Below are 115,343 nucleotides of genomic sequence, written 5' to 3' on the forward strand. Positions count from 1 at the left end.
GTGGTCATGGTCGGCGTGCCGAACAGTGCATCGGCGCCATTGCCGGTGATTTCCAGTTTGGAAGCGGAACCGTATTTATTTGACACGATGCTGATCACGCCGTTTTCCTGCGTGACCTTGACGCCGGCACCGGCGTCCGACAGGCCGGAGGCGCCATTGATCAGCGACTGCAAATGGCTGACCAGGCTATCGGCCGTGTAGTTGCCAGGCACCAGTGTCGCCTTGGTGCTGACACCGTTGATGGTCATCGACAGGTTGTCGTTGACGCCGGCGATGATATTCAGGCCAGCCGGATCGCTGCCCACCAGGCTACCCTGCGTGGCCAGCTTGGAAATCGAGATGCCTTTGGTGCCGACCGTCGAGTTGCTGGTCGAGCTGACAAAGCTGACCAGGCTGTCGGTGGTCGAGCCGGACGTCGCCAGCAGCTTGATGACGTCTTCCGAATTCTTGTCGATGGCCGTTTGCAGCTTGCCGGTATCGAGTTTCAGCGTGCCGTCCTTCTGGAAAGCCACGCCCAGCTGGCTTAAGCTCGTTACGCTGCTGTCCAGGCCCGGCACCGTGGCGGCAAACATCTTGCGCAAGCTGTTTTGCAGGCTGATGGTGGTCGAGTCGCCCACCAGCGGACCGCCCGTGCGTGCCGCGCCCTGTTTCAGGCCGGGCGTGACGGCCGTCAGGCTGGTAATGGTCGTGTTCAGCTCGTTATATGCCTTGACGAAGTTGCTCAGGGCCGTCTTGATGCCGGAGGTGTCCATGCTGACGCCGACACTGCTGGTGCCGATCTTGGCCGCCGTCATGGTCACGCCGGGGATGGCGTTGTCGACATTATTCGTCTGGCTGGTGATGGCCACGCCATTGACGGTCAGCTTGGCATTTTGACCAGCATTGCTCTGCGTCATGTTCTGCGTGCCGTTGGGCGCGTACGCCAGCAAGTCGCTCAGTTCCTGGTCGCCGGCCACGGAAATGCGCATGCTCGACGTTTCGCCGCTCTTGTCCGAGGTCAGCACCAGGCGGTTGGGCTTGTCGCTACCGTCGGAAATGATGCTGGCGGTCACGCCGATGCCGGCCTTGTTGATGGCGTCGCGGATGCCTTGCAGTGAATTGTTGCTGCCGTCGATGGTGACGGTGCGCGCTGCGCGCGCCGGATCGAGGTCGAAGGTGGCGCCCGTATACGTGCCGTCGGCCAGGGTGCCGCCCGTGACGCTGCCGAAATCAAAGGTCAGCACGGTGCTGGCGCCGGAACCGATCAGGGAACTGGTGCTTGCCTGCCCTGCGGCGGCAATGGTTTGCGCCTGCGCCAGCTGGGTGACGTTGACGCTGTAATTGCCCTTGACGGTATCCTTGCCGGCCGTGGCGGTCAGCACGGCGCTATCAGACGTGCTGGCATTGGCCACCTTGTATTTCGAGGCATCGGCCAGCGCGGCGACGGTGCTCTGGAACGAACCGACGGCGCCGCTCAGGGTGCCATAGGCGGATAATTGGGCGGTAATGGCCTTCTCTTTGTCCTGCATGGCGACAAAGGGGCGGCTCTCTACGGCCATCAGCTGACTGACCAGGCCATTTACGTCGAGAACGCCACCAGTACTGACGGATGAAACAGCCACAATAACCTCCTATGGGAAAGCATGAATATACCTAGTTAACGGCATATTCGATCCAGACTTTAGAGGGGTATTTTGCTGCCTGTTTGCCCTTTGTCCATGCGGCGCTGGCACAGGGCTGCATCAAGCCGTTTGCTTGATCAGCAAGCCTTGCACTTTTTCCAGGGCCTTGCCAATTTCCAGCGCCTCTTCGGTCGGCATCTGGCGGATGACCTCGCGGGTTTGCTGGTCGATGACCTTGACGACCGTGCGGTTGCTGTCCGTGTCGACGGAAAACTCCAGTTCGCGCGACATGAACTGCATGGCCTTGTTGATATCGCTGACGGCCTGCCTGACGTCTTTCAGTTCGGGTTCGCTGCCTGCCTTGCCGGCCGCTGGCGCGCTCTTGCTGGCAGTGATGGCCGGTGCGGCGCCATAGGCAGTTGTGGCTGTCGTCGCGCGTTGCAGGGCGGCTGCAGCGCTGCCCGTTGCGTGTAGCTTATCCATGATGCTGTCCTCTAACGAAAATTCCCCGGCGGATCAAGATTATCAATCTGGACCGGCCGGGGAGGGCTAAGCTACGGTACTACCGGGCGGTGATTAACCGCGCAGCAGCGACAGCACGCCGTTTGGCAGCGAGTTGGCCTGGGCCAGCATCGCGGTACCCGCCTGTTGCAGGATCTGGCCGCGCGTCAGCTTGGCCGTTTCCGCTGCGAAGTCGGTATCCTGGATGCGGCTACGCGAAGCCGACAGGTTTTCCGACGTCGATTCCAGGTTGCTCACGGCCGTTTCAAAGCGCGACTGCAAGGCACCGAAGGAAGCGCGCTGGCCGTTGACACTGGCCAGGGCAGAATCGAGAATCTTCAGCGCATCGTTCGAACCCGTAACGGTCGACACGTCGATGCTCGACACGGATTTCAGCGTGGCGGCAGCGGCGGTAACACCATTGCCGGCGGTGACATTACCCACCGAGAAACCCTTGTCGGAGTTCATCGAGATATAGCCCATCGTGGTGGCGGTGCCACCGCTGGCGGCGATCGTGGCAGTGGTGCCAACGGTGCCCGTGGAATCGATGGCAGCTGCCACGACGGTATGCGCCCCGTTGGTGCTGTTATTGGTCAGATTGATGTTGTTGCCGGAAACATTCGTCAGGACCAGGCCGTCATTGGTATCGTTCAGCTTGGCGGTCACGCCGGTGGTCGAGGACACATCGTTGAAGGCGCTCACTGCCGAGGCCAGGCCCGATGCGTTCAGCGCAGCACCCACCGTGAAGGTGACGTTGGAGGCGGTAGTAGCATTGTCGGACTTGACGGCCATCGAATACACGCCACCGGCAATAAACTTGGCCGATTCTTCGGTCTTGGCCGTTGCCGTCACGCCCGTCTTGTCGGTCGAGCCATTGATGGTCGCCGCCAGCGTTTGCGCGGTGTCGGTCGACTTGGCGGTGATGGTCGCCGATTGCAGGCCCTGGATGTCGAACGTACCGCCAGCGTACGCGGTGCCAGCCGAGGTCGCAACGGTGGTGGGCGCTGCGGAAGTTGCCTGGTTGTTGCCGTAGTTATTCGTGCGGAAGTTGGCGGTCGTGGCCTGGATGGTTTGGCCGGCGTTGGCGCCCACCTGGAACGATGCCGTGCCGAACGAGCCGTCGAGCAGTTTCATGCCGTTGAATTCCGACGTTTGCGAGATGCGGTCCGCTTCCGACAGCAGCTGGCCTACCTCGGCCTGGATGGCCTTGCGGTCGCCTGCCGAGTTGGTGGCATTCGACGATTGCACTGCCAATTCACGTACGCGTTGCAAAATGTCGCCCGTCGATGCCAGCGAACCCTCGGCCGTTTGCAGCAGCGACACGCCGTCGTTGGCATTGCGTTTGGCTTGATCGAGGCCGCGGATTTGCGACGTGAAGCGCTCGGAAATCGCCAGGCCTGCAGCATCGTCTTTTGCGCTATTGATGCGCAAACCCGACGACAGGCGTTGCAATGAGGTGGACAGGGCCGACTGCGAAGTGCTCAGGTTGCGTTGCGCATTCAGTGATGCGGTATTGGTATTGATTACTGAGGCCATTTTTGATGCTCCTTGCTATATGTTTTGGCTATGTGCCTTGTACCTTGGCCTGCCCCTCCATTCCGGGACACTCACACCGCAGTTATAGTCATTAACGGAGTGCTGTATGGAAAGTTTAGCGAAATAAGGCGAGTATATTTTTTCATTTTCGCCTCAAGTTGCAGCCGATGAAGGCGCTTAAACGGCATGCTTTCGCTAAACTTGAGGGTTGAATATAATTAAATAAAAGAAATATTCTTTATTATTTTTTTTATCAAAAAAATCCCCGGCGGGGAAAAACCCGGCCGGGGATGGCATATGGCGCGCGGGCGCCATGGCGGCGCTGCAGTAAGCGGCCTTAGCTTTGGAGCAATGACAGCACGCCCTTTGGCAGCGAGTTGGCCTGGGCCAGCATGGCCGTGCCGGCCTGTTGCAGGATCTGGCCGCGCGTCAGCTTGGCTGTTTCCGCCGCGAAGTCGGTATCCTGGATGCGCGAACGCGAAGCGGACAGGTTTTCAGACGTCGATTGCAGGTTCGACACAGCCGTTTCAAAGCGCGACTGCAAGGCACCGAAGGAAGCGCGTTGGCTATTGACGCTGGATAAAGCCGAATCGAGAATCTTCAGCGCGTCGTTCGAGCCCTTGACGGTCGATACGTCGATGCCTGCCACGGTGTTGAGCGTGGCGCCAGCGGCCACGACGGCGTTGGTGGTGGTCACGTTGCCGATCGAGAAACCCTTGTCAGAATTCATTGAAATATAGCCCATCGTGGTTGCCGTGCCGCCGCTGGCCGCGATCGTGGCCGGGGTGCCAACGGTGCCGGCGCCATTGATGGCCGCTGCCGTCACGGTGTGGGCCACGTTCGTGCTGTTATTTGCCAGCGTGATATTGTTTCCGGCGGCATTCGTCAGGATCAAGCCATCGTTGGAGCTGTTCAGCTTGGCGGTCACGCCGGTCGATGCCGACACATCATTAAAGGCGCTGACAGCCGAGGCCAGCCCTGAGGCATTCAAGGACGCGCCCACGGTGAAAGTCACGTTGGCGGCGGTGCCATTGTCGGAGGTGAGGGCCAGCGAATAGACGCCGTTGGCAATAAATTTTGCTGATTCCTCGGTTTTTGCCGAGGCCGCCACGCCGGTTTTTTCGGTCGCGCCATTGATGCTTGCTGCCAGCGTTTGCGCGGTGTCGCCCGTGCCGACGTTGAGGGTGGCCGATTGCAGGCCTTGAATGCTGAACGAGCCGGCGGTATAAGCGGCTCCGGTGGTCGTCGCTGGCGCAGTGGTGCCCACTTCGTTGTTGCCGTAGTTATTCGTGCGGAAGTTGGCCGTCGTGGCCTGGATGGTCTGGCCGGCGTTGGCGCCCACCTGGAACGATGCCGTGCCGAACGAGCCGTCCAGCAGTTTCATGCCGTTGAATTCCGACGTCTGCGAAATGCGGTCCGCTTCCGACAGCAATTGCCCTACCTCTGCCTGGATGGCCTTGCGGTCGCCTGCGGAGTTGGTGGCGTTCGATGATTGCACGGCCAATTCACGTACGCGCTGCAGAATGTCGCCCGTCGATGCCAGCGAGCCCTCGGCCGTTTGCAGCAGCGAGACGCCATCGTTGGCGTTGCGGCGGGCTTGATCGAGGCCACGGATTTGCGAGGTGAAACGCTCGGAAATGGCCAATCCTGCAGCGTCGTCTTTTGCGCTATTGATGCGCAGACCGGACGACAGGCGTTGCAATGAGGTGGACAGGGCGGATTGGGAAGAATTCAGATTGCGTTGCGCATTGAGCGACGCGATATTGGTACTGATGACTGCGGCCATGTGAAGCTCCCGATTATGCTGGGTTTTGGCTGTGTGCCTTTTTACCTTGGTCTGCCTCTCTGTTTTGAGGCAATCAAACCGTAGTTGTAATGATTAACGGAAGCTGCTCAAAAAAGTTTAGGGTCAAAAAGCAATTATTTTTGTCTTTTCCAGAGTGGCGCGACTTGTGCATCGGCCCTATACGGCAGCGTTTTGGGATACTTGATGGCGAAAATAAAAAATAAATGCTGCAGGAAGATGAGCGGGAAGGGAAGGAATGGGATGGGCGCGGCCGCATGCCCGCCAACTGGCGGGCATGCGGCCGGCCTCAGTCGGCCACCACGACGCGGTTCTTGCCTGTCTGCTTGGCCTGGTACATGGCGCGGTCGGCGCGTTTTACCAGTTCGCGCTGGTCTTCATTGGGGTGGCGCAGGGCCACGCCGGCGGAGAAGGTGATCAGGACTTTTTCGTTGTCATGCAGGAAGAAATGCCGGGTCAGCTCGCGTTGCAGGCGCGTCATGGTCGAAGCGGCCGCGTCCACCGTAGTTTCCGGCAGCAGGATGAGGAATTCCTCGCCGCCGAAGCGGGCGATGACGTCCATCGAACGCAGGGTTTCCTTGACGATCTTGACCAGGTGTTTCAGTGCCGCATCGCCGGCCAGGTGGCCGTAGGTGTCGTTCAGGCGCTTGAAGTCGTCCAGGTCCAGCATGGCGATGCACAGGGGCGTGCCGCGGCGGTCGGAGCGGGCCGTCTCGCGTTCGAACACATCGTCGAGGCCGCGGCGGTTCAGGCTGCCCGTCAGCTGGTCTTCACGCACCAGTTCGCTCATATGCTGCAGCTTGGCTTCGAGCGTATGAATGCGCTGTTCCGCATCCTGCACTTCCTGGCGCGCAAGCACCATTTTATCGCGTGCGCGCAACGCTTCGTTTTGCACCATGCGCGTTTCGCGCAGGACTTCATCGAGAACATTGTTCAGTTCGCTGATATTTTCCGCCTGGCTGATCTTTTCCGAATAGCCGCCGATCTTTTCGTGGAAGTCGCCCGTGCTGGCCGCCACCTGGCCCAGGCGGTCGATGAAGGTCATCATCATGTTCTTGACCGTCAGTTTGACGTCGGACAAGCTGTGCTTGAGCTGGCTTTGCTTGTAAATGACTTCTTTCAGGCTGCGCGTGGCGTCTTCCAGCGCGCGCTGGTCGAGCGGACCGGCGATCAGGTTTTGCACGGCGTCGACCTGGCCGCGCAGCCAGCTGTCGTCGTCGAGCAACTGGCTAACGTTGTCCAGCAGCAACTTGAACAGGCGCAGCAGCAGTTCTTGCTGCTCGGCCGTGTCGCCGCTTTTGAGTTCAATCTGGTAGCACAGCTGTTTCAGGCGCAGCGCCGCCTCGTTCAACGCTTCTTCCGTATGCGCCTGCTTGATGGCCACGCCCAGGGATTCGGCCTCTTCCACCAGCACGGGCGTGCCCGTCAGCAGGGTGGCGACGGCAAAGCCCAGGGTGCGGCTGAGCAACTCGCGCAGGGTGCGCGTCTGTTCGCCGTCCGGCAGGGGCGGCAGTTCGATACCGCCGCCTTTCTTGACTTGCTTTTCCGACAGTTGCGCCAGAGTACGCGCGTAGCTATCCCAGTCGCGCGCTTTCAGGGCGCGCTGGAAGCGCCGGCCAAAGTCGCCCAGTTCGCCTGCCGACTCGCTCATCTTGGCGGCAAACTGCGCCAGGACGTTTTCTGCACCGCCGTCAAGAGGTGCGCTCGCTGCCAGCACGGCGGCGGGGGCATCTGCTGGCTCGCTGATGCCGGCAATTTCATTGTAGATGTCGCGGTAGGCGCCCGGCGTGGGCGCGATGCGCCGCGTCGCCAGGCGGCGAAATGCTTCGCGGGCGATATCGGCCGGGTTCAGCGGCGTGCCGGCGACGGTATTCATGGCGCCAGCGGGAGCGCTTGCTGGCGAAGATGGCAATTTACTGGACATGTAGGCAAAGCCTTTTTAGATATTTTCTAATTATCCCCATGATAGGCGAGTTGGCAAAGAACTTATTGTGCGAGAAGCAAGGAGAAGTCCATTCAATTCGCCGTATGCCAGCGGGCATGCCGTGTTGGCGGCGTACAGCGACCGCCGGCGCGCTAGTCGACCAGCTGGTTACGGATGGCGTAATGCGTCAGTTCGGCGCTATTCTTGAGCTTCATCTTGACCAGCAGGCGGGCGCGGTATTCGCTGACGGTTTTCACGGACAATTTCAGTTCTTCGGCGATGGCGCCCACGGCCTTGCCCGAGGCGATCATCACCAGGGTCTGGTACTCGCGGTCCGAGAGCGTATCGTGCAGCGCCGTTTCGTGGTCTTCACCCACCGAATTGGCCAATTCCTGGGCCAGTGTCGCGCTGATGTACTTCAAGCCGGCGGCGACTTGCCGGATGGCAATGACCAGTTCGCGCGGCGCGCTCTGCTTCGTCAGGTAGCCGGCAGCGCCCGCCTTGAGCGAACGGATGGCGTATTGGTCTTCGCGGTGCATGGACAGCATCAGCACGGCCAGTTCCGGCTTTTCCTTCTTGATCTGCTTGAGGACGTCGATGCCGCTGCGGTCGGGCAGGGAGATGTCGAGCAGCAATACCTGGCATTTTGAGCCACGGAACAGCTTGATGGCATCGTGGCCGTTTTCAGCCTCGCCGGCAACGATGATGTCCTTCGTGTCGGCCAGGATTTGCTTCAAGCCTTCGCGCACGATCGCGTGATCGTCGGCGATGAATACCCGGATGGTGGCTTTTTCTTTCATGACTACTTTGTTTCCTATCTGATTCACTCGCGCCAGGCAGGGTCTTGCGGCGGCTCACTGAGCGCTGGCGCGCTGGCTGCAGCCGCTATTATCGCCTCTCGCGGCGTGGCCAGCCGGATTTTTATGCCCAGCATCGTGCCGCCGTCCGGGCCATCCATTAGGCTCAGGCTGCCGCCCAGGGCGCTGGCGCGCTCGGCCATGCCGCGGATGCCGAACGATTGCGGCTTGGCGCGGTCGGACAGGCGCATGCCCACGCCATTGTCGGCAATGGTCAGACGCAGTTGCTGGCGCTGCAGGGCCAGGCGCACCGTCACGCGGCTCGCTTGTGCATGCTTGGCAATATTCGTCAGCGCCTCCTGGGTGATGCGGAACAGGCTGGTGGCCTGGTCCAGATCGAGCTCGATATGCTGGCGGTTCGAGATGAACTGGCAGTCGATGCCGGCCTGGCGCGCAAATTCCTCCACCTGCCAGTCCAGTGCGGCGACCAGCCCCAGGTCCAGCATGGAGGGGCGCAAGTCCAGCGAGATGCGGTGCACGGCGTCGATGCTGCGGTCGACCAGGGTATCGACATACTCGGCCTTTTCCTGCAGCAGGGCATTACCCTGCGGCAAGCGCCGCACCAGCAGGGCCAGGGCCATCTTGATCGCCGTCAAATTGCCGCCCAAATCATCGTGCAATTCGCGCGCCAGGCGCGTGCGCTCGTGCTCCTTGACCTTGTCGATATGCGCCGTCAGCTCGGCCAGGCGGGCGCGCGACTGGCGCACCTCGATCTGTTCGAGCCGGCTTTCGGTGATGTTCGTCATGATGCCTTCCCATTGCACCGTACCGTCCGCCAATGCGCGCGGCGTGGAGCGCAGGTTGATCCATTTTACGTCCTTCCAGGCGTCCACCCAGATGCGGCCTTCCCAGTTCCAGCTCCACAAGGCAGTTTTCGACGCCTGCATGGACTCGAGATAGGCGGCGCGGTCATCGGCCAGGATCAGCTGGTAAAACAGCTCGGGGCGCGCATGCAGTTGCGCCGGACTCAAGCCCAGCAGGGCCAGGCAACCGTCGCTCAGGTAGGGAAAGGTGGCGCGGCCGTCGGCATGCAGACAGAACTGGTACACCAGACCCGGCGTATTCGAGACGATGGCGTTGAAGCGCGACTGCACCTGGGCCAGCGCGGCGGCCGTCGCCTGCGGCGTGCGCAAGTCCTCGGCCACGGCCAGGATCAGGGCGCGCCCCAGGCGGTTGGCGCGCGACAGTTGCAGCGAGAGCGAATACAGGCTGCCGTCGCGGCGCCGCTGCTGCACATGCAGCTGGGCTTGCGCGCCGACGGCGTCGTCCAGCGCCGCCAGCACGGCCGCCATGCCTTGCGCCTCCAACTGCGGCGCCAGGGTGAAGGGCGTCATCGCCAGCAATTGCTCACGCGCATATTGCAGGTTGCCGCAGGCGGCATCGTTGACGTCCAGCAACTGCAAGCTGGCCGCGTCATACAGGTAGATTTCGGTCGCCGCTGCGCGCATGGCGTGCGCCAGCCGTGGGGTATCGTGCATGGAGCTGCCTTTCTGCATCAGCGGCGCGCGCGCCAGAAGGCGGCGAAACGGCGCAGCACGCGCGCCGGGCGGGAGTCATGGCGGCCGGCCGTGCGCGTGCGCGTGCGCAAGCGTTGCCACCAGGCATGGCGTGCGCGTCCCAGCGCGGCCGACAGGCGGCTGACGCGGCGCCACGGGCGCGTGGCGCGCAGGCGGGCGATCCAGCGGTACTTGGTTTGCATGAACCAGCCGTGCCAGCGCGCAAACCAGGGCAAGCTGAGCAGGGTGGGACGCGTCAGGCTGTACAGGCGCGCCACGGTGGCCGCACCGCCCAGCTTGGCGACGAGGATCACGCCGATGCCGGAAAACGCATGGCCGCGCGCGATCGCCAGCAAGGCCAGCAGTTTGACGGGGAACAACAGCACGGCCGGCAGCACGAAGATGGCCAGCGCCCAGTATGGCGGCAGGCGCTTGATCCACGCTTCGAGCGCATGCAGCGGAGGGAACTGCGCCACCACCTGCATGATGCGCGCGCCGGTCGCCCACAGCCATTCCTCGAACAGCAGGAAAATGGCGGCCAGGTAGACCAGCGGCGCGAACAGCCAGCGCCTGAATTGGTAGAATTTTTTCATCCGTCTCCGTGCGCGGCCGATGTTTGCCGCGCTTGCCACGATGATACGTCAAAAAAGCCCGTTTGCTCCCGCTTGCGGTGCGCCTGCCGGCGTCTGGCGGGACTACAATAGGCACATGAATAAAGCCTTTGTAAAAGAGTCGGACAACGACGACGATGAGGAAGCGGCCGCGCTGGCGCTGGCCATCCCTGCCGGCGCGAAGAACTACATCACGCCCGCCGGCTACCAGCGCATCAAGCAAGAGCTGCTGCAGCTGATCGACGTGGCTCGTCCGGAAGTGGTCAAAATCGTCCATTGGGCGGCGTCGAATGGCGACCGCTCGGAAAATGGCGACTATATCTACGGCAAGCGGCGCCTGCGCGAAATCGACCGCCGCATCCGTTTTTTGACGAAACGCATGGACCTGGCCGCCATCGTCGACCCCAGCGTGCACCACGGCAGTGACCAGGTGTTCTTTGGCGCCACGGTAACTTACCGCACCGGGGACGGCGAAACGCACACCATCACCATCGTCGGCATCGACGAGTTCGACCCCCTGAACGGCAAGATCAGCTGGATTTCTCCGATGGCGCGCACCATCACCAAGGCGCGCGAAGGCGATTTGATCACGCTCAATACGCCGCTAGGGGCGCAAGAGCTGGAATTGCTGGAAGTGACGTACCCGGCGCCGGAAGAGGCTTGAGCTGAGCTGCTGCGCATGAAAAAACGGCTGGCCAGGTAATCTGGTCAGCCGTTTTTTAATTGCGTTCGCGCAATATTCTGTTGACTCCGGCCACACGGCGCACGTTGCGCAGCAGGGCGGCCAGGTGCACGCGGTCCTTGACTTGTACGGTGAAGCGCAGCTGGTCGAGGACGTTGTCCTTGTCTTCGTCCATGCCGACATAGATGATGTTGGCGTCTGATTCGCCGATTTCGGCGGCAACGCGGGCCAGGATGCCCCGTTCGCTGTTGATCAGCACCTTGATGCGGCAGTCGAAGCGGCGGTTCAGTTCGGTGCCCCAGCGTACGGCGATCCAGCGGTCCGGCTCCTTGGCGCGCTGGCGCTTGGCTTGCGAGCAGTCGCTGGTGTGCACCAGCAAGCCCTGGTCGCGGCGCAGCTGGCCGATGATCTGGTCGCCGGGAATCGGCAAACAGCATGGCGCCAGTTGCACGGAAACGCCTTCGCTGCCGCAGATGGTGACCGGGTCGAGCTCGCTGCCGCTATTGTGTTCCACCGGCATATTGGCCGCTTCGCCGCCGATCAGGCCAAAAATGTGGCGCGCCACCAGGGTGGCCATGCGCTTGCCGATGCCGATGTCCGCGTACAGCCCGTCCATGGAATTGGCGCTCGACTCGTTGAGCAGGCGTTCGACCAGCGGCGCGGGCAGGTCGGCGTCGATATTCAAGGCTTGCAGCGCCTGCGACAGCAATTGCTGGCCCAGGGCGATCGATTCAGGCAGGTTGATCGTGCGCAAATGGTGGCGGATGGCCGAACGGGCCTTGCCGGTGCGCACGAACGACAGCCAGGTCGGGCTGGGCCGCGAGGAGCAATCGGTGATGATCTCGACGATATCGCCATTGTGCAGCTCGGTGCGCAGCGGCGAGGTTTCATTGTTGATCTTGACGGCCACCGTCTGGTCGCCGATGCCCGTATGGATCGAATAGGCGAAGTCGATGGCCGTGGCGCCGCGCGGCAGGGCGATGATCTTCGACTTTGGCGTAAATACATACACGGAGTCGGGAAACAGGTCGACCTTCACGTGTTCGAGGAATTCGGCCGAGTCGCCCGTCTGCTGCTGGATGTCGAGCAAGGATTGCAGCCATGCATGCGTGCGCTGCTGCAGGTCGGACGGATTCGATTCGCCGCTCTTGTAGAGCCAGTGCGCCGCCACGCCGGACTCGGCCGTGCGGTGCATTTCCTGCGTGCGGATCTGGAATTCCACCGGCGTGCCGTAGGGGCCAATGACGGTCGTGTGCAGCGACTGGTAGCCGTTCAGCTTGCGAATCGCGATGTAATCCTTGAACTTTCCCGGCATCGGCTTGTACAGGCTGTGCAGGGTGCCCAGGGTGACGTAGCAGTCGGCGAAGCTGCCCACCACCACACGAAAGCCGTACACGTCCAGAACTTGCGAGAACGACAAGTGCTTGCTGCGCATTTTTTTATAGATGTCGTACAGGGTCTTTTCGCGACCCGTGACATCGGCCTCGATTTCCGCCAGGGAGAGCGTGCTTTTGACCGCTTCCATGATCTTGTTGACCACTTCGCGCCGGTTGCCGCGCGCCGCCTTGACGGCTTTCGCCAGGGTGCGGTAGCGCATCGGGTACAGGTGCGAGAACGACAGGTCTTGCAGTTCGTGATAAATATTGTTCAGGCCAAGGCGGTGCGCGATCGGCACGTACACTTCCATGGTCTCGCTGGCGATGCGGCGCTTCTTGGCGGCCGTCATGAAGTCCAGCGTGCGCATATTGTGCAGGCGGTCGGCCAGCTTGATCAGGATCACGCGCACGTCGGAGGCCATGGCCAGCAGCATCTTGCGGAAGTTTTCCGCCTGCGCTTCGATCTGGCTCTGGAATTCGATCTTTTCCAGCTTCGACAGGCCATCGACCAGGTGCGCCACGGGCGCGCCGAAGCGCTCGATCAATTCCTCTTTCTTGACGTCCTGGTCTTCCATCACGTCATGCAGCAGGGCGGCCATGATGGCTTGCGCGTCGAGTTTCCAGTCGGCGCAGATTTCGGCGACGGCGATCGGGTGCGAGATATACGGCTCGCCCGAGCGGCGCATCTGGCCCAGGTGCATTTCGTCGGAGAAGCGGTAGGCTTCCTTGACTTTTTTCAGGTCGGCGGGGGACAGGTATTCGGCCAGCTTGGCGGCCAGGTGGCTGACGGAGGCCACGCCCAAGGCCGGCGCTGGTGGTGCTGAAGAGGTGCCGTGTCCGGAGGTGCCGCTGCCAGACGTGCCAGTGCCGGGCGTGGATGCGCCCTGTGATTTTGCCGCCTGGCGCGAGGCCAGGGGCGGCAGTGCTGCTGAAGTCGTGTCGGCTGGGGTCAGACTCATAAAACGTCGCGTTGCTTTACAGTGTGAATAAAGGATACGGTAGAACCAGGGGTCAGCACTGTTCCGGCACGCGGATTCCGAATTACATCGGGACCTTTTTCAGCATTTCGATGCCGACTTTACCGGCAGCGATTTCGCGCAGTGCGACAACGGTAGGCTTGTCCTTGGCGTCGACCTTAGGTGTGTGGCCTTGCAACAACTGACGTGCGCGGTAGGTCGCAGCCAGGGTCAGCTGAAAGCGGTTAGGGATTTGTTTCAGGCAATCTTCGATGGTGATACGGGCCATAGTAACTCCTAATAGTGGTGCGTGGCGCTGTGTGAACTGGCGTGCAGGCGCTGTTATTCTGCGTGCAGGCCCAGCTGGGCGAATAGCGATGCGTTGCGGGCCGCTTGTTGCGCAAACCGGCAACGGGCCGCTCTCACGATCGCGCTCAGTTCGGACAAAGCGACCGTAAACTCTTCATTGATAATAACATACTCGAACTCGGGAGCGTGTGCGATTTCGCCGCCAGCGGCCAGCAGGCGGCGCGTGATCACGTGTGGCTCATCCTGGCCACGCTTGTTCAGGCGCTCTTCCAGCGCATCGATCGACGGCGGCAGGATGAAAATGCCGGCCGCGCGGGGGAATTGCTTGCGCACCTGGCGCGCGCCTTGCCAGTCGATTTCCAGCAGGATGTCAGTGCCGGCGGCCATTTGCTGCTCCACCATGATGCGCGAAGTACCATAGTAATTGCCATGCACTTCCGCCCATTCCAGGAACTCGCCCTGCTCGGCGCGCGCGACAAAGTCTTCCGCCGTCGTGAAATAGTACTCGCGGCCATGCTGCTCGCCCGGACGCGGTGCGCGCGTGGTGGTCGAGATCGACAGCTTGATGCCGGGCTCTTGCGCCAGCAATGCATTGACCAGTGTCGATTTGCCGGCGCCCGATGGCGCGGCAACCACGAACAGGCTGCCAGAGAAGGCGGTAAGGTGGCTCATGCGGATCTTTCAATAATCGTGTGATGTTGGCGCCCATGCTTGCGCAAGCGGCGCCCAATCCGTTATTTTACCAAGAGGCAAGGCGTCGGGCCACCCCCAAGATGCTGGCCCGGCCGGCGTCGGCCGGCGCCTGGCGTGGCTGACGGGGCTATTCCAGGTTCTGCACCTGTTCACGCATCTGCTCGATCAGCAGCTTCAAATCCATCGACGCGTCGGCCAGTTCCTTGACGGAGGCCTTGGCGCCCAGGGTATTGGCTTCGCGGTTGAGTTCCTGCATCATGAAGTCCAGGCGCTTGCCCACTTGCCCACCCTTGGTCAGGATGTGGCGCGTTTCGCCCAGATGGGCCGACAGGCGCGCCAATTCTTCCGAGACGTCGATGCGGATGCCATACAAAATGACTTCCTGGCGGATGCGTTCCATGGCGTCCTGGCGCGACAGCGCCGAATTCGAACCCTGGCTGGCCAATCCCAGCGCGTCCTGCATGCGCTCGATGGCTTTTTGCTGGAAGGCTGCCACGACTTGCGGAATCAAAGGCGTGATGCGCATGACGATGGCTTCCATCGCTTCGATGCGCGACACCAGCACCGCTTCGAGCGCCGCGCCTTCGCGCTTGCGGCTGTCGACGAAGGCGGCCACGGTGCGGCGGGTCAGCGCGCCCACGTCCGCCTGCAGGGATTCTTGTCCCACTTGCGCTTCCTCGATGACGCCAGGCCAGCGCAGCAGTTCGGCCACCGTCATCATGGGGGCGGAGACGAAATGCTGGCCCACTTCGTTTTGCAGGCGCGCCAGTTCGGCCAGCAGGGGCAGGTTCAGCGCCTGCGTGCCAGCGGTGGCGGCCTTGCGGCCAAAGCTCAGGCGTACTTCGACTTTGCCGCGCGTGATGGCGGACATGACGGCGGCGCGCAAGTCAGGCTCCAGCGCCCGCAGATCGTCATTGATGCGAAATTGCAGGTCGAGAAAGCGCGAATTGACGCTCTTGATTTCAATTGTCAGTGTGCCCGCAGCACCTTCGCTGGTGGCAACCGCGTAGCCTGTCATGCTTGAAATGCTCAAAGGATTCCCCGATTTGGTCTTGTTGTATACAGTCAGTCACTTATACACTTAATCAGCCGGCGCAGGCAAGACCGCCCGCGCCGTAAAACAGTGCCATATCATCCGATGGCCTGAAAATTGCTGAATAGTGTGCGTTTTACGGCATTGTAAAGAAAATTGTGTACGGCGGGGCAGGATTGTAGGGATCATGTGTGCAGTGCCCCCTGCGGCTGGCCATGGTGGCCCTGCGCTGTTGCATGACTGCAAATATGGCGGCGCGCGGTGTTAAAATCGCTGCCGCAATCCCAACCACACAGGACATCCCATGACATTTGAATCCCGCCCGAGCGGCCGCGCCGTCGACGCGCTGCGCGCCATCCGCATCACCCGCCAGTACACCAAGCATGCCGAAGGCTCGGTGCTGATCGAGTGCGGCGACACCAAGGTCATCTGCACCGCCAGCATCGAAGACAAGGTGCCGGGTTTCCTGAAGGGCAAGGGACAAGGCTGGCTGACGGCCGAATACGGCATGCTGCCCCGCTCGACGCACACGCGCATGGACCGCGAAGCGGCGCGCGGCAAGCAGTCCGGCCGCACGCAGGAAATCCAGCGCCTGATCGGCCGCTCGCTGCGCGCCGCCTTTGACCTGCAGGCATTTGGCGAACGCACCTTGCACCTCGATTGCGACGTCATCCAGGCCGACGGTGGCACGCGCACGGCCTCGATCACGGGCGCCATGGTGGCCGCCTACGATGCGTTTGCACAATTGCAGGCGCGTGGCGCGCTCACCGCCATTCCTGTAAAAAGCTTTGTCGCCGCCATTTCGGTGGGCGTCTACCAGGGCATGCCGGTGCTGGACCTGGACTACGTGGAAGACTCGGGCTGCGACACCGACATGAACGTGGTGATGACGGAAGCGGGCCACTTCATCGAAGTGCAGGGCACGGCCGAAGGCGCCGCCTTTGACCGCACCGGCATGAACCGCCTGCTGGACCTGGCGCAAGGTGGCATCGCCGACCTGATTACCCTGCAAAAACAGGCGCTGGGCCTGTAACGGTGCAAGGTGAGGGTGGCGCAAAAGGTTTACAATGTCGGCACTTCAACCGGACTACTGACATGACCCAACGCCTCATTCTCGCCTCCAATAACGCCGGCAAGCTCAAGGAATTCAATGAGCTGCTCTCGACCATCGGTTTTACCGTGCACGCCCAGGGCGAGTACGCTGTGCCTGAAAGCGACGAGCCATTTCATACCTTCGTTGAAAACGCGCTGCAAAAGGCCCGCCATGCGGCACGCCTGACGGGATTGCCCGCGCTGGCAGACGATTCCGGCGTGTGCGTCAATGCGCTCGGTGGCGCGCCGGGCGTGTATTCGGCCCGCTACGCGGGCGAACCGAAGTCGGACGCCGCCAACAGCGCCAAGCTGATCGCCGACCTGGCAGCGCATGCCGACAAGTCCGCGTATTACTACTGCGTGCTGGTGTATGTGCGCCATGCGGATGACCCGCAGCCGGTGATCGCCGACGGCCGCTGGAACGGCGAGATGATCGCCATTGCGCGCGGCAAGGGCGGCTTTGGCTATGATCCGCACTTCTATCTGCCTGCGCTGGATAAATGCGCGGCCGAACTGACGTCCGATGAAAAGAACGCGCTGTCGCACCGTGGCCAGGCCCTGCGCGCGCTGGTCGAGAAACTGCGGACCTTGCGATGATCCCGATCAAACTGGTGGGCAGCGCCGCCAAATCGGCAGCCAAACCAGGCGCGTCGCCAGCGCCGCAGGAAGGCATTTCCGGCGCGGCCGGGGCGGCCCTGAAATACCTGCAGCCGGGCGCCCTGAACCTGACGGCGCTGCCGCCGCTGTCGCTGTACATCCATTTCCCGTGGTGCGTGAAGAAATGCCCGTATTGCGACTTCAATTCGCACGAAGTGCGCGGCAGCTTCCCGGAAGAAGAATACCTGGCGGCCCTGCGCCTGGACCTGGAAATGGCGCTGCCGCTGATCTGGGGCCGCAAGATCCACACCATTTTCATTGGCGGCGGCACGCCCAGCCTGATGTCGGCGGCAGGGCTGGACCGGCTGATGTCGGACGTGCGCACCCTGCTGCCGCTCGATGGCGCTTGCGAAATCACCATGGAAGCCAACCCGGGCACCTTTGAAACGGAAAAATTCAAATCCTACCGGGCCAGCGGCATCAACCGCCTGTCGATAGGCATCCAGAGCTTCAATGGCCGCCATTTGCAGGCGCTGGGCCGCATCCACGACGACAACGAGGCGCGCCGCGCGGTGGAGATCGCGCACGCGCATTTCGATAATTTCAACCTCGACCTGATGTACGCGCTGCCCACGCAGACCCTGGCCGAGGCGCAGCAGGACCTGGAAACGGCGCTGTCGTTCGCGCCGCCGCACCTGTCGCTGTACCACCTGACGCTGGAGCCGAACACCCTGTTCGCCAAGTATCCGCCGGTGCTGCCGGACGACGACGAGAGCGCCGACATCGCCGACATGGTGGCCGCGCGCGCGGCGCAGGCGGGCTATGGCCGCTACGAGGTGTCGGCGTACGCGCAGCCGGGACGCCAGGCGCGCCACAACCGCAATTACTGGGAGTTTGGCGACTATCTGGGCATCGGCGCGGGCGCGCATAGCAAAATCTCGTTCCCGCACCGCGTCCTGCGCCAGGCCCGCTACAAGCAGCCGCGCGCCTATATGGATGCCGTCCTGGCTGGCAAACCGGTGCAGGAAGAGCGCGAACTGGCGCGCGAAGAGATGGGTTTCGAGTTCATGCTCAACACCTTGCGCCTGACGCAGGGTTTCTCGCCCAATCTGTTTGCCGAGCGCACGGGCCTGGCCATCAACGCCATCGACCAGCCGCTCAACGCGGCCGAAGCGAAAGGCTTGCTGTACCGCGACCACCAGGTCATCCGGCCGACGGAACTGGGGCTGCGCTTCCTGAACGACCTGCAGCAGATGTTCCTGGAAGACTAACGCGTGGCGGCGCGCAGATGCTGCAGCTTGGCCGCATATAAAGTGTGCTCGCTGCGCGTGGTGCTGCTGTCCATCGCCAGCTCCAGCTGCTTGTCCGCTTGCGTTAGTTGGCCCATGCGCGCATACGCTTGCGCTAGCCAGAAGTGGAATTCATGATAGTACGGGTCGCGCGCAAGTTCACGACTGAACAGCCGCGCAGCCTCCTGGTACTCGCCTTTCTGCATGGCTGCCTTGCCCAGGTTGAAGTAGTGGAAGGGCGGCTGCGGCTGCAACGCCAGCAGGTGGCGGCGCAGCGGCAGCGCTGCCTGCGGCATGCCCGAGGCCTCGAATGCCTGCGCCAGGTTTGACAGCAGCACGGTATTGTCCGGCGTGCGCGTCAGCGCATGGGCCAGGGTGCGCCGCGCCGCAGCCAGGTCGCCGTGGCGGAACTGGATCACGCCCAGGGTGTTGTAGGCGCCGGTAAATGAGGGGTCTTGCACGATGGCGTTTCTCGCCCACCAATAGGCCTGGTCCAGCTGGCCCTCGCTCATGGTTTCTGCGGCGCGGTTATTCATGTACATGGCGAGGATGGTCGCCTCGCCGATTTCGCGCGTGCGATAGCCTTCCACATCCTTCGATGGCAGGAAATCGATCACCAGCGTGCCCTTGGTATCGTAACTGTTGGGATGGTCGAACAGGCGCTGGCCCAGTACGAGGTTGACGTGACCGGCGACAAAGTACATGTCGCCGCTGCGGCTCCAGCTTTCTTCGCCCAGCACTTCCTGGTAGCGCACGTTCAAGCCCATTTCATGCGCCAGCGCCGCCGTCATGATGACCAGCGACAGGCAGTTGCCGCTGCGCGCCTCGAATGTCTCGCGCGCATTGCGGGTCATGGCCGCATCGTATTCCAGTTTCAGCCTGGACTTGTCGTACAGGGCGTCGTACAGCGCCGCACGGGGATTCTTGTTGCGCGACTCGTGCCCGACATTCGTGCGCAGGTATTGCCGCATGCTGTCGCTGAGGGCGAAGACCGGGCCCGCGTCGATGGCGCCAGCGGCTGCGAAATCGGCATCGTTGAAGATGGGTGGCAAGCTGGCAGGGAGGGCTGCAGCGCAGGCTGCCAGGGCGGCGCAGAGCAGGACGGCGCCAAGGCGCATGAACCGCCGGGCGGAAACAAGATAGGGGCGCATGGCTTCTCCCTGAACGGCGCCGGCTTTCTCAATGCGCGGTGGCGCGCCAGTCCCACCTGAAACCAGTATCGGCGCCCCTTGCGATGCTGTCAAACACTTAATCGGCACACTTAATCTGCCCGCGCCAGGCGCATGGACAGCGTTAAAACTCTTCCCAGTCCTGCTCGCCGGCGATGTGCGATGGCATTTTGTGCGCTGCAGCACCTGCCGTTTTGGCCGTGGCCTGGGGCTTGCGTTGCGGCGCCAGCCGTGGCGTGGCGGGAATGGCCGCTTTGGCCGGCCGCGTGGCCCGCACCGGCGTTGCCGCTGCGGCCATGTGTTCGAGCTGGAAGCCGGCGGCCACTTGCGCCAGGCGCGCCGCCTGGTCTTGCATGCTTTCGGCGGCAGCCGCCGCTTCTTCTACCAGGGCCGCGTTCTGCTGCGTCACCTGGTCCATTTGCGCGATGGCCTGGTTGACCTGGTCGATGCCCATGCTTTGCTCGGCGCTGGCGGCCGTGATCTCGGCCATGATGTCGGTCACGCGGCGCACGCTGTCGACCACTTCGCCCATGGTGCTGCCAGCTTGCTGCACCAGCCGGGTGCCGTTGTTGACCTGCTCCACCGAGTCGCCGATGAGGACCTTGATTTCGCGCGCCGCCGCGGCCGACCTCTGTGCCAGGTTGCGCACCTCGGTGGCGACGACGGCAAAGCCGCGTCCCTGTTCCCCGGCGCGCGCCGCCTCGACGGCCGCGTTCAGGGCGAGGATATTCGTCTGGAAGGCGATGCCGTCGATGACGCCGATGATATCGACGATTTTTGTCGACGCCGTATCGATGGCGCCCATGGTATCGACTACCTGGCTGACGATGCTGCCGCCCCGTTCCGCCACGCCGGAAGCGGCTACCGCCATCTGGTTGGCCTGGCGTGCGTTGTCAGCATTCTGTTTGACGGTCGATGTCAGTTCTTCCATCGACGACGCTGTTTCTTCGAGCGAACTGGCTTGCTGCTCCGTGCGCGCCGACAGATCCTGGTTGCCGGCGGCGATCTCGCCGGATGCCGTGGCAATCGCGTTGGTGCCCGTTTGTACTTCCGACACCACTTGGCGCAGCGCTTCGTTCATGCCTTGCAGTGCACGCATCAAGTCGCCGATTTCATCGCTGGCGGCCATGCCGAAATGCGTGCGCAGGTCGCCTGCGGCCACCGTTTCGGCCACCTTCACGGCGGCCTGCAATGGCTGCGTGATGGAGCGCGTGATCAGCCAGGCGCAGACGCTGCCCAATGCCACCACCAGCGCACACAAGGTCAACAGCAGGGTGAAGCTGCGCTCGTTGGCCGCCTCGATCGCTTGCGCCGTGGCGTCGATGGCCTTGCGCTGCTGCGCCAGCAAGGCCTTGACGTTGTTCTGGTAATTGGCGGCGGCCGGCGCGAAGCTGTCGCGGTAAGTGCTTTCCGCCTGCGCCGCATTGCCGGCCTTGCGCGCATTCATCACCTGTGTCTTGGCAGCCTGATATTTGTTGCGTTCACTGACGGAGGCCTTGAAAATGGCTTTTTCTTCATCGCTGTCGAGCAGGGTCTCGATTTTCTTCAGCAGTTCGCTGCCTTGCCTGGTGCTGTCGGCGATGGTCTCGGCAAATACGCTCGACAGGGTCTCATCGGTGCTTTTGGCGATCATCGAGGTGCGCGCGATGGCCGAGTAAATCAGCACATACCAGTCCGACACCAGGCGCTCCTTGGCCAGCGGCCTTTCCATCATTTGCCGGGTTGCCTCGGCATTGATGTGGGCGCTGTACAGCGCGTACGAAGTGGAGATGACGCAGAGCAGCAGCACCAGCGCGTAACCCGCTGCCAGGCGCGTGCCGATACGGAGGTGGGAGAGAGCGTGCATGATCGGATTCCTGTCGCAGAGGGGATGTAAGGTTGCCTGTGCGACATAGTATGCACCGATTTGTGACCAATAAGCGAGGGAAAAGCGCTGTTGTTTTTGCGCCTGTTGCAGTCTCGCCCGCGCTACAGCTTACCCGCCTGGAGCAAGTCCAGGCAGATGGTGGTCGGTGATGCATTGGATATGGAGGCGGCGCCGTGCACTGCACGAACGCCGCTTTTTTACGCAGTCCGGGCTTAACGCAGCGCTGCGATCATCTGTTTAAGCTTGCCGGAATCGACGCAGAAGGCGCGGATGCCTTCGGCCAGTTTTTCCGTCGCCATCGCGTCTTCATTCATCATGAAGCGGAAGGCTTCTTCGTTCAGCGACATTTGCACGATGTTGGCCGACGGCGCCGCTTCCGCGCTCAGCTTGCGTTCCACCGGCGCATTGCTGTCGGCCAGCTTTTGCAGCAGGTCGGGGCTGATGGTGAGCAGGTCGCAGCCGGCCAGTTCGAGGATTTGCGAGGTGTTGCGGAAGCTCGCGCCCATCACTTCGGTCTTGTAGCCGAACTTGCGGTAGTAATTGTAGATGCGCTTGACCGACTGCACGCCCGGGTCTTCCGCGCCCACATAGTCGATGCCCGTCGATTTCTTGTACCAGTCGTAGATACGGCCGACGAACGGCGAAATGAGCTGCGCGCCCGCTTCGGCGCAGGCGATGGCCTGGGGCAGCGAGAACAGCAGGGTCATGTTGCAGCGGATGCCTTCCTTTTCCAGGATCTGGGCGGCGCGGATGCCTTCCCAGGTGGCGGCGATCTTGATCAGCACGCGTTCGCGCGCAATGCCAGCGTTCGAGTACAGGGCGATCAGGTCGCGGCCCTTGGCAACGGTGGCTTCGGTGTCGAACGACAGGCGCGCATCGACTTCGGTGGACACGCGGCCAGGGATGGTTTGCAGGATTTCCACGCCAAACGCGATCAGCAGGCGATCGATGATCTCGCCGGTGGAAGCGTTCGGATGGTCGCGCACAGCCTTTTCCAGCAGCGGCTTGTATTCATCCTTCTGCACAGCTTTCAGGATCAGCGACGGATTCGTCGTCGCGTCGCGCGGCGTGTAGGCCTGGATCGATTGGAAGTCGCCGGTGTCGGCCACCACGGTAGTAAATTGCTTGAGTTGTTCGAGTTGGTTCATGGCTGCACGGGAAAGAGTGAAAGGGCTTGCCGGAGTATTGTACCGAATCGGGCCGGCCCCCTTGTTCTTTTTAATCCTGCAATAAGGCGTGCCTGCCAAAACGTTCAGGGCAAGGCGCGCTTCCGCAGACAGTACGAATGTACGGCAAGAAAGCGCAACGCCGCCATGGACGTTTTTCAGGCACGCTAACCGATGAAGGAATCGAACTGCATATCGAACTCTTGCAGCGCTTTTTGCGCATTCTGCATCTTCTTGCGGAATTCCGGCCCCCGCTGCAGGGCCAGGCCCACGGCCAGCACGTCGATTACCACCAGGTAGGCCAGGCGGGCCGAGATGGGGGTGTAGGGGTCGGTATTGAACACCAGGTCGATCGGTATCAAGACTGTCGCCAGGTCGGCCAGCGGCGTGCCCGATGGTGCCAGCACGATCACATCGGCGCCGCCGCGGCGCGCCAATTTGACCGAGCGTACCAGGGCGGGACTGTTGCCGCGCTGCGAGATGGCCACCAGGCAGTCGCCGCCGCGCAGCAGGGCCGCAGCGATGCTGTGGATGTTCGGATCGCTGTAGGCCACCGTCGGCACGCCCGAGCGGAAGAACTTGTGCTGCGCGTCTGCGGCCACGATGCCGGACGTGCCCTGGCCATAGAATTCGATCTTGCTGGCGCGCGAGAGGATATCGAGCGCGCGCTGGATCGCTTCCGGGTTCAGGTTGTTGCGCAAGTCGAGCAGGGTGTTGATCGAGCGGCTGCAGATTTTATTTACCAGGTCTGCCGCCAGGTCGTCCTGCGCCGGCTGTTCGTTCGCGCCCGGCATGGCCAGGGCCAGGCCCTGCGCCAGCTTCAGCTTGAATTCATGCCAGCCGTCATAGCCGAGGGTGCGGCAAAAGCGCACCACGGTTGGTTCGGACACTTGCGCGCTTTTCGCCAGCGCGGTGATGTTCTGGCTGACCGTCTGGCTAGGATGGTCAAGCACGGCCAGTGCGACCTTCTTCTCCGACTTGGAAAGCGAATCGAGCTGGGTGCGGATGGAGTCAAGTAGCATGCGTGCTGAGTCTTTGTCTTCTGGAAGAGGTGAAGCAGGGAATTCGCGCAGTATCACTCCGCGCCTGCGTAACGGCCGTGCCTTGCAAGGCACGGCTCCTTGCCCTGCTAGCTTAGTCTTCCGGCAGGGGTGAAGCAGGGAATTCGCGGAGCACGCTCCGCGCCTGCATAACGGCCGTGCCTTGCAAGGCACGGCTCCTTGCACTTCCAAACTAGTCTTCAGGAAGTGCTTCTTCACGCCATTGCAAGCCGTCGCGGCCGATCAGGGCGCTGGCCGCTGCCGGACCCCAGGTGCCTGCCGTGTACGGAATCGGCGCGGTGTCGTTCTGTTCCCAGTTGTCAAGGATAGGCTCGACCCATTCCCAGGCCGCTTCCAGTTCGTCGCCGCGCATGAACAGGGTCAGCTGGCCGCGCAGCACGTCGAGCAGCAAGCGCTCGTAGGCGTCCATGCGCGGGGTCTTGAACGATTCGCGGAAATCGAGTTCCAGTTCCGCCGGTTTCAAGCGCATGCCGTCGCCCGGGGTCTTTGCCATCAGATTCATGCGCAAGCCTTCATCTGGCTGCAAACGGATCACCAGGCAGTTTGGCTGGAAGCTCGACGTCGGCTGGTTGAAGATCGAGTGCGGGATCTGCTTGAAGCGCACGACGATTTCGGCCAGGCTGTCGGCCATGCGTTTGCCCGTGCGCAGGTAAAACGGCACGCCGGCCCAGCGCCAGGTGTCGATTTCCGCCTTCAGCGCCACGAAGGTTTCGGTGCGCGAATGTTCGGGCGCGTCCGGTTCGTCGCGGTAGCTCGGCACCGTGACGCCATCCACATGGCCAGCGCGGTACTGGCCGCGCACGATGTTTTGCGCCAAGGTGGTTGGGGTGAATTTTTTCAGCGAGCGCAGCACTTGCAGCTTTTCATCGCGCACGGCGTCCGGTGCGATCGAGGTTGGCGGTTCCATGGCGACGATGCACAGCAGTTGCAGCAAATGGTTTTGCAGCATGTCGCGCAGCGCCCCCGAGGTGTCGTAGTAACCCATGCGGTTGCCTACGCCCAACTTTTCGGCAATGGTGATCTGCACGTCGGAAATCCATTCGCGGCGCCACAGCGGTTCGAACAGTACATTGCCGAAACGCAAGGCCAGCAAGTTCTGCACGGTTTCCTTGCCCAGGTAATGGTCGATACGGTAGATCTGCGATTCCTGGAACACCTTGCCCACCTCAGCGTTGATCTGCTTGGCGCTGGCCAGGTCGCGGCCCAGCGGTTTTTCCAGTACCACGCGCGAATTCGGCGTGACCAGGCCATTTTCCTGCAGGTTGTCGCAGATCAAGGCGAATAGATGCGGCGGCGTGGCCAGGTAGTACACGCGGGTCAGGTCGGCATCGCCGCGCAGTGCCTCGACCAGCGGTGCATAGGTCTTGGCGTCGCTGGCATTGAGCGACACATACACGATGCGCGCGCAGAAGCGGCTCCAGGTGGCAGCATTCAGGGTACTGGCCTTGATGTGCGGGCGGGAGTTGTTTTCCACCATTGCCAGGAAGGCTTCCTGGCCGCTGTCCTGGCGGCCCACGCAGATAATGCGTGCCGTCGGCGGCAAGTCGTTCGCGACGTCGCGCGCATACATGGCAGGCAGCAACTTGCGCATTGCTAAATCGCCGCTGCCGCCAAACAGGACCAGGTCAAAATCGGTAAGAGCCATAAGTGAGTGTCGTCGCAAAAGTAAAAGAGCCGGAGCGGGAGGAGGCCGACCGGAAGTGCCAGTCTGTCGCTACTGTGTCGTGGTGTAAATTTACTACGTAGAAGTGGCAATTGCAAGAAATTTTACTACATTCCTCTCGCTTGCGTGAGGCTTTTGGCGTGCATCGTTGCGTGCCGGACCTGCATGGCCATTATATGCCGTTCGCCGTGCGGGAGGCGCGGGCATGATTTCAAAACGGCTTTGCAAAGCAACCATGGTTGTTTGGGAAATTTTCCTTCCTCTGCATCACGATTTGCGCTGTAGCAACAAGCAAGTCAAGAAATGCTGCCAGGATGGGCGTTGGCAGCTTAAAGTAGCTTTGTGGAAAGTAAAAAACCGTATAATTCAGACGCGAATCGATAGCAACTATTGCTTGTACGAGCTTGCACAATGACACCACTGCACCGTTAGCGCCGGCCATGCCCCGAACCCGCCTCCCGACGTCCATGCGGCATGCAGTCAGCACTGCCCGCCTCGCGGGCCGGCAGACTTAACTTTACAAGACGGCTCAAGGGGACACAATGAATTCAATGCAGCAAGATGTCGATGAACGCACCAGCCTGACGGGCAATAACAAATTTGAACTGTTCCTGTTCAAGCTGGGCACCAGCGATCACTCGACCAGCCGCGAACTATTCGGCATCAATGTGTTCAAAGTACGTGAAATCATGGAAATGCCGGTCATCACGGCGGTCGCCGGTGCGCATCCGCACATGCTGGGCGTGGTCAATATCCGCGGCCAGATCGTGCCCGTGATCGACTTGCCGATGGCGGTCGGCTGCAAGAGCAATGGCTTGAAGATCCTGATGGTGACGGAATTTGCCCGCTCGACGCAGGCGTTTGCCGTGGAAGAGGTCGATGAAATCGTGCGCCTGGAATGGAATCAGGTGCTGTCGGCCGAATCGAGCGTCGGCGGCGGCCTCGTCACCAGCATCGCGCGCCTCGATGGCGACACGCACAACACGCGCCTGGCGCAAGTGCTTGACGTAGAACAAATCCTGCGCAACGTGCTGCCTTCGGGCGAGCCCGATGTGGACCAGCACAGCATCGGCCCGCAGGTGCGCCTGCCTGCCGGCGCCGTGATTCTGGCCGCCGACGATTCCGCGCTGGCGCGCTCGTTGATCGAAAAGGGCCTGGACGCGATGGGCGTGCCGTTCATCATGACCAAGACGGGCAAGGAAGCGTGGGAGCGCCTGCAAGCCATTTCCAGCCAGGCCGCCGCCGAAGGAAAGACGGCGAAGGACAAGGTCGCGCTGGTGCTGACCGACCTGGAAATGCCGGAAATGGACGGCTTTACCCTGACGCGCAACATCAAGAACGACGGCCGCTTCGCCACCATCCCTGTGGTGATCCACTCGTCGCTGACGGGCTCGACCAACGAAGACCACGTCAAGGGCGTGGGCGCCGATGGCTATGTGGCCAAGTTTGTCGCCGCCGAACTGGCCGAGACGATCCGCAAGGTGCTGGCCCGGTAAATCTGCCGTCGCCTGTGAAAAAGCGCCGTGACCTGCGAGGGTCTGGCGCTTTTTTGTGCCTTTCAAATGCCGTGCGGCGATTTTACGCCTGGTAAGGCGTTTCCGGCTGTCCTGCCACATCCACGCGCACGGACAGCACGTGGCCGCTCAAAGGGTAGTCGGCGAGTTCTGCTGCCGAGCGGTTGTGGCTGGCGCTGGTGATGTACAGGGTGCGCAGGTCGGCGCCGCCAAAGGTCACCATGGTAGGACAGCGCACGGGCACGGCGATTTCGCCCAGCAGGTGGCCATCGGGGGCGAAACGCAAAATCTTGCCGCCTTCAAACATGGCCGACCAGTAATTGCCTTCGCTGTCGACAGCCGCGCCATCGGGGCGTCCGCCGTAATCAGCAGCTTTTTTGTCGGTGGAAAAGCGCTGGAATGGTTGCGGCTCGGAAATGGCACCCGTGGCCGCGTCGAAATCAAAGCGGTCGATGCGGTGCGTGGTGGTATCGGCGTGGTACATGGTGCGCCGGTCCGGGCTGAAGCCCAGGCCGTTCGACACCGTCATGCCGCCCGACCACACTTTGCGCACATTGCCCTTTTCCAGTACGAACATTTCCGCCGCTGCAGCACTGCGCGGCTCGAAAATGGTGCCGACCCAGAAACGGCCTGCGGGATCGACCTTGCCATCGTTGAAGCGTGTGGTGGCCATGTCGAACGGCGCCGGGGCGATTTCCGCCAGGCTGCCCGTTTTGGTGTCGAGATGGGCAAAACCGCTGCGCAGGGCCACGATCAGGCCGCCGCCGGCGTTGATGGCCAGCGCCGACGGTTCCGTCGGCATGTTCCACTGTTCGTGCTTGCCGCTGGCCGGGTGCAAACGGTGTACGGCGCGCCCATCGATATCGACCCAGTACAGGGCCGCTTCCTTGCCATGCCACAGCGGGCATTCGCCCACTTGCATGGGCTTGTCGCTGACGACTTTGATTTCGTATATGTTCATAGACCTCGATTAAAGATGTTTAGTACGCCGCCTTGGCCGCACGCGCCAGCGCGATCAGGCCATTGGTCGAGCTGTCGTGGTGGTCGGGACGGGCTTCGCCCGTCAGTTCGGCCTGGATTTTCTTTGCCAGCACCTTGCCCAGTTCCACACCCCACTGGTCGAAACTGTTGACATTCCACAAGACGCCCTGCACGAAGGTCTTGTGTTCGTACAGCGCGATCAGGGCGCCCAGGGTCGACGGCGTCAGTTGATCCATCAAGATAGTATTGCTGGGGCGGTTGCCGGGGAAAGTTTTGTGCGGTACCAGCGCCTCGATTTCGGCCTCCGGCAAGCCTTGCGCCTGCAGATCAAAGCGTACCTCGTCGCCCGTCTTGCCCGTCATGAAGGCTTCCGACTGGGCAAAGCAGTTGGCCAGCAGGGCGTCGTGGTGGCCCGGCAAATCGTGCGTGGCGCGCAGGGCGGCAATGAAATCGATCGGCGTGATATCGGTGCCCTGGTGCAGCAGCTGGAAATACGCGTGCTGTGCATTCGTGCCGCAATCGCCCCAGATAACGGGGCCGGTCGGCACGCCGACAGGCTGGCCATCCTTGGTGACGCGCTTGCCGTTGCTTTCCATGTCCAGCTGTTGCAAATAGGCGGCAAAGCGGCTCAGGTCCTGGTGGTAGGGCGCGATCGAAACAGAGCCGCATTCGAGGAACTGGCGGTTCCAGAAGCCCACCATGGCCAGCACCACGGGCATGTTCTGCTCCAGAGGCGCCTGGCGGAAGTGCTGATCCATCGCATGCGCGCCGGCCAGGAAATCGCTGAAGTATTCAAAACCGACGGACAGCGCCACGGCCAGGCCGATAGCCGACCAGACGGAATAACGGCCGCCGACCCAGTCCCAGAACGGGAACATGTTTTCCGGCGCGATGCCGAAATCGACGATGGCTTGCGTATTCGTCGACACCGCTACGAAATGGCGCGTCAGGTCTTTTTCCGCGCCTTCGAGCAGGAACCAGGCGCGCGCCGTGTTGGCGTTGAGCATGGTTTCCGTCGTCACGAAGGTTTTCGAGGCAACGATGAACAAGGTGGTTTCCGGATCGACTTTGGATAAGGTCGCTTCCATGTCGTGGCCGTCGACGTTGGAGACGAAATGCATCTCCAGGCCCGGGTTGGCGTAGGAGCGCAGCGCCAGGCACGCCATTTTCGGGCCCAGGTCCGAGCCGCCGATGCCGATGTTGACGATGTCGCAGATGGGCTTGCCCGTGTAGCCGAGCCAGTTGCCATTGCGCACCTTGTCGGTAAATGCCTTCACGCGCTGCAGCACGTCTTGCACGTCGGCATCGATATCCTGGCCGTCAACGACCAGCGTGGTGCCGCGCGGGGCACGCAATGCCGTATGCAGAACGGCCCGATGTTCGGTAAGATTGATTTTCTCGCCCGTAAACATCGCTTCGCGCTGCGCTTCCACGCCGCGTTCGCGGGCCAGGTCCATCAGCAGCGACATGGCGGTGGCGTCGACGCGGTTCTTCGAATAATCAAGCAGCAGGCCGGCCGCATCGACTGTCATGCTGGAAAAGCGCGCTGGGTCAGCCGCAAATAGCTGGCGCAGATGGACTTCGCGCAGGCTGGCGCTATGCGCTTGCAGGGACGGGAAACTGGCGGTGGCGGTGATGGCAGGAATGGATGCTGGCTGGCGCATGGCGGTCGGCTTGGGTGCTTGTCTCGGTTGAAAGGGGCGCGGTGCGTTCGGCGTGGCGAACAGCTGAACCGGCGTTGGTATGAGAATAATACATCACAAAAACGTAATTTCACTACAGTTTATGCAGGTGCACACCATTTTCCAGGTTTTTTTTAACACTTTATCCATGCTGCAATAGATAGATGAGGAGGGCGATTGACAATGAGATTTTGTTGTTTTGCCTTGAAAAGTCGTCAGAAAATGGATTATTTATGCCGCCGGCCCCTGCAAGGGTGCTTCTTCTCCACCATTTTGTAGTAAAATTTCACGAAATACTCATTTTTAAGGAAATCCATATGGCGCTGCATCCAGTAGTCGAATCCGTAACAGCGCGCATCATCGCGCGCAGCCGGCCATCGCGCGGCGCCTACCTGGCGCATCTGGATGCGGCACGCATCCAGGGCGTGCAGCGCGGCGCCCTGTCGTGTACCAATCTGGCGCACGGCTTCGCCGCCTTTCCCGCCAACGACAAACTCTCGCTGAGAGAATACAAGAAACCTTCCGTGGCCATCGTTTCGTCGTACAACGACATGCTGTCGGCCCATCAACCGTTCGAAGGTTTCCCGCAGATCATCAAGCAAGCCGTGCGCGAAGTGGGTGCCGTGGCGCAGTTCGCCGGTGGCGTGCCCGCCATGTGTGATGGCGTGACGCAAGGCCAGCCGGGCATGGAATTGTCGCTGTTTTCGCGCGACACCATCGCCATGTCGACCGCCGTGGCGCTGTCGCACAATATGTTCGACGCGGCCCTGTACCTGGGCGTGTGCGACAAGATCGTGCCGGGCCTGTTGATCGGTGCGCTGCACTTTGGCCATTTGCCAGCCATCTTCGTGCCGGCCGGGCCGATGACGTCGGGCCTGTCGAACCAGGAAAAAGCCAAGGTGCGCCAGCTGTATGCGCAAGGCAAGGCTACGCGTGAAGACTTGCTGGAAGGCGAATCGAAGGCCTACCACGGCGCGGGCACCTGTACCTTCTATGGTACGGCCAACAGCAACCAGATGCTGATGGAAGTGATGGGTTTGCACTTGCCGGGTGCCGCCTTCATTACGCCAAACACGCCGCTGCGCGATGCGCTCACAAAAGCCGCCGCCCAGCGCGCCGCCGGCATCACGGCGCAAAGCGCCAACTACTTGCCGGTAGGCCATATTGTTGACGAGAAATGTATCGTCAATGCCGTCGTGGGCTTGCTGGCCACGGGCGGTTCAACCAACCACACCTTGCACCTGGTGGCGATCGCCAAGGCGGCCGGCATCGTCATCGACTGGAACGATTTCAACGAACTGTCGGCCATCGTGCCAATGTTGACGCGCATCTACCCGAACGGCGACGCCGACGTGAACCATTTCCACGCCGCCGGCGGCACCGGTTACCTGATCCGCGAACTGCTGGACGCGGGCCTGCTGCACGACGACGTGACCACCATTTTGGGCAAGGGCTTGCGCGCGCACTGCATGGAGCCGTTCCTCGGCGAAGACGGCAAGGTCTTCTGGAAAGACGCGCCGCTGGCCAGCGCCGACGACAACGTGCTGCGCCCGGCCTCGAACCCGTTCGCGCCGGACGGCGGCATGGTATTGGTGGCGGGCAACCTGGGCCGCGCCGTGATGAAAGTCTCGGCCGTCAAGCCGCAGCACCGCACGGTAGAAGCGCCTGCGCTGGTGTTCAACTCGCAGGAAGAGTTCATGGCCGCCTACAAGGCCGGCACGCTGGACCGCGATTTCGTCGCCGTGCTGCGTTTCCAGGGCCCGCGCGCCAACGGCATGCCGGAATTGCATGCGCTGACGCCAGCACTGGCCAATTTGCAGGATGCCGGCCGCCAGGTGGCGCTGGTCACCGATGGCCGCATGTCGGGCGCATCGGGCAAGGTGCCGGCGGCGATTCACGTCTCGCCTGAAATTCTCGCCGGTGGCCCGCTGGGCCTGGTGCGCGACGGCGACATCATCCGCCTCGACGCCTTTACTGGCGTACTGGAGGCGCTGGTGCCGGCCGACGTCTGGCATGCCCGTTCGCTGGTGCAGGCCGATCTGTCGCCAAATCACGTCGGCATGGGCCGCGAGCTGTTTTCCATGTTCCGGTCCACCGTCAGCGCGGCGGAAGAGGGTGCCACCACCTTCGGCCTGCCGTCGCCGATTCCCACTACTGTCGCCTTGCACGATGCCGACAATGTCGGCGATACTATACCGGGTTCCGATGAAGACTTTTTGGCTAGGAAATAAGAGATGACCATGACACTACTGGAAATTATGCGCACCTCGAGCGTGATCCCCGTGATTGCGATCGACGATCCTGAACATGCCGTACCGCTGGCGCGCGCGCTGGTGGCGGGCGGCATCCGCGTGCTCGAAGTGACCCTGCGCACCAAGCACGGCCTGGAAGCGATCCGCGCCATGTCGGAAGTGCCGGGCGCCATCGTCGGCGTCGGCACACTGACCCGCCCCGAGGAATTTGCTGCGGCGCGCGATGCGGGCGCCGTGTTCGGCGTTTCGCCTGGCTTGACGGCGGCCCTGGTGGCGGCGGCGAAAAGCAGCGGCCTACCCCTGCTGCCGGGTGTGATGACGCCAGGCGAAGTGATGGCGGCGCGTGAAAACGGCTTCTTGCAGCTCAAACTGTTCCCGGCCGTGCCGGCTGGCGGCATCGGCATGCTCAACGCGATCTACGGCCCCTTGCCGGACATCACATTCTGCCCGACGGGCGGCATCTCGCAAGAGACGGCATCGCAGTTCCTGGCATGCAAGAACGTCGCCTGCGTGGGCGGCTCGTGGCTGACGCCAAAAGACGCGATCGCGGCCGGCAACTGGGACCGCATCACGGAAATCGCCAAGGCCGCCAGCGGCCTGCGCTCCGCCTAAGTAGCAGCGGCGCGGCAGCCTCCCGGGCTTGCCGCGCTGTTCTTCATTCACCTTCTTCATGCAAGTGCTGCGCCGCCCCCTGACCATCGGTGAAATCACCATGGTCCGCAGCATCTTTCAGGGCGCCATCGACTACGCGCGCGTGCGCGTCGTGCGCGGCTCCTTTCTGCCCTTCGGCCTGCAGGCCCAGAATACGGCGATGACGCCGCGCGGCAGCCTGCACTTCATGCCGGCCCAGTACCGCGACGATTTTTCCCGCGAAGGCAACGGCGGCAAGCTGTTTTTCATCCATGAAATGGTGCACGTGTGGCAGTACCAGCTTGGCTATGGCGTCTTACTGCATGGCGTCCTGCTGGCCTTGCGCGGCGGCTATGTCAAACAGCGCGCCTACCGCTACGATGCGCAGGCCGGCGGTGTGTTGTCCGATTTCAACATGGAGCAGCAGGGCGACCTCATCGCCCACTACTTTGGCGCGCGCCAGCTGGGCATCCCGGCTTACGTGGCGCAGCTGCCGCAGTTGCAAGAGATACTGCAAGACTTTCTGCTTGATCCCGCCGACCGCAGCTTGCTGCCGCGCTAATATGTATTGACCTGTCAAGTGTTTCGAAAAAAATCCTGGTTTGTATGTTCATGGCCAGCTCCGTTGATGCTTTAAGCGCCGTTTGCGGCAGAGATTGGCCGATGGCCCAGATGAATCCGGCTAGCTCGCGCGCCACCGCCGCCTGCGCTTTCGGGGTCGATGAACAGGGTCAGCAAGGTGGCGCTGGACAACAGCAGGCGCATGCCATTGACCATGCTGGTATCCATGCCGACGCCCGGCAAGCGCGATTTGATGGGCAGGTCGAGATTCACAAGCACCCCTGGCCGTATCCGCGCAGGAACGGCGCATGCACATGGATGGATGCCGCAGATAAATTTTTATTGTTTTTGCTGCAATCAAGAGCGAGTCTACGCACCCGCCGTAAAGATGTCCACTGGAATTGCGCGCCGGGTGTTGCTTTCCTACCGCGTCTGCACCATCACGCGATTGCGCCCGGCGCGCTTGGCCAGATACAGGGCGCGGTCGGCGGCGCCGATGAGGGCGGAAATTTCCAGTGCCTGGTGCGGCCGCTGCGTAGCGATGCCGATGCTGACCGTGATGTGCTTGACGTCGTTGCCCGTTTTTTCGTGCGCAATGCGCAAGTCGGCGGCGCGCTGGCGGATCGCTTCGGCCATGTGCAGCGCCTGCGCGGCATCGGTGTCGGGCAGGATGGCGGCAAATTCCTCGCCGCCATAGCGCGCCAGCAAGTCGCTCGGGCGCTTCAGCATGGCGGCCAGCTCGGCTGCCACGCCGATCAGGCAGCCGTCGCCCTGCTGGTGGCCGTAATGGTCGTTGTAATCCTTGAAATGGTCGATATCGATCATCAGCAGCGACAGCGGGCTGCCGGTGCGCATGGCGCGCCGCATTTCCTTGTCGATGGCCACGTCGAAGTGGCGCCGGTTGGCGATACCCGTCAAGCCGTCGGAAAAGGTTTGCGAGCGCAAAACCATGGTTTGTTCGCGCAGCAGCTTTTCGCGGCCGACGGCGATGGTGACATCATTGATCTGGATCAGGCAGTGGCGCGGCGCGCCGGGTAAATTGATCGGTGTGACGGCGATGGCTTGCTGCATGCGTTCCTGGCCGTCGGCGACGCCAGCGGCCACGCCATGCGTGTACAGCGCAAACGGCGCCTTGTGCAGCGTTTGCGACAGCAGCGACTGGAAATTGTCGCGCAGGGCCTGGGTGATGGCCGATGCGATGCGCTTGTGCCGCAGCTCCGGGAAGACGGCAAAGAAATCCTGGCCCAGCACCGCCTCGGGCGTCCAGGCGGAGTGGCGCGCCATCCAGCGGTTCCACAGCACGATGCGGTGCTGCTCGTCGAGCACGATGGCGCCCAGGTTGACGGCGCCGATGATGCTTTCGAGCAGGGCCAAACGGTGTGCAGCATCGGGCATGATGGTCACGCCGGTCCCAGGATCTTGGCCAGATAGCGGCTGACCTGTTGCTTCAGGTCGTGCAAGGCGGACAGGTCGAGCACAAACGCCACATAGCCGTGGATCTGGTGCTTGGCCAGCACGAAATCGATGTGCAGCATCAGCACGACTGCCTCGTCGTCCTGGCCGCCGAACGAGGCCAGGATTTCCGTGCTGGTGCCCACGTGGTACAGCGGCAGCGAGCCATGCAGCTCGCTGTCGAACAGGTTGGCCAACGTCCCCACGCAGGAATTGAGGATGATGTTGCCGATTTCGCTCATCGCCTCCTGCTCCATCTCCGTCAGCTCCTGCAGCGGCATGGCGTCGCCCACCATCAGGCGCACGATTTCCAGGCTCTTGTCTTCCGGGAACATCAATATGGCTTCGGTGGCAAAGGCGCCATCGTAATGCTGGCTGACGCCGCAGATGCGCTCGCCATCTTTCTTGCTGCCCAGCAAGGCGGCCGCATCGGCGCGGTTCAGGAAGGTGATCGAGGGCACCGACATGGTGACTTCTTCATTCACGATCTCGCTCATCGCGGCGGCAGCGTGGCCTACTCCGATGTTGAATATCTCTACCAGTGCATCGTTTTCGAGTTCGGAGAGATTGACCATGCTCACAGTCCTAGTGATTCGATCAATTGATGGATGCGCGCTTCCGTGATCGGTTTTTCCATGAAGCCGACACCGAGTTCGCTGGCGCGGTTGCGGATGGCATTTTGTACATTGGCCGTGACGAGAACGATAGGCGTCAGTGGGCACAGCACGCGCAATTGCGCCGCCGCTGCCTCGCCGCCCATGCCGGGCATATTGACATCCAGTAATATCAGGACCGGCGTGCATGTCTTGACTTTTTCCAGGGCTTCTTCACCCGTCGCCGCTTCAATGACCTGCCAGTCGGCATGTTTGCTGAGGATGAATTGATGCGACATCAAACGTGAAACCCGGCTGTCATCGACAACTAGTACCTGTTTACTGTGATTCATTTTCGATTCCTGAAGCGTGATATCTGTCAATAGTGGCATTTTCGCATATTTTAACGGGCATACGGAGGAATTGGCTGGGAAATTGCTCTATCGCAAATTTATCGGCTGGCCGGTGTGTCAAATGGGACAGCTAGCCCGCATGGACGGCTGGCCGGGCCGGCAATCCGTTAAAATAGCGGCATTCCCCACTTTAGCCTTATTTGCCATGACCCAAGACGAATTGAAGCAAGCCGTAGCCCGCGCCGCCATTAACTACGTGGTGGAGGGGGAAATCATCGGCGTCGGTACCGGTTCCACCGCCAACTTTTTCATCGATGAACTGGCCAAGATCAAGGACCGCATCAAAGGTACGGTAGCCTCGTCCGAAGCGACGGCCGCCCGCCTGGCCGCTCATGGCATCGCCGTCTTCGACTTGAACGACGTCGAATCGATCGCCGTCTACATCGACGGCGCCGATGAAATCACGGCCAGCGGCGCCATGATCAAGGGCGGCGGCGCGGCATTGACGCGTGAAAAGATCGTCGCTTCCGTGTCGAAACAGTTCGTCTGCATCGCCGACGGCTCCAAGCTGGTGGCAACCCTGGGCGCCTTCCCGCTGCCGGTGGAAGTGGTGCCGATGGCGCGCGCTGCCGTGTCGCGCCAGCTGGCCGCGCTGGGCGGCACGCCTCGCTTGCGCCTGAAGGCAGGCAGCGATGAGGCGTTCCTTACCGACAATGGCGGCGAGATCATCGACGTGCTGGGCTTGCAGATCGCCGACCCGGTCGCGCTGGAGCAGGAGATCAACCAGATCGTCGGCGTCATCGCCGTCGGCCTGTTCGCCGTGCGCGGCGCCAATGTCTGCCTGCTGGGCATGCCGGAAGGCGTGCGTACCTTGACTTACTAAGACGATCACCGGCGTTCGCCGGCAGTCGCATCTGTTCTAAACGGCGGCCCCTTGGGGGCCGCTTGTCATTTGCGCCTGGCGAACTACGGCCAGGGTGCGCAGCAAGCCACCTAAAAAAATGCCGCTGAAGCAACCATATGCGGCGCAGACGGGCAAGATGAAGCCGGGCGCATGGGCATAGGCGGGCGCGATGGACAGGGTCACGGCGACTGCATATTTCATGCAGAAGATGCTCATCATCAAGATTAACGGCAGCCAGCTGCCGGGGCGCTGCACGCTGGCGCGGGCGGGAATTGCCACGATAGTGCGCGTATCGGCCAGCAGCCAGGCCAGCGCCGCACCCGCCAAGGCCCCCACCACCCAAGCGACAGGGGCGGCGCCGGCGAAGCCGAAGCTGCCGTACACGCCGCTCAGGGACAGGGCCAGCATCACCAGCGGGATGATGCACAGCTTGCGCAAGGTGACTTCGCGCGCGCGGCTGGCCAGCACGCCGCGGTACACGAGGAAGGCCAGGATGGCCCAGACATACAGGGGAGTGTGGCTGAAGATCTGCTGCAACATGGTGTCCGCCTTGGTGTGAGCTTGTCGATGGACGTACTATGCCCACGGCCATGCCTGGCGGCGAGCGGTGTGCGACGAAACGGGAAAGGTCAGCCGTGAAATGGCTTCAGGCGGCGTGAAACAGGAGGGCAGGAGGAGAGAGATACCCGCGGCGCGGCGGCCACGGGCAGGCATGCTGAAAAACTTATTCCGTTGGCGGCACGTAACCCATGGCGGCATCGGCGCCATCGCCGAAGAAATGCTTTTCCATCTGCGTGGCCAGGTATTTGCGGGCGCGCGCGTCGGCCAGGTTCAAGCGGTTTTCATTGACCAGCATGGTCTGGTGCTTGAGCCAGGCAGCCCAGGCTTCTTTCGACACCGATTCATAAATCTTCTTGCCCAGTTCGCCCGGGTATGGCGGGAAATCCAGTCCTTCGGCTTCCTTGTTGAGTTTGATGCAGTGGATCGTGCGGGCCATCTGTGCTCCTAAATCGGTGTAGAGATAAAGCGTGATTATAAGGCACTTTGCGCATCGCCTCGCGAGGCCGTCGCGGGCCGGCCACGCGCCGTTTGCCGCGCCCTTGCGCTGGATCAAATTTGATCTGCGCCGCCCTAGCTAGTAAGATGGCTTATCGCGCAAGCTGCTCGATGCGCCTCTTCAAAGTAAACAGTAGTAATTAACCAATATGGAATCCCCTATGGCCTCAGTTAAAGTCAATGGCATCGATGTCAGCAATGAAGGCAGCTTTACGCTGTTTGGCGGCATCAACGTGCTCGAATCGCGCGACCTTGCCATGCGCAGCTGCGAAGAATATGTACGCGTCACGCAAAAACTGGGCATTCCGTATGTGTTCAAGGCCAGTTTCGACAAGGCCAACCGTTCGTCCATCCATTCCTACCGCGGTCCGGGCCTGGAAGAGGGCATGCGCATCTTCCAGGACGTGAAGGCGGCCTTCGGCGTGCCCGTCATTACCGACGTGCATGAACCTTGGCAGGCGCAGCAAGTCGCTGAAGTCGTGGATGTGCTGCAACTGCCCGCTTTCCTGGCGCGCCAGACGGACCTGGTCGTGGCCCTGGCCAAGACGGGCAAAGTGATCAATATCAAGAAGCCGCAATTCTTGAGCCCTGGCCAGATGGCCAATATTGTCGAAAAATTCAAGGAAGCGGGCAACGACCAGTTGATCCTGTGCGACCGTGGCACTTGCCTCGGCTATGACAACCTGGTGGTCGACATGCTGGGCTTTGGCGTCATGAAGAAGACCTGCGACGGCTTGCCCATCATCTTCGACGTCACGCATGCCTTGCAGCAGCGCGACCCCGGTGGCGCCGCCTCGGGTGGCCGCCGCCAGCAAGTAGCCGACCTGGCCCGCGCCGGCCTGGCCGTCGGCATCGCCGGCCTGTTCCTGGAAGCCCATCCGGACCCGGACAATGCCCGCTGCGACGGCCCCAGCGCCTTGCCGCTGGACCAGCTGGAGCCATTCCTGGCGCAACTGAAGGCGCTCGATGACCTGGTCAAGTCGTTTGCGCCGCTGAACATCAAATAATTGAATATCAAGTAATTGATACTGCGCAAAGAAAAATCCCGGCATGCCGGGATTTTTCTTTGCGCAGAGCATTTGACAAAATGGCCAGGGCTAGGCGCGTTGCCGAAGACAGTACGAATGTACGGCGCGGCAATGCAACAACGCCATGGACTTTTTGTTGAATGCGCTACAGGGTCTTGATCAACACCTGCGACTTGCGCTGCCAGTTATACATATGCTGGCGGTCCTTCGGCAGATCGTCCACGGTGGCCGGCAGGAAGCCGCGTTTCTTGAACCAGTGCGAAGTGCGCGTGGTCAGCACGAACAGCTTGCTCAGGCCGGCGGCGCGGGCGCGGTTTTCCATGTGTTTCAGGATACGTTCGCCATCGCCCTGGGTTTGCACTTCCGGGTTGACGATCAGGCAAGCCATTTCCGCCATTTTTTCTGCGGGGAACGGGTACAGGGCGGCGCAGCCAAAGATGACGCCGTCATGTTCGATGACGGAGAAGTAATCGATTTCGCGTTCGATCAGCTCGCGGCCCCGCTTGACGAGGGTGCCGTCCGCTTCCATCGGTTCGATCAGTTTGATGATGCCGCCCACGTCTTCGATGGTGGCCTGGCGCAGGCTTTCCAGGTTTTCATGGCTGATCATGGTGCCCACGCCATCATGGGTAAATAATTCCAGCAGGGCCGAGCCGTCCATCGAGAAGGGCACGATGTGCGAGCGCTCGACACCGTTGTGGCATGCCTTGACGCAATGCTTCAGGTAGAAGGCGGTGGCGTCCGGCAAGAAACCGGCCATCAGCACGGCTTCGGCCTGGTGCGACGACAGTTCGCGGATTTCCACGCCCGTGGCGTCTGCCATCATCGGCGTTTCCGTGATGAAGATCAATTTATCCGCGTGCAGGGCGATGGCGGCGCTGCAGGCCACGTCTTCCATGGTCAGGTTGAACGCTTCGCCGGTGGGCGAGAAGCCCAGCGGCGACAGCAGCACCAGGCCGTCCGAGCCGAGGATGGAATGGATGGTTTCGGCGTCGACCTTGCGCGTGATGCCCGTCAGTTCCAGGTCCACGCCATCGATCACGCCCAGCGGGCGCGCCGTGATGAAGTTGCCGGAAATGATACGGATGGCCGCATGCGACATGGGCGTGTTCGGCAAGCCCTGGCTGAAGGCGGCCTCGATATCGAGACGCAATTCGCCAGCGGCTTCTTTCGCGCATTCCAGTGCGGCAATGTCGGTGATGCGCACGCCGTTGTGGAAACGGCCTTCAACATTACGCAGGGCCAATTGTTCCGCCACTTGCGGCCGCGAGCCGTAGACCACGGTGACATTGATGTCCAGCGCATGCAGCAGGGACAAATCATGGGCCAGCACCTGCAGCGCCCCGGCGCTGACGAGTTCACCGGGGAAGGCGACCACGAAGGTCTTGCCGCGAAAGGCGTGGATGTAGGGCGCGACTGAGCGCAGCCATTGGACGAATTGGGTAGGGTTTTCCATTAAGCGCATTATAATTCGCTGCGCGATGTGCGCGCTTAAAATACCTGTAAAAAACAATGTCTTCAGCCAGCAATAAGTCTTCCCCTCCTTCCAACGTTGCGAATGTGCCAGTTTCTGCGCCTGTTCCCGAGTCCACGCCCGCGCCTGCGCAGGGCCGCCAGCGTCCGCCGGTGAGCCAGCAAAGGCAGCAAGCGCCACGCGCGGAACAGCCGAAAGAACAGCAGCGGCAGCAACAACAGCAACAGCGCGCACCACGTCCGCCGCGCGAGGGGCAGGCGCCGAACGAGGGCCGCGACAGCCGCGAAGGCCGTGAAAGTCGTGAAAACAGGGATGTGGCCCGCGCCGCGCGCGAGGCTGAAAAGGCCTTCCGCAATCCGCTGCCACCGATTACCTACCCGGAAGACCTGCCCGTTTCGGGCCGGCGCGCCGAAATCGCCAAGGCCTTGACGGAAAACCAGGTCATCATCGTGTGCGGCGAGACGGGTTCCGGCAAGACCACGCAGCTACCGAAGATTTGCCTGGAACTGGGACGTGGCCAGAAGGGCATGATCGGCCACACGCAGCCGCGGCGTATCGCGGCCTCGTCGACGGCCAAGCGCATCGCGCAGGAACTGGGCACGCCGCTGGGCGAAACCGTCGGTTTCAAGGTGCGCTTTACCGACACCTTGAGCCGTGGCGCGTCCGTCAAGTTGATGACGGACGGTATCTTGCTGGCCGAGACGCAGACCGACCCCTTGTTGAAGAATTACGACACCATCATCATCGATGAAGCGCACGAACGCAGCCTGAACATCGATTTCCTGCTCGGCTACCTGAAACAGCTGCTGCCGCGCCGGCCGGACCTGAAAATCATCATCACGTCGGCCACCATCGACGCCGAGCGTTTCTCGCGCCATTTCGGCACGCCGGAAAAGCCGGCGCCCGTGATCGAAGTGTCGGGCCGCCTGTACCAGGTGGAAGTGCGCTACCGTCCCGTGGAGCGTGAACAGGTGGCCATGCCAGGTGCCAATACTGATAAACCTGGCCAGCGCACGGCTGCGGCGCGCGAAAAACGCGACCTGATGGATGCCGTCGTCGATGGCGTGGAAGAACTGTGCCGCATCGGCTCGGGCGACGTGCTGGTGTTCCTGCCGGGCGAGCGCGAAATCCGCGACTGCGCCGAGGCGCTGCGCAAGCACCATCCGCCGCACGTGGAAATCCTGCCCCTGTTCGCCCGCTTGTCGGCCGAAGAGCAGGAGCGCGTCTTCAAGACCAGCAATGCGCGCCGCATCGTGCTGGCCACCAACGTGGCGGAAACCTCGCTGACCGTGCCCGGTATCCGTTACGTCGTCGACGCGGGCCTGGCGCGCGTCAAGCGCTACAGCTACCGCAACAAGGTCGAACAGCTGCAGGTCGAGCCGATCGCCCAGTCGGCCGCCAACCAGCGCGCCGGGCGTTGCGGCCGCGTCGCCGATGGCGTCTGCATCCGCCTGTATGAAGAGCAGGATTACTTGCTGCGGCCGAAATTCACGGAGCCGGAAATCCTGCGCTCCTCGCTGGCCGCCGTCATCCTGCGCATGAAGTCCTTGCACCTGGCGGACGTGGAAACCTTCCCCTTCATCGAGCCGCCGCTGGCGCGCGCGGTGGCCGACGGTTACCAGTTGCTGCAGGAACTGGGCGCCGTCGATGACGTCAACCAGCTCACGGCGCTGGGCAACAAGCTGGCCAAGCTGCCGCTGGACCCGCGCGTGGGACGCATGATCCTGGCCGCGCTGGACAACGCCTGCCTGACGGAAGTGCTGATCGTGGCCTCGGCCCTGTCCGTGCAAGACCCGCGCGACCGCCCGATGGAGCACCAGCAGGCGGCCGACGAGGCGCACAAGAAGTTTGCCGATGAGAAATCGGAATTTCTCAGCTACCTGAAAATCTGGCGCTGGTTCGAGTCCGCCATCGAGCACAAGAAAACCAACCGCCAGTTGCAAGACAATTGCCGTACGAATTTCCTGTCGCAAATGCGCCTGCGCGAATGGCGTGACGTGCATTCGCAGTTGCTGACCATCGTCAAGGAACAGGGCTGGCACCTGAATGAAGCGCCGGCCACCTACGACAACCTGCACATGGCCTTGCTGACTGGCTTGCTGGGCAATATCGGCTTCAAGGGCGAAGACGAGCCGGGTGCGGGCTACCTGGGCGCGCGCGGCATCAAGTTCCATATCTGGCCCGGTTCCTCGCTGCTGAAAAAGCCGGGCAAGTGGATCATGGCGGCCGAACTGGTCGATACCACGCGGCTGTATGCGCGCTGCGTGGCGCAGATCGAGCCCGAGTGGCTGGAAAAAGTGGGCGAGCACCTGCTGAAGAAATCGTGGGGCGAGCCGCGCTGGGAAAAGCGCTCGGCGCAGGTGACGGCGTCCGAACGGGCTACCTTGTATGGCCTGGTGGTGTACGGCCAGCGCCGCATCAACTACGGCAATTTCAACTTGCCGGAAGCGCGCGAGATTTTCATCCGCGATGCGCTGGTGGGTGGCGATTTCGACACGCGCGCGCCGTTCTTTGCGCACAACCATAAACTGATCAAGGACATCGAAAACCTGGAACACAAGTCGCGCCGCCTGGACGTGCTGGTCGACGATGAACTGATCGCCGCCTTCTACGACAAGCTGCTGCCGGCGGACGTGTGCAATGGCGCCGGTTTCGAGAAGTGGCACAAGGACGCCACGCGCGACAATCCCAAGCTGCTGTACCTGAACCGCGAAGAGCTGATGCGCCATGAGGCGGCCGGCGTGACGACCGACCTGTTCCCGAAAATCATGTCGGTGACGGGCCTGGAAATGGGCCTCACGTACCACTTCGAGCCGGGCAGCGTGCGCGATGGCGTGACCCTGGCCGTGCCCCTGTATGCGCTGAACCAGTTGCCGCGTGAGCGCTGCGAATGGCTGGTGCCGGGCATGCTGAAGGAAAAAGTGCATCTGCTGTTGAAATCGTTGCCGCAAAAGCTGCGCCGCCACTGCGTGCCGCTGCCCGATTACGCGGCCAAGTTCTGCGAGCGCGTGCACGAAGCGGGCGTGTTTGGCCGTGGCGATCTTGTCGATGCCATCATTCTTGACATCCGCACGCAGATCACCATCAATGTGCTGACGACGGATTTCAAGCCGGAAACCCTGCCCGCGCATCACTTCATGAATTTCAAAGTGATCGACGAGCATGGTCGCCAGCTGGACATGGGCCGCAACCTGGCCACCTTGCAGGCCGAATTCGGCGGCCAGGCGCGCCAGAGTTTCCAGAAGTTGGCCGAGGTGTCGGGCGTCTCCGGCGCGGGTACGCCCGGTGCAAAAGTGGCGGGCGCGCAAGTGGCGTCGCGGCTGCAGGCGCAAGCCCAGGGTTCCGCTGCGGCGGCAGGCAAGGGCGGCGCACCGGCCCAGGGCGCCGCTGCTACCGCGCCAGCATCGGCGAATGCTACCGTCTCGCAGCACATGGGCTTGACGGGCTGGACCTTTGGCGAATTGCCGGAATTGCTGGAAATCGTGCAGGGCAGGCTGACACTGATCGGTTTCCCCGCCCTGGTCGACAAGGGCACGCATTGCGACCTGGAAGTGTTTGACGACCCGACCGTGGCGGCCCGCACGCACAAGATCGGTTTGCGCCGATTGTTCGCGCTGCAGATGAAAGAGCAGATCAAGTACGTCGAGAAGAGCATTCCCGGCCTGCAGCAGATGGGCATGCAATTCATGGCCCTGGGTTCGCAGGAAGAATTGCGCGAGCAAATCATCAACAAGGCGCTCGATATTGCCTGCCTGCAAGATCCGCTGCCGCTGGACGCCGCTTCGTTCGCCAAGCGCCAGGCGGAGGGCAAGTCGCGCCTGGTATTGCTGGTCAATGAAATCGCCCGTTTGCTGTCGCAAGTACTGACGGAATTCCATGGCTTGCCCAAGCGCTTGCAAAACATCCCCGCAGCGGCAGCGGCCGACATCCAGGCGCAGTTGCAGGGCCTCGTGCATAAGCGTTTCCTGACGGAAAACGAGTACACGCAGCTGTCACATTTCCCCCGCTATTTGAAGGCGATCAATGTGCGCCTGGAAAAATTGCGCGCCGACCCCGCGCGCGACACCAAGCTCATGGCCGAATGGCAATCGGCCGCCGCGCCGTACTTGCGCCAGACCAAGGACCGCCAGGCCGGCAAAAACACCGACCCGAAACTGGTCGATTTCCGCTGGATGCTGGAAGAGCTGCGCGTGTCCCTGTTTGCACAGGAATTGCGCACGCCGATGCCCGTATCGGCCAAGCGCCTGCAAAAGGTATGGGAGTCCATGCAGAGGTGAGGGCACCTCTATAAACCTCGCTTCGCTCACTATCGCATCGGCGTTGCTCACCGGCTCGGCGCCCCCGTACTAAGTACGGTTGCGCTACTCAATGCGATATTGAGCTTGCTCGCTACGGTTTCCAGAGGCGCCGTGGCGGTAACGGTTGGGCAGCTAAAAATCGCTTGTTTGCTTATTCGTCAGGGCTTCAACTCCGCTGATCCATCGCATCGTCATCGCCGCGCAAGTTGCTGCCGGACTGCATGCGGCTACTCGCCATGGCGCCCGTGCCATAGAACGCTTCCATCTGCTGCTGCCATGCATCGCTGCCCATGTCGGGCCAGTTGTTCTTGTCGAAGCCAGGGGCGTTTTTCAGCTGCTCCTTGTCGACATCGAGCTGGAAGCGCTTGTTGACGGTATCGAGGGTCAGGTTTTCCCAGGGTACGGCGAACAATTTATCGCCCATGCCCAGCACGCCGCCGAAGGACAGCACGGCATAGGCGATCTGGCCCGTGCGCATGTCGAGCATGATTTCCTTGATGCCGCCCAGTTCCTCGTCGCTGTGATTGTAGACATCGTCGCCGATCAGGGTATCGGCCCCCATCAAGGCCGGCCCGGGGCCGTCGTGGTCGCGGTACATGCCCAAGATGTCACGGTCCAGATAGCTCATGGTGGTACCTCCTGTCGAAGTGGTGCGGATCGAGTCCCCAGATTAAGCAACTGCCGCAGATCGCGTTTGATCTGCATCAATAGTGTCTGCGGCACTTTTATAAGCGTGCAAACGTACGGTGCCGTAGCCCAATTGCGGTACTCTATGTGCTCTATGGAGGAGGCCGCACATGCTGATGACGCAACGAGACAGTTGGACGAAAGCGCGGTACGCTCCACAACAGCCAGCATCGTGCTGGCCATGGTAAAACCCGCCACCAAGTGGCTGCGCGGGCTATTGCGCGCGGGCAAGGCGCAGCAGCGCACGGCCAGCAAGCTGGCCAAGGTGCTGTTCGGCCCCGTGCCGGCCAAGCCCAAGCCCAAGCCCAAGCCCAAGCCCAAGCCCAAGCCCAAGCCCAAGCCCCGCAGCAAGGCCACGCTCAAGGTCAAGACCGGGGTCAAGACCGGGGTCAAGACCGGGGCCAAGGCCATGGTCAAGGTCGCAGCCGCGAAGCCGCGCGCCAGGCCCGCCCGTGACGCTTTGGCACCCTCTTTGACGCCATTCGCGACGCCCTTGTCGCCACCGCGCGTGCGCAAGCGAGTGGCGCCCGCGCCGGGCAAGTGGCTCGCCGCCCACTATGCGCCACCGCCGGAGCTGGGCCAATTACCGGGCCGGCGCCTGCCGTATTTCCTGTATCTGCCCGACAAGGCGCCGAACGTAGCCATGCGCAGCCGTGGGCGGCCGCTGCTGGTGATGCTGCATGGCTGTGAGCAGAGCGCCACGCAGTTTGCCGAGGGCACGCGCATGAACCGCCTGGCCGAGCGCAAGGGCTACGCGGTGCTGTATCCGCAGCAATCGCTGCGCTCGCATGCACGGCGCTGCTGGAAGTGGTATGACAAGCTGACGCAAGAGGGCGGGGGCGATGTGCGCCTGATCGTCGGCGCCATCGAGCAGGTGGCGTCCCGTCATGCGATCGACCGCGCGCGCGTCTATATCAGCGGCATTTCCGCTGGCGCCGGCATGGCGCATATCGTAGCCTTGAATCACCCGCAGCTGTTTGCCGCGCTGGGCTTGCATTCCGGCCCCATGTTTGGCGCCGGCCATAATTTGATCGGTGCGCTGCAGGTGATGCAGCATGGCGCTGCCGCCCGGATGGATGTGGCCATCGATGAAGTCTTGGCGCGCCAGCCGGCCTTTCCCCGCCTGCCCACCATGCTGATCCAGGGGCTGGCCGACAAGGTGGTGCGGCCCGTCAACCAGACGCAGCTGGTGCGCCAGAGCGTGCGTGTGAACCGCCTGCCGTTCGACACTGAGGTGACGGCGCAACGCTTGCCGGCGGGTGCGGCGGGCGGGCGCAACCCGGCGCATGCGTACGCGCTGCACGATTATCGGGTGGGCAAGGAGGTGCTGCTGCGCGTGGCGCAGGTCGAGCATCTTGAGCACGCCTGGAGCGGTGGCGACGCCAGCCTGCCATTCAACGACAAGGCCAAACCCGACGCCAGCAAGCTGTTGCTGGATTTTTTTGCGCGCCACCGGCGGCGTCAGGCGCCGCCCGTGGGCAGGGGATAGCTTACAGGGCCAGAAAGGCGAGGGCAGCCACGGCAGTCGGTAGCAGGGCGCCCGCCAGCAGGCCGACGGCGCCGATCGATTCATCCTTGAAGCCACGGCGCAGCAGGGCCACGCCGGCCGGGTTCGGCGCGTTGGCGATGACGGTCAGGCCACCACCGGCCACGGCACCGGCCACCAGCATGTACTTGGCTTCGTCCGTCATGCCGACGATCAGCGAACCGAGGTAGGTCAGGGCGGCATTGTCGGTAATGGCCGTCAAGCCCAGCGCGCCGAAGAACAAGGCCAGCGGTTTCAGGCTGGAGACGATCGGTTGCAGCCACCATTGCTGCATGCCGCCCAGCACCACCAGGCCGCCCAGGAAGAAGCCAACCAGCAAGCCTTCTTTCAGGATCAGCGGGCTTTGATAGCGCTCATACGCCTGCACGAAGCCCAGGAAGAACAGGAACAGGCCGACGAACAGCACCGGGTGATGCGCCAGGGCTACCACGCCGGCCAGCACGGCCAGGTGTACCAGGCTGACGGCCAGCGGCACTTTCAGAATCTCCAGCTCGCCGGCTTTCGGCTTGATGTCGGAGGTGTTGCTGTGCAGATATTTGCGCAGCAGTATGCTCACGCCCGTAGCGTTGACCAGCACGGCGATGGCCGCTTTCCAGCCGAAATGGCTGGCCATGAAGGCGCTGTCCCAGTTCCAGGTAGTGGCCACCATCAGCACGGGCGGCGCCGCGTACGAAGTCAGGGTGCCGCCGATGGAGACGTTGACGAACAGCACGCCCAGCGCGCCATATTTCAGCCATTCAGGGATGCCCGGGCGGAAGATTTGCGGCGCCAGCATCAGCGCGGCCAGTGTCATGGCTGCCGGTTCCGTGATCATCGAGCCCGCCAGGGGCACCAGCGCCAGGCCCAGCCAGACGAGGGCCAGTTCCGTGCGCAGCGGCATCACACGCGCCACCCCTTTGAGCAGGCCCTGCACGGCGTCGAGCACGGGGCGCGAAGCGGCCACCACCATGACGACAAAGACGAACAGCGGTTCCGTGTACTGGCGCGACTCGGCATACGCGATGGCAGCATCGCCGCCCGAGACAAAGGCCATGATAATGATCAAGATGAAGGCCCAGAAGCCGAACACGACTTCCACTTCGCCCAGCAAGTGCAGCAGGCCCGCATGGCGGGGATTGCGGTGCGCCAGTTCCTCAAAGGATTTGGCGGCGAAGGTGTGGATGAGCGCAAGGGCGAAGACGAGCGCGCTGATGATTTGGATGGTGGTCAAATGAGCTTTCCTTATGGACGAAAAGGGAGCGCCGGGTACATTGCCCGACGGTAAGGATAGTGCTTATGGTACAGCAATCGATGTTAAAAACGGGTTTTTTCGGACTGTGCGAAGCGGCCCCCTGGTGGGCGATACGCAGATAAACCTTGCCAAAAGCCGCAATGAATAGTACTGTATATGCATACAGTATTTATCTTCATCTCAGTGATGCAACAACTTATGCAACATTCCCAATTGATGGCGTCGCCGGAAGCCTTGCACCCGTCACTCTGGCGTGCATCGCAGCTGGGCCAGGGCGTCACGCGCTGCCTGGATACGGGCTTTGCCGCGTTGTCAAAGCAGCTGCCGGGCGGCGGCTGGCCCGGCGGCAGCCTCATCGATTTGCTGGTGCAGCAGCCGGGTAGCGGCGAATTGCGCCTGCTGGCGCCCGCGCTGGCGCAATTGACGGGGCAAGCCATCGTGCTGTTGCAGCCGCCCCATCCGCCGCAGGCGCTGGCCCTGGCCGCGCAGGGGCTGGCGCCGTCGCAACTGCTGTGGCTGCGTAGCGCCAGTAGCAAGGATGCCTTGTGGGCGGCGGAAAACATCTTGCGCAGCGGCAGTTGTGGCGCCTTGCTGTTCTGGCAATCGCATGTGCGCGGCGATAGCCTGCGCCGGCTGCACCTGGCGGCGCAGGCGGGCAATACCCTGTTCTGCATGCTGCGCCCCCTGCACGGCGCGCAGGATGCGTCGCCGGCGCCGCTGCGCCTATCCGTGCGTCCGGCCGCTGGCGGCATCGAGATCGGCTTCATCAAGCGCCGGGGACCGCAGCGCGATGCGCCGCTGTTCCTGCCCCTGCAACCTCCTTCTTTATTAGAGCCTATCCCAGTAGGGAGCGTCTTTTGCAGGCGGGACATCAGGAGCGCGGACAAGGCGCGAGGAGGACGCGTGGCGAGCCACGCGACGACGAACAACGCAGTCCCCGCTTCTGAGGGGCGCTTGCAGGAGATGTATTCATCTACTGAGATAGGCTCTTAGTGCGCCATGCAACTCTGGATCGGCCTTTGCCTGCCCCGGCTCCCGCTCGAAGTATTTTGCCCGAGCTGGTCGGCTGACCCGCTCGGCGTGGTGCTGGAGCAGGAGCAAGTGATGGCCTTGTCGCCGTTGGCGCGGGCGGCGGGCATCAAGCCGGGCATGCGCCGCGCGGGCGCACTGATGCTGGCACCGCAGGCGCGCCTGCACGAACGCTCTTTCGCACTGGAAGCGCAGGCGTTGCAAGCGGTGGCGCTGGCGCTGCTGCAATACTCGCCGCAGGTGGCGCAAGGCGAGGAGGCGACCCTGCTGGTCGACGCGGGCGCCAGCCTGCGCCTGTTTGGCGGCGTGCGCGCCCTGTGCCGGAGAATCGAAACGAGCCTGCGCGCGCTGGGCTACACGGCCGTGCTGTCGTGCGCCCCCACGGCGCGCGGCGCCTGGCTGCTGGCGCGCGCGAATACGCGCCGCAGCCGCGTGCTGGGCATGGCCAGCCTGGTGCGCCGCCTCGACCGGCTGCCGTGCGCCTTGCTGCCACCGGCGCGCCCCTACCTGGACTGGTTAGAGGGCATCGGTTGCCGCACCCTGGGGCAGTTGCGCCAGTTGCCCCGGCCCGGGCTGCAGCGCCGCTGCGGCGCTGCCTTGCTGGGCATGCTCGACGATGCGCATGGCCACGGCACGGAACTGTTCGTGTGGATCGAGGCACCGCCCACGTTTCGCGCCAGCCTGGAATTGTTCGACCGCGTGGAAAACGCGGACGCGCTGCTGTTCGGCGCGCGCCGTTTGCTGCAGCAAATGACGGGCTGGCTGTGCGCGCGGCAATTCGCCGTCGAGCGCATCGCCCTGTTGCTGGCGCACGAGCGGGGCCGGGTGGCGCGCCCGCCCACCGTCATCGAGCTGGCGCTGGGCGAGGCTGTCTGGCGCGACGAACACTTGCTGCGTTTGCTCAAGGAACGCCTGGCGCAGCTGGTGCTGGACGCGCCCGTGATCGGCCTCGTCCTGGAAGCGCTGCAGGTGCAGGCAATGGCGCCGCCCAGCGAAACCCTGTTTCCCGAGCCGGGCGGCACGCCGCAGGAGCGCCAGCGCCTGATGGAATTGCTGGTGGCGCGCCTGGGCGCCGAGAATGTCTTACAGGCATCACCGCGCGCCGATTACCGCCCCGAGGCAGCCAACCAGTGGCTGCCGCTGCCGGCGAAACCCCTTGCAAAAAACGCGCTGCCCGACTTGCCGCCCGGCTTGCCCGGCATGCCCCGCCCCGGCTGGCTGCTGGCCCAGCCGATCGCCCTGCTGATGCGCGAACACCGGCCTTTCTATGGCTCGCCCCTGAAAATGGTCTCCGTTGCCGAGCGCATCGAGGCGGGCTGGTGGGGCCAGTCGCAGGCGCGCGATTATTTCATTGCCGAAGGACGCGACCACGCCCATTACTGGGTCTACCGCGAACGCATCGCCGGCAGTGGCGAAGACGCCGCGCCGCGCTGGTTTTTGCATGGCTTGTTTGGCTGAGTGAGTGGCGGCGCGCAGGCGCGGCAAGCCGCCTCCTGCGCTGCCCTGTTAAAACGGCCATGCTTGGCTATACTTGCTGTCCGGCGCCGCATATTTGTTAAATAAAGGATTTCCATGTCACAGCTTTCTGACTTCCCCATCACCCAGAAATGGCCTGCCCAGCATCCTGAGCGCCTGCAGCTGTACTCGCTGCCGACGCCGAACGGCATCAAGGTCTCCATCCTGCTGGAAGAAACGGGGCTGCCTTACGAGCCGCACCTGGTCAGCTTCGAGCATAACGACCAGATGTCGCCCGCCTTCCTGTCGCTCAATCCGAACAACAAGATTCCTGCCATCATCGACCCGAACGGCCCCGATGGCAAACCGCTGGCGCTGTTCGAATCTGGCGCCATCCTGCTTTACCTGGCCGAGAAAACCGGCAAGTTCATCCCGCAGGATGCGGGCTTGCGTTACGAAACCATTCAATGGCTGATGTTACAGATGGGGAGCATCGGCCCCATGTTTGGCCAGGTGGGCTTCTTTCACAAATTTGCCGGCAAGGAATACGCGGACAAGCGTCCGCTGGAACGCTATATCGGTGAATCGAAGCGTTTATTGGGCGTGCTGGAACAGCGCTTGCAGGGCCGTGACTGGATCATGGGCGGGCAGTACACGATTGCCGACATCGCGATCTTCCCGTGGGTGCGCTGCCTGGTGGGTTTTTACGGCGCCAGCGAGCTGGTCGGCTTCGACAACTTCCCCAATGTGCAGCGCGTGCTGGCGGCGTTTCTTGTCCGGCCCGCCGTCGTCAAGGGCGTGGACGTGCCGCAGCGTGGTTAAAACAGCATAGGGCCGGGCGGCGCTACAATGCGCCATCGGCCGGCATGCCCGGCAGCTTTGATCTGACACAATGAAATCCACCCGGCAAGATTTTCCCGGCGCGCACGGCCATGTGCTGGCGGCGCGGCTCGATGCGCCCGATGGCGATATCCGCGCTTATGCGCTGTTCGCCCATTGCTTTACCTGCGGCAAGGACGTGCTGGCCGCGCGGCGTATCGCGCAAGGCTTGACGCAGCACGGCATCGCCGTCTTGCGCTTCGACTTTACGGGGCTGGGCGCTAGCGAGGGCGAGTTTTCCGCCACCAATTTTTCATCGAACGTGGCCGATTTGATCGCCGCCGCCGATTTTCTGCGGGCAAAACATGCTGCACCGCAATTGCTGATCGGCCATAGCCTGGGTGGTGCGGCCGTGCTGGCCGCCGCGTCGCAAGTGCCGGAAGCGACGGCCATCGCCACCCTGGCCGCACCGAGCGCACCGGCGTATGTGACGCGCATGTTCAGCGAACATCTGGAACAGATCGCCGTCGAGGGCGAAGCGCTGGTGCAGCTGGAAGGGCGGCCCTTCCGTATCCGCCAGCAATTCGTCGACGACGCAGGCAGCCACAGCCTGAAGGCGCACATCGCAGGCCTGCGCCGCGCCCTGCTGGTGATGCACGCGCCGAACGACACCACGGTAAGCCTGTCGAATGCGATGGAGATCTTTACGGCGGCCAAGCACCCGAAAAGTTTTGTCTCGCTCGATGACGCCGACCACCTATTGACGGGGCGCAATGATGCGGCCTATGTGGCCAACGTCATCGCCGCCTGGAGCGCGCGCTACCTCGCATAAGTGCCGCCCATGAAAAACGCCGTACTGGCAAGTAGCGGGTACGGCGTATGATCATGCTGATGTAGTTTGATACACTGAGTGCCTGAAAAATGCTCAGGGCAAGGCAACAACGCCATGGGCGTTTGGCAGGCGCTCAGTCTTCGTCGAATTCGGCGGAAAGGTCTTTCCAGCCCTTGCTGATGGCAAAGGCGGAAAATTCTTCCGGTGCTTCCAAAACGATGAGTTTCTTGTCTTGCAGGCCCAGGTCGCCATGGCCGAAGTCGGGGCCCACGTAGCCGAGGCTGCGCAGGCGGGCCAGGATGTGGCCGACCAGGGTCTTGTCCTTGCAGGCGCCCGCTTCGAGCGGGGCGGCGAAGTCGACGTAGACGTCGATGATGCCGTAGCCTTCGTCGAAGATGCGGATGGCCTTGATGTCGTGGGCACGGCCGGAGCCGTCGGTGGCCTTGAAGGGGCCGCTGAGCTGGATGTCGGTATCATTATTCATCTTGCCAGCATACACCAAAAGCCAGCCCCGCATAGGGGGCGCCACGCAAAATCCCCCTAGGTATTGCCTTCTCAGCGGGCCAGCAGGATGGCGCTCAGGCGGTCGCGCGTGCCGGCGATGCGTTCCAGTTGCGGGTACTTCAGGCCGCCGTGGTAATCGAGCGCCACCGTCTGGAATTGCTTGCCCTTTCTTACCAGCAAGTTAATCGGCTGCTTGCCGCCCCTGGCTGCCTGGATCGCCGCTTTCAAGAGCTTGGGCGTGTAGGCCGTGCCATTCACGGCCAGCAAGGTCGTGTTGCCCGACAGGCCAGCCTGGAAGGCGGGGCCGTCCCACAGCAGCTTGCCGAGCTTGCCATCCTTGTCGATCGTCAAGCCCAGCGAGTACGTCAGATCCGCGCCCTTGCTGCGTTCTTCAGTTGCTTTCATGAACGGCGTGGGCGTGTCGCGGTAGACCAGTTTCCAGCCCGCACGGGCCAGGCCGTCGAGCGGGGCGCCCGGACCGTGGCCATCGAGGCGGCTACGCAGGAAGGTGGCCCAGTCGTGCGGCTGCACGGCGTTCAGGGCCGCCACGACATCGTCAAAGGTGTAGGGCAGGGGCGTGGTGCTGCCGTTCTGTACGCCAAAGAAGGCGCGCGCGAAGTCGTCGAGCGAGCGGCGCTCGCCGGACAGTTCGCGGATGGTGGTATCGACATCAAGCCAGACCAGCGAACCTTCCATATAGTAGTCTTCATCGCGCTGCCAGCTGCTCCAGCCGATGGGGCGCCGGCCGTTGATGATCGGATCGTTCGTCGTATCCTGCATGGCGCGCCAGCTGCGCCCGGGTATCACGTCGTAGTGCGCCGCCGTCGAGGCGAACAGGTCGCGCATATTGGCAGGCGCCACCAGGCCGGAGCGGGCCGCCAGCACATTGCCCCAGTACTGCGTCTGCCCTTCATAGACCCACAACAGGCCATTTTGCAGCGGCGTGTTGAAATCCGGCGTGTCCTGTCCGGCGGGGCGGCGGAACTTGCCGTTCCACGAGTGAGTCAGCTCGTGCGGTAGCAGCACGCGGCCCGCCTCGTTCTTGTCCCAGTCGCTGAAATAGCCGGGTTTGACGCCGTTTTCGCTCGACTGCATGTGTTCGCGCCCGATGCCGCCGAATTCATCGCTCAGGGCCAACAGGAAATCATAGTGGCGGTAGTGGCGCGAACCGAACAGCTTGTAGGCTTGCTGCAGCATGGCGCGGTGCTGGTCGATTTGCTGCGGCGTCGCCTCCAGGCTGTCGGCACTGTCGGCCATCAGGTTCAGGTGCACGGGCACTTGCGCGCCCGGATCGAGGTCGATGCGCTTGAAGTGGCGCCCCGCGAAGACGGGCGAGTCGACCAGGGTATCGAGGTCGAGCGGCTGGAAATCCACCAGTTTTCCCGCCTTTGTCGCGCTTTCGGCGCGCACCTGCAGGGCGCTGCCGAACTGCCAGCCGGCCGGCAGGGTCAGCGATGGCTGCACGACGATGTCGCGCGCGGCGCGCCCGGCCGGGTACAGCGTCATCGCATGCCACTGCACGCCCAGCATGTCGCCAGTCATGGTGATGCGCCCCTGGCTGGTGTCGACGGGCGAGAGGAACTGGTACTGCGCTTCCACCGCCGTGGCGCCGGCCGGCACGTCGAGGTGGAAGGCGAACATGTTGACGGGATCGCGCTGCCATGCCAAAGCCTGGCCATTGGCGGACAGGCGCAGGCCGGCCAGCTGGTTCAGCGGGCCGCTGGGGCCGTGGTTGCCCGGCACCCATTGCGGATACAGCAAGGTCAGCTTGCCGGGCGCGGCGGGGATGCTCTCGCGGATGCTGAAAATTTGCTGCGCCACATTGCTGGCGTCGACATGCAGCACGATGGGGGCTGGAGTGGGCGAGGCGGCTTGGACGGTGGTGGAAACGAGAAGGGCGAGGGAACAGGACAGGAGAGAACGGGACATGTGGCGGCTGGCTCGATGGTCTGGTTGGCAAATGACGAGTCTAGCATTGTGTAAATTTCTTTTACAAATTGTTGGACGTCTTGGGCACTTTTCGCCAATTTCAAGGCCTTGAACGCCTGCGCATCGTCCTTAGATTGGTAGCAAGCGGATGCTCATGGTGAGGTCCGCGATACTTATCGCTTAACTGAAAAGGATATTTAATCATGCGTACTTTTGACCTTGCTCCCCTGTATCGTTCCGCCATCGGCTTTGATCGTCTGGCACACTTGCTCAACGAACAGCGCGCCGATGCGCAGCCCAGCTACCCACCCTACAACATCGAACTGGTGTCGGAAGATAAATACCGCATCGTGATGGCATTGGCCGGCTTCTCGCGCGAAGAGATCGACATCATCACCGAACGCGACTCGCTGCATGTCACGGGCCGCAAGCAGAAAGATGGTGTCGAGCGTACTTTCTTGCACCGCGGCATCGCTGCCCGCGATTTCGAACAGCGCTTCCAGCTGGCCAACCATGTGAAGGTCACGGGCGCCACGTTTGAAAACGGCATGCTGACCATCGACCTGGTGCGTGAAGTGCCCGAAGCGCTGAAACCGCGCAAGATCGAGATCGAGAGCGCCGCCAACAGCGGTACTGCGGTCAACGCGCTGGAACAGCGCCAGGCAGCCTAAGCTGAACTGTCCCGGCGCCCTTGCGGGCGCTGGCGCCAGCGGGAGGGTTCCCGCCCTCCCCATGCAGTAAAATACTGGCCGGTTTATCCGGCCAGTGTTGCGTCCGCACCCACGATAGTATTCCCTTTGCGCCATTTCCCCATGCCGTGCCAGCTGCCAGCTACGTGAGGCGCGCAGGATTAAGCCATGCTTAAAGGCGCAAATGCCTGTTTCTAAATGGAAAAATGTTAAGCACAGCCTAAGACTCCTGGCCCACTATTGCATACATCAAAATCTCATTGAATGAGGAGCAATTCATGGAACAGCAAGCGAATAAGGCATCTCTGAACATCAAGCGCACCGTAGCCGCGCTGGCCGCGATCGGTGTGCTGGGCGCCGGTGGCGCCATGGTGATACATCAAAACAATGCCGGCGCGAATGGCGCGCCTGCCGCCGCCCCCGTGGCTGCCGCTGTCGCGCCCGTCGCCGCGGCGCCGCAAGTGGCCTTGCCCGACTTTAGCCAGATCGCCGCGCGCAACAGCCCGGCCGTGGTTAACATCAGCGTCACGGGCAGCACCAAGGTGGCGTACGAGCCCTCGGCCCAGGCCGGCAACGACGACTTCGGCAACGACCCGTTCTTCGAATTCTTCCGCCGCTTCCAAGGTCCGCAAGGCGGGCAGCGCGGCGGCCGCGACGTGCCCACGCACGGCTTGGGTTCCGGCTTCATCGTTAGCCCGGACGGCATCATCATGACGAATGCCCACGTGGTGCGCGATGCGCGCGAAGTGACCGTCAAGCTGAACGACCGCCGCGAATTTCGCGCCAAGGTGCTCGGTACCGATCCGAAGACCGATATTGCCGTGCTGAAGATCGACGCCAGCAACCTGCCCATCGTGCCGCTCGGCCATTCGAGCGAGCTGAAAGTGGGCGAGTGGGTGCTGGCCATCGGCTCGCCGTACGGTTTCGACAGCACGGTGACGGCCGGGGTGGTCAGCGCCAAGGGCCGCTCCTTGCCAGACGACAGCAATGTGCCCTTCATCCAGACCGACGTGGCCGTCAATCCCGGCAACTCGGGCGGCCCGCTGTTCAACACGCGCGGCGAAGTGGTCGGCATCAACTCGCAGATCTACAGCCAGACGGGCGGCTTCCAGGGCTTGTCGTTCGCCATCCCGATCGACCTGGCCGGCCGCATCAAGGACCAGATCGTGGCCACCGGCAAGGCCAGCCACGCCAAGCTGGGCGTGACGGTGCAGGAAGTGAACCAGGGCTTTGCCGATTCGTTCAAGCTGGCTACGCCGGAAGGCGCCCTGGTGGCTAACGTGGAGCGGGGCAGCCCGGCCGACGCGGCAGGCTTGAAGTCGGGCGACGTGGTGCGCAAGGTCAATGGCCAGCGCATCATCGCCTCGGCCGACTTGCCCGCGCTGGTGGGCACGTCCTTGCCTGGCGACAAGATCAGCATGGATGTCTGGCGCGACGGCAAGATCGTCAGCCTGATGGCCACCCTGGGCAATGCCGCCGACAAGGTCGCCGAAGTGGCGAAGAGCGATGGCGCCGCCGGCAAGGTGCAACTGGGCCTGGCCCTGCGTCCGTTACAATCGGATGAAAAACGCGAGGCGGGCATCAGCGCCGGCCTGCTGGTGGAAGACGCGGGCGGCGCGGCGGCGAATGCCGGGGTGTTGCCAGGCGACGTGTTATTGTCGGTCAATGGCCGTCCCGTCAACACCGTCGAGCAAGTGCGCGACGTCGTCGACAAGTCCGCCAAGTCGGTGGCCTTGCTGATACAGCGGGGACCGGACAAGATCTTCATTCCGGTGCGCCTCGGTTGATCTGGCGCAGGATGCAATGTCGATAAAACAGTGAACATGAAGGAGTAGGGCATGCGGCTATTGCTGGTAGAAGACGATACGATGATCGGCGAGGTGGTGCTCGACTTGCTGCGCGCCGAGCATTACGCGGTGGACTGGGTCAAGGATGGCGACATGGCCGATACGGCCCTGCAAACGCAAACCTATGACCTGGTGCTGCTGGACCTGGGCTTGCCGCGCAAGGATGGCCTCGACGTGCTGCGCTCGATGCGCCTGCGCAAGCTCGACACGCCGGTGCTGGTGGCCACGGCGCGCGACGCCGTCGAGCAGCGCATCGCCGGCCTGGACGCGGGCGCCGACGATTATGTGCTGAAACCGTATGACCTCGATGAACTGCTGGCGCGCATCCGCGCCTTGCTGCGGCGCGCTTCGGGACGGCCGGAACCCATCTTCGAACACCAGGGTGTGTCCATCAATCCGCTGACGCGCGAAGTGATCGCCGATGGCCATCCCGTCAACCTGTCGGCGCGCGAATGGGCCGTGCTCGAAGCGCTGATCGCGCGCCCCGGCATCGTGCTGTCGCGCGCGCAGCTGGAAGAAAAGCTGTACAGCTGGAAGGATGAAGTCAACAGCAATGCGGTGGAAGTATATATCCATGGCTTGCGCAAGAAGCTGGGTAGCGAGCTGATCCAGAATGTGCGCGGCCTCGGCTACATGGTGCCCAAGGCATGAGGATGAAGGTCACGGTGACGCACTCGCTGCGTGGCCGCCTGCTGTGGTTTTTGCTGGCGGCCATCATCATGGCGGCCCTGGCGCAAGCCTCGATCGCCTACCGCAGCGCACTGTACGACGCCGACCAGATTTTTGATTACCACATGCAGCAGATGGCCCTGTCGCTGCGTTCCGGCGCGCCGCTGGCCAACCACGCGCAAGCCTTGCCGGCCGACCCCGTCAACAATGACATGGTGGTGCAGGTGTGGACCCCGGACGGGGTGCAGGTGTTCCGCTCGATCACGCGTGCAGAACTGCCGCAGCGCGCCGTGCTGGGCTTTTCGAATGTCAAGGCGAACGGCACCACCTACCGCATCTTCTCCGTGCAAACAAGTTCCCAGACCGTGCAGATTGCCCAGGACATGGCCGTGCGCAAACGCATGGCCGGCAGCCTGGCGCTGCGCACGGTGGGGCCCATCGCCCTGATGGCGCCCATATTGATGCTAGTGGTCTGGTGGGTCGTCAGCGGTTCGCTGGCGCCCGTCGCGCGCGTGCGCAAGCAGGTGGCGGCGCGCCAGGCGGATGATCTGTCGCCCGTCTCGGAAGCGGGCTTGCCCGACGAAGTGCGCCCCCTCGTGCATGAATTGAACTTGCTGTTCGGGCGCGTGAAGACGGCATTCGACGCGCAGCAGCATTTCGTTGCCGACGCCGCGCATGAATTGCGCACGCCGCTGGCGGCCCTGAAACTGCAGGTCGTGAGCCTGGAGCGGGCCGAATCCGAGGAAAAACGCAGCCTGGCCATTTCGCGCGTCAGCGCCGGCATCGAGCGGGCCACGCGCCTGGTCGAGCAGTTGCTGGTGCTGGCGCGCCAGGAAGCGAGCGCCGCCAGCGGCGACCAGCTGCAGGCGGTGGATTTGAACGATGTTGTCAAGCGCGCGCTGGGCGACATGGCCGGCATCGCGCAGGCGCGCAAGATCGACCTGGGCCTGCATCACATGGACCCGGCCAAGGTGGCCGGCCAGGCCGACGCGCTCAATATCATGCTGCGCAACCTGGTCGACAACGCCATCAAGTACACGCCGCAGGGCGGCACGGTGGATATCGACCTGCGCGCCAGCCCCGCCGGCGTGACCCTGTCGGTGGAAGACAACGGCCCCGGCATCCCACCCGAGGAGCGCGAGCGCGTCTTCAGCCGCTTCTACCGCGTGCCCGGCACGGACGCCAACGGCAGCGGCCTGGGGCTGGCCATCATCAAGGCCATTGCCGAACGCCATGGCGCGCGCCTGGTGCTGGATAAATCGGAGCGCCTGGGCGGCCTGTGCGTGCGCGTGGAGTTCCCTGTGCCGCTGAAAAAATGAGGCTCGCTGCCATCCTGAACTGACCGATCTTTACTCTGTTGCATTGACGTGCGCGTCGTGGGCCTATATTGTCTGCGGAACAAGCAAAATCAAGCAAAATCAATGAACGGAGCGCAGCATGCAGAAGATCGGCTTTTCAGGCACCCTCGACCCCATCACCAACGGCCACATGTGGGTGATCGGCGAAGCGCGTTCGCTCGCCGACGAGGTGATCGTCTTCCTGTCGCAAAACCCCGCCAAGAAGCCCCAGTTCCCCGCCGAAGACCGCAAGCGCATCATCGAGCAGAGTGCGCGCGAGTGCGGCTGGGATAATGTGGAGGTGGTCATCGTCAAGGGCGACTACACGGCGCGCGCGGCGAAAAAGCACGGCTGCGACTACCTGATACGGGGCATCCGCACGACGGCCGATTTCGACTATGAAAACCTGATCCAGCAAACCAATGTGGATGTGCTGCAGGGCGCCAAGACCATCTTTGTGATGCCGCCGCGCGACTTAGGCTCCGTCAGCTCCAGCTTCGTCAAGGCGCTGGAAGGTCCCGTGGGCTGGAACTGGACCATGAAGAAATTCGTCCCCGGCCCCGCCTACCAGGCCTGGATACTCGACTGCCTGCGCAAGGAGTGGCAAGCGCTGTGGAACTACACCACCGTTTCGGAGGCCGACATCGCCCTGTTTGATCACTGGTTCGCCCACCTGACAGGGCCGCAGGCGTATGGCGGCTTTGATCGCCACTATCACAACCTCGACCACCTGGTGCACGGCTTGTCGGAAATTCGCGTCTGGGCCGACAATACCTATGCCTCGCAACGCGACAGCGCGCTGGTGAAAAAAGCCTTCTGGTTCCACGACGCCGTCTACAGCCACGACGAAGACGCGCTGTATTCCAGCGAAGAGGCCAGCGCCCAGCTGTGGCTGGCCAGCGGCCTGGACGCGGGCGACAACGCTGATGTAGCGCAATTGATACGCGCCACCGACCATTTCCAGGGCCCCGGCATCAGCCACGCGCTGAAAGACACCATGCTGAGCGCCGACCTGGCCATCCTGGGCCAGGACGACGAGGTGTATCAAGCCTACACGCACGCCATCGGCCGCGAATACGCGCATGTAGACCCGGTGCGCTTCAAGCAGCAGCGCGGCCAGGCCTTGCAGCATTTATGTGGCAAGGCGCAGGCGGGGCAGCTGTTTGGCGATGCGTATTTTGCCAACCAGTATAACGAGCGGGCGATTGAGAACATGCAGAAAGAAATCGCGGTGCTGGCGGGCGGCTGCGTTTAAGGGCTGGCGTTCGCCGCATGCAGCAGCGCATCATCGAGCCGGTCATTGCCCCAGAATAGTTCTCCCGCGCAGATGAAGCTGGGCGCGCCGAACAGGCCCTGCGCTTGCGCCTGCTGCGTCTGGCGGCGCAGGCGCAGCTTGTTGTCCTGTGTCAAAGCCAGGGCCAGGATGGCGGGCGCTTCCAGCCCCAGCCCGATCAATACCGCGCTGACCGCGTCAACGTTGTCGATATCGCGGTCGGCGGCAAAATTCATCGTCATCATGCGCTGCGCAAACGGCGCGATCCAGCCCTGGTCTGCGCCGATCATGGCGACGCGCATGGGCAGCAGGGCCGTGCGGGGAAAGCTGCTGGGCTGGCGCCACGGCAAGCCGTATTTAGCGCACTGGCGTGCCATGTCGCGCCAGGTGTAGTCGCCCTTGCGCTGTTGCAGCACGAACGGTGATGTTTCCCAGCCCAGTTCCTTGAAGAGCACGCCCAGCAAAAAGGGCTTCCAGAGGATTTTGACCTCCCTTTCACGCGCAAGTTCCTCGATGCGCATGGCGCTCAGGTAGCTGTAGTTGCTGCCGAAATCGAACCAGAATTCCAGTGTGGCCGGGGGCATGGCATCGCTTTCATGATGGTGACGCAGATTGCATCTTACATGGATGGCAAACGCGTTACAGTGCCAGGGGCCGCTACCGGCCAATAGCAGACGGTCGCTAGTTTGACCACTATGCAATGGTGCCTTTCAGAAACCACTCTTCAGTCCGTTCAAGCAGTGACAGCCCGGTTTCGCATGACCATATCGTCGTGCGTCAACTTGCCATAACCCGCCATGAACTCCTTGATCAGCATTTCGCGATTCGTCGGAGCGCGCGCTTTGTCGGCAGTCGCCAGCGCAGATGCCAGCTCGTCGGAAGTCAGTTCCGTGCAATAAGCCGGGGTGCCGGGCTGCTGTCGCCAGGATTCGGCGAGCGTGCCAGCGTCCAGCGCGTCGAACCCGGTAATCCTCACAAGCTGCATGGCTATTTCTTTCGCTTTTGCGTCGTCACCCGCGACTGGAACGGCAATGCGTGCGGGCGAGCTTTCCGGCTTGCCATTCTCCGAAAAGGTGTGGGACAGCACTGCATTCCATGCCTTGATGACAGGCCGGCCAATTTGTTCGCTCACCCACACGCTTTCGGGTTTTCCGTGATCGACTTCGCCGATCGCGCCATCGCGGAAAGGGTAGTAGTTCGATGTATCGATGACAACGACTCCTGTTGGAACACGACTGAAAAGGTCAGCCAGGTCGGCATACTTCGCGAAGGGAATGGATAGCACAATCACGTCAACGTCATCCACCGCCTGTTCCTTGCTGACGGCGGCAACCCCGAGGTCACGGGCAAGGTCGCGGATCGTTTCCGGTCCTCTCGAATTGGCCAACTTCACATCGTGACCGCTAGCGGCAAGTTTTTTTGCAACGGTTGCACCAATATTGCCGGCGCCGATAATTCCGATCTTCATATGAATATTCTCCATGGGTTGTTGAGTGCGACGCTCAGTCGTTAGGGGGACGTGCGAGTACGTCAAGTGTGTTGCGCAGTTCGGCCAAGCCAGTATCGGTGAACTGGCAGGCGGTATTGATCTTGTCGGTGACGCCCCAGACCTCATTGCGCATGGCTTGCGCCGCATCAGTAAGGTTGATGAGAACACGCCGTTCGTCGGCTGGATCGCGTATCCGTGTGACCATACCGGATACTTCAAGGCGCTTGAGCAGGGGTGTGATCGTGCCGGTGTCCATATCGAGCTTTGTCCCCAACTCTCCCACGGACCTCGGCGCGCTGTTGAAAAGATCGAGCACCACAAGGTATTGCGGAAAGGTTAGCCCAAACGGTTCGAGGAGGGGCTTATGCAGCCGTGCCATGCGATTGGCGGCGCCGTAGAGTGCGAAGGAAATTTGCTGGCCTACCTCGCGGCGAGCGTCAGATCTGGTCTTGCTCATGAGTTTTCCTAGTGCACTAGTATCTAGTGCGCTAGACTATATCATTGATGCTTGTTTCACGCACAAGGCCGCTGTTTACAGGTAGGCCATTTAAGCGCTCAGCAAGGGCCGCTTTGGGACGCAAGCAGCCTCTCATCAAGCTCCCGCTATGACGACAGCTGAAAAGAACAGCGGCTGCCGATGTTGGCGCAGCCGCAGACACTGATACTGGACGTCAGCTTAAAACTTCACCCACAGCCGCCCGAAGTACGACGCGCCATTCAGGCCGAACTGCACGCTGTCGTACTTGAAACCGTTGTCCGTTTCGTCCGCGTTCTGCGTGGTGGGCTTGACGTTGAAGATGTTGTTGCCGCCGAAAGTGATCTTGGTGTTTTTGTTAATGCTGTAGGTGAAGCTCAGATCGGCCGAGGTCTTGGCTGCATAGCGGGCGTTGGGTACGCCTTCGGCCGTGCCGCTGAAGGTACCCAGGGTTTGCGGGCCAAAGTAGATGATGCGCAAGTCGGACTCCAGCTTGCCCGTGATGTAGTCGAAACCCAAGGTGGCTTTCGCGCGCGGGCCGCCCTGCTCGATGAACAGGCGTTCGCGTTCGGACAGCAGCACGTCTTCAAAGCCGGTCAGCGAAGCCGGCGTCTTGACTTTCGTCACTTCCGTCTTGCTCAGATTTAAAGCCAGGAAGGTGTTCAGGCGGTTGCCGGCCAGCTCGCCCTTGTGCGAAGCTGTCAGGTCCAGGCCGCGCGTGCGCGTGTCGATGGAGTTGACGAAAAATTGCGCTTCGCCCACGCCCAGCAGGGCCAGGCGCGCCGCCAGGTCCGGGTAATTGTCGGCATTGAAGCGGCCTGACAGCACGATGCGGTCCTTGATCTTGATGTTGTACAGGTCGGCCGTCACGGAAATGGCTTGCGTCGGCGTCCAGGTGGTGCCGAAGGTAAAGCTGGTGGATTTTTCTTCCTTCAGTTTCGGGATGCCGGCCGCATTGGCCACCGCGCCGCCGTTGGGCGCCAGCACCACGTCGGTGGGTACGCCGCCGATGAAGTCCGTGAAGGTGGACGAGAAATACACTTGCTGCAACGATGGCGCGCGGAAACCCGTGCTGGCCGAGCCGCGCAGCAGCACGTTAGTCGCCACCTTGTAGCTGGCGGCCAGCTTGCCCGTCACGGTGGAGCCGAAATCGCTGAACTTCTCGTAGCGCAGGGCCGCTTGCGTTTTCAATCGATTCGTCCACTCCAGTTCCACGTCGCCATAGGCGGCGATGCTGTGGCGTTTGGCCTTGATGGCGTCGCCGGGCTGGAAGCCGGGGAAGCCCTGGCTGCCCGCGTTGCCGCCCACGCCCACGCCGTCCGCGTCGCTGTAGGAGCCCGGTTCGCCGGCCATGATCTTGTATTGCTCGCTGCGGTATTCGGCGCCGAAGGCCACGTTCATGCCGCTCATCACTGTGTCGTAATAACGGCTGAAATCGGCGTTGCTGGTCAGTTGCTGGAACGAGAAGCCGCCCGCGTCAAAGCTGCTGGCGCTGACACCCTTGCCGCCATTCAATAAATCGAGGTTGGCGATGGAGGCGTTCAGGGTATGGCTGATGTCGTAGCGCATCTTGTTGTAGCCATAGGTTTGCGAGAAATCTGCATGCCATTCGCCGATCTGGCTGCGGTGGCCGAGGGTGGCGTACTGGTCGTCGATCTTGCCGTTGATGAAAGGCACGAAGCCGTCCGGGTACATGGCGGCCGAGTTGCGCGATGGAATGTCGTCGCTGCCGATGCCGCCCCGGCCGAACGCGGCGCTGGACGCGTCGCGCGTCTGCACACCGGCCGTGAAGTACAGCTTGCCGGTGGCGCTGGTGGCGTAGTCGCCATTCACATACAGCGTCTTGTTTTGCGACTTGGTATCGCCGATGATGCGCATGCTGTCCGCGTCGGCGCGGTTCGAGCGGCCCCGGTCCAAGTATTCGCCCGTGATGGCGATGACGCCTTTGTCGCCCAGCGCGATGCCGCAGTAGGCCGAGGTCAGGTAATTCTTGCCATCGCCTTCCGAATACTGGCTGTAGCCGGCCACCGCTTCGCAGCCCAGGCTTTTCTTCAGTTCAATGTCGATCACGCCGGCAATGGCGTCCGAGCCGTACTGGGCGGCGGCGCCGTCGCGCAGCACTTGCACGTTCTTGATCGCCAGCAAGGGAATCGCATTCATGTCCGTGCCCGTGTTGCCGCGGTTGCGCGCGCCGAACAGGTTGACCAGGGCCGTCGTGTGGCGCCGCTTGCCGTTGACCAGCACCAGCGTCTGGTCGGAACCGAGGCCGCGCAGGGCGGCAGAATCGATCAGGTCGGCGCCGTCGGCGCCCGTCTGGCGGGTGGAGTTGAACGAGGGCGAGATGTATTGCAGCGATTGCGCCAGGTCGAATTGTCCGCCTTGCTCGGCCACTTTGGAAATGGGAATGATATCGACCGGCACCATGGTGTCCGTGGCAGAACTGGCGACGCGGCGCGAGCCGACCACGCTGACCGTTTGCACGGGGCCCTCCGAGGCCGCCGGGTCATTGCTCTGCGCCATGGCGGTGGGGCTGAAGGCGGCCAGGGCGGCGCTGCCGTACAGGCTGATGAGGACTGCTTTACGCAAGGTAGTGAGGGTCGGCACGCAGTATCTCCAAGTGGTATGGTCATTATTTCTCACTCGATTCTAGTGCCATCATTTCATTATTCACCAGCGATACTTTGTTTTGTTATTACAAATTCCTGGTAACTGTTGTTTCCTGGTTGATTATCTTTTTCTCACCTGTTTACTTGCCTTGCGCTGGTGCGCCATGCCCCATTCAGGTGCTGCTTTGCACCATGCCGCCCACCCAGATTTTCCCTTCGCCTGGCGACGTTTGCACCTGGATCAAACAAGGTTGCTGCGTCACGTGGCCCTGATGCAGGCTCAGCGATTGTTGCAAGTGCCATGCCAGCGCGCCCGCCGCCACGCCCGTGGCGCTGTCTTCCTGTGCGGGATCGGGGTGGTTGAAGTTACGCCCCTCGTACTCGTTCTCGCCGATGCGGCAATATGCATAGCAGCCGCTGACCTGATGCAAGGCGCTCCAGTCGGCGATCAATTCCAGGTTCGGCCGCAGCGCGCGCAGGGTGGTGCGGTCGGCCACTTCCAGCAGCAGCTTCGGGCTGCCGACGGAGGCGATGATGGGTGGCGACAGCAAGTGCATGTGCTGGCCCATCAGTTCCGACGCGATATACCGCTCGATGGTCAGTGCTGGTGCCGGCTGTGGTGACAGGCCAATAAATAATCCATTCGACAGGCCTGCTTCGCGCCGCACCAGTTGCAATGTTTGCCCGCGCATGGCGGTCGTGACCGTCAGCGTAGCCGGTGCGCCGGGCGCCGTCAGCAGCACATGCGTGGCCGCCAGGGTGGCGTGCAGGCACAGCGGACTGCGCGTGTGCGGATAAAAATAGTCGAGCACGATACTGCCATCCGCTTGCCGGTCGATGAAGACGCAGGCGCTGACCTGGCGCTCGCGGGCAAAGCGCTGGCGCTCAGTCTCGCTCGCGTGGTTATTTTCCACCACCAGGGCGGGATTGCCGCCGCCGGCTTCGGCGCCGAAACATTTTAAAAGGTGAACGGTCATGGTGAGCGGTGGGAAAAGGTAAAACCTCAGCATAAACGATAAGCGCGATGCCATATGCGTATAATATACTGTGTTTATATACAGTTATTGAGGTAGATCATGGGGGGCGCAGTCTTACCCGAGTATGCTGAGTTGTACTGCTTGAGCAACTTCAGCTTTTTGCATGGCGCCTCGCATGCGCAGGAACTGGTGGCGCGCGCCGTCCAGCTCGGTTACCACGCGCTGGCCATCACGGACGAGTGTTCGCTGGCCGGCGTGGTGCGCGCCCATGCGACGGCCAAGCGGGCCGGTTTCCCCTTGATTATCGGCGCGCATTTTCACCTGACGCAGGCCGATGGCAGGGCGCCCTTGTCCTTGCTGGCGCTGGTGCAGGACCGTGAAGGCTATGGCAATTTGTCGGAACTGATCACCATGGCGCGCACGCGGGCGGCCAAGGGGCGCTACCTGCTGACGCCGGACGATTTCGCCGCGCCGTCGCCCGAGTTTGCCCATTTGCAAGGTTTGCCGGGCTGTCTGATGATCTTGCTGCCCAGTTACCCGGCCCAGCCCGGCACCTTGCGCGCGCAAGGGGCGTGGATGGCCGCCACCTTTGGCAGCGGGCGCAGCTGGGTGGGCCTGAATTTGCTGCAGCGGGCGCAGGATCACGCGCACCGCCTTGCCGTGCAGGAAGCGGGCGAGGCGCAGGGCTTGCCCGTGGTGGCCGTCGGCCACGTGTGCATGCACGTGCGTTCGCGCAAGCCCCTGCTCGACACCCTGTGCGCCATTCGCGTGGGTAAACCCGTGGGCGAGTGCGGCTATGCGCTGGCGCAAAACGCGGAGCAGCATCTGCGCGCGCGCTTGCGCCTGGCCAATGTGTATCCGCCGCAGGCGCTGGCGGAAACCGTGCGCATCGCGGGGATGTGCACATTTTCACTCGATACCTTGCGCTATGACTATCCCGACGAACTGGTGCCGCAGAAGCATACGCCGGCAACTTATTTGCGCCAGGAAACGTATGCGGGCGCACGCATGCGCTTCCCCTTGGGCATCCCGGCCAATGTGCTGCAGCAGATCGAGCATGAGCTGGAACTGATCGCCGATCTGTCCTACGAAGCCTATTTTTTGACCGTGTATGACATCGTGCGCTTTGCCCGTTCGCAAAACATCCTGTGCCAGGGGCGGGGCTCGGCGGCCAATTCGGCCGTCTGCTATTGCCTGCACATCACGGAAGTGGACCCGGCGCGCGGCAATTGCCTGGTCGAGCGCTTCATGTCGCGCGAGCGCAACGAGCCGCCCGATATCGACGTTGATTTCGAGCACCAGCGGCGCGAGGAAGTGATTCAATATATCTACGCGAAATACGGGCGCGAGCGTGCTGCGCTGGCGGCCGTGGTGATCAGCTACCGGCCGAAAAGCGCCTTGCGCGATAGCGGCCGGGCGCTGGGCGTCGACTTGGCCATCGTGGAAAAAGTGACCAAGGCGCATCGCTGGTTCGACGGCAAGCACGACTTATTGAACCGCCTGGCCGAATGCGGGCTCGACCCGCAAGCACCGCTGTCGCAGCAGTGGGCCAGCCTGGCGCAGCAGCTGCTGGGCTTTCCGCGCCACCTGTCGCAGCATCCGGGCGGCTTTGTCATCGCGCAAGGCAAATTGTCGCGCCTGGTGCCGATTGAAAACGCCACCATGGCGGGGCGCAGCGTCATCGAGTGGGACAAGGATGACCTGGAAGAACTGGGCTTGATGAAGGTCGACGTGCTGGCGCTGGGCATGCTGTCGGCCCTGCGCCGCGCGCTGGAGCTGGTCAGTGTGCGGCGCGGCGAAGAATTCCGTTTGCAGGATATCCCTGCGGAAGACCCGGCCACCTACGACATGATGTGTCTGGCCGACACCATCGGCGTGTTCCAGATCGAGTCGCGCGCGCAGATGAGCATGTTGCCGCGTTTGCGCCCGCGCCAATTCTATGACCTCGTCATCGAAGTGGCGCTGGTGCGCCCCGGCCCCATCCAGGGCGGCATGGTGCATCCGTATCTGCAGCGGCGCCAGCAGAAGGAAGCCGTGGTGTATCCGAAGGGACTGGAAAAGGCGCTGGGGCGCACGCTGGGCATCCCGATCTTCCAGGAGCAAGTGATGCAGGTGGCCGTCATCGCCGCCGATTTCACGCCCGGCGAAGCGGACCAGCTGCGGCGCGCCATGGCAGCCTGGAAACGCAAGGGTGGCATGAACAATTATCAGGAACGTATCGTCGAGGCGATGGTCAAAAATGAGTATGACCGGAAGTTCGCGGAAGCCATCTTCAGCCAGATCGAAGGTTTTGGCGAATACGGCTTTCCCGAATCGCATGCGGCCAGCTTCGCGCTGCTGACGTATGCCAGTTCCTGGCTGAAATGCCACGAACCGGCCGTCTTTCTGTGCGCCTTGCTCAACAGCCAGCCCATGGGTTTTTACAGCCCCTCGCAACTGGTGCAGGATGCGCGCCGCCATGGCGTGCAAGTGCTGCCCGTCGATGTGGCCGTCAGCGGCTGGGAAGCGAAGTTGGAAGCGAAGTTGGAAGGGACACTGGAAGGGCCGTGCCCTGAGCCGGCCGTGCGCCTGGGCTTGAACAGCCTGTTCGGCATGCGTGCAGAGACGGCCCAGCGCATCGAGGATGCGCGCGCCATCGCCCCCTTCGTGGACGTGGCCGACCTGGCGCGCCGTGGCGGCCTGGATCGGCATGACTTGCAGGTTCTGGCCGCCGGCAACGCGCTGCACGCGCTGGCCGGCCACCGCCGCGAAGCGTTGTGGCAAGCGGCCGGCGCCGTGCCCGACAAGGATCTGTTGCGTTGCACCACGCCAGAGGAAGACTTGCCCGTGCTGGCGGCCCCCACGGAAGGCGAAAGCATCGTCAGCGACTACCGTGCGCAGGGCCTGACTCTGGGGCGCCATCCGCTGGCGCTGCTGCGCAAGCAGTTGCTGGAACAGCGCTTCCTGCCTGCGTCCGCCCTGGCCAGCTACACGGATGGCCAGCTGGCGCGCGCCTGCGGCATCGTCACCGTGCGCCAGCGCCCGGGCACGGCCAAGGGCGTCATCTTCATGACGCTGGAAGACGAGACGGGCACGGTGAACGTCATCGTCTGGCCGGACCTGGTGGAAAGCCAGCGCCGTGAAGTGCTGAGTGCGCCGCTGCTGGGCGTGTACGGCGTGTGGCAGCGGGAAGGCATCGTGCGCAACCTGGTGGCCAGGCGCCTGGTCGACATGTCGCACCTGCTGGGGCGCTTGAGGACGAGCAGCCGCGATTTTTGCTGAGGGTTGTATCTTTTAGCAAGGGCATAGCATGATTTACGCATGACAACCTTGCCCATCATCACCCTGCGTCCCGCCTTGGTTGCCGACGCGCCCGCCCTCGTCGCCCTGATCGATGATCTGATGCCTTTCCTGACCCTGTGCCCGGACGGCGCGGGGGCGGAAAAGTTCATCGAACATTGCCGCCAGCCCGCCATCGAAGGCTATCTGTCGCTGCCCAATTACGCCTATCAACTGGCGCATGTCGATGGCGCGTTGGCCGGCGTGGTGGCCATGCGCGACAACACGCATCTGTTCCACATGTTCGTGCCGCGCGCGCTGTACCGGCGCGCCATGGCGCGCCGTTTGTGGCAGGCAGCCCGCGATGCCGCGCTGGCCAGGGGCAATACAACGGGTTTTACGGTGAATTCCTCCGTGTACGCCTTGCCCCTGTATGCAAGCCTGGGTTTTACGCCCACCGGGCCGCGCGTGGAGGAGGGCGGCATCGCCTTCGTGCCGATGCGCAGAGAGTTGAATAATTAACCCCGGCAGTTGTTTTGGGGTGGCTTTAGATGATTACCAGCGCACGATCTTCCCCGGATTCATGATGTTCTTCGGGTCCAGCGCGTGTTTCAGCGCGCGCATGGTGTCGATGGCGCCTTCTCCATGTTCTTCCACCAGGAAAGCCATCTTGTGCATGCCCACGCCGTGCTCGCCCGTGCAGGTGCCGTCCATGCCGATGGCGCGCGTGACCATGTCGCTGTTGACCTTTTCCGCGCGCGCAATGTCCGCCGGATCATTCGGGTCGACCAGCATTTGCACGTGGAAATTGCCGTCGCCCACGTGGCCGATGATGGCGTAGACCAGGCCTTGCGCTTCGCAATCTGCCTTGGTGGCCAGGATGCATTCGGCCAAGCGGGAAATGGGCACGCAGCAATCGGTGGAAATGGCGCGGCTGCCGGGGCGCAGTTGCAGCAGGGCAAAATACGCGTTGTGGCGCGCGGCCCACAGGCGCGAGCGATCCTCGGGGCGGCTGGCCCACTCGAAATCGCTGGCGCCGTGTTCCGCCGTGATGGCTTGCACCAGTTGCGCCTGCTCGGCCACGCTCGCCGGCGTGCCGTGGAATTCAAACAGCAGCAGCGGCTTTTCCGGCAGCGCCAACTTGTCATAGGCATTGATGGCTTTGACGCCGTTTTCATCGAGAAACTCGACCCTGGCCACGGGCACGCCCATCTGGATGGTCTGGATCACGGCGTTGACGGCCTCGCCCGTGCCGGGAAACGAGCAGACGGCAGCCGATATCGCTTCCGGCAGCGGGTACAGTTTCACCGTCACTTCCGTGATGATGCCCAGCGTGCCTTCGCTGCCGACGAAGAGGCGCGTCAGGTCGTAGCCGGCCGAGGACTTTTTCGCCCGCGTGCCCGTCTTGATGGTGCGCCCGTCGGCCGTCACCACCGTCAAGGCCAGCACGTTTTCGCGCATCGTGCCGTAGCGCACGGCATTCGTGCCCGAGGCGCGCGTGGCGGCCATGCCACCCAGGGACGCGTTGGCGCCCGGGTCGATGGGGAAGAACAGGCCCGTGTCGCGGATTTCATCATTTAATTGCTTGCGCGTCACGCCCGCTTGCACGGTGGCCGTCAAGTCTTCACTATGCACTGCTACCATCTGCTTCATTTGAGATAGATCAATGGTCACGCCGCCATGCAGGGCCAGCACGTGGCCTTCGAGCGAGGTACCGCTGCCGTAGGCGATGATGGGTACGTCGTGCGCGCTGCACAGCTTGACGGCCGCTGCCACTTCCTCGGTGGAATGGGCGAAGATGACGGCGTCGGGCAGCATGGGAGGGTAGCTCGACTCGTCGCGGCCATGCTGTTCGCGCATGGCTTGCGTCATGGAAAAACGGTCGGCAAAGATCAGGGAAAGTACGGCAGCAAGGGAGTCTGGCAGCGGTTTTTTCAGTGCCGCCAACTGGTCAGTATGGTTCACGCATGTCCTCCGTTTTTTTTCATTCTACTCTGTGCACGCATGGCCGGGGAGGCATGGGTTTTGCCAGTGGTAAAAGAGGAGGTGGTAAGGTTTGAATTGGCCTGAAAATAAAGCTGGGGCCAGACCCGGCGGGTCTGGCCCCAGGACTGGCCTCGGGCAATCGATACTTGTTTAGTATTCGCGCGGCGTCGTACCATAATAGGTATGGATGGCATTGGCCCACGTGGTATCGGCCATGTCCGGCCAGTTATCCGTATCGAAACCGGGGGCGTTTTCGATGCGCTCTTTGTCGACGTTGAGCGTAAAGCGCTTGTTGACGGTGTCGAGCAGCAGCGCTTCCCACGGCACGGCAAACAGCTTTTCGCCGATGGTAAATACGCCGCCGTGCGACATGACGGCGTAGGCGATCTTGCCGCTGCGCATGTCGAGCATGATTTCCTTGATGTCGCCCAAGTGTTCATCTCTGGCGTTGTGCACATGGTCGCCGATCAGGGTGTCTGCACCCATCAGTTCGGGGCCGGGGCCTTTGTGGCCGCGGTTGACATACATGCCGTAGGCGTCGCGTTCTTCGTAGCTCATGATGGACCTCCGTTGTAAAATGCCAGTCTGGGCGCAGGGCGCGGCAGGGTCTGTTCGCTCGCCCACACAAAATATGGAATTGAAAATATTTCAATTATTGCTACCGTGCATTTGTTGTGCGTAGACGGCAGGAGCGGGGGTGATAGTCGGCATTTGGCGCAAATTTCCGTGCGCGGGGAGCGCCGGGGGCAGGCTTTAGTGTATAATTTCAATTTCCCGCACGTGCCGTTCGGCACCATCTGCAATGACCAAATTTGTCTTCGTCACTGGTGGCGTTGTGTCTTCCCTTGGAAAAGGGATTGCCGCCGCCTCTCTCGCCGCGATCCTCGAATCGCGCGGCCTTAAAGTCACCATGCTCAAGCTCGACCCGTATATCAACGTCGATCCTGGCACGATGAGCCCTATGCAACACGGTGAAGTTTTCGTCACCGATGACGGGGCCGAAACCGACCTCGACCTCGGTCACTACGAGCGCTTCATCTCCACCCGCATGAAAAAGGTGAATAACTTCACCACTGGCCAGATCTATGAATCGGTGATCCGCAAGGAACGCCGGGGCGAATATCTGGGCAAGACCGTGCAGGTGATTCCTCACATCACCAATGAAATCCAGGATTACATCCGCCGTGGCGCCGAAGGCTACGACGTGGCCCTGTGCGAAATCGGCGGCACCGTCGGCGATATCGAATCGTTGCCATTCCTGGAAGCGGCGCGCCAGCTGAGCTTGCGCGCCGGCCGCAAGAACACGGCTTTCATCCACCTGACCCTGGTGCCTTACATCGCCTCGGCCGGTGAGTTGAAAACCAAGCCGACGCAGCATTCGGTGCAAAAGCTGCGCGAAATCGGCATCATGCCGAACGCGCTGCTGTGCCGCGCCGACCGCGCCATTCCGGAAGACGAGCGCGCGAAAATTTCGCTGTTCTCGAACATCGAGGAAGACGCCGTCATTTCCGTGTGGGACGTCGACACCATCTACAAGGTGCCGCAAATGCTGCACGACCAGGGCCTCGACAAGATCATCTGCGAAGCGCTGGACCTCGATCCGGCACCGGCCGACCTGTCGGTCTGGAGCAAGCTGATCTACACGCTCGAGCATCCGAAGGCAGAAGTGACCGTCGGCATGGTTGGCAAGTATGTCGAGCTGACCGAGTCGTACAAGTCGCTGATCGAAGCGCTGCGCCACGCTGGCATACACACGGAAAGCCGCGTCAACATCGAGTACATCGATTCGGAAGAAATCGAAACGACGGGCTGCGATGGCCTGGCCAAGTACGATGCCATCCTGGTACCGGGCGGCTTCGGCAAGCGCGGCGTGGAAGGCAAGATCAAGGCGGCCCAGTTCGCCCGTGAAAACAAGATCCCTTACCTGGGCATCTGCCTGGGCATGCAAGTGGCACTGATCGAATACGCGCGCAACAAGGCTGGCATGCCGAACGCGAATTCGACTGAGTTCGACCTAGATACGGATCAACCTGTCGTTGCACTGATCAATGAGTGGCAAAACCACGATGGTAAAGTCGAGTTGCGCGATGAAAACTCGGACCTGGGCGGTACCATGCGCCTGGGCGCGCAGACCTGCGCCGTCAATCCGGGCACCCTGGCAGCCGAGATCTACGGCAGCGTGGTGACCGAGCGTCACCGCCACCGCTACGAAGCCAATAACCACTACCTGGCCCGCGTCGAAGCGGCAGGCATGATCGTGTCGGCCCGCACGCCGAGCGAAGACTTGTGCGAAATCATGGAATTGCCACGCACGGGCGACAATGCCCACCCATGGTATATGGGCGTGCAGTACCATCCTGAGTTCAAGTCGACGCCACGCACTGGCCATCCGTTGTTTACCTCGTTCATCAAGGCGGCGCTGGCGCACAAGGAAGCCAACGCGGCCGCGCAATAACGCGGGTCGATAGCGACAGTATTACCTGAAAGAATGCTCCCGGCCTGCCTGTTCTGCGCCGGGAGTTTCTTTACCCACTTTGTGCAATTGCGCATCAGAACGCAGTGTGCAGCCCTGTTACGCTTAACTTTGGAGAATGACATGAGTGCTATTGTTGATATTATCGGTCGCGAGATCCTGGACTCGCGCGGCAACCCTACCGTCGAATGCGACGTGTTGCTGGAATCGGGCGTGATGGGCCGCGCTGCCGTACCGTCGGGTGCCTCGACCGGTTCGCGCGAAGCCGTGGAATTGCGCGATGGCGATGCCAAGCGCTACTTCGGCAAAGGCGTGCTGCAAGCATGCGAAAACATCAATACCGAAATCTCCGAAGCCATCATGGGCCTGGACGCCAATGAACAGGCTTTCCTGGATCGCACCTTGATCGACCTGGACGGCACGGAAAACAAATCGCGCCTGGGCGCCAACGCCATCCTGGCCGTCTCCATGGCTGTTGCCAAGGCTGCCGCTGAAGAAGCGGGCTTGCCGCTGTACCGCTATTTCGGCGGTTCGGGCGCCATGCAGATGCCAGTGCCGATGATGAACGTCATCAATGGTGGCGCGCACGCCGACAACAACCTGGACATCCAGGAATTCATGATCATTCCCGTGGGCGCGCCGTCGTTCAAGGAAGCGGTACGCTATGGTGCCGAAGTATTCCACACGCTGAAAAAGATCCTGCACAAGAAGGGTCTGAACACCAACGTTGGTGACGAAGGCGGTTTCGCGCCATCGCTGGCGAACCACGAAGAAGCCATCAAGCTGATCATCCAGGCCATCGAAGAAGCTGGCTACGAGCCAGGCACGCAGATCGCCATCGGCCTGGACTGCGCAGCGTCCGAGTTCTACAAGAACGGCAAGTATGAGCTGGAAGGCGAAGGCCTGAGCCTGACCGCCACCGAGTTCACCAACCTGCTGGCGACCTGGTGCGACAAGTATCCGATCATCTCGATCGAAGACGCGATGCATGAAGGCGACTGGGACGGCTGGGCGATCCTGACGGCGGAACTGGGCAAGAAAGTGCAACTGGTCGGCGACGACCTGTATGTCACCAACACCAAGATCCTGAAAGAAGGCATCTCGAAGGGCATCGCCAACTCGATCTTGATCAAGATCAACCAGATCGGCACCCTGACGGAAACTTTCGCCGCCATCGAAATGGCCAAGCGCGCCGGTTACACGGCCGTCATTTCGCACCGCTCGGGCGAAACGGAAGATTCGACCATCGCCGACATCGCTGTCGCTACCAACGCCCTGCAGATCAAGACCGGCTCGATGTCGCGTTCGGACCGCATGGCCAAGTACAACCAGCTGCTGCGTATCGAAGAAGACCTGGGCGACGTTGCCAGCTACCCTGGCCGCGATGCGTTCTATAATCTGAAGTAATATCCACTGGCCGGCCGGAGAGATCCGGCCGGTTTTTTAATTGACGACCCCATGCGCCTGATTACGCTCGCCCTGGCAGCCTTGCTGCTGTTGATCCAACTTCCCCTCTGGCTGGGTAAAGGCGGCTGGCTGCGTGTCGCCGACATGGAAGCGCAAGTGGCGGTGGCCAACAAGAAGAATGTGGAATTGAAGGCGCGTAACGCCAAGCTCGAATCCGAAGTGCGCGACCTGAAGGACGGCACTGGCGCGGTCGAGGAGCGTGCCCGCTATGAGCTGGGCATGGTCAAACAGAATGAGATTTTCGTGCAGATCGTGCGCAAGGGCCAGACCCCGCCACTGCTGGAAACGCCGGTGGACGCTGCTGCGCCACACTAATTACTCGTACTACCTACTATTCCCACTTGCCAGCCTGGACCGATTGCCAGGCTGACATATCCCATCTTTATTACTAACTTGTACTGTGCTGCACACGGCTGAGCGCATGGCGCTGTGCTGTCAATGCTGCTTGTTGCCAGCTGATCAGAAACGGGCCTTGCCGGTCGAGATCAGGTAAAAATGGATGCTGGTGACCACGGCAGCTACGCCGATCAGCACAGTTTCGAGAAACATCATGAGATTCCTTGTAATTGCTTATAGATAGTTAGTGTAAAAAACGTCCAGGGCGAGGCCACGGAGCGTAGTGTTCAGTCAGCGCAAAAAAACGTCCAGGGCCAGCGCCAAGCCGAAGACAGTACGAAGGTAAGGCGAGGCGCAGGCAACGCCGCCATGGGCGTGGTGTTCAGTCAGCGCAAAAAACGTCCAGGGCGAGGCCACGGAGCGTAGTGTTCAGTCAGCGCAAAAAAAACGTCCAGGGCCAGGCGCCAAGCCGAAGACAGTACGAAGGTACGGCGAGGCGCAGGCAACGCCGCCATGGGCGTGGAGTTCAGTCAGCGCAAAAAAAACGTCCAGGGCCAGGCGCCAAGCCGAAGACAGTACGAAGGTACGGCGAGGCGCAGGCAACGCCGCCCTGGACGTTTTTTTAACCGCGCGAGGCCAGGAAGCGCAGCTCGGCTGCCAAGTTCGGCATCAGCTTCTCGTAGCGGTTCGCTTCCGAGTTCAGCAGGGCGAAATCGCGCTTGCTTGGACGCACGTAGCGCGGCTCTTCGGTGCTGGCGGCGATGACTTCTTTCTGTGCCAGTTCGCTGTATGGCTTGGAAGCAAGCAAGGCGCCCAGGAAGGCGCGCGTGGCGTGGCCAAGGTTGCTGAAATAGTTGTCGTTGTTGCTGTAGGTGTTAGTAAAAGTGGACATATGCCCTCCATGAATGGTCTGTTGTTGCATTGCACAATAATGGAGTTTGCAATATGCGTCCAATTTCAAATTCCAATTTCAGTAATTCAAGATATGAATAATAAGGGCGTAGCCGCTGGCTACACCCTGAAATTAAATGTGTTACGAAATGTTTATCCTGCCGCCAAACGCCCCAGGCCCGGGTCGTCGCTGAAAAAACCATCCAGTCCCGTCGCGATGTAGCGGCGCATTTCGGCCACGGAACCGGCCTCGTTGCGCGCATTTTCCCCGTTGCCGTCGCGGAAATCGGCCGCCAAGAAACGGTTTTCCGGGCGGAAGGTCCAGGTGTGCAGCAACAAGCCCGCCTGGTGCGCATCGTCGACTATTGTATTGGGCGCGGCCAGGCGTTGATCCTTGTCCAGCGCGATGACGCCCCGCGTAGGCGGTGCCACCACGTCGGCGTAGGCGGCGATGTCGCGCAGGCCTGCCGGCGTAATCATCTGCCCAAACGTGAGCTTGCCACCGGCCTTGGCCACGTCCATCGGGCGCACGTCGCCGCCCACCACCAGCTGCATCAGGCGTACATTCGCGCGCCGCCCCAGCTTCTCGCGCAGGTATTTCAAATTGGCCACTTCGAAGGACTGGATCTCGATCGGTGCACGGCGCGTGTACTCGTGCGCCAGCATGGTCGAGAGGAAACGGTCTTCCAGCGCCAGGCCCGCATCGCGGAAGTAGGTGGAACTTTTCAGCTCCGGCACCAGGCCGATGATGCGTCCGCTGGCGGCCGATTGCGCTGCAATAAAATCGATGATTTCCTCCCAGGTTGGGATCTGGAATTGTCCATCGTACAAGGTGTTGCCGGTGCGCACTTTTGGCAGCCGTTCGATGGCGCGCAGGGTTTTCAGTTCGGCCAGGGTGAAATCGTCGACAAACCAGCCTTCGTGCCATTCGCCATCGACCCATTTCTTGCCGCGCCGGCTGGCAAACTCGGGCCGGTGCGCCACATCGGTGGTGTCGATCAGGTTGCTTTCATGGCGCGCCACCAGGATGCCATCGCGCGTGGCCACCAGATCCGGCTCGATGTAGTCGGCGCCGTCGAGTATCGCCTTGGCGTACGACGCCAGCGTATGCTCGGGGCGCAGGGCGCTGGCGCCCCGGTGGGCGAAGACCAGCGGACGCGACGGTGGCGTGGCCAGGAGGCCGGCGGCAAAGCCAGGCGCAGCAGCCAGGGCCAGTCCGCCGACGGCCGCCTGGACGAAGTTGCGGCGCGAGAAATGCCGTTGCGGCAGGGCGGGCTTGCCATGGACAGTGCGCATCAGAAATCCGCCGTCAAGGTCAAAAAGCCCTGGCGCGGCGCGATGGGGAAGGTGTTGTAGGTCTTGTCGGCCGCACCGACGACCACGTTCAGGGAGCCTTCGCGGTTGGCCAGGTTGCTGACGTTCACTCTCCAGCGGGGATTCTTCAGCCAGCTGGCCATGGCTGGCAGCTTGCCCGACACGCCCAGGCTCATCAGGAAATAGCTGGGTACGGACAAATCATTCGTGTACGTCGCGTAGCGCTTGCCCACATAGTCTCCAATCAGCTGGAATTCCACCTCGGAAAAGGTTGCCGAAGCAATAAATTTGTTCAGCCACTCTGGCGAACCCGGCACGTTCTTGCCTGCCGTCAGCACCAGTGCGGCGCCGTTGCTGTAATTGTCCGCGTACTGCGAGCGGTTGTACGACAGCGCATTGTAGAACGAGAAATTGTTGCCGAAGTGGACGGTGCCGGCGATATCGATGCCGTCCGTGCGCACGCTGCCCACGTTGGCCAGCACGGGGTTGCCGCCGATGATGGAGGAAATCACGGGCGTGGGGCTGATTTGCAGCAAACGGTTGCTGAAGTCGACATGGTAGACATTGACTTGTCCATCGATGGCGGTGATGGCGCCCAGGCTCAAAGGATGGCTGCCGCGCACGCCCACTTCATAGGTGAGCGCCGTTTCCGGCTTGGCGTCGCGCTTGAACAGGTCGAAGGCTGCCTGGCTCGACAAGCTCCACGGCGAGGCGCCGCCGCCGCCATAAGTGACGAACTGGCGCATGTTTTTCTGGATATTGAAATACAGCTGGTCTTGCGGCGTGAAGTCCCAGCGCGCGCCCACTTGCGGCAAAAACCATTTTTTCGTGTTGATGGTGCCGACCGGCAAGGCTGTCGAACCGCCCGAGATGGCGCCCACGGCCGGCTGCACGGGAAATTGGCCATCGGCAAACTGCAGGCTGGACTTGAAGCCGGCCTGCAGGGCGATATCGGCGCTGATGCGCCACTCATCCTGCAAGTGCAGCTGCACCACCTTGTTGTCGATCTCGCTGCCGTACTGCGTGATCAGGGGATTGCTGGGGCGGTCGTACGGCGAGGTGGGATTGTTGACGTCCAGCGCATACCAGCGGCGGTAGGCCGACGAGCGGTTTTGTTCCAGCCACAGGCCCGCCTCGATCTGATGCGCGCCGATTTCCTTGCGCAGGGTGGAAATGAAGCCGCCGCGCTTGATGTCGTATTCCGTGGTGCGCACGGCGTAGCCCGAATTGCCGAATACTTGCTTCAGGTTCTGGTTCGGGTAGTACACGCTGAACAGGCCCGGCAAGCCGGCCACGCCGATGGGGCCGGCCACCACGCCGGCGCCGTCATCCTTGTGGTAATACACCTGGTTGCTCCAAGTCATGCCTTCGGACAGGTTGGCGTCGAATTTGGCATAGGCCAGGTAGTCGGTGCGCTGCGCATCGCTGTAGTAATTGCGGTAATTATTACCATCAAGAGCCGGCGTGGCGCCCGTCGGCGACAGATAGTTGAGGGCCGCGCCAAAGTTGGGATACAGGAAGGGGCGCGTGTACGGTGCGCTCGTCTCGCCTTTCACGTGCACGGTGCTGTCCTCGTTCGGCTCGGTCTTGTCCGAGTAATTGAAGAACAGGGTCAGCTTGCCCGCCTCGCTGCGGTTGACGTACTTGGCGTTGAACTGGTCGCCGCCCTGGCGTGCATCGAAGTCCCAGGCGCGCGCTTCGTGGTGCAGGATGGAAACATAGGCGCTGCTGCCGTCGCCAAAGACGCCCGTATCATAGCGGGCAAAGGTGCGCGAGGTGCGGTGGCTGCCCACGGTCTGCTGCACGCTGGCACCTTGCGCGGCCAGCGGGTCGCTGGAATAGGTTTCGATGGTGCCGCCCAGGTTGCTCGTCGAGGCTGTGGCAAGGTCGCCCGCACCCGACGACAGCACCACGCTGCGCACGTTTTCACTGATGACGGCGCGCTGCGGCGACAAGCCGTTGTAGTTGCCGTACTGCTGGTCGCCCAGCGGCACGCCATCCATGGTGTAGCCAAGTTGCTGGCCGGAAAAGCCGTGCACGAACAGCGACAGGTTTTGCTCGTTGTTGCCCCACGGGTCGGCCGTCTGGAAGCTTACGCCAGGCAAGGTTTGCAGGGCTTTCAAGGGATTCGTGCCGGGCAGGATTTTCTGGATTTCATTCTTGCTCAGGGCAACGGACGAGCGCGTCTTGCGCGAGGAAATCTCCACGCTGGCCATCGGGGCGCTGTCGTCGGCAGCAGCAGCAGCAGCGGCCATCTCGGTGGTGGCGGAGGCCACGGCGGCGGCGACTGCCGTTTGCGCCAGCGCCGGCAGGGCCAGGCCTGCGGCGCAGGCGCCCAGCAAAACATGAAAGGAATGGCGGCGCAGGGCCAGCTTCAAGTGGGTATTCATCATCAGCCTGTGAAAAGTATTGGAAGTAATACAAGTTGCGCAGCGTAACGGCGCGCCATGACGGGCTGATGACGAACTGATGACGGGACGATGACAGGGGAAACAATTGCGCCGCCTGAAGGGCGGCGCGGGAGAATTATTGCGAAACTGTAATACTTGGCTGTAATACTTGGCTGTAATACTTAGTTGATGCTGGCTGCTGGGGGAATCAAAACCTCCGCCGGTGCATCGGTGATGAACAGCTGCGCGCAATCGACCTTGTCGAATTCATAATGCAGGCCGCAGAAATCGCAGTTCACGCCCACCTGGCCCACTTCGTCCAAGGTGCTGTTGACTTCTTCCTCGCCCAGCATCTTGAGCATATTGCCCACTTTTTCGCGGGTGCAGCTGCAATGGAAGCTCGGGTGCAGCGGCTCGAAGACGCGGATCGTTTCTTCCCAGAACAGGCGCTGCATCAGGGTCTCGATGTCGGTGGCGAGGATTTCTTCCTCTTTCAGGGTCGAGGCCAGCATCACGGCGCGGTGCCATGTGTCGAGCGCAGCTTCTTCCGAGATGGGCGTCGCTTCGGCCTTGCCGCCATGGTGCGGCAACTTTTGCAGCAGCAGGCCGCGCGAGACGGTGTCGTCCGTGGCCAGCCACAAACGCGTGTCGAGCTGTTCCGAACGCAGCATGTAGTTTTCGATGACGGTTGCCATGTCGTCGCCATCGAGCGGCACGATGCCCTGGTATGGCTGCTGGCCAGGCACCTTGTCGGCAGGGTCCAGGGTGATGATGAAGCGGCCCTTGCCCGTGGCGTTGAGCAATTGCGGCACGGTAGCGACTTCGGCAATGGTGGCGTCCGGGTCCAGCTTGGCGGTGGCGCGCAGGCGCAGATCGGAATCGCACTCGACCACCATCAGGCGCACGGGGCCGTCACCGTGGACCTGCATGATGATGGAACCGTTGAATTTCAGGTTGGCCGACAGCAGGGCGGCGGCAGCGACCATTTCACCGAGCACTTTTTTCACGGCCAGCGGATAGGCCTGGCGCGACACCACTTCCTGCCAGCTGTTCGATACGTCGATGAACTGGCCGCGCACGGCGGCGTTGTCGAAAATAAATTTTTGCAGGGTATCCTGGCCGGCGATGGCAGCGCTGACGGCGCCCGTGGTTTCAGTCGTCATTCTTTTATCCAATCTTCTTGAGTTGCGTATTAAATAGCTGGCCGCGTTGCACATAATTCACGGCGTTGCCTTGTAGCCTGGTGATATCGTCTGCCGTCAGGGTCCGCACGGCTTTCGCCGGCGAGCCGATGATCAGCATATTGTCTGGAAATTGCTTGCCTTCCGTGACCAGGGCGCCCGCGCCGACCAGGCAATTCTTGCCGATCGTCGCGCCGTTCAGGATCACAGCCTGGATGCCGATCAGGGCGCCATCGCCAATCGTGCACCCGTGCAACATTGCCTGGTGGCCGATGGTCACGTTCTGGCCGATGTCCAGCGGGTAGCCCGGGTCCGTATGCAGCACGGCGCCTTCCTGCACATTGCTGTTGGCGCCCACGGTGATGCGTTCGTTGTCGCCGCGGATGGTGGCGCCGAACCATACCGACGTGTTTTCGTGCAAGGTGACCTTGCCGATGACGTTGGCCGTGTCGGCGACAAAAGCGGAAGCATCAATCTGCGGCGCATCGGCGCCCAATTGGTAGAGTGTCATCGTTAGCCTGTGGCGGTAGTGGAAGCGCCGGGCACAGCCGGACGCGGAAGTTTTGCTCAGTTGCGCTATTTTACGCTGTTGGGAGGCAAGTCTTAACGCTACCGCCGATCAAGTATAATTAGCGAACGGTCGTACTTTTATCTGTGCATTGACTCAAGCACAGCACTACAGACACAGCATGTGGCGCCATCTGCGCCACTTTCAAGGCAGGTATCCGATGAAAAACATGAAACTTTCCCGTTCCGAATTTATCAGCATTCGCGGTGCGCGCACGCATGTGCGTCACTGGGGCCGCGAAGGCGCGCCTATCGTGTTCATGCTGCACGGCTGGATGGACGTGGCCGCCTCGTTCCAGTTCGTCGTCGACGAGCTGGACGGCGACTGGCACGTGATCGCGCCCGACTGGCGCGGTTTTGGCCTCAGCGACTACACGCAGTCCGACACCTACTGGTTCCCCGACTACCTGGCCGACCTGGACGCCATGCTGCTGCATTACTCGCCGGACGCGCCCGTCAACCTGTTGGGCCACAGCATGGGCGCCAACGTGGCGGGCCTGTACGCGGGCGTGCGCCCGGAACGGATTGCCAAATTTATCAATCTGGAAGGTTTCGGCATGATGGCAACCAAGCCGGAGCAAGCCCCTGGCCGCTATGCCAAGTGGCTCGACGAATTGCGCGAGCCACCCGTGATGCGCAGCTATCCCACGCAGAAGGCCGTGGCCGAGCGCCTGCAAAAGACCAATCCGCGCCTGCCCGACGAGCGCGCGGCGTTCCTGGCCGAGCACTGGTCGGCGCAGAATGAGGCGGGCGAGTGGGACATCATGGGCGATCCGCAGCACAAGCGCGTCAATCCCATCCTGTATCAGGTGGAAGAAGTGATGGCCAGCTGGCGCCGCATCACGGCGCCCGTGCTGTGGGTGGAGGCCGATGACACGAATATGTGGCAATGGATGGGGCCAAAGGCGCAGGCGCGCATCGAGATCGACCGCCGTTTGGGCTGTATCAAGGATGTGCGCTGCGAAATGATGGTGGATGCGGGCCATATGCTGCACCATGACCAGCCGCAAGCACTGGCGCGCCTGGTGGAAGCGTTTTTGGCGTGACGTGTGTGCGGAACGCTACTTCCTTATTTGACAAGCAGCGTACAATGAAAAATTCTTTCATGGTGAGCCCCTGCAGGGTATTGTTTTCGTATGCTTAAAGTCGACCTGCATTGTCATTCAAATATCTCCGACGGCGTGCTGACGCCCGCTGCCGTGGCCGCGCACGCACGCAAGGGCGGCGTCGATGTGTGGGCGCTGACCGACCACGATGAAGTGTCGGGCATCGGCGCCGCACGCGCCGCAGCGCTGGACCTGGGCATGCGCTTCGTGGCCGGTGTGGAAATTTCCATCACCTGGGCCGGCGAAACCGTGCACGTCGTCGGCTTGCAGCTCGATGAAAACAATCCGGCCCTGGTGCAAGGCTTGCACCAGACCCGCTCCGGGCGCGACGCGCGCGGGCGCGAGATCGCCCGCCAACTGGACCTGGCCGGCATCCCCGGCGCCTATGAGGGCGCGCTGAAATTTGTCGGCAACCCGGACCTCATGTCGCGCACGCATTTCGCGCGCTACATTGTTGAAACTGGGAAATGTGCGAACATCCCTGACGTGTTCAAGAAATACCTGTCGGAAGGCAAACCTGGCTACGTCGAGCACCGCTGGGCCACCCTGGCCGAAGCGGTCGGCTGGATACGCGGCGCCGGCGGCGTGGCCGTCATCGCCCATCCGGGCCGCTACCGTTTCAGCTACATGGCGCAAGGCGTGCTGTTCGATGAATTCAAGCAACTTGGCGGCGTCGGCATCGAAGTCGTCACGGGCAGCCATAGCCCGGACCAGTATCCGGAATACGCGCGCCTGGCCAACGATTACGGCTTCCTCGCCTCGCGCGGCACGGATTTCCATGCGCCGGGCGAGTCGCGCGTGGATTTTGCCATGCTGCCACCTTTACCGGCCAACGTCACCCCAATCTGGCACGACTGGTTCTAGGACACAGGCTGCAGCTGGCCTGCGCCTGCCGCGCGGGCTTGACATTTGCCGGCATATACTTATTTTTTCCTTATTCTTGTTATATATAGTCATCTGGAGCCATCGCCCATGAAACGTATCGTCCTCTTTATCGCCACCAACCTGGCCGTGATGCTGGTGTTGTCGCTCGTCCTCAGTTTGCTGGGCGTGGGCAATCCGGCGCGGGGCAGCACCCTGAACCTGGGCAGCTTGCTGGTGTTTTCGCTGGTGGTCGGATTCACGGGTTCGATTTTCTCCCTGCTGATCAGCAAACCGATGGCCAAGTGGAGCACGGGTGCGCGCGTGATCGACAATCCCACCTCGTCGACCGAGTTGTGGCTGGTCAATACCGTGCGTGCCTTGTCCGAGCGGGCCGGCATCGGCATGCCGGAAGTGGCCGTGTACGATGGCGACGCGAATGCCTTCGCCACGGGCGCGTTCAAGAATTCGGCGCTGGTGGCCGTCTCGACGGGCTTGCTGGAAAGCATGAATCGCGATGAAGTCGAAGCCGTGCTGGGCCATGAGATCGCCCACGTCGCCAATGGCGACATGGTGACCTTGACCCTGATCCAGGGCGTAGTCAATACCTTTGTCGTCTTCATGGCGCGCGTGGTGGGCTTCTTTGTCGACAACGTGCTGCTGAAAAATAACAACCGCGAAGGCGGCGGCCGCGGCATCGGTTATTTTGTCACGGTGATGGTGTGCGAAGTGCTCTTTGGCTTGCTCGCTTCCATCATCGTCGCCTGGTTTTCGCGCCAGCGTGAATTTCGCGCCGACGCCGGTTCGGCCAAGCTCCTGGGCAGCCCGACGCCGATGATGCATGCGCTGGCGCGCCTCGGCGGCGTGCCGCCGGGCGAATTGCCGCAATCGATGCAGGCACTGGGCATCAGCGGCGGCAAGGGTGGCTGGGGCGCGCTGTTTGCCACCCATCCGCCGCTTGAACAGCGTATCGCCGCGCTGCGCGGCATACAGTCATGATAACTTGTATCAATAATTAAGACCGATTAAACCATGAGTCAATTTTTCCAGATTCACCCGGACAATCCGCAATTGCGCCTGATCAAGCAAGCGGTGCAGATCCTCCAGTCCGGCGGCGTGGTGGCCTTGCCCACCGATTCCTGCTACGCGCTGGTCTGCCAGCTGGACGACAAGGGCGCCGTCGAGCGCCTGCGCCGCATCCGTGGCGTGGATGAAAAGCATCACCTGACCTTGCTGTGCCGAGACTTGAGCGAGCTGGGCGTGTATGCCCGCGTCGACAACCGCCAGTTCCGCCTGCTCAAGGCGGCCACCCCGGGTGCCTACACCTTCATCCTGGAAGCGACCAAGGAAGTGCCGCGCCGCCTCAGCCATCCTTCGCGCAAGACCATCGGCCTGCGCGTGCCGCAGCACCGCATCGTGCAAAGCCTGCTGGAAGAACTGGGCCAGCCGCTGCTGGGCGCGACCCTGACCTTGCCCGGCGACGAAGACAGCCTGACGGACGCCGACACCATCCGCGAGCGCCTGGAAAAGCTGGTCGACCTGATCATCGATGGCGGCGTCTGCGCGCATGGCCCCAGCACGGTGATCGACCTGACGGGCTTTGACCCCGAAGTGGTACGCGTGGGGCGGGGCGACCCGGCCGTGCTGGGCTTGTAGGCGGCGGGGTGGTGGGCCATCTTTACCTGTCCGTATTTACCTATCTTTAATGGCAACATAAGAAAGTGCCCGGGACGCCTCTGGTAGAATCGCGGTCATGAGCGATTTCAATACGATAGTCCAAACCGTTGCGGTGTACCTGGTACCAGTGCTTTTTGCCATTTCCCTGCATGAGGCGGCGCACGGCTACGCCGCCCGCTACTTCGGTGATCCCACCGCCTCGAACGAGGGCCGGCTGAGCATCAATCCCCTGCGGCATATCGATCCTTTCGGCACGATATTGCTGCCCTTGATACTGTATTTCACGATCCAGGTGCCATTTGGCTATGCCAAGCCGGTGCCCGTCGACTTCGGCCGCCTGCGCAATCCGAAGAAACAGATGGCCTGGGTGGCGTTCGCCGGCCCTGGCGCCAATTTCGTCATGGGCTTTGCCTGGATGATCGCCTTCGTCGTGCTCAGCGTCATGCCGCCGACGGAAATTGGCATGTTTTTGCGCAAGATGGCCGGCGCCGGCGTCAGCGTCAATGCGGCCATGTTCGTCTTCAACCTGATTCCCGTGCCGCCGCTCGATGGCGGACGCATCGTCACAGGCCTGTTGCCGATGAGCCTGGCGCGTCCCTACGCCAGCATCGAGCGTTACGGCATGTACGTGTTTGGCGCGCTGGTGCTGCTGATGTACACGGGCATCTTGAACCGCGTGCTGCTGGCGGCGATCGAATTCGTCATTGGTATTTTTGTCACGCTGGTCACTCCCCTGACCGCGCTATTGACTTGATGTCCGTAACTGATGCCCGCAAATAACTGATGGAAGCACCGATGCAAGTGACTGAACAAGTAGTAGAGATGGAAACGATATCGGGCTGGGTACGCCGCTGGGCACCTTTGATACCTGGCGGTGAAGTGCTGGACCTGGCCTGCGGCAGTGGCCGCCATGCGCGCCACCTGGTAAGTCTGGGCCACCCGGTGATCGCGCTCGACCATGATCCGGAAATGCTGGAAAAGGCAGCCGGTCCCGGCATCGATACCTCGCTGGTGGACCTGGAGGCGCCGGGCGCCGTGTGGCCGTTCGCGGCGGGGCGCTTTGCCGGCATCGTCGTCACCAATTATCTGCATCGCCCGCTGCTCGAAGCCATGCTCGCCAGCCTGGCGCCCGATGGCGTGCTGCTGTATGAAACGTTTGCCGAAGGCAATGAACAGTTCGGCAAGCCGTCGAACCCGAAATTCCTGCTGAAGGAAGGCGAAATGCTGGCCTGGGCGCTCGATCACGGCTTGCGCGTGGTAGCGTATGAAGATGGGCGCGTGGAACAGCCAAAAGCTGCTCTGGTGCAACGAATTTGCGCCGTCCGGTCAGATTTTCCACGGCTGGCAGCCTTGCTGCCAGCGTTTTGAGCGGGCTTTCTAAGTCAGAATGCACCACAGGCGCGGGCTATCCGCTACAATCGTTGTTTTATTTATCGGCGCTATAAACTTACTATGATCAAGGGCAGCATTGTAGCAATCGTCACCCCGATGCACGCGGACGGCAGTCTGGACTTTTCAGGTCTGCGCAAGCTGATCGACTGGCATATCGCCGAGGGTACGGACGGCATCGTCATCGTTGGCACCACGGGCGAATCGGCAACAGTGAGCGTGGAAGAGCACTGCGAACTGATCCAGTTGACCGTCGAACATGCCAAGGGACGCATTCCTATCATCGCCGGCGCCGGTGGCAACTCCACGGCCGAAGCCATCAAGCTGACGCGCTATGCGAAAGACGCGGGCGCAGATGCTGTCTTGCAAGTAGTGCCGTACTACAACCGTCCTACCCAGGAAGGCATGTACCGGCACTTCAAGGCCATCGCCGAAGCCGTCGACATTCCCGTCATCCTGTACAACGTACCGGGCCGCACCGTTGCCGACATGAGCAACGAGACCATCGTGCGCCTGTCGGCCATCCCGAATATTATTGGCGTGAAAGATGCGACGGGCAATATTGGCCGCGGCATCGATTTGCTGCGCCTGGTCCCGGCCGACTTCGCCGTCTACTCGGGCGATGATCCGACCGCCATGGCGCTGATGTTCTGCGGCGGCCACGGCAATATCTCCGTCACCGCCAACGTCGCGCCGCGCGCCATGCACGAGCTGTGCGTTGCTGCCATGGCGGGCGAGCTTGCCACGGCCATTGCCATCAATAACAAAGTTTTCCCCCTGCACCAGAAATTGTTTGTCGAGCCCAACCCGGTGCCCGTCAAATGGGCGCTGGCCGAAATGGGCCTGATGCCGGCCGGCATACGCTTGCCACTGGTGCCGCTGGCTGATAATTGCCATGCCACTGTGCGTGACGCCTTGCGCGACGCCGGCCTCTTGCCTTAAGCACGGACTTGACCAGTCCGTACCTTCCCTGATTTCAGCTGCTACTTAGCTTCTTATCCAGTTACGACATGACTAATTGCAAGAAAACCAAACCGGCGCCTGCCACCATCGCCGTTCGCGGCATCGTCATCGGCGCCGTCGCAGCCAGCCTCGCGGGCTGCGGCATGATCAGTTCGGTAGTCGGTGGTGACAAGGTCGACTACAAGTCGGTCAAGAAAGCCAGCACCCTGGACGTACCGCCTGACCTGACGCAATTGCAACAGGACAACCGCTATTCCCTGCCGGATGCGAAAAACGGCGTGGCCACGGCTTCCGGCTACAACGCCCAGCGTAATGCAGCGGCAGGTACGCCTGTCGTCGTGGGCGCCGACGGCGTGGTGGGCGTGGTGCCGGTCGCGGCAGGCGGCGTCAAGGTCGAGCGCGCGGGCAACCAGCGCTGGCTGGTGGTCAAGCAGTCGCCTGAAGTGCTGTGGCCGCAGCTGAAGCAGTTCTGGGAAGATTCCGGCTTCACCATCGCCATCGACCAGCCAACGGCTGGCATCCTGGAAACCGAGTGGAACGAGAACCGCGCCAAGTTGCCGCAAGACTTTATCCGCAACACCATCGGCAAGGCTTTCGATTCGATGTACTCGACGGGCGAGAAAGACAAGTTCCGTACCCGCGTGGAACGCCTGGCCGATGGCTCGACCGAGATCTACATCAGCCACCGTGGCGTGGAAGAGGTCGTCACTGGCCGCGACAAGGAAACCACCACCTGGACCGCGCGTCCCAACGATCCTGGCCTGGAAGCGCAATTCCTGGCCAAGTTGATGACGCGCCTGGGCGCGGCCAGCGACGATGCGCAAGCGAAGACGGCCGTTGACGCCGCCATCGTGCAGCCGCTGCACGCCAAGCTGGTGGGCGACGCCGCCACGCCGGCGCGCGCCATCGAAGTCGATGAAGGTTTCGACCGCGCCTGGCGCCGTGTCGGCTTGGCGCTGGACCGCGTCGGCTTCACCGTGGAAGACCGTGACCGCACGCAAGGCACCTACTTTGTGCGCTACGTCGATCCGGATGCGGTCAAGAAAGACGGTTTCTTCTCGAAACTGTTCAGTTGGGGTTCGTCGTCCGACAAGGATAAGGAAGCACAGCGCTACCGCGTCCTGGTCAAGGCCGGCAATGGCTCGACCAGCCTGGTCAGCATCCTCAGCAACGAAGGCAAGCCCGATGCCTCGCCAGTGGCCGAGAAGATCCTGGGTCTGCTGAACGAGCAGTTGAAATAAGGTGCATCGAGTGGCAGGTGAAAAACCTGCCGCGCAATAAAGAAAGGCTGGCCCGGGAAACTAGGTCAGCCTTTTTTAATGTTCGCCGTTTATCCTGTGGATAAAGTTGCGGACGTGAAAAAGCCGGCCCGAAGGCCGGCTTTTCTTAGTGCAGGGTGCTAAATTACTTAGCAGCCGATGCAGCAGCCGAAGCGGCAGCAGCAGCGTCGGTAGCAGCCGAAGCAGCGCTCGAAGCAGCAGCAGCAGCGTCGGTAGCGGCCGAAGCAGCAGCGTCAGCAGCAGCAGCTGGAGCAGCTTCAACTGCTGGTGCTGCAGCTGGGGTTTCAACTACTGGTGCTGGTGCAGGAGCTTCTTCTTTTTTGCTGCAAGCAGCCAGAGCAACAACCATCAGGGAGGCGATCAGCAGGGATTTTTTCATTTGTTTTCCTTAATTATTTCAAAAATTAAATCAATATTGTTGCGATGAATAATTACCGGTAATTATCGCTCGTTAGGTCGTCTTCGAAGGCTTTTCGTACCAGGTGGTGCCTGCCAGACAACGGAAACTTCCTAACCGAATATTATAGCGATTTTTGGTGCATCGCAATAGGAGCAAGAGGCAAAATCGCAACTATTTTGTGATATCGCAATAATAGCCGAGGCAAATTGCAAGCAAGTGTAAGTGTTTTGCGAAAGCACGACAAAACGATATAAAAATAATATGTTTTATTGCGCTAGCGCAGATATGCATTTATTTCTTGCGCTACTACCACTTTTGCTGCGACGCGCTAACTTAAGCCAGTTCGAGCCAGCCATCCTGATACCAGGTATACAACGCATCCATCACGTCATCCGAGGCCTGGGCGACGGCGGCGCCGTCGAGCGCGCGTTCGTTGGCCAGGGTTTCCAGGGCCGCTTTGTCGGCCCTGCCGATGGCAAACGATTCGCCATTGATGAAGACATTCTTGCCACGATACAGCATTAAGCTCTTGCGCGACAACACCACACCCTTCTTCTGTGCGGCGTCCGCGAAGCGGCCCACCGTCAGGGGCTTCGACAGCGGCGTAAAGAACACATTGTGCTTCGGTTCCGACAGGTGTTCACCGAGGAAGATGGTGACGTCTTCTTCGGTGAAGCGCACCTTGTTCATTTCTTCCGTGATGGTGCTGAGCATGTCAAGCGGGATTTCGGCCGGCTTGGCGGAGGCTTTCAATTCCGCATCGCTGTAGATGCCCGGCAGGTCGATCGAGTCGGCCATGAATTGCAAGAAGGCTTCGCCCAGTTCCTGGAACGATGGCGAACGAAAACCGATCGAATACGTCTGGCAGTCGCCGATGGCCACGCCGTCGTGCGCGTAGTGGGGCGGCAGGTACAGCATGTCGCCCGGTTCGAGCGTGAATTCTTCGTCGGGCGTGAAGTTGCTGAGGATTTTCAGCGGCAAGCCGTCGATCAGGCTGAGGTCTTTCTGCGCGCCGATGCGCCAGTGGCGCTTGCCCTGGCCTTGCAGCAGGAACACGTCGTAGGAATCGAAATGCGGGCCCACGCCGCCGCCATCGGTGGCGAAGCTGACCATCAGGTCGTCCAGGCGCGCATCCGGCAGGAAGCGGAACTGGCGCAGCAGTTCGTCGGCCTTGGCGCTGTGCAGGTTGGCGCCCTGCACCAGCAAGGTCCATTCCTTCTGTTTCAGCGATGGCAGGCTGCTTAACGGACCTTGCTGCATGTTCCAGTGGCCGTCGGCATGGCTGACCAGGCGCGATTCAACGTGGTCCAGCGTGGCCAGCTCGGCCAGGGCCTTGAAGTCGAACACCGCCTTGAAGCCGGGTACGGCTTGACGGATCAGCAAGGGTTTTTTATGCCAGTAGTCGCGCAGGAATTGCGCTGGCGTGATATCGCCGAGGAGAGTTAATTTTTTCATGCGCCCATTATAACAACCGGAAATGCAGGAATGCGCCTGTCGTTGGCGGCGTGAAGGTATAATTTGCCAGCTTATACAATGAAAGGAAGCATAATGAAGATTGCCAAAAATACGGTCGTGACTGTCAACTACAAACTGTCAGACGCGCAAGACAATCTGATCGAAGACGGTCGCCAGCCGATGGTCTACCTGCATGGTGATTATGAAAACACCCTGCCAAAGATCGAAGAAGAGCTCGACGGCAAGGAAGTTGGCTATTCCAACACGATCCAGATCGAACCGGATGATGCTTTCGGTGAATACGATCCAGCTCTGGTCAAGGTAGAGCCGCGCAATCGCCTGCCTGATCCACTGGAAGTGGGCATGCAGTTCGAAGGCATGCCGGAAAGCGATTCGCCGGACGAAGAAGCGATGATCTTCACGGTCACCGATATCGCCGACGACAAAGTCGTGCTCGATGGCAACCATCCACTGGCCGGCATCGCGCTGCGCTTTTCGCTGACCGTCGCTGACGTACGCGAAGCCACCGACGAAGAAATCGCCCATGGCCACGTGCATGGCGCACACGGCCATGACCATGGCGACGACGATGGTGATGAAGGTGACGAGGGCGATCACTTCCGCACCCATCCCATCCATTAAGATGGTCTGACCCAGGCCGGCTCGCGCCGGCCTGTCCACATGGCTTAACGGCGCACGGTCGAGGCCTTGGCCTTGGCTTGCGTGGAGGGCCTGCTGGCCCGTTGACGTACTTCAAACAAAGGCGTCTTGCCGGGACGTACGGCGATGGCGGCCCAGTCGCTGGCGATGCTGACGTGGCCCAGGTTGCCTTTCCAGCTGATTTTCGGCCCGCCCGCCCGGGCAGCGGCCTTTTTTGTCTTGCCTTCTTTCCCCTCCGCCTCGCTGTCGCTGTGCGTGTCGACCAGCAAGACCTTGCCGCCAAATTTCTTGGCCAGGGTGCGGATTTGCTTGCGCGGCCCTACAAAACCATCCTGCTTCGAGCTGAAACTGGGCAGCAGCGAATTGTCGTCTTCGTCCAGCACGCCCACGTCGCCATCGGAAAACAGCACGATGCCGTCGAGCTTCTTGCGCTGCGCCATGGCGAACAGGCGTTGCAGCCAGGAACGGTTGGCCACCAGCCGGTCTTCGAATTCGCTGTTGCGTCCCGCTTCTGGCAGGAAATGGTTGTTGTTCGCCGGCAGGTTCACGGTGGCAAACAGCACGCCGCCGTATTCCCAATGGGCATTTTCCGCATAGCTGCGGAACTTTGCCGTCGATGACAGCCGCGACAGGGTCAGCTGGTGCTGGCCCAGGCTCTGGTCGTCGGCAAAATACACGTCGCGCAAGCGGTTCAGGCGCTCGATGGCGTTGACCCTACCGCGTGAATTGCGGCAGTTGGCCCAGTCGCTGGCCGACAGCGAGACGATCAGCGGCGGATCGCTGGCGTCCAGCAAATCCTTGCGCTGGCCATACAGCTTGTCGCTGCACGATTCGCTGGCCGCCTTGATGCCCGTCGCCACGACGAAGGCGGCATTGAAGGCACTCGTCTCGGCGATGGCTTTTTTCAAGGGCGCATCGTCCGGTCCTGCCTTGAAGGAGTGGCCCAGCACGGCAAATTCAAAACCGGCCTGCTCGCCGGAGGCGGCAGGTGCGGCAGTGGCTACTTGCCACTGCAGGCTGGCGGCCAGCAGGGCGGCCACCAGCAGAGGCAAGCGGGCGATGCTGCGCCAGTTGGTCATGCGGCAGCCAGCCGTTTCAACTGATACAGCTGTTCCAGGGCGTCGCGGGGCGTGAGGGCATCGGGATCGAGATCGGCAATCGCGTCGAGCAAGGCTTGCTGCGCCGCGTTCAGCGCTGCCAGCGGCGCTGCCGGCTCTTCTTCCTCTTGCGCATACGGATCGTTTGATTGCAGCGCGAACAGGTCGCGTTGCGGCGTGGCATCGAGCGCCTGCGCTTCCAGGCGCGCCAGGTGCTTGCGCGCGGCCTTGATTACCGGCTGCGGCACGCCCGCCAGTTGCGCTACCTGTAAACCATAGCTTTGCGAGGCAGGGCCGGGTTGCACGGCGTGCAGGAAGACGATGCTGTCCTTGTGCTCGACGGCCGACAGATGCACGTTGGCGGCGCTCGGGTGACTGTCCGGCAATTGCGTCAGCTCAAAGTAGTGGGTGGCAAACAGGGTGAAACTACGGCTGGTGTCGATCAGATGGCGCGCGATGGCCCACGCCAGGGCCAGACCGTCGAAGGTCGAGGTGCCGCGGCCCACTTCATCCATCAGCACCAGCGAGTGCTCGGTGGCGCCGTTGAGGATGGCCGCCGACTCCGTCATTTCCACCATGAAGGTCGAGCGGCCGCCCGCCAGGTCGTCGGTGGCGCCGATGCGCGTGAAGATGCGGTCGATGGGGCCGATGGTGGCGCTGGTGGCCGGCACGTAGCTGCCCACGTAGGCCAGCAAGGTGATCAGGGCCACCTGGCGCATGAAAGTCGATTTACCGCCCATGTTCGGACCGGTAATGAGCAGCAAACGGCGTTCATTGACGAGGCGGCAATCGTTGGCGATGAAGCGCTCGATCTGCTTTTCCACCACCGGGTGGCGGCCTTCGACGATGTTGATGCAGGGCTCGTCGACCAGTTGCGGCGCGGCCCAGTTGTGCTGCTGCGCATGTTCGGTCAGCGCATTGAGGGTGTCGAGCTGGGCCAGGCCCTGCGAAATCGTCTGCAGGGTGCCGATGTGCGGCGCCAGCTCGGCCAGCAGCAGGTCGTACAGCAGCTTTTCGCGCACCAGGGCTTTATCCTGCGCCGACAGGGCCTTGTCTTCGAACACCTTCAGTTCGGGCGTGATGTAGCGCTCGGCGTTTTTCAGGGTCTGGCGGCGGCGATAGTCGTCCGGCACTTTGTCCGTCTGGCCGTGCGTGACTTCAATGTAGAAGCCGTGCACCTTGTTGTATTCGACGCGCAGGTTGGCGATGCCGGTGCGGGCCCGTTCGCGCGTTTCCAGGTCGAGCAGGAACTGGCCTGCGTTTTCCGACAGCGCGCGCAGTTCATCGAGTTCGGCGTCAAAGCCGCGCGCGAAGACGCCGCCGTCGCGCACCATGGCCGCCGGTTCCGGCGCCACGGCGCGTACCAGCAAGTCCAGGCAGGCAACAGGCGTTGCCAGGGCCGTGTGGATGGCGGCCAGCAAGCCGGTTTCGCCGCCCTGGCCGCCTTGACCAGGGCCATAGCAACGCACCACGTCGCCGCGCAGGGCCGGCAGTTGCAGCAAGCCGTCGCGCAGGGCTGCCAAGTCGCGCGGGCGCGCCGACAGCAGCGCGATGCGCGTCGTGATGCGTTCGATATCGGGCACTTGCGCCAGCGTGGCGGCCAGCGGGCCGGCCGCTTCGCTTTGCGCCAGCGCGGCAATGGCTTCATGGCGCGCGCGGGCCACGTTCTGGTCGCGCCGCGCATGGTGCAGCCAATGGCGCAGCATGCGCGAACCCATGGCCGTGCGGCAATGGTCCAGCAGGGAAAACAAGGTCGGCGATTCCTGGCCGCGGATGGTTTCCGTCAGCTCCAGGTTGCGTCGCGTGGCCGCGTCCAGGCCGATGAATTCGCTTTCTGTTTCCGTGATCAAAGAGCGCACGTGCTGCAAGCCGCGCCCCTGCGTCGATAGCGCATAGCGCAGCAGCGCGCCGGCCGCGCCGAACGCGGCGCCCAGGCCATCGGCGCCGAAACCCGTCAAGGTCGCCACGCCCAGCTGGTCGAGCAGGGCCTTGTGGCCGCCCACCACGTCGAAATGCCAGTCCGGCACGCGGTTGATATGCGTGCCCGCGTAATCGTCAAACAGGCTGCCATTGTCGCCGCTGAGGATCTCGGCCGGCACGATGCGCTCTAACTCCTGCTGCAAACGCGCCGCCACGGTGGCGCTGTCGCCGGAAAATTCCATCAGCTTCAGCGCGCCGCTGGCCAGCGACAGCCAGGCCAGGCCCATGGTGACCGTCTTGCGCTGCGTGATGCTGCACAGGGCCAGCAGCGGGCGCTCGGCCTTTTCTGGCAGCAAGTCGGCATCCGTCAGCGTGCCCGGCGTGACCACGCGCATGACCTTGCGCTCGACCGGACCCTTGCTGGTGGCCGGATCGCCGATCTGCTCGCAAATGGCCACCGACTCGCCCAGCTTGACCAGCTTGGCCAGGTAGCCGTCGAGCGAATGGAACGGCACGCCGCACATCTTGATTGGGTTGCCGCTCGCCACGCCGCGCGCCGTCAAGGTAATGCCCAGCAAGCGCGAGGCCTTCTCCGCATCCTCGAAAAACAGCTCGTAGAAATCCCCCATGCGGTAGAAGACCAGCATGGTCGGGTGATTTTCCTTGATGCCAAGATATTGGACCATCATGGGCGTGAGCTTTTCAGGCGTATTTTTCTTTGCCGCAGCGGCGTTGATTTCTTTTGGGACGGTGGTCATGTGTTCTTTGTCGTTGGTCCGGCGGCAGGGAGAGGCATGCCTGCCGGGCTGTGTGTGGTGCTGTGCGCGCTCAAGGTCCGCGTGGAACGCGGCTTGAGTCCAAGGCCGTCATTTTACCGCTTTCGGCAGTCGGGGCGACGTATTGCGTGCGGATGTGGAAAAGCCGCGCCGGAGGATAGGGGCGTGGCTCGGAAGTATCATGTTGACTATGGGCCGCAGGGTTAATCGCATCATCAGGGGCAAGTCTGTTGAATGACCTAACGATATCTGCTTTTGACGCGGCGGTACATGCTCAATGAAGGAGCTTGAGGCACAGATCGTGTCTGAATGGCAAAACTGACCCTAGATCCCTAGATCCCTAGATCCTGGATCCCATTACATGGTGCCCAAGCCAGTGGCGCCGCCGACCGAGCCTTCTGGGTCGAATGCAAAGACGCGCAGTTCGGGTTGGCGGTGTTCGCCACGCAGGATGCGCACCGTCATGACGAACGAGATTTCCCAGCGACCATTTGTGTGGCCCACGTCCAGGGTATGCTTCCATTGCTGGCAGATGCTGCGCAGGTCGGGCAGGGCCATGTCTTGCGGCAACAGTTCGGAGACGAAATCGAGCTTAATAGGATAGGTTGCGCCTACCGCTTGCAGGAACGGCGATGGTGGAGAGTACACGGTGGGCACGCCGGCACCCATCTGTGTCACTTGCGGTACGCTGATGATGCAGCAGTCAATGATCTGAAACGAGGTGTAACCGCTAGTTTTCGTACCGCAACCGGTCACTTCCAGATAGACGTGCTGGCCTTGCTGAAAATGCACGCTGCCCATGTATTTGCCATGGCGGGGATCGGCTGTGCCATCGCACGAGGTGAATGCATAGTCGAGTTGGCTGCTCGTCTGGTCTGCGTCAAAATGTACGGACAGCTTCATCCAAGGTTTTTCGTACGTCATTTTTTTGCAGTTCTTTCTATATTAATAAGAATTTGTTGATAGCGAGAGTCTCGCCGCAATGTCAACAGATCGGGTGCGGATTCGATCAGGTTGAGGGGATAGCCGCGCTTGAGTGCTTCGGACAGCTCGACTAGCGCCTGGCCGCGATTGCCGATCAGCTCATGAGTCAATGCCGCCCGGAAGCGCAGGTCGGGCAATTCGGGTGCCAGGGTGATCGCCTGCCGGATACGTTCCAGCGCTTCCTGTTTTAGGCCCGCATAGGCGGCATACAGTGCCATGCGCGAATGGACGGTGGGATCGTTGGGCAGGCGCTGTAGCGATGGCTTGAGTAAGGAGATGGCGCGCTGGTATGAGGCGCGCGAGGCCTCGGCCTTGCCCGGGACCCAGCGTTGGGCATCGGCCAGATTGGCCCAGAGTAGATAGTTGCGGGGGCTGCCTTTGTTTTCCGATACGGCATCCTCGAACGCTTTCACTGCGCCCAGGTAATCACCTTTGTTAAACAGTGAGGTGCCTAAATTGGTGTACAACTCCCAGTGGGGGTGCACTTGCAAGCCCTGTTGCAACACTTGCAGCGCCTCGTCGGTACGCCCCTGGCGTAGCAGCGCCTGATTCAGGTACGCGTAGGAGGTGACGGCACGCGGATCCATGCTGATGCTTTTGCGGAAAGCCTGCTCTGCGCCGTGGTAGTCGCCTTGCTGGAAGCGCATGGCGCCTTGCAGCGTATTGAGAATTCTCTCCTGCGGATACATTTGCATGGCCTGCACCAGCACGGCGGCGGCCAAGTCGAATTTCTTGGCCTTCATCAGCAGGCGAATCTTGCCATACATGCCCATGATGTTTTTTGGATCCAGGTTCAGCGCGGCCGTGGCCGCTTGCAAGGCAGCATCCTGCTTGTTCTGGAGTTCCAGCACCCACGATTGTGCAACGTGAGCCAAGGCGAGCTGGCTGTCTGATGCCATGGCCTGCCGGGCGCTCGCATCGGCGCGCTGCAGCCATGTTTCGTCGCGGCCGTCGCCCAGATAACGCAAGGTCGAGGCTAGCGATAAGCCGGCCGCCGCCGCTGCGTTGGCCGGATTGTGCGCGAGCACGGCGGTGAAATGCCTGATTGCCATTTCCTGGTTCGTATCCTGGTCGAAATCGCGCAAGGCCTGCATGCCCGCTTGCATGGAGGCGGACTCGGAATAGGGCGTGACGCTAGCGTGTTCACGCAGGGATATGACCAGGGCAGGCCCTTGCCAGGCAGCTAGCGTCAGCGTGACGACGGCGCCCAGCGTCAGCACGGCGCGCTTGAGCGGCACCTGCAGTCGGATGGCAATCGACGCAGGTAGCTTGGCGGGTTTGACTTCCGCGGCCTGCGCAGCTGCCGGCGCCGAAGGTGCGCGCTGCGCATCAATCGCCTCGCGCACATCGCGCATGGTGCGTGGCCGCTGGGCCGGGTCGTGCGCCGTCATCGCGCGCACCAGGGCGTCGATGGCGGGCGGCACGGTTTCCGGCAGGGCGGGCCACGGCTGCGTCGCCTGCATGTGGGCGGCGGCCAGGGCCAGACCATTCAGGTGGGCGAAGTGGCGCTGGCCGGCCAGCATTTCGTACAGCATGGCGCCCAGCGCATACACGTCGCCGCGCGTGTCGGGCAGGCGGCCCATCAGGCGCTCGGGCGCCATGTAGGCAATCGTCCCCTGCAAGTCGCACAGGGTAGTCGTTTGCGTGGCTTGCGGGTCGATATGGCGCGCCAGGCCGAAATCGAGAATGCGCACCTTGCCGTCCGCTTCGAGCATCAGGTTCGACGGTTTCAGGTCGCCGTGTACCAGGTCCATGGCGTGCGCCTCGTCCATGGCGTCGGCGATCTGGTAGCCGATGCCGAGCGCGGCTGGCAGGTCAGCCTTGCCGCCGTGCATGAATTGCCCCAGGGTCTGCCCTTCGACCAGTTCCATGACGATGGACTGGCCCGTGCCCCGGCCCTCGATGGAAAAGATGCGCACGAAGGCGGCATGCCGCAGCGAGGCGGCCAGGCGCGCTTCATTGATGAGTTTTTCCGGATGCAGCACATCGGCTTGCGGTTTCAGGCGTTTCAGCGCCACGCTGCGGCACAGCTTGGCATCCCAGGCTTCGAATACATGGCCGAAACCGCCTTCGCCCAGCAAGCGGCGCACTTCATAGTGCTCGCTGATATTGTCGTCTTGCAGCGGGGGCTGACGCAGGGAGTCGAGCAGTTCCATATACCTTGGCTTCAGAGTGCATCAACGCGCGCATCAAGCATCAAGTAGCGGATGTGTTTGTATGCGCAAGATGATTGATTTTGAGTAACTTCCTGATTTAAAACGATTGTTTCGAATAAGTCAATTAATATTGACAAAGAATGAACAAAAATTGCGCTGAAAGTGCCTGCGTGGCATTGCTCGTTGACGCATGTGTGCAATGTTGTTCAAGCTCAATTTTCGTTTTCCTGGCTACGCAATAATGCAGACGGGGCTTTACCGGCATGTGCGGATCAGGCAATGGAGGCTGGCATGGACGATTTGCTACAGTACTACGAGCGTGAATTGGGCACCTTGCATGCGCACAATCAGGCATTTGCCCGGCGCTATCCGGCCATCGCCGCCGCGTTAGGTAGCCTGGGTGGTGACATGGGCGATCCGCACGACCCGCATCTGGCGCGCATGTTGCAGGCCTTTGCGATGTTCAATGCGCGCACCGCCAAGCGGCTCGCTGATGGCTTCGGCGCATTCAGCGAAACCTTGTTGGAAGTCAATTTCCCCCATTATTTGCGCCCGTTTCCTGCCTGCGCTATCGCGCGCATCGATAACGACGCTGCTACGCTGACAGAGGTGGCCATCATTCCGCGTGGGACGGTCATGCATGCTGCGGAGTATCAGGGCGTGGCCTGCAAGTTCACCACTGCGTATGACGTCGCCGTGGCGCCGCTGCGCCTGCTTGATGTGCGCTTCTTGCCCATCGTGGCGGCGCCGAGTGCATTACGCCTTGCGCCGGGTCTGGGGGCGGCGATCAGCATCACGCTCGAAGCGACCGGTGCCACGCAAACACTGGCCGCCATTACGCTGCCGGCGCTGCGCCTGTTCCTCGATGGCGAGCCCGCGTTTTGCGCTACCTTGCGCGACAGCCTGTTCATGCGCGCGCGTGCTGCCTATGTGGAAGTCGATGGCATATGGCACGCACTGGACGCGGTGCCCGTGTACCCGGCCGGCTTTGCCCCCGAAGACGCGTTGATACCGGCCGGGGCTGTCTCGCATCCCGCCTACCGCCTGCTGGGCGAATGGTTTGCCTTTGCGGATAAATTCAACTTCATCGACCTCGACCTGGCTGCGCTGGGGCCGCATCTTCCCCTTGCTTGCCGGCGTTGCACCGTGCACCTGCTGCTGGCTGACCTGCATGCCGATTCGGATGTCGCGCGCATCTTGCGGCCCTTGTCTGCCAGGCATCTTCTGCCTGGCTGCACGCCCGTCGTCAATCTGTTTCGCCAGGCGGCCAATCCCATCAGCCTGACGCAAACGAGCGCCGATCATGTGCTGCTGCCATCGGTCCGGCAAGCGCACTTGTACGATATCCATAGCGTCGAGAGTGTGCATGTCCTGAGTGAAACGGCGCACGGCAGCGCGCTCGATGCATTTCACCCGTTTTACTCGATGCGCCATGGCGAGGCGGGTGGGCGCCAGGGCCGCTACTGGGTCACGCGGCGCGACGAGAACATGGCGCTGAGCCATCCCGGCTACGACATGCGCATCGCCTTTGTCGACGGCGCCATGCAGCCGCTGCACGATGCGACGCAAACGGTATCGATCATGCTGACCTGTAGCAACCGCGACTTGCCAAGCCGCCTGGTATTCGGTAGTGCCGCAGGCGACCTGCACCATGATGGCGTGGCCAGCGCCTTGCCCGTGCGCCTGCTGCGCAAGCCGAGCGCGGCCTGCCGTTTCCCTGCCGGTGCCGCTTCGCACTGGCGGCTGATCGCGCAATTGTCCCTGAACCACCAGTCGCTGACTGAGCAGGGCTTGCCGCTTTTCAAGCAAATACTGGAACTGTACAACTTGCCGGGCTCGGCCAGCGCCGCGCGCCAGATCGCGGGCGTTACCGGACTGCGCCAGCGCGCCGCCAGTACCTGGCTGCATGATGCAGCGGGCGGCAGTCTGGTGTTCGGTATCGACGTCATGCTGTCCGTCGATGAAGACGCCTTTGTTGGCAGCGGTTTGCATGCCTTTGCCCAGGTCATCGAACGTTTTCTCGGGCTGTACGTGCACCTGGGAACGTTTACCCGCCTGATTGTCTTGTCGCACAAAAATGGAAAGGAGCTGCTGTGCTGCCTACCGCGCAATGGAAGCCAGACGCTGGTGTAGTCGCGCGCCTGCTGGCTGACCCGTCCGGCACCGATTTCCTTCAAGCGGTGCGCTTGCTGTCGGTCTGGCTGATGCAACAGGGCATGTCACAGGAGCAGGTATTTCGGGATTGCCTGCGTTTGCATGGCAGCGCGTCGCTGTCGTTTGCCACGGGTGAAATCGAAAAACTGTGGTTGGAGCCGGTGGGAGACGGCGACAGGCAAGTGCATGTACAGGCGGCCATGACCGGCTTTTTGGGCGTGCACGGCACCTTGCCGCTGCATTACACGGAAATGATCGCCCGTTACGAGCGGCAGACGGGCGATGGCGGTCCGCGTGCCTGGCTCAATACGCTGTCGCATCGGGCGCTGGCCCTGTTTTATCAGGCCTGGGCCCGCTATCGCATCGAATGCCAGGCGGATGCCGACGGCGGCGATTTCCTGCACTTGCAACTGGCCCTGGCGGGCGCGTGGCCTGCCGAGATGGCACGGCAGGCGGACGGCTTGCCGGCACATGTGCTGGCTCATTACGCAGCCTTGCTGCGCCACCGGCCGGTGGCGGCCGAGGTGATGCAGGCAGTGCTGGCAGACTATTTCGGCGTGCCGGTGCAACTGCAGCGCTTTATTGGCACCTGGTTCCGGCGCGCGCCGCAAGAGCGTACCTTGCTCGCCACCGGGCATGCCCGGCTGGGATACGGCGCCATGCTGGGCGAGCGCTGCCGGCGCGCCGACTTGCGCGTGCGCCTGATTCTGGGGCCGCTGGCCCGCCATGTGTACGCAGACTTTTTGCCTGGCCGGCCCGGTGCGCTGGCCTTGCGGCACATGCTGGGCCTGTTCGGCTTGCCCGGCGTGAGCTTCGAGATAAGGCTGGTGCTGCGCCGGGAAGATGTCCGCACCTGCGTACTGGGCATGGGGGCCTGCCTGACCGAGGATGCCTTTCTGGACGGCAAGCTATCCGCGCATGATCGTGATGACATGCATTACGACATCCGTTTCGATGGTTCCGCCTGAGACTGCCGTGAATGATGTGCCCCGATGAATGCTGGAAGGGAGAAAACCATGGAAGACTTCGCACAATGGCTGGCCGTAGACAAGGCCTTGACTGCCAGCAATCGCCCCTTGCGCCTGCGCCTCGCTTATCCGGAGGGCCTCAATGAGGATGTCTTGCTGCCACAGCGTATCAGCGGCAACGAGGCCATTTGCGGCGGCATTGAATACCGCATTCTGTGCGTGGCCACAGAGGTGCAACTGCCGCTGAAACAATTCATCGCCATACCGGCCGAATTGCAGATCGTGACCGACCGGGGGCAGCTGCGCAAGGTCTGCGGCATCGTCGCCGAAGCTTGTGCGGGGCAGAGCGATGGCGGCCTGGCGACGTATCAACTGGTGCTGCGCGACGGCCTGGCCGTGATGGAAAAACGCATCAATACGCGCGTGTTTCGCAATAAACATGAACTGCAGATCGTCCAGATCCTGCTCGACGAATGGCGCCAGGGCAATAGCGTGCTGGCCGCCAGTCTGCACCTGGCCATCGATCCGGCGCTGGCGGCGCGCACCTTGCCCACGCGCGATTTCACGATGCAGCACAATGAATCCGATGCCGCCTTTCTGCGCCGCCTGCTCAAGCGCCGCGGCATTGCCTGGTGTTTCCAGGCGGGGAGCGCGGCAAGCGGGAATGCGGCAGCAAGCCCTGTACATACCCTGCTGCTGTTCGACGATGCCGGCCGCCTGAGCGAGAACGCGGCTGGCATGGTGCGCTATCACCGCGCCGATGCGACCGAGGAAAGCGATACGGTGACGGCCTGGAGCGCCGTGCGCCGTTTGCAGCCAGGAAAGAGCGCGCGCTACAGCTGGGATCACGGCCACCCGCACAGCCCGCAATTCATGGCTACGCAGTCCTATGGCGGTGTGGATCAGGGGAGCAATGGCAATCGCCTGGCAGCCAGCCTCGATGACTATAGCGTGGAGACGCCGCTGGCCGGCGCCTGCAACGACGATCTGCGCCAACTGGGCCAGCTGGCGATGACGCGCCATGACCTGGAGAGCAAGTGTTTCCAGGGTGAAAGCTGTGTGCGTGACTTTTGTGCGGGCCAGTGGTTCAGCCTGGACGGGCATGCCGAGATCGACAGTCATCCTGCCGCAGAGCGTTGCTTCGTCATCACGGCCTTGAGCGTAGCGGCCAGCAACAACTTGCCGACAGGACTCGATGCCAGAGTCGAGCGCCTGTTTGCGCAAAGCGGCTGGCAGTGTGATGCGGTCCCGGCACGGCAGACGGCCACCGATGGCCAGTCTACCTTGCGCTACCGCAACCGTTTTACCTGTGTCCGGCGCGGCACGCAGATTGTCCCCGGCTTTGACCCGCGCAGTGATTTACCCGTTGTCCGCCTGCAAAGCGCGCTGGTCGTGGGCCCTGCTGGCGAAGAAGTGCATTGCGATGGCTTGGGGCGGGTCAAGGTACGTTTCGGCGCCACGCGGGCACCAGACCATGCGCATGCCAACGGCTCAGGCGCTTCCGATACGGAGCGCGATTCGGCGTGGATACGCGTGGCGTCGAGCTGGGCTGGCAATGGACCGGGACCGGGCCAGCAGTGCGGCAGCGTGACCTTGCCGCGCATCGGCGCGGAAGTGCTGATCGACTTCGTTGGCGGCGACCCGGACCGGCCCATCATCATCGGCCAGCTGTACAACGCCGTGGGCGTGCCGCCAGGGCTGAGCCGGGCTGGCGCCTTGCCGGGCAACCGTTATTTGTCCGGCATGCGCAGCCGCGAAGTGCGGGGCGGGCGCGGCAACCAGCTGTGCTTTGACGATACGCCAGCGCAAATCAGCGTCCAGCTGGCCAGCGACCAGGCGGCTACGCAATTGAACCTGGGCTATCTGACGCAGCCGCGCAGCGATGGCGCAGGCCAGCAACGCGGCGACGGTTTTGAATTGCGCAGCGACGCCAGCGGCAGCTTGCGCACGGCCCGTTCGCTGTTGCTCTCGGCATGGAAACGGCTCGATGCCAGCGGCAAGCAGCTTGACAGCAGCGAGCATGCGGCCGTGATGACGGAGTGCCTGGAATTGTTTGCTTCGCTGGGCGAGTTTGCCGCCCAGCACCAGGCGCTGGCGCTGGACGCCGCTGGCGGCAAGGCGCTGCAAGCGGCCATCGCCGCCGACAAACCGGCCATCAGCATCACTGCACCCGATGGCGTGGCGCTGAGCACGCCCAAGACCATCACCAGCCATGCCGGTGAAAACATCGACCTGGTGGCCCAGCAGCATCTGCAACTGAGCGCGGCGCAGCGTTGCAACGTGAACGCGGGTAAGGGCATCTCCTTGTTCGCGCACAAGGATGGCATCGTGCAGGTGGCCCACTTTGGCAAGTTCCTGCTGCAAAGCCAGCACGATCTGATACAGGCCGATGCGGCCAAGGAAATCCGCCTGACGGCCGGCACGCGCCTGGTCGGCATGGCGCAAGACGAGATCACCTTCATGACGTCGGGCGGAGCATACCTGAAACTGTCGGGCGGCGCGGTGGAGCTGGGTGGGCCGGGTGCGCTGACGGTCAAGACCGATGGCCATCACTGGAGTGGCCCGGGCAGTTTGAAGGCGGAACTGCCGACCTTCAGCGAAGGCGACCTTGGCCGCACGCCGCGCATGCTGCGCCCGACCGACGGCCTGCCCGTCGAAGGCGTGGAAGTGCATATCGAGCGCGAAGGCGGCAGCCCCGTGACGGGCGCGAGTGGCGCCGATGGGCGCGGACCAAAAGTGCTCAGCGATCACCTGCAAAGACTGAAAGGCTTTTTTTTCCTGCGCCGTCCCTGAACCCGCATATTGGAGAACACAGCATGATGTTTGATCCACACCCGCCACTGTGTGACGATCCCACAATCGACATCCTCGGCCAATTTTCTTGCAGCGCCAATTATTCGCATAGCGACAAGGTCGGGCTGCAGCAACTGCCGCTGCCCGGTATCATCATCTTTGTGCACGGCGTCAATTCCGATGGCGAGTGGTACGCGGCGGCAGAGGAAGGCTTGTGCAGCGGCCTCAATGAGCGCCTCAAGCGTTCCTGCGAGCACATGCTGCACCGTGGCGTGGAGGGTGGTGAACTACAGCCCGTCAATTACGGCGCAGAAATCACAGACCAAGGTTTTCTCAACCCGGAGATGTCGGCCGACACCCTGATCGGCGATGCCGGCAGCTTTTCGCCCGTGATCCGCTTTCGCTGGGGCTACAAGGCCAGCGGAGAAGAATTGCAGAAGTACGGCAGGGGCATCTACCTGAATGAGGAAGATTACTGGGGCGGTGGCCCGTTCGCCAATGGCTGCAGCGCGCTGGCCGACTTATGGAAGGAAGGTCTGAGCGAGGATCTGTTCTTGTGGAACAAGATCCAGCACATGAATCCTTTCCCGGAACGACAAGTGTACAGCTGCCCGCCGCGCGCGTATTTCGTGCTGGCCGCCTGGCGCCTGGCCAAGCTGGTCGAAGCCATCCGCCAGCAGCAGGCCGATGTGCCCATCTCCATCGTCTGCCACAGCCAGGGCACCATGGTGGCGATGGCGGCGGCCTTTCTTGGCGCGCGCTTGCCCGCAGTGCAAGCGATGGCCTGCGTGGCCGATAACTATGTCATCTGCAATTCACCATACAGCTTGGCGGAACGCAACAGCGCCGAAAACTGGGTCGGCGGCAATCTGCGCGGCACTGACGGCAGCACGGGCAGGGTGACGGTGCAGGCGCGAATCGAAACGTTAAAAAATTTCTTCGATATCATCCGCCAGCAGGCTAGCCTGGGTGGGGCGCGGACAGATGAGGAAATCGATCGATGGATGGCCAATACGCAGCATGGGTTTTCCGCCGCCACCGACCGCGAGCGCTACGGCATCGCCGGCTCTGCGCGCGGCGGCAAGAAATCGTCGTATGGCAGGGTGACCATCTATTGCAATCCGCACGACGTGGTGGTGTCGTCCATCGCCATCCAGGGCATGGGCTGGCGCGGCCTGTCAGGATCGCTCTGCAAAGACAGCAAGCATGGCGGTGAGCTGGCCGCTACCAATGCCGAAGGCGTTTGCGTGCAGCGCGTGTTTGCGCAAGGTTTTGAGGTGGGCAAGCAAGGCACGTACCACTACTGGGAAGATCACTGGCGCAAGCCCGCGCCGGGCGGCAAGGACTTCTGGTTTCCAGCCCAGAAATATGCAAGCTATTCGGTCAGGCAGGGCGTCGAGGCGAGTCAGAATGGCTTTGCCATGCTGCTCACCGTGACGACGGCGCCCTTGTTTATCGTGGCCACCGGCATGGCCAAACGCCCTGCCAATGCCTCGCCCGACGACGACTGGAAAATCGAATTGAGCGCGCCCGATCTGGTGCCGCCATTCACGCCGCAATCCCTGCGTTTCGGCGACATCAGCGACAAATTTGACGAAGGCTACGATCCGCCCGGCGAATCGCGCCAGGCTGGCGCGCAGCGCGCCCCTGGCGACGACTATTTTGCGGACCATGAGATTCCACCTGGCGGCCTGCAAGGCCAGGAAGGCAAGCGCGAAGCCGCAAGGATGGACAGCGCCAAAGGTACCGCCGACGACGAGGCTCGCCTGAAATTCGAGCAGCGCGCAGTGATACGCGCGCAAGCCATCCGGGAAGGAAAAAGCCCCGCCGGCCAAAAAGTGCAGCAGGAAATGCGCCATGCCACGCCTGACGCCGACTACCTGCTATGGCGCGGCACGCGCGTAAAGGAAATGATGGCCGACCAGGTCGGCAGCTACGCCACCGACCATTCCAGCATCTTGAGCAACCCCATGCACGCGCGCTGCGCGCTGACGTACGACGTGCCGGTGGGGGTATGCCGCATCAAGCCGGAAGCGCTGCGCAAGCTGAGGGTGGCGGCGGATTGGCGGTTGTTGGAGTGGGTGGGGGATGATAGTTCTGCAATCGAATTCCTGGAATATTTTAATAAAGGAGAACTTCGTCAACAAGCTATTGCTGCTTGGGTGATGCAGTCCGACTGCGAGGTTGGCATGCCGAATTTAATCATCGACAAGCGTGAAAATCCGCGACCGGACGCTCGGCTTACGTCGGGCGAAATGGCGCATGGGTAGTGCCATACCGATTGATTTCCCCTTTTGCATTATTAAGAATGTTACTCAAAAGCCGTTCCCATCATGGAGATTCTCGCATGTTGAAATCTTTTTTTTTGTATGCATTGCTTGTATTTTTGGCGTTAATTTTTCTGACGGCCTGCGCGCGTCTTCGTTCATCGTCGGCTACACCGGAAAATGCCATTGCCGCGCCACTTGACACTGTCAAGCGACCGTATATGGCCCAAGTGGTCGCCGTCCAATGGCTCAACCCTTTGCAACGGCGGGATTACCCGACGCAATGGCAATTGTTGTGGACTTTGGGACTGGTGCAGCCAAATTTTGGCGATGATATGGTCAAGGAAAATCCTGGAAAGTATTCTAGGTTGCAGGCTGTTTCTCCGGTCGCCGGGGGCAATGAAGGTGAGGAAACGTTTCGAGGTTATCATCGGAAGTATATTCGGAAGGTAATGAATTTATTACGTAGCCCGTATTTTTCGGATCCTGAATATTTTTACAATGTCCACTCAGCCAAGGACAGGTCGCGCTGGCGTGAGTTGGCTGGCATCCATGTTGAATATGCCATTCCTGAAGGAAAGCTTGATCTCGCGGACGCGACGAATTTTGTGCGCGAATACATTGGTGATACGTTTGATATCGGCAACCCCAATTTCCCCACCCTCTGGACACGTTCCACACCACCCGACGTTCATCTGACCATGGGCGGCCCCAACGCAGGTTTTACCTCTTTAAAAGCCGCCCTCGACTACTTGCAAAATCATCCGAAAGAAACCGTGTGGGTCATGAACTGGGATGCGCCCAGCCGGCCCAAGGACAGGCAGATCAATGAGAACCTGGTGCTGCTGGTGCTGGCCGGCCCCGAGTACAAGACGGAGCGCGCGCCGCTGGCCTGGCTGGGCTATCCCAGCAGCAAGTCGGTGACAGAGTTTGAAGCGAAGAAGGGCGAACCGCCGCGCCTGGTACAGGCGTGGACGGCCGCCATCGAGGATGCCGCCGGCAAGGCGGGCAAGCTCGATACCGAGATCGGCTATGTGATCCACGACGCGGGTAACACGCATCCAGACACGTCCGACCGGATCGGCGCGCTGGCGCAGACCCTGACGATGCAGGTGCCGGAATTCGATTTTTTAAAGCAAAGTTTCAACATGCCGGCCCTGCTGGGCGAGACGGGCGCCGGCACGGCCTTGACGAATGTGGCGCTGGGCATCGCCTACGCGCATCACTTCGGCAAGCCCGTGCTGGTAGCCGGCACCAGCGACCTGGCCGCGCCGGTGGCGCTGGTGGTGGCGCCGCCTGCTGTGGTGCGGCCGATCAAGTTTGATCAGCCGTGGTTCCGCGCGCGCGGCGGTAACCATGCGTATCTGCCATGGTGGGGCTTGCGCCACGACGCGCGGGAATATTATCAGGGGTTTTCTCAATGAAGCAGGGTGAAAGGAGGCGGGCATGCGTGGCGTGATCCGATTGAATGACCCCACCAGCCATGGCGGCAAGGTCACTGGGGCGGCGCCGAACAGCACGGTGCTGGGCGTGGCCGTGGCGCGCAAGGGCGATGCTTGCGTCTGTCCGATAAAAGGCCATGTGCGCTGCGTGATCGCCGAGGGCGATCCGCAGGTGCTGATCGATGGCGTTCCCGTAGCCTTTGACGGTCACAAGACCAGCTGCGGCGCCAGCCTGATATCCACGGTGGGGAAAAGCGGGCGCAGCTAGCCTGCGCAGGTATCGATGGCCGTGCCCAGCTTGTCGACGATCTCGTCGACGTGGCTGGCGTCGATGATGTAGGGCGGGGCCAGCAGCACATGGTCGCCATGCAGGCCGTCGATGGTGCCGCCCATGGGGTAGCACATCAGCCCGGCTTGCATGGCGTGCGCCTTGATGCGCGCGTGCAGGCGGCGGGCCGGGTCGAACGGTTGCTTGCTGGCGCGCTCCTGCACCAGTTCCAGCCCCAGGAACAGGCCGCGGCCGCGGATGTCGCCCACATGCGGATGAGCATCGAAACGCTGGTGCAGGCGCTGTTGCAGCAAGGCGCCCATGGCGCGCACGTTGGCGAGCAGATCGCGCTCCTCGATTTGCTGCTGCACGGCCAGCGCGCCAGCGCAGGCGGTGGCGTGGCCGATATACGTGTGGCCGTGCTGGAAGAAGCCCGTGCCGGTGCGCAGTGTGTCGCGGATGTCCCTGGACACCATCACGGCGCCGATGGGCTGGTAGCCGGCGCCCAGGCCCTTGGCGATGCAGATCAGGTCGGCCGTGATGCCTTCCTGCTCGCAGGCGAACAGGCTGCCCGTGCGCCCCATGCCGCACATGACTTCATCGAGGATCAGGAGGATGCCGTGGCGCTGGCAGATGTCGCGCATGCGCCGGAAGTAGCCGGCGACGGCGGGCAGGGCGCCGGCAGTGGCGCCGACGACGGGTTCGGCGATGAAGGCCATGACGTTTTCCGCGCCCAGTGCGGCGATGTTGTCTTCCAGCTCCTGGCCCAGGCGCGCCACGTAGTCGCCATCTGTTTCATGCGCTTGCTGCTCGCGGTAAGCGTAGCAGGGAGCAACATGGGTGACGTCCATCAGTAGCGGTTCGAACTGCTGGCGGCGCCAGGCGTTGCCGCCCGTGGCCAGCGCGCCCAGGGTGTTGCCGTGATAGCTCTGGCGGCGCGCGATGACGTGGCGGCGCTGCGGCTGGCCCCGCTCGACGCAATATTGGCGCGCCAGTTTCAGCGCGCTTTCCACCGCTTCCGAGCCACCCGAGACGAAATACACGCTGTCGATGCCGTTTGGCGCGCGGGCGACGAGAAAGTCGGCCAGCGCTTCCATCGGCGCGCTGGTGAAGAACGCGCTGTGCGCGTAAGCCATCGTTGCAATTTGTTGTTGCACGGCGGTGATCACGGCCGCATCCGAATGGCCCAGGCAGGATACGGCGGCGCCGCCGCAGGCGTCCAGGTAGCGCTTGCCGTCGGCATCGATCAGGTAGGGGCCGTCGCCACCGACGGCGACACGATAGCTGGCGCTCAGGCTGCGGTGGAAGACATGGCTCATGGCATCGCTTTCTTATCGGCAAGGGGATGGCCGATTATAGGATGCGTTACGCCACAATGCAACGATTGATGTATTTGTTATTAATTTACATCATTTGATGTTTTTACGTAGGCGCCCAGCGCCCGCAATTGCTTTTCCGCCGCGCCGATGGCCTGCACGGCATCCGTTCCTGCGCGCGCCACCAGCAGTTCCACCAGGCTTTCCACGGCGGCGATGCCGGCCACGATGGAAGGAAAGAACGAAGGGCTGTCGACGGCGATGACGATGCTGGCGTCGGCCTGCAGGGCCAGCGGCGAGATGGCGCTGTCGCTGATGGCAACTACCTGGCAGCCGGCCTGGCGCGCCGCCTGCGCCACCAGCAGCGCTTCGCTGGAATATGGCGCGAAACTGACGACAACCACGGCTTCGCCTGCCTGCAGGGCGCGCAAGTCCATCTCCAGGGTGCCACTCTGGCCGCTCAGCAACTGCACGCTGGGGCGCAGCAAACGGTACAAGTAGTGCAGGGTGTAGGCGATGGGGTGCGCGGCGCGAAAGCCGGCCACGTGCACGCGCGGCGCTGCTTGCAGCAGGCTGGCGGCTGCATCCAGGGCGGCGTGGTTGGCGCTTTCCGTGGCGGCCAGGTTGCGCTGCTGCACCATAAACATTTCGGTGACCAGCTTGCCCTCTTTGCCGGCCAGCGCGCCCGCCTTTTCCGCATAGCCGGCCGGCCCGGCGCGCAAGCGCTCGACAAAAATGGCTTTCAGTTCGGGCCAGCCGGCAAAGCCCAGCTGCTGCGCCAGGCGCACCAGCGCGGCCGACTGCACCTGGGCCCGCGTGGCGATGCTGCGCATCGACGAGACGGCCACCTCGTCCGGATGGTCGGCCAGGTAGCGCGCGCCGGCCTGGAATTGCGGGCTCAGTTCGGTAAAGCGCGCCTTGATCAGGGCCATCAATGCCGCATGGGGGTCGTGGGGTGTTGCTGCCTGCATCGCCGTGCCTCAAATCAATAGGTTGCGGCGATGGTACAGGATTCCTCAGCGCACCGGTAGCGGCTAGCCCTGCGCCAGCGCGCCCGTGCGCGGACGCAGGCGGGCAAACAAATGCGGCCCGGCCGGCTGCCGGCGCGGCCCCGTGGCCAGCACGCGCAAGGCGGTCGCCAGCGGCACCTCCTGGCAATGCAGGAGCAGGGCGGCGGCGCCCGTGCCGGCCATTTCCTGCAAGGCCAGCGCATGCTCGACCAGCGCCGCCGTGCGCATGTCGAGCCGCACGGGGATGTCGGGCTGGAATAGTTGTGCATCGACGTGCCGTGCATCGCGCATATGGATACCGCCGGGTTCGCTAGTCGAGCTGACAGCATAAAGGTCCCACGCCACGCCGCCTTGTGCCAAATCACGAGTCAGAATGAGATGAAACGGTGGGGAAAAGAAAAGGGCGGCCCGCAGGCCGCCCGTGTGCGCAGTGATGCAGCGCTAAGGCTTAGGCTTCGGCGACGCGCTTGGCGATGTGCGCCAGCGCTTCTTCCACCTGGTCGATCAGGATCAGGCACAAATCGCCTTCACCCAGGCGTGCCAAGGCCTTGTCGATGGCGACGAATTCGCCGTTGATTTCGTCGATATGGCTGGTGCGCTTGGCGCCATTCAAACCCTGGCGCAGCAGTGCCACCACTTCGCCGTCGGCGCGGCCGCGCTGGCACTGGTCCTGGTACAGCAGCACATCGTCGAACGCGGCGCCGAGGATTTCCGTTTGCTGGCGGATGTCTTCGTCGCGGCGGTCGCCGGCGCCGCTGATGACGACAAGGCGGCGTTTGGCCGGCATGCTTTCCACTGCCTGCACCAGCGCCAGGATGGCGTCCGGATTGTGGCCGTAGTCGGCGATCAGGGTGGCGCCCTTGTAATCGAACACATTGAAGCGGCCCGGCGCGTTGTCGGCTTCATTGGCAAAGGTTTTCAGGCCCAGTGCAATTGTTTTCCAGTCGAGGCCCACGGCCCAGGCGGCGGCCAGCGATGCCATCACGTTGTCGACCTGGAAGCCGATCGCGCCATTGCGCGTGATCGGCACCTGCGACAGGGCGATCTCGTGGCGCTCCTGGCCCTGTGCCGCGACCAGTTTACCGTCTTCGACGAACACCACGCGGTTGCCTTGCGCGCGGTGCGTGGCCATCACGGGGTGCGACTTGTCGGCGGCGAAAAAGGTCACCGTGCCGCTGCAGTTCCTGGCCATGCGCGCCACGGCCGGATCGGTGGCGTTCAGCACGGCCACGCCGCTGTCGGCCACGTTCTGCACGATCACGCGTTTGAGCACCGCCAGGTCTTCCACGGTGGTGATGTAGTTCAGGCCCAGGTGGTCGCCGGCGCCGATGTTGGTCACCACGGCAACCTGGCAGCGGTCGAAAGCCAGGCCTTCGCGCAGCATGCCGCCGCGCGCCGTTTCGAACACGGCGGCGTCGACGTCAGGGTGCAGCAGCACGTTGCGCGCGCTGCGCGGGCCGCTGCAGTCGCCGCTGTCGATCTGGCGGCCTTCGATGTACACGCCATCCGTGTTCGTCATGCCCGTGCGCAGGCCGGAAGCGGTCAGCAAATGGGCGATCAGGCGCACGGTGGTGGTCTTGCCGTTGGTGCCGGTGACGGCGACGACGGGGATGCGGCCATCGTCGCCTTCGGCGAACATGGCGGCGATGATGGCTTCACCCACTGGGCGCGGCTTGCCGAACGAGGGCGCCAGATGCATGCGCAGGCCTGGAGCCGCGTTCACTTCCACGATGCCGCCGTTCTGTTCTTCCAGCGGTTTCAAGACGCTGTCGGAGACCACGTCCACGCCGCAGATATCGAGGCCTACCATGTGCGCGGCCGCGACGGCGCGCGCCGCCACTTCCGGATGCACGTCGACGGTGACGTCGGTGGCCGAGCCGCCTGTCGACAGGTTGGCGTTATTGCGCAAGATCACGCGCTGGCCCACGGGCGGCACCGAGTCAGCCACATAACCCTGTTTGGCCAGGCTGGCCAGGGCGATGTCGTCGAAGCGGATTTTCGTCAGCGAGGTGGCGTGGCCGCTGCCGCGGCGCGGGTCCAGGTTGACCTGGTCGACCAGTTCGCGCACCGTGTGCTGGCCATCACCCACCACTTGCGGCGGGTCGCGGCGGGCCGCTGCCACCATCTTGTTGCCGATGACGAGCAAACGGAAATCGTGGCCCGGCAAATAGCGCTCGACGAGGATATCGTCGCGAAATTCCTGCGCTGCGATGAAGCCGGCCGTCAGCTGTTCGCGCGTGGTGATGTTCACCGTCACGCCCTTGCCCTGGTTGCCGTCCTTCGGCTTGACGACGACGGGCAAGCCGATTTCGCAGGCGGCCGCCCAGGCGTCGTCCGCGTCGATAACGACACGGCCTTGCGGCACGGGCACGCCGGCCGAATCGAGCAGCTTCTTGGTCAGTTCCTTGTCTTGCGCGATGGCTTCGGCAATGGCGCTGGTGCCGTCCATTTCGGCGGCCTGGATCTTGCGCTGGCGGCTGCCCCAGCCAAACGTCACCAGGCTGCCTTCGGTCAGGCGGCGAAACGGGATGTTGCGCGCCACGGCAGCGTTGACGATGGCGCCCGTGGACGGGCCCAGGCGCACGTCTTCATCGAGTTCCTGCAACTGGTGCAGGGCGCCAGCCAGATCAAATGGTGCATCGTCGAGCGCAGCGCGGCACAGTTGCTGCGCCAGTTCCAGGGCCAGGCGGCCGACGGCTTCTTCCGAGTATTCGACGACGACCTGGAAGATACCCGTTTCCAGCGTCGGCGTGGTGCGGCTGAAGGTGACGGGGCAGCCGGCTTGCGCCTGCAGGCCCAGCGCCGCCAGTTCCAGCACTTGCGCCATCGGCGCGGCGTTGTAATTGCCCAGCGGTTGCAGCGGGCTCAGTTGCGGAAAGCGCGCGCGCAGGCGGGCTTCAAAGCCGGGCAACTGGGCGATGTCGAGTTCCTGCGTGGTGCAGGAAACAATGGCTTCCACGGCGGTGTCGTGGCTCCAGAGATTAGGGCCCCGCAAGGCCCGTACGCGAGATACTTCCATAATTAAACCGTCATCCTGTTGTGTTCTTGTGGGCCCGGCCGTAGCCGGGCTTGGGTGCTGCTTTGCCTGTGCCTGTGGGGTTAATTCCCGATACAGCCAGGCGCGGCATCAAAGGTGCGCAAACCGGCGCAGATCAGGTCGACCGGCAGGTTCAGCGCCCAGGCGGCGGCCGCTACTGCCAGCACGCTGTCGACATTGCCGGCGGTGGCCGGCTTCAGCAAGTCCAGGCATAGCAGCACGGTGTCGATGGCGCCTTCGGCCAGCACGATGTGGTTGTCGCGCACGAACACCGCGCGCTGGCCGGCGGCCAGCTGCGCCGTGATGGCGGGCAGGCTGCCATCCTGCGCATACAGGGTCACCGTGCCGTCGCTCAGCTCGGCCAGTTCCAGCACTTGCGGGTTCGCTGCGTTGAGCACGGCCACGCCGCTCGGCACGACCACGTCGACCTGGCTGCGCACGACCTTGTACAGGCCGGCCGCGTCGAGCACGTCGAAATCCTTGACGCTATCGAGGCTGCCCATGTCCGTGACGATGCCGATCTGGCATTTGTCGTAAGCCAGGCCTTCGGCCAGGATCATGCGTGGATTGCTCTCGAACAGGGCCGTTTGCACGGTACGGTTCAGCAGCAGGCGCTGGCCCGCGTCCCAGTTCACGCAATCGCTGCTGACGACGCGGCGCTGGTCCAGGTACATGCCTTCGCTGCAGACGGCGCCCGTGTGCAGGCCCGACAGATTGAGCAACTTGCACAGCATGCGCACGATCAGGCTGGCGCCGCGCGTGCCCGTCACGCCGATCAGCGGAATGCGGCCCGTTTCTTCGGGTGTGAACAGGTGCTCGACGATGGCCGCGCCGACAGGGCGGGGCTGGCCCACGCCCGGCTTGATGTGCGCCAGCAAGCCTGGGCTGGCATTGACTTCGATGATGGCGCCGCGCTGCTCTTCCAGCGGCCGCGTGATGTCAGTCGTCACCAGGTCGATGCCGGCGATATCGAGGCCCACCACGCGCGCAGCCAGCAGCGCCGCATGCACGACGGATGGATGCACGTCGTCGGTGACGTCGATGGAGACGTTGCCGTTCGGCTGGATCAGCACTTTCTGGCCCGCCTGCGGCACGGACAGGGCGGTCATGCCCTGGCGCTGCAGTTCGAGCACGATTTCGGCCGATTCGTGCGGCTTGACGGTGCCCAGTGGGAAATCTTCGCCTTCGCCGCGGCGTGGGTCGATATTGATCTGCGTGTTGACCAGTTCCAGCACCGTGGACACGCCATCGCCATCGACCCACAGCGATTCGCCCTTGGCGGCGGCGATCAGCTTGTTGCCGACGACGAGCAAGCGGTGTTCGTCGCCCGTGATGAAGCTTTCCACCAGCACGGCCGAGCTGTCGCCCTTGCGCGCCGCCAGTGCATAGGCGGCCTTCACGTCCGCTTCCGTCATCAGGTTCAAGGACACGCCGCGGCCATGGTTGCCGTCATACGGCTTGACGACGACGGGCACGCCGATATCCTGCGCCTCTTCCCAGGCCGCCTCGGCGCTGCGCACCAGGCTGCCTTCGGGCACGCGTACACCGCACGACTTGAGCAGGAATTTGGTCAAGTCCTTGTCGCTGGCGATGCCTTCGGCAATCGCGCTGGTACGGTCCGTTTCGGCCGTCCAGATGCGGCGCTGCGCGGCGCCATGGCCCAGTTGCACCAGGTTGCCGTCGTTCAGGCGCAGCGAAGGGATGCTGCGTTCGGTGGCGGCATCGACGATGCTGGCCGTACTCGGGCCCAGGCAGCGATCATCGACCATGTCGCGCAGGGGCACCAGGGCCGCTTCCAGGTCGAAGGCTTCATCGTTGATGGCGGCCATCAGCAGTTCACGCGCGGTGGCCAGGGCGGCGCGGCCCACGTGCTCTTCACGCGTGCGGAAGGCCATCTTGTAGACGCCGCGCTGGCTGGTCGAGCGCGTCTGGCCGAAGCCGGTGCGCATGCCTGCCAGGTTTTGCAGCTCCAGCACCACGTGTTCGAGCACGTGGGCCGACCACGTGCCTTCGCGCAGGCGTTCGAAAAAGCCGCCCCGTTCGCCC

General features: G+C 62.2%; 93 protein-coding genes and 1 pseudogene (2 of these 94 cut by a window edge). 41 read left to right on the forward strand and 53 right to left on the reverse strand.

The genetic code is table 11. The features are described 5' to 3' along the window. From fliD to ACQ4W6_RS08030, 8 genes are all read right to left on the reverse strand, one after another. On the reverse strand, positions 1-1,601 hold the 5' portion of the coding sequence (fliD, locus tag ACQ4W6_RS07995; RefSeq protein WP_436566652.1) for a flagellar filament capping protein FliD. 406 nt of this gene lie to the left of the window's left edge; only the first 1,601 of its 2,007 coding nucleotides appear in the window; the start codon lies at positions 1,599-1,601; its stop codon lies off the left edge, out of view. A 120-nt stretch (positions 1,602-1,721) separates the two neighbouring features. Continuing rightward, positions 1,722-2,084: a flagellar protein FlaG gene (locus tag ACQ4W6_RS08000; protein ID WP_436566653.1), complete on the reverse strand. Its 363-nt coding sequence runs from the start codon at positions 2,082-2,084 to the stop codon at positions 1,722-1,724. 93 nt (positions 2,085-2,177) lie between these two features. Further along, the gene (locus tag ACQ4W6_RS08005; RefSeq protein ID WP_436566654.1) at positions 2,178-3,638 is read right to left on the reverse strand and encodes a flagellin N-terminal helical domain-containing protein; all 1,461 of its coding nucleotides are present in this window, start codon (positions 3,636-3,638) and stop codon (positions 2,178-2,180) included. 337 nt (positions 3,639-3,975) lie between these two features. Further along, complete coding sequence (locus tag ACQ4W6_RS08010) at positions 3,976-5,424, reverse strand: flagellin N-terminal helical domain-containing protein (RefSeq protein ID WP_436566655.1); 1,449 nt, start codon at positions 5,422-5,424, stop codon at positions 3,976-3,978. 307 nt (positions 5,425-5,731) lie between these two features. After that, on the reverse strand, positions 5,732-7,318 hold the full coding sequence (locus tag ACQ4W6_RS08015; protein ID WP_436566845.1) for a GGDEF domain-containing protein: 1,587 nt from the start codon (positions 7,316-7,318) through the stop codon (positions 5,732-5,734). A 200-nt stretch (positions 7,319-7,518) separates the two neighbouring features. Further along, complete coding sequence (locus tag ACQ4W6_RS08020; RefSeq protein ID WP_436566656.1) at positions 7,519-8,166, reverse strand: response regulator; 648 nt, start codon at positions 8,164-8,166, stop codon at positions 7,519-7,521. Between the two features lie 23 nt (positions 8,167-8,189). Beyond that, a complete protein-coding gene (locus ACQ4W6_RS08025) occupies positions 8,190-9,701 on the reverse strand; it encodes a sensor histidine kinase (RefSeq protein ID WP_436566657.1) in 1,512 nt (503 codons plus the stop codon). Positions 9,702-9,718: 17 nt separating this feature from the next. Further along, entirely contained in the window at positions 9,719-10,312 is a 594-nt protein-coding gene (locus ACQ4W6_RS08030; protein ID WP_436566658.1) for a hypothetical protein, read from the reverse strand. 115 nt (positions 10,313-10,427) lie between these two features. Here ACQ4W6_RS08030 and greB point away from each other — a divergent pair, with 115 nt between their 5' ends. Next, entirely contained in the window at positions 10,428-10,994 is a 567-nt protein-coding gene (gene greB / locus ACQ4W6_RS08035; protein WP_436566659.1) for a transcription elongation factor GreB, read from the forward strand. A 55-nt stretch (positions 10,995-11,049) separates the two neighbouring features. On the opposite strand, the gene ACQ4W6_RS08040 is transcribed toward greB, so the two are convergent. The 4 genes from ACQ4W6_RS08040 to ACQ4W6_RS08055 form a co-directional block, all read right to left on the reverse strand. Beyond that, positions 11,050-13,347, reverse strand: coding sequence for a RelA/SpoT family protein (locus tag ACQ4W6_RS08040; protein WP_436566660.1), 2,298 nt, complete (start codon positions 13,345-13,347; stop codon positions 11,050-11,052). Positions 13,348-13,429: 82 nt separating this feature from the next. Further along, complete coding sequence (gene rpoZ / locus ACQ4W6_RS08045; protein WP_094441537.1) at positions 13,430-13,633, reverse strand: DNA-directed RNA polymerase subunit omega; 204 nt, start codon at positions 13,631-13,633, stop codon at positions 13,430-13,432. Between the two features lie 53 nt (positions 13,634-13,686). Further along, positions 13,687-14,325, reverse strand: coding sequence for a guanylate kinase (gmk, locus tag ACQ4W6_RS08050; protein WP_436566661.1), 639 nt, complete (start codon positions 14,323-14,325; stop codon positions 13,687-13,689). Between the two features lie 148 nt (positions 14,326-14,473). Then, complete coding sequence (locus ACQ4W6_RS08055) at positions 14,474-15,364, reverse strand: YicC/YloC family endoribonuclease (RefSeq protein ID WP_436566662.1); 891 nt, start codon at positions 15,362-15,364, stop codon at positions 14,474-14,476. A gap of 319 nt (positions 15,365-15,683) precedes the next feature. On the opposite strand from ACQ4W6_RS08055, the gene rph reads away from it, so the two are divergent. From rph to hemW, 3 genes are all read left to right on the forward strand, one after another. Continuing rightward, entirely contained in the window at positions 15,684-16,412 is a 729-nt protein-coding gene (rph, locus tag ACQ4W6_RS08060; protein ID WP_436566663.1) for a ribonuclease PH, read from the forward strand. 62 nt (positions 16,413-16,474) lie between these two features. Continuing rightward, positions 16,475-17,068, forward strand: a complete 594-nt coding sequence (gene rdgB / locus ACQ4W6_RS08065; protein WP_436566664.1) for an RdgB/HAM1 family non-canonical purine NTP pyrophosphatase — start codon at positions 16,475-16,477, stop codon at positions 17,066-17,068. Beyond that, positions 17,065-18,339: a radical SAM family heme chaperone HemW gene (hemW, locus tag ACQ4W6_RS08070; RefSeq protein ID WP_436566665.1), complete on the forward strand. Its 1,275-nt coding sequence runs from the start codon at positions 17,065-17,067 to the stop codon at positions 18,337-18,339. The genes rdgB and hemW overlap by 4 nt, the downstream gene beginning before the upstream one ends. Here the strand turns inward: hemW and ACQ4W6_RS08075 are convergent. The 5 genes from ACQ4W6_RS08075 to zwf form a co-directional block, all read right to left on the reverse strand. Continuing rightward, complete coding sequence (locus ACQ4W6_RS08075) at positions 18,336-19,508, reverse strand: tetratricopeptide repeat protein (protein ID WP_436566666.1); 1,173 nt, start codon at positions 19,506-19,508, stop codon at positions 18,336-18,338. The two genes, hemW and ACQ4W6_RS08075, sit on opposite strands and share 4 nt — an antisense overlap. A 142-nt stretch (positions 19,509-19,650) precedes the next feature. Further along, positions 19,651-21,372: a methyl-accepting chemotaxis protein gene (locus ACQ4W6_RS08080; protein ID WP_436566667.1), complete on the reverse strand. Its 1,722-nt coding sequence runs from the start codon at positions 21,370-21,372 to the stop codon at positions 19,651-19,653. A 233-nt stretch (positions 21,373-21,605) separates the two neighbouring features. Then, a complete protein-coding gene (gene tal, locus ACQ4W6_RS08085; RefSeq protein WP_436566668.1) occupies positions 21,606-22,541 on the reverse strand; it encodes a transaldolase in 936 nt (311 codons plus the stop codon). 185 nt (positions 22,542-22,726) lie between these two features. After that, positions 22,727-23,581, reverse strand: coding sequence for an SIS domain-containing protein (locus tag ACQ4W6_RS08090; RefSeq protein WP_436566669.1), 855 nt, complete (start codon positions 23,579-23,581; stop codon positions 22,727-22,729). 211 nt (positions 23,582-23,792) lie between these two features. Then, entirely contained in the window at positions 23,793-25,265 is a 1,473-nt protein-coding gene (gene zwf, locus ACQ4W6_RS08095) for a glucose-6-phosphate dehydrogenase (protein WP_436566670.1), read from the reverse strand. A 560-nt stretch (positions 25,266-25,825) separates the two neighbouring features. Between zwf and ACQ4W6_RS08100 the strand changes: the two genes are divergently transcribed. Then, the gene (locus tag ACQ4W6_RS08100; protein WP_436566671.1) at positions 25,826-26,779 is read left to right on the forward strand and encodes a chemotaxis protein; all 954 of its coding nucleotides are present in this window, start codon (positions 25,826-25,828) and stop codon (positions 26,777-26,779) included. Positions 26,780-26,861: 82 nt separating this feature from the next. Here the strand turns inward: ACQ4W6_RS08100 and ACQ4W6_RS08105 are convergent, their stop codons facing one another. Both ACQ4W6_RS08105 and pgi read right to left on the reverse strand, forming a co-directional pair. Then, positions 26,862-27,758, reverse strand: coding sequence for an SMP-30/gluconolactonase/LRE family protein (locus tag ACQ4W6_RS08105; protein ID WP_436566672.1), 897 nt, complete (start codon positions 27,756-27,758; stop codon positions 26,862-26,864). Positions 27,759-27,777: 19 nt separating this feature from the next. Next, positions 27,778-29,442 (reverse strand): glucose-6-phosphate isomerase, encoded by a 1,665-nt coding sequence (gene pgi / locus ACQ4W6_RS08110; protein ID WP_436566673.1) that lies wholly within the window; start codon positions 29,440-29,442, stop codon positions 27,778-27,780. 335 nt (positions 29,443-29,777) lie between these two features. On the opposite strand from pgi, the gene edd reads away from it, so the two are divergent. The 3 genes from edd to ACQ4W6_RS08125 are packed head-to-tail and all read left to right on the forward strand — an operon-like array spanning position 29,778 to position 32,904. Next, the gene (gene edd, locus ACQ4W6_RS08115; RefSeq protein ID WP_436566674.1) at positions 29,778-31,691 is read left to right on the forward strand and encodes a phosphogluconate dehydratase; all 1,914 of its coding nucleotides are present in this window, start codon (positions 29,778-29,780) and stop codon (positions 31,689-31,691) included. A 3-nt stretch (positions 31,692-31,694) separates the two neighbouring features. After that, positions 31,695-32,324, forward strand: a complete 630-nt coding sequence (eda, locus tag ACQ4W6_RS08120) for a bifunctional 4-hydroxy-2-oxoglutarate aldolase/2-dehydro-3-deoxy-phosphogluconate aldolase (protein WP_436566675.1) — start codon at positions 31,695-31,697, stop codon at positions 32,322-32,324. Between the two features lie 28 nt (positions 32,325-32,352). After that, positions 32,353-32,904 carry a Rhs element Vgr protein gene (locus tag ACQ4W6_RS08125; RefSeq protein WP_436566676.1) on the forward strand — a complete coding sequence of 184 codons (552 nt, stop codon included), beginning with the start codon at positions 32,353-32,355 and terminating at the stop codon, positions 32,902-32,904. A gap of 71 nt (positions 32,905-32,975) precedes the next feature. Here ACQ4W6_RS08125 and ACQ4W6_RS08130 read toward each other — a convergent pair whose 3' ends face one another. The 4 genes from ACQ4W6_RS08130 to ACQ4W6_RS08145 all read right to left on the reverse strand — a co-directional run bounded on the left by ACQ4W6_RS08130 (position 32,976) and on the right by ACQ4W6_RS08145 (position 35,301). Continuing rightward, a complete protein-coding gene (locus ACQ4W6_RS08130) occupies positions 32,976-33,176 on the reverse strand; it encodes a hypothetical protein (RefSeq protein WP_436566677.1) in 201 nt (66 codons plus the stop codon). 150 nt (positions 33,177-33,326) lie between these two features. After that, on the reverse strand, positions 33,327-34,298 hold the full coding sequence (locus ACQ4W6_RS08135) for a diguanylate cyclase (RefSeq protein WP_436566678.1): 972 nt from the start codon (positions 34,296-34,298) through the stop codon (positions 33,327-33,329). Between the two features lie 5 nt (positions 34,299-34,303). After that, on the reverse strand, positions 34,304-34,930 hold the full coding sequence (locus ACQ4W6_RS08140; protein WP_436566679.1) for a chemotaxis protein CheC: 627 nt from the start codon (positions 34,928-34,930) through the stop codon (positions 34,304-34,306). 2 nt (positions 34,931-34,932) lie between these two features. After that, positions 34,933-35,301, reverse strand: a complete 369-nt coding sequence (locus ACQ4W6_RS08145) for a response regulator (RefSeq protein WP_436566680.1) — start codon at positions 35,299-35,301, stop codon at positions 34,933-34,935. A 205-nt stretch (positions 35,302-35,506) separates the two neighbouring features. Between ACQ4W6_RS08145 and rpiA the strand changes: the two genes are divergently transcribed. After that, positions 35,507-36,184 carry a ribose-5-phosphate isomerase RpiA gene (rpiA, locus tag ACQ4W6_RS08150; RefSeq protein ID WP_436566681.1) on the forward strand — a complete coding sequence of 226 codons (678 nt, stop codon included), beginning with the start codon at positions 35,507-35,509 and terminating at the stop codon, positions 36,182-36,184. Positions 36,185-36,220: 36 nt separating this feature from the next. Here rpiA and ACQ4W6_RS08155 read toward each other — a convergent pair. Continuing rightward, a pseudogene (locus tag ACQ4W6_RS08155) lies at positions 36,221-36,748 on the reverse strand (DUF6622 family protein); the annotation flags it as partial. Between the two features lie 181 nt (positions 36,749-36,929). Further along, positions 36,930-37,202: an oxidative damage protection protein gene (locus tag ACQ4W6_RS08160; protein WP_034750797.1), complete on the reverse strand. Its 273-nt coding sequence runs from the start codon at positions 37,200-37,202 to the stop codon at positions 36,930-36,932. Positions 37,203-37,422: 220 nt separating this feature from the next. Here ACQ4W6_RS08160 and kdsA point away from each other — a divergent pair, with 220 nt between their 5' ends. After that, entirely contained in the window at positions 37,423-38,268 is an 846-nt protein-coding gene (kdsA, locus tag ACQ4W6_RS08165) for a 3-deoxy-8-phosphooctulonate synthase (protein WP_436566682.1), read from the forward strand. Between the two features lie 166 nt (positions 38,269-38,434). On the opposite strand, the gene argA is transcribed toward kdsA, so the two are convergent. Further along, positions 38,435-39,745 carry an amino-acid N-acetyltransferase gene (gene argA / locus ACQ4W6_RS08170; protein ID WP_436566683.1) on the reverse strand — a complete coding sequence of 437 codons (1,311 nt, stop codon included), beginning with the start codon at positions 39,743-39,745 and terminating at the stop codon, positions 38,435-38,437. A gap of 56 nt (positions 39,746-39,801) precedes the next feature. Here argA and hrpA point away from each other — a divergent pair, with 56 nt between their 5' ends. Beyond that, complete coding sequence (hrpA, locus tag ACQ4W6_RS08175; RefSeq protein WP_436566684.1) at positions 39,802-44,040, forward strand: ATP-dependent RNA helicase HrpA; 4,239 nt, start codon at positions 39,802-39,804, stop codon at positions 44,038-44,040. A 187-nt stretch (positions 44,041-44,227) separates the two neighbouring features. Here hrpA and ACQ4W6_RS08180 read toward each other — a convergent pair whose 3' ends face one another. Next, the gene (locus ACQ4W6_RS08180; protein ID WP_436566685.1) at positions 44,228-44,689 is read right to left on the reverse strand and encodes a PRC-barrel domain-containing protein; all 462 of its coding nucleotides are present in this window, start codon (positions 44,687-44,689) and stop codon (positions 44,228-44,230) included. A 192-nt stretch (positions 44,690-44,881) separates the two neighbouring features. Between ACQ4W6_RS08180 and ACQ4W6_RS08185 the strand changes: the two genes are divergently transcribed. After that, on the forward strand, positions 44,882-46,237 hold the full coding sequence (locus tag ACQ4W6_RS08185; protein ID WP_436566686.1) for an extracellular catalytic domain type 1 short-chain-length polyhydroxyalkanoate depolymerase: 1,356 nt from the start codon (positions 44,882-44,884) through the stop codon (positions 46,235-46,237). Position 46,238: 1 nt separating this feature from the next. Here ACQ4W6_RS08185 and ACQ4W6_RS08190 read toward each other — a convergent pair whose 3' ends face one another. Beyond that, positions 46,239-47,504 carry a putative Na+/H+ antiporter gene (locus ACQ4W6_RS08190; RefSeq protein WP_436566687.1) on the reverse strand — a complete coding sequence of 422 codons (1,266 nt, stop codon included), beginning with the start codon at positions 47,502-47,504 and terminating at the stop codon, positions 46,239-46,241. A gap of 219 nt (positions 47,505-47,723) precedes the next feature. Here ACQ4W6_RS08190 and imuA point away from each other — a divergent pair, with 219 nt between their 5' ends. The 4 genes from imuA to ACQ4W6_RS08210 all read left to right on the forward strand — a co-directional run bounded on the left by imuA (position 47,724) and on the right by ACQ4W6_RS08210 (position 51,660). Then, positions 47,724-48,518: a translesion DNA synthesis-associated protein ImuA gene (imuA, locus tag ACQ4W6_RS08195; RefSeq protein WP_436566688.1), complete on the forward strand. Its 795-nt coding sequence runs from the start codon at positions 47,724-47,726 to the stop codon at positions 48,516-48,518. 6 nt (positions 48,519-48,524) lie between these two features. Next, a complete protein-coding gene (locus ACQ4W6_RS08200; protein WP_436566689.1) occupies positions 48,525-50,012 on the forward strand; it encodes a Y-family DNA polymerase in 1,488 nt (495 codons plus the stop codon). Positions 50,013-50,126: 114 nt separating this feature from the next. Beyond that, complete coding sequence (locus tag ACQ4W6_RS08205) at positions 50,127-50,831, forward strand: glutathione S-transferase N-terminal domain-containing protein (protein ID WP_436566690.1); 705 nt, start codon at positions 50,127-50,129, stop codon at positions 50,829-50,831. 70 nt (positions 50,832-50,901) lie between these two features. Further along, on the forward strand, positions 50,902-51,660 hold the full coding sequence (locus ACQ4W6_RS08210; RefSeq protein WP_436566691.1) for an alpha/beta hydrolase family protein: 759 nt from the start codon (positions 50,902-50,904) through the stop codon (positions 51,658-51,660). Between the two features lie 133 nt (positions 51,661-51,793). On the opposite strand, the gene ACQ4W6_RS08215 is transcribed toward ACQ4W6_RS08210, so the two are convergent. Together ACQ4W6_RS08215 and ACQ4W6_RS08220 are read right to left on the reverse strand one after the other, a co-directional pair. Next, complete coding sequence (locus ACQ4W6_RS08215) at positions 51,794-52,144, reverse strand: hypothetical protein (protein WP_096238637.1); 351 nt, start codon at positions 52,142-52,144, stop codon at positions 51,794-51,796. A 71-nt stretch (positions 52,145-52,215) separates the two neighbouring features. After that, positions 52,216-54,093, reverse strand: coding sequence for a M61 family metallopeptidase (locus ACQ4W6_RS08220; RefSeq protein WP_436566692.1), 1,878 nt, complete (start codon positions 54,091-54,093; stop codon positions 52,216-52,218). 203 nt (positions 54,094-54,296) lie between these two features. Here ACQ4W6_RS08220 and ACQ4W6_RS08225 point away from each other — a divergent pair, with 203 nt between their 5' ends. The 5 genes from ACQ4W6_RS08225 (at position 54,297) to coaD (ending at position 59,890) form a co-directional block, all read left to right on the forward strand. Continuing rightward, positions 54,297-54,764 carry an Hsp20 family protein gene (locus ACQ4W6_RS08225; RefSeq protein ID WP_436566693.1) on the forward strand — a complete coding sequence of 156 codons (468 nt, stop codon included), beginning with the start codon at positions 54,297-54,299 and terminating at the stop codon, positions 54,762-54,764. 296 nt (positions 54,765-55,060) lie between these two features. Further along, on the forward strand, positions 55,061-56,569 hold the full coding sequence (locus ACQ4W6_RS08230) for a Do family serine endopeptidase (protein WP_436566694.1): 1,509 nt from the start codon (positions 55,061-55,063) through the stop codon (positions 56,567-56,569). Between the two features lie 51 nt (positions 56,570-56,620). Beyond that, complete coding sequence (locus ACQ4W6_RS08235) at positions 56,621-57,280, forward strand: response regulator (protein ID WP_436566695.1); 660 nt, start codon at positions 56,621-56,623, stop codon at positions 57,278-57,280. Positions 57,281-57,282: 2 nt separating this feature from the next. Then, on the forward strand, positions 57,283-58,617 hold the full coding sequence (locus tag ACQ4W6_RS08240) for an ATP-binding protein (protein ID WP_436566846.1): 1,335 nt from the start codon (positions 57,283-57,285) through the stop codon (positions 58,615-58,617). A gap of 118 nt (positions 58,618-58,735) precedes the next feature. Next, on the forward strand, positions 58,736-59,890 hold the full coding sequence (gene coaD / locus ACQ4W6_RS08245; RefSeq protein ID WP_436566696.1) for a pantetheine-phosphate adenylyltransferase: 1,155 nt from the start codon (positions 58,736-58,738) through the stop codon (positions 59,888-59,890). Here the strand turns inward: coaD and ACQ4W6_RS08250 are convergent. The 5 genes from ACQ4W6_RS08250 to ACQ4W6_RS08270 all read right to left on the reverse strand — a co-directional run bounded on the left by ACQ4W6_RS08250 (position 59,887) and on the right by ACQ4W6_RS08270 (position 65,455). After that, positions 59,887-60,492, reverse strand: coding sequence for a 2-hydroxychromene-2-carboxylate isomerase (locus tag ACQ4W6_RS08250; RefSeq protein ID WP_436566697.1), 606 nt, complete (start codon positions 60,490-60,492; stop codon positions 59,887-59,889). The two genes, coaD and ACQ4W6_RS08250, sit on opposite strands and share 4 nt — an antisense overlap. A 149-nt stretch (positions 60,493-60,641) precedes the next feature. Then, entirely contained in the window at positions 60,642-61,523 is an 882-nt protein-coding gene (locus ACQ4W6_RS08255) for an NADPH-dependent F420 reductase (RefSeq protein ID WP_436566698.1), read from the reverse strand. Then, the gene (locus ACQ4W6_RS08260) at positions 61,411-61,854 is read right to left on the reverse strand and encodes a MarR family winged helix-turn-helix transcriptional regulator (protein ID WP_436566699.1); all 444 of its coding nucleotides are present in this window, start codon (positions 61,852-61,854) and stop codon (positions 61,411-61,413) included. The genes ACQ4W6_RS08255 and ACQ4W6_RS08260 overlap by 113 nt, the downstream gene beginning before the upstream one ends. Positions 61,855-62,073: 219 nt before the next feature. Then, the gene (locus tag ACQ4W6_RS08265) at positions 62,074-64,476 is read right to left on the reverse strand and encodes a TonB-dependent receptor plug domain-containing protein (RefSeq protein ID WP_436566700.1); all 2,403 of its coding nucleotides are present in this window, start codon (positions 64,474-64,476) and stop codon (positions 62,074-62,076) included. Between the two features lie 175 nt (positions 64,477-64,651). Further along, positions 64,652-65,455 (reverse strand): PhzF family phenazine biosynthesis protein, encoded by an 804-nt coding sequence (locus ACQ4W6_RS08270; protein ID WP_436566701.1) that lies wholly within the window; start codon positions 65,453-65,455, stop codon positions 64,652-64,654. 99 nt (positions 65,456-65,554) lie between these two features. On the opposite strand from ACQ4W6_RS08270, the gene ACQ4W6_RS08275 reads away from it, so the two are divergent. Both ACQ4W6_RS08275 and ACQ4W6_RS08280 read left to right on the forward strand, forming a co-directional pair. Then, entirely contained in the window at positions 65,555-68,716 is a 3,162-nt protein-coding gene (locus ACQ4W6_RS08275) for an error-prone DNA polymerase (protein WP_436566702.1), read from the forward strand. 39 nt (positions 68,717-68,755) lie between these two features. After that, positions 68,756-69,235, forward strand: a complete 480-nt coding sequence (locus tag ACQ4W6_RS08280) for a GNAT family N-acetyltransferase (protein ID WP_436566703.1) — start codon at positions 68,756-68,758, stop codon at positions 69,233-69,235. Between the two features lie 33 nt (positions 69,236-69,268). Here the strand turns inward: ACQ4W6_RS08280 and ACQ4W6_RS08285 are convergent, their stop codons facing one another. Both ACQ4W6_RS08285 and ACQ4W6_RS08290 read right to left on the reverse strand, forming a co-directional pair. Then, positions 69,269-70,678 (reverse strand): FAD-binding oxidoreductase, encoded by a 1,410-nt coding sequence (locus ACQ4W6_RS08285; RefSeq protein ID WP_436566704.1) that lies wholly within the window; start codon positions 70,676-70,678, stop codon positions 69,269-69,271. 171 nt (positions 70,679-70,849) lie between these two features. Next, positions 70,850-71,257 (reverse strand): PRC-barrel domain-containing protein, encoded by a 408-nt coding sequence (locus ACQ4W6_RS08290; protein ID WP_436566705.1) that lies wholly within the window; start codon positions 71,255-71,257, stop codon positions 70,850-70,852. A 244-nt stretch (positions 71,258-71,501) separates the two neighbouring features. On the opposite strand from ACQ4W6_RS08290, the gene pyrG reads away from it, so the two are divergent. The 3 genes from pyrG (at position 71,502) to ftsB (ending at position 74,954) form a co-directional block, all read left to right on the forward strand. Beyond that, positions 71,502-73,154, forward strand: a complete 1,653-nt coding sequence (pyrG, locus tag ACQ4W6_RS08295) for a CTP synthase (protein ID WP_436566706.1) — start codon at positions 71,502-71,504, stop codon at positions 73,152-73,154. A 141-nt stretch (positions 73,155-73,295) separates the two neighbouring features. Next, on the forward strand, positions 73,296-74,579 hold the full coding sequence (gene eno / locus ACQ4W6_RS08300; RefSeq protein WP_436566707.1) for a phosphopyruvate hydratase: 1,284 nt from the start codon (positions 73,296-73,298) through the stop codon (positions 74,577-74,579). A 51-nt stretch (positions 74,580-74,630) separates the two neighbouring features. Continuing rightward, the gene (gene ftsB / locus ACQ4W6_RS08305) at positions 74,631-74,954 is read left to right on the forward strand and encodes a cell division protein FtsB (protein WP_436566708.1); all 324 of its coding nucleotides are present in this window, start codon (positions 74,631-74,633) and stop codon (positions 74,952-74,954) included. Positions 74,955-75,597: 643 nt separating this feature from the next. Here ftsB and ACQ4W6_RS08310 read toward each other — a convergent pair. The 5 genes from ACQ4W6_RS08310 to ACQ4W6_RS08330 form a co-directional block, all read right to left on the reverse strand. Further along, the gene (locus ACQ4W6_RS08310; RefSeq protein WP_436566709.1) at positions 75,598-75,867 is read right to left on the reverse strand and encodes a hypothetical protein; all 270 of its coding nucleotides are present in this window, start codon (positions 75,865-75,867) and stop codon (positions 75,598-75,600) included. 152 nt (positions 75,868-76,019) lie between these two features. Next, complete coding sequence (locus tag ACQ4W6_RS08315) at positions 76,020-77,162, reverse strand: glycerophosphodiester phosphodiesterase (protein ID WP_436566710.1); 1,143 nt, start codon at positions 77,160-77,162, stop codon at positions 76,020-76,022. Continuing rightward, on the reverse strand, positions 77,162-79,573 hold the full coding sequence (locus ACQ4W6_RS08320) for a TonB-dependent receptor (protein ID WP_436566711.1): 2,412 nt from the start codon (positions 79,571-79,573) through the stop codon (positions 77,162-77,164). Before ACQ4W6_RS08320 ends, ACQ4W6_RS08315 begins: the two co-directional genes overlap by 1 nt. Positions 79,574-79,752: 179 nt before the next feature. Beyond that, positions 79,753-80,733, reverse strand: a complete 981-nt coding sequence (gene hslO, locus ACQ4W6_RS08325) for an Hsp33 family molecular chaperone HslO (protein ID WP_436566712.1) — start codon at positions 80,731-80,733, stop codon at positions 79,753-79,755. A 4-nt stretch (positions 80,734-80,737) separates the two neighbouring features. Beyond that, positions 80,738-81,262 (reverse strand): gamma carbonic anhydrase family protein, encoded by a 525-nt coding sequence (locus ACQ4W6_RS08330; protein WP_436566713.1) that lies wholly within the window; start codon positions 81,260-81,262, stop codon positions 80,738-80,740. A 226-nt stretch (positions 81,263-81,488) separates the two neighbouring features. On the opposite strand from ACQ4W6_RS08330, the gene ACQ4W6_RS08335 reads away from it, so the two are divergent. The 8 genes from ACQ4W6_RS08335 to bamC all read left to right on the forward strand — a co-directional run bounded on the left by ACQ4W6_RS08335 (position 81,489) and on the right by bamC (position 88,555). Then, a complete protein-coding gene (locus ACQ4W6_RS08335; protein ID WP_436566714.1) occupies positions 81,489-82,364 on the forward strand; it encodes an alpha/beta fold hydrolase in 876 nt (291 codons plus the stop codon). Between the two features lie 90 nt (positions 82,365-82,454). Continuing rightward, a complete protein-coding gene (locus ACQ4W6_RS08340) occupies positions 82,455-83,288 on the forward strand; it encodes a 3',5'-nucleoside bisphosphate phosphatase (protein ID WP_436566715.1) in 834 nt (277 codons plus the stop codon). Between the two features lie 108 nt (positions 83,289-83,396). Further along, positions 83,397-84,284, forward strand: coding sequence for a protease HtpX (gene htpX, locus ACQ4W6_RS08345; RefSeq protein WP_436566716.1), 888 nt, complete (start codon positions 83,397-83,399; stop codon positions 84,282-84,284). A 33-nt stretch (positions 84,285-84,317) separates the two neighbouring features. After that, a complete protein-coding gene (locus ACQ4W6_RS08350; protein ID WP_436566717.1) occupies positions 84,318-84,941 on the forward strand; it encodes an L-threonylcarbamoyladenylate synthase in 624 nt (207 codons plus the stop codon). 97 nt (positions 84,942-85,038) lie between these two features. Further along, positions 85,039-85,716 (forward strand): site-2 protease family protein, encoded by a 678-nt coding sequence (locus ACQ4W6_RS08355; protein ID WP_436566718.1) that lies wholly within the window; start codon positions 85,039-85,041, stop codon positions 85,714-85,716. 41 nt (positions 85,717-85,757) lie between these two features. Then, entirely contained in the window at positions 85,758-86,330 is a 573-nt protein-coding gene (locus ACQ4W6_RS08360; RefSeq protein ID WP_436566719.1) for a class I SAM-dependent methyltransferase, read from the forward strand. Positions 86,331-86,414: 84 nt separating this feature from the next. After that, the gene (gene dapA, locus ACQ4W6_RS08365; protein ID WP_436566720.1) at positions 86,415-87,293 is read left to right on the forward strand and encodes a 4-hydroxy-tetrahydrodipicolinate synthase; all 879 of its coding nucleotides are present in this window, start codon (positions 86,415-86,417) and stop codon (positions 87,291-87,293) included. Between the two features lie 68 nt (positions 87,294-87,361). Further along, complete coding sequence (gene bamC, locus ACQ4W6_RS08370) at positions 87,362-88,555, forward strand: NlpB/DapX family lipoprotein (RefSeq protein WP_436566721.1); 1,194 nt, start codon at positions 87,362-87,364, stop codon at positions 88,553-88,555. Positions 88,556-88,718: 163 nt separating this feature from the next. Here the strand turns inward: bamC and ACQ4W6_RS08375 are convergent, their stop codons facing one another. Next, positions 88,719-88,973 (reverse strand): hypothetical protein, encoded by a 255-nt coding sequence (locus ACQ4W6_RS08375; protein WP_436566722.1) that lies wholly within the window; start codon positions 88,971-88,973, stop codon positions 88,719-88,721. A 354-nt stretch (positions 88,974-89,327) separates the two neighbouring features. Continuing rightward, positions 89,328-90,449 (reverse strand): ribosomal protein uL16 3-hydroxylase, encoded by a 1,122-nt coding sequence (locus tag ACQ4W6_RS08380; protein WP_436566723.1) that lies wholly within the window; start codon positions 90,447-90,449, stop codon positions 89,328-89,330. 93 nt (positions 90,450-90,542) lie between these two features. On the opposite strand from ACQ4W6_RS08380, the gene ACQ4W6_RS08385 reads away from it, so the two are divergent. Further along, complete coding sequence (locus ACQ4W6_RS08385; protein ID WP_436566724.1) at positions 90,543-91,091, forward strand: FKBP-type peptidyl-prolyl cis-trans isomerase; 549 nt, start codon at positions 90,543-90,545, stop codon at positions 91,089-91,091. 44 nt (positions 91,092-91,135) lie between these two features. Here the strand turns inward: ACQ4W6_RS08385 and ACQ4W6_RS08390 are convergent, their stop codons facing one another. The 4 genes from ACQ4W6_RS08390 to ACQ4W6_RS08405 form a co-directional block, all read right to left on the reverse strand. After that, positions 91,136-92,188: a hypothetical protein gene (locus ACQ4W6_RS08390; RefSeq protein WP_436566725.1), complete on the reverse strand. Its 1,053-nt coding sequence runs from the start codon at positions 92,186-92,188 to the stop codon at positions 91,136-91,138. After that, positions 92,185-94,884: a DNA mismatch repair protein MutS gene (mutS, locus tag ACQ4W6_RS08395; protein WP_436566726.1), complete on the reverse strand. Its 2,700-nt coding sequence runs from the start codon at positions 94,882-94,884 to the stop codon at positions 92,185-92,187. The genes ACQ4W6_RS08390 and mutS overlap by 4 nt, the downstream gene beginning before the upstream one ends. A 375-nt stretch (positions 94,885-95,259) precedes the next feature. Then, entirely contained in the window at positions 95,260-95,805 is a 546-nt protein-coding gene (locus tag ACQ4W6_RS08400) for a hypothetical protein (protein ID WP_436566727.1), read from the reverse strand. A gap of 17 nt (positions 95,806-95,822) precedes the next feature. Beyond that, on the reverse strand, positions 95,823-98,042 hold the full coding sequence (locus ACQ4W6_RS08405) for a protein kinase domain-containing protein (RefSeq protein ID WP_436566728.1): 2,220 nt from the start codon (positions 98,040-98,042) through the stop codon (positions 95,823-95,825). Between the two features lie 291 nt (positions 98,043-98,333). Between ACQ4W6_RS08405 and tssF the strand changes: the two genes are divergently transcribed. The 6 genes from tssF to ACQ4W6_RS08435 all read left to right on the forward strand — a co-directional run bounded on the left by tssF (position 98,334) and on the right by ACQ4W6_RS08435 (position 107,934). Further along, positions 98,334-100,175 carry a type VI secretion system baseplate subunit TssF gene (gene tssF / locus ACQ4W6_RS08410; RefSeq protein ID WP_436566729.1) on the forward strand — a complete coding sequence of 614 codons (1,842 nt, stop codon included), beginning with the start codon at positions 98,334-98,336 and terminating at the stop codon, positions 100,173-100,175. Continuing rightward, on the forward strand, positions 100,136-101,164 hold the full coding sequence (gene tssG / locus ACQ4W6_RS08415) for a type VI secretion system baseplate subunit TssG (protein WP_436566730.1): 1,029 nt from the start codon (positions 100,136-100,138) through the stop codon (positions 101,162-101,164). The genes tssF and tssG overlap by 40 nt, the downstream gene beginning before the upstream one ends. Before the next feature lie 48 nt (positions 101,165-101,212). Beyond that, on the forward strand, positions 101,213-103,957 hold the full coding sequence (locus tag ACQ4W6_RS08420; protein ID WP_436566731.1) for a type VI secretion system Vgr family protein: 2,745 nt from the start codon (positions 101,213-101,215) through the stop codon (positions 103,955-103,957). A gap of 23 nt (positions 103,958-103,980) precedes the next feature. Next, positions 103,981-106,227 (forward strand): T6SS effector phospholipase Tle3 domain-containing protein, encoded by a 2,247-nt coding sequence (locus tag ACQ4W6_RS08425; protein ID WP_436566732.1) that lies wholly within the window; start codon positions 103,981-103,983, stop codon positions 106,225-106,227. A gap of 77 nt (positions 106,228-106,304) precedes the next feature. Next, entirely contained in the window at positions 106,305-107,648 is a 1,344-nt protein-coding gene (locus ACQ4W6_RS08430) for a hypothetical protein (RefSeq protein ID WP_436566733.1), read from the forward strand. A 22-nt stretch (positions 107,649-107,670) separates the two neighbouring features. Further along, entirely contained in the window at positions 107,671-107,934 is a 264-nt protein-coding gene (locus tag ACQ4W6_RS08435; protein ID WP_436566734.1) for a PAAR domain-containing protein, read from the forward strand. Here ACQ4W6_RS08435 and ACQ4W6_RS08440 read toward each other — a convergent pair. From ACQ4W6_RS08440 to ACQ4W6_RS08460, 5 genes are all read right to left on the reverse strand, one after another. After that, positions 107,931-109,253, reverse strand: coding sequence for an aspartate aminotransferase family protein (locus tag ACQ4W6_RS08440; RefSeq protein ID WP_436566735.1), 1,323 nt, complete (start codon positions 109,251-109,253; stop codon positions 107,931-107,933). The two genes, ACQ4W6_RS08435 and ACQ4W6_RS08440, sit on opposite strands and share 4 nt — an antisense overlap. Before the next feature lie 80 nt (positions 109,254-109,333). Further along, positions 109,334-110,221: a MurR/RpiR family transcriptional regulator gene (locus tag ACQ4W6_RS08445; protein WP_436566736.1), complete on the reverse strand. Its 888-nt coding sequence runs from the start codon at positions 110,219-110,221 to the stop codon at positions 109,334-109,336. A 63-nt stretch (positions 110,222-110,284) separates the two neighbouring features. Further along, positions 110,285-110,551, reverse strand: coding sequence for a hypothetical protein (locus ACQ4W6_RS08450; RefSeq protein ID WP_436566737.1), 267 nt, complete (start codon positions 110,549-110,551; stop codon positions 110,285-110,287). Between the two features lie 157 nt (positions 110,552-110,708). Continuing rightward, positions 110,709-113,279 carry a cyanophycin synthetase gene (cphA, locus tag ACQ4W6_RS08455; protein WP_436566738.1) on the reverse strand — a complete coding sequence of 857 codons (2,571 nt, stop codon included), beginning with the start codon at positions 113,277-113,279 and terminating at the stop codon, positions 110,709-110,711. An 80-nt stretch (positions 113,280-113,359) separates the two neighbouring features. Continuing rightward, positions 113,360-115,343: the 3' portion of a cyanophycin synthetase gene (locus ACQ4W6_RS08460; protein WP_436566739.1), read on the reverse strand. It continues 194 nt past the right edge of the window; 1,984 of the gene's 2,178 nt are visible here — the last part of the coding sequence; its start codon lies off the right edge, out of view — the gene reads right to left on this strand; its stop codon occupies positions 113,360-113,362.

Origin of the sequence: Janthinobacterium woesei, assembly GCF_051380875.1 — a bacterium.
Lineage (GTDB): Bacteria > Pseudomonadota > Gammaproteobacteria > Burkholderiales > Burkholderiaceae_D > Janthinobacterium.

Bases quoted from the DNA above. Each gene is read 5' to 3' on its own strand.
- ACQ4W6_RS08000 (WP_436566653.1), bottom strand. From the start codon at position 2,084: ATGGATAAGCTACACGCAACGGGCAGCGCTGCAGCCGCCCTGCAACGC.
- ACQ4W6_RS08005 (WP_436566654.1), bottom strand. From the start codon at position 3,638: ATGGCCTCAGTAATCAATACCAATACCGCATCACTGAATGCGCAACGC.
- ACQ4W6_RS08010 (WP_436566655.1), bottom strand. From the start codon at position 5,424: ATGGCCGCAGTCATCAGTACCAATATCGCGTCGCTCAATGCGCAACGC.
- ACQ4W6_RS08015 (WP_436566845.1), bottom strand. From the start codon at position 7,318: ATGAATACCGTCGCCGGCACGCCGCTGAACCCGGCCGATATCGCCCGC.
- ACQ4W6_RS08020 (WP_436566656.1), bottom strand. From the start codon at position 8,166: ATGAAAGAAAAAGCCACCATCCGGGTATTCATCGCCGACGATCACGCG.
- ACQ4W6_RS08025 (WP_436566657.1), bottom strand. From the start codon at position 9,701: ATGCACGATACCCCACGGCTGGCGCACGCCATGCGCGCAGCGGCGACC.
- ACQ4W6_RS08030 (WP_436566658.1), bottom strand. From the start codon at position 10,312: ATGAAAAAATTCTACCAATTCAGGCGCTGGCTGTTCGCGCCGCTGGTC.
- greB (WP_436566659.1), top strand. From the start codon at position 10,428: ATGAATAAAGCCTTTGTAAAAGAGTCGGACAACGACGACGATGAGGAA.
- ACQ4W6_RS08040 (WP_436566660.1), bottom strand. From the start codon at position 13,347: ATGAGTCTGACCCCAGCCGACACGACTTCAGCAGCACTGCCGCCCCTG.
- rpoZ (WP_094441537.1), bottom strand. From the start codon at position 13,633: ATGGCCCGTATCACCATCGAAGATTGCCTGAAACAAATCCCTAACCGC.
- gmk (WP_436566661.1), bottom strand. From the start codon at position 14,325: ATGAGCCACCTTACCGCCTTCTCTGGCAGCCTGTTCGTGGTTGCCGCG.
- ACQ4W6_RS08055 (WP_436566662.1), bottom strand. From the start codon at position 15,364: ATGACAGGCTACGCGGTTGCCACCAGCGAAGGTGCTGCGGGCACACTG.
- rph (WP_436566663.1), top strand. From the start codon at position 15,684: ATGACATTTGAATCCCGCCCGAGCGGCCGCGCCGTCGACGCGCTGCGC.
- rdgB (WP_436566664.1), top strand. From the start codon at position 16,475: ATGACCCAACGCCTCATTCTCGCCTCCAATAACGCCGGCAAGCTCAAG.
- hemW (WP_436566665.1), top strand. From the start codon at position 17,065: ATGATCCCGATCAAACTGGTGGGCAGCGCCGCCAAATCGGCAGCCAAA.
- ACQ4W6_RS08075 (WP_436566666.1), bottom strand. From the start codon at position 19,508: ATGCGCCCCTATCTTGTTTCCGCCCGGCGGTTCATGCGCCTTGGCGCC.
- ACQ4W6_RS08080 (WP_436566667.1), bottom strand. From the start codon at position 21,372: ATGCACGCTCTCTCCCACCTCCGTATCGGCACGCGCCTGGCAGCGGGT.
- tal (WP_436566668.1), bottom strand. From the start codon at position 22,541: ATGAACCAACTCGAACAACTCAAGCAATTTACTACCGTGGTGGCCGAC.
- ACQ4W6_RS08090 (WP_436566669.1), bottom strand. From the start codon at position 23,581: ATGCTACTTGACTCCATCCGCACCCAGCTCGATTCGCTTTCCAAGTCG.
- zwf (WP_436566670.1), bottom strand. From the start codon at position 25,265: ATGGCTCTTACCGATTTTGACCTGGTCCTGTTTGGCGGCAGCGGCGAT.
- ACQ4W6_RS08100 (WP_436566671.1), top strand. From the start codon at position 25,826: ATGAATTCAATGCAGCAAGATGTCGATGAACGCACCAGCCTGACGGGC.
- ACQ4W6_RS08105 (WP_436566672.1), bottom strand. From the start codon at position 27,758: ATGAACATATACGAAATCAAAGTCGTCAGCGACAAGCCCATGCAAGTG.
- pgi (WP_436566673.1), bottom strand. From the start codon at position 29,442: ATGCGCCAGCCAGCATCCATTCCTGCCATCACCGCCACCGCCAGTTTC.
- edd (WP_436566674.1), top strand. From the start codon at position 29,778: ATGGCGCTGCATCCAGTAGTCGAATCCGTAACAGCGCGCATCATCGCG.
- eda (WP_436566675.1), top strand. From the start codon at position 31,695: ATGACCATGACACTACTGGAAATTATGCGCACCTCGAGCGTGATCCCC.
- ACQ4W6_RS08135 (WP_436566678.1), bottom strand. From the start codon at position 34,298: ATGCCCGATGCTGCACACCGTTTGGCCCTGCTCGAAAGCATCATCGGC.
- ACQ4W6_RS08140 (WP_436566679.1), bottom strand. From the start codon at position 34,930: ATGGTCAATCTCTCCGAACTCGAAAACGATGCACTGGTAGAGATATTC.
- ACQ4W6_RS08145 (WP_436566680.1), bottom strand. From the start codon at position 35,301: ATGAATCACAGTAAACAGGTACTAGTTGTCGATGACAGCCGGGTTTCA.
- rpiA (WP_436566681.1), top strand. From the start codon at position 35,507: ATGACCCAAGACGAATTGAAGCAAGCCGTAGCCCGCGCCGCCATTAAC.
- ACQ4W6_RS08160 (WP_034750797.1), bottom strand. From the start codon at position 37,202: ATGGCCCGCACGATCCACTGCATCAAACTCAACAAGGAAGCCGAAGGA.
- kdsA (WP_436566682.1), top strand. From the start codon at position 37,423: ATGGCCTCAGTTAAAGTCAATGGCATCGATGTCAGCAATGAAGGCAGC.
- argA (WP_436566683.1), bottom strand. From the start codon at position 39,745: ATGGAAAACCCTACCCAATTCGTCCAATGGCTGCGCTCAGTCGCGCCC.
- hrpA (WP_436566684.1), top strand. From the start codon at position 39,802: ATGTCTTCAGCCAGCAATAAGTCTTCCCCTCCTTCCAACGTTGCGAAT.
- ACQ4W6_RS08180 (WP_436566685.1), bottom strand. From the start codon at position 44,689: ATGAGCTATCTGGACCGTGACATCTTGGGCATGTACCGCGACCACGAC.
- imuA (WP_436566688.1), top strand. From the start codon at position 47,724: ATGCAACATTCCCAATTGATGGCGTCGCCGGAAGCCTTGCACCCGTCA.
- ACQ4W6_RS08200 (WP_436566689.1), top strand. From the start codon at position 48,525: ATGCAACTCTGGATCGGCCTTTGCCTGCCCCGGCTCCCGCTCGAAGTA.
- ACQ4W6_RS08205 (WP_436566690.1), top strand. From the start codon at position 50,127: ATGTCACAGCTTTCTGACTTCCCCATCACCCAGAAATGGCCTGCCCAG.
- ACQ4W6_RS08210 (WP_436566691.1), top strand. From the start codon at position 50,902: ATGAAATCCACCCGGCAAGATTTTCCCGGCGCGCACGGCCATGTGCTG.
- ACQ4W6_RS08215 (WP_096238637.1), bottom strand. From the start codon at position 52,144: ATGAATAATGATACCGACATCCAGCTCAGCGGCCCCTTCAAGGCCACC.
- ACQ4W6_RS08220 (WP_436566692.1), bottom strand. From the start codon at position 54,093: ATGTCCCGTTCTCTCCTGTCCTGTTCCCTCGCCCTTCTCGTTTCCACC.
- ACQ4W6_RS08225 (WP_436566693.1), top strand. From the start codon at position 54,297: ATGCGTACTTTTGACCTTGCTCCCCTGTATCGTTCCGCCATCGGCTTT.
- ACQ4W6_RS08230 (WP_436566694.1), top strand. From the start codon at position 55,061: ATGGAACAGCAAGCGAATAAGGCATCTCTGAACATCAAGCGCACCGTA.
- ACQ4W6_RS08235 (WP_436566695.1), top strand. From the start codon at position 56,621: ATGCGGCTATTGCTGGTAGAAGACGATACGATGATCGGCGAGGTGGTG.
- ACQ4W6_RS08240 (WP_436566846.1), top strand. From the start codon at position 57,283: ATGAAGGTCACGGTGACGCACTCGCTGCGTGGCCGCCTGCTGTGGTTT.
- coaD (WP_436566696.1), top strand. From the start codon at position 58,736: ATGCAGAAGATCGGCTTTTCAGGCACCCTCGACCCCATCACCAACGGC.
- ACQ4W6_RS08250 (WP_436566697.1), bottom strand. From the start codon at position 60,492: ATGCCCCCGGCCACACTGGAATTCTGGTTCGATTTCGGCAGCAACTAC.
- ACQ4W6_RS08255 (WP_436566698.1), bottom strand. From the start codon at position 61,523: ATGAGGTCTGGGGCGTCACCGACAAGATCAATACCGCCTGCCAGTTCA.
- ACQ4W6_RS08260 (WP_436566699.1), bottom strand. From the start codon at position 61,854: ATGAGCAAGACCAGATCTGACGCTCGCCGCGAGGTAGGCCAGCAAATT.
- ACQ4W6_RS08270 (WP_436566701.1), bottom strand. From the start codon at position 65,455: ATGACCGTTCACCTTTTAAAATGTTTCGGCGCCGAAGCCGGCGGCGGC.
- ACQ4W6_RS08275 (WP_436566702.1), top strand. From the start codon at position 65,555: ATGGGGGGCGCAGTCTTACCCGAGTATGCTGAGTTGTACTGCTTGAGC.
- ACQ4W6_RS08280 (WP_436566703.1), top strand. From the start codon at position 68,756: ATGACAACCTTGCCCATCATCACCCTGCGTCCCGCCTTGGTTGCCGAC.
- ACQ4W6_RS08290 (WP_436566705.1), bottom strand. From the start codon at position 71,257: ATGAGCTACGAAGAACGCGACGCCTACGGCATGTATGTCAACCGCGGC.
- pyrG (WP_436566706.1), top strand. From the start codon at position 71,502: ATGACCAAATTTGTCTTCGTCACTGGTGGCGTTGTGTCTTCCCTTGGA.
- eno (WP_436566707.1), top strand. From the start codon at position 73,296: ATGAGTGCTATTGTTGATATTATCGGTCGCGAGATCCTGGACTCGCGC.
- ftsB (WP_436566708.1), top strand. From the start codon at position 74,631: ATGCGCCTGATTACGCTCGCCCTGGCAGCCTTGCTGCTGTTGATCCAA.
- ACQ4W6_RS08310 (WP_436566709.1), bottom strand. From the start codon at position 75,867: ATGTCCACTTTTACTAACACCTACAGCAACAACGACAACTATTTCAGC.
- ACQ4W6_RS08315 (WP_436566710.1), bottom strand. From the start codon at position 77,162: ATGCGCACTGTCCATGGCAAGCCCGCCCTGCCGCAACGGCATTTCTCG.
- ACQ4W6_RS08320 (WP_436566711.1), bottom strand. From the start codon at position 79,573: ATGATGAATACCCACTTGAAGCTGGCCCTGCGCCGCCATTCCTTTCAT.
- hslO (WP_436566712.1), bottom strand. From the start codon at position 80,733: ATGACGACTGAAACCACGGGCGCCGTCAGCGCTGCCATCGCCGGCCAG.
- ACQ4W6_RS08330 (WP_436566713.1), bottom strand. From the start codon at position 81,262: ATGACACTCTACCAATTGGGCGCCGATGCGCCGCAGATTGATGCTTCC.
- ACQ4W6_RS08335 (WP_436566714.1), top strand. From the start codon at position 81,489: ATGAAACTTTCCCGTTCCGAATTTATCAGCATTCGCGGTGCGCGCACG.
- ACQ4W6_RS08340 (WP_436566715.1), top strand. From the start codon at position 82,455: ATGCTTAAAGTCGACCTGCATTGTCATTCAAATATCTCCGACGGCGTG.
- htpX (WP_436566716.1), top strand. From the start codon at position 83,397: ATGAAACGTATCGTCCTCTTTATCGCCACCAACCTGGCCGTGATGCTG.
- ACQ4W6_RS08350 (WP_436566717.1), top strand. From the start codon at position 84,318: ATGAGTCAATTTTTCCAGATTCACCCGGACAATCCGCAATTGCGCCTG.
- ACQ4W6_RS08355 (WP_436566718.1), top strand. From the start codon at position 85,039: ATGAGCGATTTCAATACGATAGTCCAAACCGTTGCGGTGTACCTGGTA.
- ACQ4W6_RS08360 (WP_436566719.1), top strand. From the start codon at position 85,758: ATGCAAGTGACTGAACAAGTAGTAGAGATGGAAACGATATCGGGCTGG.
- dapA (WP_436566720.1), top strand. From the start codon at position 86,415: ATGATCAAGGGCAGCATTGTAGCAATCGTCACCCCGATGCACGCGGAC.
- bamC (WP_436566721.1), top strand. From the start codon at position 87,362: ATGACTAATTGCAAGAAAACCAAACCGGCGCCTGCCACCATCGCCGTT.
- ACQ4W6_RS08375 (WP_436566722.1), bottom strand. From the start codon at position 88,973: ATGAAAAAATCCCTGCTGATCGCCTCCCTGATGGTTGTTGCTCTGGCT.
- ACQ4W6_RS08380 (WP_436566723.1), bottom strand. From the start codon at position 90,449: ATGAAAAAATTAACTCTCCTCGGCGATATCACGCCAGCGCAATTCCTG.
- ACQ4W6_RS08385 (WP_436566724.1), top strand. From the start codon at position 90,543: ATGAAGATTGCCAAAAATACGGTCGTGACTGTCAACTACAAACTGTCA.
- ACQ4W6_RS08390 (WP_436566725.1), bottom strand. From the start codon at position 92,188: ATGACCAACTGGCGCAGCATCGCCCGCTTGCCTCTGCTGGTGGCCGCC.
- mutS (WP_436566726.1), bottom strand. From the start codon at position 94,884: ATGACCACCGTCCCAAAAGAAATCAACGCCGCTGCGGCAAAGAAAAAT.
- ACQ4W6_RS08400 (WP_436566727.1), bottom strand. From the start codon at position 95,805: ATGAAGCTGTCCGTACATTTTGACGCAGACCAGACGAGCAGCCAACTC.
- ACQ4W6_RS08405 (WP_436566728.1), bottom strand. From the start codon at position 98,042: ATGGAACTGCTCGACTCCCTGCGTCAGCCCCCGCTGCAAGACGACAAT.
- tssF (WP_436566729.1), top strand. From the start codon at position 98,334: ATGGACGATTTGCTACAGTACTACGAGCGTGAATTGGGCACCTTGCAT.
- ACQ4W6_RS08420 (WP_436566731.1), top strand. From the start codon at position 101,213: ATGGAAGACTTCGCACAATGGCTGGCCGTAGACAAGGCCTTGACTGCC.
- ACQ4W6_RS08425 (WP_436566732.1), top strand. From the start codon at position 103,981: ATGATGTTTGATCCACACCCGCCACTGTGTGACGATCCCACAATCGAC.
- ACQ4W6_RS08430 (WP_436566733.1), top strand. From the start codon at position 106,305: ATGTTGAAATCTTTTTTTTTGTATGCATTGCTTGTATTTTTGGCGTTA.
- ACQ4W6_RS08435 (WP_436566734.1), top strand. From the start codon at position 107,671: ATGCGTGGCGTGATCCGATTGAATGACCCCACCAGCCATGGCGGCAAG.
- ACQ4W6_RS08440 (WP_436566735.1), bottom strand. From the start codon at position 109,253: ATGAGCCATGTCTTCCACCGCAGCCTGAGCGCCAGCTATCGTGTCGCC.
- ACQ4W6_RS08445 (WP_436566736.1), bottom strand. From the start codon at position 110,221: ATGCAGGCAGCAACACCCCACGACCCCCATGCGGCATTGATGGCCCTG.
- ACQ4W6_RS08450 (WP_436566737.1), bottom strand. From the start codon at position 110,551: ATGCGCGATGCACGGCACGTCGATGCACAACTATTCCAGCCCGACATC.
- cphA (WP_436566738.1), bottom strand. From the start codon at position 113,279: ATGGAAGTATCTCGCGTACGGGCCTTGCGGGGCCCTAATCTCTGGAGC.